Here is a 115,343-nt window from a genome sequence, read left to right on the forward strand (position 1 = left end):
CGCGACGGTCGGCCACATTGAAAATATCGCTGCCCATCAACTCATTGAGCAAACGGCTTTTGCCGTGATTGTATTTGCCGACCACGGTCACGGTGGGCGGCACCTCTTTTTGGAGGAGGACGCGCAGACGGTCCAGGTCCCAGCGGCGCTGCGGCAGCACGGCCAACACGGCGTCCCAGACATGATCGAGGGATACTGCCAACTGATTCATAGTCTCTTCCTTTTCTCATTTTTGCCAGAGCCCAGCACCCAATAGGCCAGCAGGCCAAAGACCACGCCCCAAAAGGCGGCACCCAGCCCAAACAGACTCATGCCCGAGGCGCTTGTCAAAAACGTAATGACAGACGGCTCGATATAAGCATCCTCACTGGTCATTACCCGCATATTGGCCACAATGGCTCCAATCAGTGCCAGACCGGCCAGCGCCGCGATCAGCGAGGCGGGTAAGGCAGTAAACAAATACACAATTGAGCCGGCAAAGGTGCCGCCCAAAAGATAAAACACGCCATTGGCGACACCGGCCATATAACGCCTGCCTGGATCGGGATGGGCATCCTTGCCAGTACACAAGGCCGCAGTAATCGAGGACAACACGGTGGTGATGCCGCCAAAGCAGGCCATCCCTATCGAGGCCAAACCCGTGCCGACAAGAATGGGGCGTGACGGTGTGGGATAGCCGGCCAATTGCAGTACCGCCATGCCGGGCAGGTACTGGCCTGTCAAACTGACCAGCACCAGGGGCAAGGTCAGACTGAGCAGGGTCGCGATATTGAATGCGGGACTGATCCAGACCGGGCTGGCCACCGCCAACTCAAAAGCGTCCAGTTGCACCTGCCCGCTGAGCATTGCCATCCCGAATCCCGACAAGGCCACCAGGACAATCGCATAACGCGGCAAGAGGCGTTTGCCCAGCACATACACCGCCACCATCACCAGCACGATAGCGGGCATTTCGCCACTGGCCTGGAACGTCGCCAGCCCGAACTGCAACAAAATACCGGCCATCATGCCGGCGGCGATTCCTTTAGGAATAAAAGAGAGAATCTTCTCAAATCCACCGCTCAAACCAATCAGGACGATAATCAGGGCGGCGCTGAGATACGCGCCCACCACTTCGGGCATGGTGATGCCGGGAAACAGGGTCAACAGCAAGGCCGTGCCCGGTGCAGACCAGGCGGTAATAATGGGCAGCTTTAACCACGCACTCAGGACCAAGCCGCTCAGGCCGGCACCTATGGAAATGGCCCAAACCCAGGAAATCAGCTCTGCCTGGGCAATTCGTCCGACCTGTGCGGCCTGGATAAAGATCAGCAAGGGTCCGGCATAGGCAATCAAGACCGACAAAAACCCCGCCACCCAAACGGATGCCGAACCAGTTTTCAATCCCATCGTTTTGTCTCCCCAGACGGGTTATCAGCATAGTCAACGGACACGGCCCTAGGCCGTGCTGGGATCGCAGCCTGGTTTTTTTATTATTGGCCCGTCCCCAGGAACAAACGCCCTGCCAAGCAACCGCAAGCCCAAAGCACCACGCGGGAGATCTTCTTGTGGTCACCCCCCACAGCAGGGCACAGGGCAAAAGTATGGCACGGGCATGCTTCTTATCGCTGGCCGCCTCCGGACCAGCAAGGTGTCCGCAAGGCAGCCATATTCTGAGCCGTATAGGACAGTCAGGTTTTAAATGGCCGACGGGTGGGTGGCCAAGGGTGTCACGTTGATCTGCATATAGGGGAACAAGGGCAAGGCACTGAGCAGATTGTGCAGCTCTTCATTGCTCTCTACATCGAACACGCTGTAGTTGGCGTACTGACCCACCACACGCCAGATATGCGGCCACTTGCCAGAACGTTGCAGATCCTGCGAGTAGGCTTTTTCTTCGGCCTTGATGCGAGCAGCCTCTTCGGCCGGCAGGGAGTCAGGGATATCAACAATCATGTGTACCAGATAAAGCATGGTGTTCCTTTCTAAAAACAAGCGCTCGGGCACTTAGGCCTGGGCTAAAAAATTCAGTACGGCACGCTCGAAGGCTTCGGGCGCTTCCAGGTTGGACAGATGCGAGGCCGGTACGACCGCCACGGTGGAACCAGGAATACGGGCTTGCATGGCCTGGGCATCGGCAACCGTTGTAACCGGGTCCCACTGGCCCGCGACCAGTAACGTCGGTGCCGCAATACGGCTGATCTGATCACGCAGATCCGACTCGGCCAAGGCATCACAGCAAGCGGCATAACCCAGGGGGTCCAGCTTGGCCAGAGCGTCCTGCATGGCTTTGACCAACTGCGGCGATTGCTGGATGAAGGCCTCACCGAACCAGCGCGACGGCGCCGAATCGGCCAAGGTACGCATCTGAGCGGCACCGCCTTGACGCAACGCCTCGGCGCGTTCCTGCCAGGCTTGGGCGGTACCAATCTTGGCCGCACTGTTGCACACGATCAACGCATTCAAGCGCTCCGGCGCATTCACCCCCAACCATAAACCGGTGTGCCCCCCCATGGACAGGCCGCAAAACGCAGCGCGTTCAATATCCAGCGCATCCAGAATCGCCAGCACATCACGCCCCAAATCCTTGAAACAGTATGGGCCAGGAGTCACCGGGCTGCCGCCATGACCACGAGTGTCATAACGAATCAGGCGATAAGACTGGGCGAAACCTGCCACCTGTGGGTCCCACATCTCGTGTGTGGTGCCCAGGGAGTTGCTCAGAATCAGGGCCGGAGCCAGCGGATCGCCTTGCACGCTGACGCGGAACATGCCCTGTGCGGTATTCAAGATGCCAGTGCTGCCTGTCATTGCTCTTCTTCCCGCGCAGCTGGGGCGATGGGCAAACCAATCATTTCCTCCAGAGCGTCATGGGTCAAACCGGGCACCAGATCGATCAACTGCAAACCGTCCGGCGTGCAGGCCAAGGTAGCCAGATCGGTGTAAACGCGTTTGACGCAGGCAAGCCCCGTCAGGGGATAGGTGCAATGCTCCACCAGCTTGCTCGCACCTTGCTTGGTCAACACATCCATCATGACCCAAGTCTGTTTGGCGCCAATCGCCAGGTCCATGGCACCGCCGACCGCTGGGATCGCGCCCGGTTCGCCGGTACTCCAATTGGCCAGATCACCCGTGGCCGACACCTGGAAAGCACCCAGCACACAAATATCCAGGTGACCGCCCCGCATCATGCCGAAACTGTCGGCATGATGGAAAAATGCGCCCCCGGGCAGGAGAGTCACCGCCTGCTTGCCCGCATTGATCAGGTCGTAATCCTCCTGACCGGCAGCCGGTGCCGGGCCCATGCCCAAAATACCGTTCTCACTGTGCAAAACGACTTCCACGCCAGCGGGCAAATGATTGGCGACCAACGTCGGCATGCCAATACCCAGATTCACATAGGCACCGTCATGAATGTCCCGGGCGACGCGCTGCGCCAATTCGTCTTTGCTGCGACGTTGATAACTGAGTGTCATGCTGTCCTCTTTCATGCTCTGTCCATTCATGCCTTGAACCCGCCTGCTTCTGTGCGACTGCGTGGCACCACCACGACGCGACGCACATGAATGCCCGGCGTCACGATGGTTTCAGGGTCCAGCTGACCCAGCTCAACCAGCTCGAACACACTGGCAATCGTGGTGCGCGCCGCCGTCGCCATGACCGGACCGAAGTTGCGCGCCGCCATGCGGTAAGTCAAATTCCCCCAACGGTCTCCCCGTTCGGCCTTGATCAGGGCGACATCGCCGTGAATGGGCTCTTCATAGACATGCCAGCGTCCGTTGATCAAACGTGTTTCCTTGCCCTTGGCCAATTCCGTACCATAGCCTGTAGGGCAAAAAAAGCCGCCGATGCCTGCACCAGCAGCGCGCAACCGTTCGGCCAGATTGCCCTGCGGCACCAGCTCCAGCTCGATCTTGCCACTGCGATACAGATCATCAAATACCCAGGAGTCTGCCTGACGGGGAAAGCTGCAGATAATCTTGCGGACCCGGCCAGTCTTGAGTAAGGCCGCCAGCCCCACATCGCCGTTACCTGCATTATTGTTGACGATGGTCAGGTCGCGAGCGCCTTGCTCGATCAAACCGTCGATCAGCTCCGTGGGTATGCCAGCCGTTCCAAAACCACCGACCAGAATCGTGGCGCCGTCCTGCACATCATGCAAAGCCTGTGCAACACTGCTTACCTGTTTATCGATCACTCCGTTCTCCGTATAAAGCGCTGACGCTACGGATGGGCTCAGCCCTGACGTCAGGCACAGCAAAAACAAATCAGCCCAACGCCCCGTTTAACAAGTAAACGCGGGCGCTGGACTGATGCAGAACTTAGGCGGCCAGACGCGGACGATTCACAATCTGGTTGTCCTTACCGTCGACCAGCGAGGTCAAGGCAATATCAAACACGATCTCTGCAAAAGGACCATCCAGGTTTTCAGCCGCGATGCGGGCGGGGTCCGTCTGCTCGGTCAGGGGCGGAACCAGACCTTCACGGGTGGCATAGGCAAAGTCGTCGTACACCAGCGGATCGCCATCAATATTGATCTGCGTGGTCAGTTTACGGTGGCCGGGAGCCGTCACAAAGAAGTGAATATGCGCAGGACGGTTGCCGTGACGGCCCAGCTCGTTGAGCAAGCCTTGGGTTGGGCCATCGGGAGGACAGCCGTAACCCTTGGGCACAATGCTCTGGAATTTGTAGCGACCATTCTCATCGGTAATGATGGTGCGACGCATATTAAAAGCTTGTTGCTCGCCAGTGGGGTCAAAGTGGGAGTAAAAACCCTTCGTGTTGGCGTGCCAGACTTCAACCTGGGCACCCGCAATTGGCTTGCCATCCGCACCCGCGACCACACCATGCATGATCAGGGTTTCACCCGCGGTATCGGAACCGTCGTCCAGACGGGCAAAACCGTGCTCCACCGGAGCGCCCGACACGTACAAGGGGCCTTCAATGGTACGGGGGGTCCCGTTGTCCAGACCCAGTTCCTTGTCCAGCGCATCCATGCGCATGTCCAGGAAACGGTCAAAGCCCAGACCGGGGGACAACAGGCCCGCTTCGCTGGCGGTGCCCAAACGGTTTAGATAGGCGATCGCCGCCCAGTATTCGTCGTTGGTGATTTCCAGATCTTCAATGGTCTTGAACAGATCGCTGATGATGCGGTGCATGATCTGCTTGACGCGTGGATTGCCACCGGGCTGATCCAGGCCCGAGGCCAAACGCAGGAAGTCCTGTACATCGGGGGTATCGAAAATCTTAACGCTCATTCTGTGTCTCCTAATATCCTGAAAAAAGTGTTCCCAGCAACGCCGCTACGACTGGCTTGCCGATGCGCCTAGGCAGCCGAGCCAACACTGACGTGTGTCCTGTCGCGACGGAAATACTGGACACGATCCTCGTCCAGTACGATACCCAAACCCGGCCCTTGAGGTATCTGTAATTCAAAATTGCTGTATTTGAGTGGCTCTGCCAGAATTTCCTCGGTCAAGAGCAAAGGCCCGAACAACTCCGTGCCCCACTGCAACTGGTTGACGGTGGCAAACACATGAGCCGCCGCAATCGTGCCGATCGCCCCTTCCAGCATCGTGCCGCCATACAGCTCAATCCCCGCTGCTTCAGCAATGGCTGCAACCTGCAGGGCAGCCCGCAAACCGCCAGACTGTTCAATCTTGATTGCAAACACATCCGCTGCACCGTCTCGTGCCAGCGCAAAGGCCGAGGCCGGGCCAGTCAGGGACTCATCGGCCATCAAAGCAATCGGAAAGCGGCCTTTCAGCTCAGCCATCGCCTCGGCGCGTCGTACCGGCTGCTCCACCAAGGAGCAAGCTGCATCCACCAGACCAGCCAAACCATGCTGAGCCTGCAAGGGGCTCCAGGCCATGTTCACGTCCACACGCACTTCGGCGCGATCGCCCAACGCCTTCTTGATGGCAGCCACGTGCGCCACATCATCCTTGACGGGACGACGACCAATTTTGAGTTTGAAAATACGGTGACGTGCCTGGGCCAACATGCGCTCGGCCTCATCAATGTCCTTGGCGGTGTCACCCGACGCCAGTGTCCAGGCAACAGGCAGGCTGTCGCGCATGCGGCCGCCCAGCAGGTGCGAAACCGGCAGACCGGCACGCTTGCCCAGGGCATCAAACAGCGCCGTTTCCACCGCACTCTTGGCAAAACGGTTGTCCTGAATCGCCGTGTTCAGACGAGCCATGATGGCCGGCACCGCATTGGCATTGGCTCCCAGCAGCAAAGGGGTGAAATAGGTGTCGATGGCCAGCTTCATACCCTCGGGCGATTCCGCGCCATAGGCCAGACCACCGATGGTCGTACCCTCGCCCACCCCCACCGAACCGTCCGAGCAATACAAACGCACCAGCATCAAGGTCTGGCCTTGCATGGTCGTCATCGCCAATTGATGAGGTCGGATCGTGGGCAGATCCAGCAGCAAAGTCTCCACCCGCTCGATCAGGGCCGGCGCTGCTAATAGTTGAGAAGATTGCGTGTGTTCCATGCCTTGATTGAACACGAATCAGCCCTGCTCTTTCCAAGACTAAATAGGTCTAGTTCCATACCTTACAGGTATAGTTTCTGATATAAATATTAAAAATCAAGAATCTAAACTTCATCAATCCAGCCCAGGTATGGTTTTCCCTTATGGATCTACGCCAACTCAAGTACTTTGTCGCTGTAGCCGAAACCCGCAACTTCACCCGGGCGTCCGAACGCCTGCACATGGCCCAGCCACCGCTGAGCCGACAGATCCAACTGTTGGAAGAAGAACTGGGTGTGACCTTGCTGCTGCGCAATTCCCGACCTCTGCGGCTGACGGAGGCGGGGCGGGTGTTTTATGAACAGTCCTTGCAGATTCTGAGCCGGGTGGACCAACTCGTACACACCACTCGGCAGATCGGGCTGAATCAGCGCCAAACCCTGTCGATTGGCTTTGTCGCCTCCACCCTGTATGGCGGCCTGCCCGCGCTAATGCGCAAACTGCGCCATCAGTACCCGGAAGTCGACTTGCAAACCGTGGAGCTGACATCCATGCAGCAACTGGAGGCCTTGAAGTCAGGACGGATTGATGTGGGGTTCGGTCGAATACGGCTCAATGATGCGTCCGTGCAAAGAACGGTGTTGCGGGAAGAGCAACTGGCCCTGGCCATTCCCCCCAGCTCGGATCTGGCCAGTTCGGACAAGGCTGTGAGCTTGAAAAAAGTGCAAGGGCAAAAGTTGATTGTCTATCCCAAAGAGCCCAGGCCCAGCTTTGCCGATCACGTGCTGCACCTGCTGCACGACCACAGCGTGCGTCCGGCTGAAGTCTATGAAGCGGGGGAAATTCAAGCCGCCTTGGGGCTGGTGGCTGCCGATTCGGGACTGTGCCTGATTCCTACTTCGGCACGCCTGCGCAACGATCTGCACTATCGCTTGATCGAAGAAGCGCAGGCGACCTCACCGATTATTCTGACGCACAGGATAAATGATCAGGCCTGGTATATCGAGGCGATCAAAAGCCTGGTTGCCGACATGTAAAAGATGGTCACGCTGGGTCAAACAATCGGACTCAAGCTCACTAGAACGGCGATAAGCGCTAGCCCCCTTAGCGCTTGCAGACTTCCTGCCGCAGTTGCTCTGCCGACAGCTTGATCATTTTGCCGTTCTCCACCAGCACCACCGAGGTATTGGTTTGTATGGCCACAAAACGGGCCGACTGTGCAGCGCGTTCCAAGGCGGCCAAGGAAGCCCGCAAGTCCGGATTTTTTGCTTTGGAAATATCTTCTTTATTCATCTTTCTCTCCCCACTCCAGCAAGACTGGCACACTGCCCGCGTTATCGTATAAAACCCAGTCATCCACGGTGTCCCGATAATGATGCAGGAAGTTCTTCATGCCAGCCGCAAAGCGGCGACGAATGACGGCTTCGGGAATATTATGTCCACCTTGCCGAACCCGTTCTGCCACCCGTGCGATCGCCATCTCCGCATCGGGCAGACTTAAAAAATACAGACTGACTCTATAACCGAGTGCCTGCCACTGTTGAATATGGCGGACATACGCCTGGCCGGACAAGGTTGTCTCCAGCGCAAAACTCTCGCCCAGACGAACCGCTTCTTTGAGCTCGTCGAGCATCAGGCGTCCAGCTTTGATGGCAGCACTCTCTGGCGCAAACGGCGATAAGCCGGCCGCGATCAGGTCGGCATTGATAAAACGTGGCACCTCCGCCTCAACTGGAAGGAAAGAGCGCGCAAACGTCGTCTTGCCTGCCCCGTTCGGGCCAGCAATGATCAAAATCTTTTTGCTCTTGCCCGTCTCAGCGATGTTGCCAGACATAAATACACCTAAACAATGTCCTCATTGATTAGATTTGTATCATAGATTGGCGAAAAGGCCAGCCGGAAGCCCCCGGCGCAGCCTGCACGGCAGCAATAAACCCGGTTTCAGTGCGGCGGGCCGGCTTTCCGAAGGCAGCAGCCCCTCTTCAGAAAAGCCGGCGAAGCGACCTTTCGTTCAGCGCACGCCGCACTTGATTTAGGGGCGTTTTTTCAAGGGGCAGCTCTTTAGGCCAAGCATGGTGTACAACGGGCAAAACCCCACCAGACCCGTAATGAGCGGAATCAGACCCAGCCAGCCCCACCAACCAATCACGTTGGTCACTGCCAGGACGATCAACACCAGCCCGACAACGATACGAGCGATACGATCAAAACCACCTACATTGCTTTTCATGGCTCATCCTTTCAACACAAGAAACAAGAAAAAACGCGGCGGGCAATGACCTGCGTAACGGGCATTGTCACCCGCCCTGTTTTCTGCCGCCTACAGGCTCAGGGACAGAAAATATCTTTGAGGGTGCCAATCAGTCTGGCGACATTCGGGTCTTCAATTCGGTAGTACAGCGTCTGGGCCTGTCGTCTATAGCTGACCAAGCCCTCCTGCCGCATCCGAGCAAGATGCTGTGACAAAGCCGATGGGCTAAGTGCCACCATCTCGTTCAAGGCGCCCACACTCATCTCGCCTTGCTGAATTAACAAACACAAGATGACCAAGCGCTTAGGGTTGCCAACAGCCTGCAACAAGGCAGCAGCTTGTTGCGCGCTCTCTTGCAAAAGCTCAATGTCGGATTTGCGTTGGATCATGGTTTTGCGAAAGTTTCAGACTTGTTAATTTAGTTAATGCTTAATTTAGCATATACTCAATCAAAGAAGTTATTAAGGACGGCATTTTTCTTTTCTTCCATCCCAAAGGAGTGACCTATGAGTGAAACCAGCTACAAGCAGTTGACCCACACCATTTCCGGCAATCTGGCCCAGTTGCGTCAGACACAGCCCGAGGTCATGAAAGGCTTTGGAGACCTGGGCAAGGCGGCCATGGCAGGCGGGGTTGTTGATGCCAAAACCAAAGAACTGATCGCCTTGGCTATTGGTGTGGCCACCCGCTGCGAAGGATGCATAGGCTTTCATAGCAAGGCACTGGCGCAGATGAATGCCAGTCTGGAAGAAGTCCATGAAGCACTGGGGGTAGCGATTTACATGGGCGGTGGTCCCTCTGTCATGTATGCCGCCAATGCGGTGGCGGCTTTCAATGAGTTCAAGTCTTGAACCATAAACCAGGAGAACGGTAATGCCTAAACCCGCTGCTTTCGTATCGACGCTATTTCATGCACAGGGCAATCCCGACAAAGTGACCGTGGCTCTGACCATGGCGCTCAATGCCGTTCAGAAAGGACATAGCGCCTGCCTGATTCTGATGGCTGAAGGGGTCGCCCTGGGAGTACCCGGTGCCGCCGAACCTATCCATATTGGCGCGCCCTTTGAACCGGCCGCAGATCTATTAAAGAAGTATCTGGAGCAAGGTGGGCGCGTGGCCGTGTGCAAGTCCTGCATGCTGCATAACGGCCTGAGCGCCGAGCAGATGGACCCGCGTTTTGAGATTATTACCGCACCGGATGTGATCGACCTGCTGATGGGTGCGACCGGGTCTTTACAGATTTCCTGACCCACCGCATCGTCCAATGCAACGCAGGCCAAAACCCATTCTGTGTTTTGGCCTGTTCTTTCTTGAAGACAGGATATCGATATCACGTAGGGCAATCGTACGTGGCACCCTCGTTTTCTGGACCGGCCTTACACAAAGAAACGTACACCATCGATATCGCGGCACCCCGCAATCACGCAAGGGGCAAGCAAGCGACCTATCCGTCTATCAAGCCAAATGCGCCAGCAAGGCCTCCAGTAAAAAGAAGCTGGCGCAAGCCGACTCCACTAACTCCGACTGCCCCGGCGCAACCTGATAAAGATGCCCCACAAAACGCCCTGTCTCACTTAACTCGGGCGTCAGCAAGGCATCCAGATACAGGCGCGATTGCTCGTGCAGCCATTGTTGCTCCGGCAGAATCTGCCACAGCTCGACCATGGCCAAAATGTGGGCATGCCACGCTTTGCGTTTCAAGGCATTACGCCCAATCTGTATGTGAAGCACAGCTTCAACAACAGCAATATCGGTGAGCACTGAGAAGTGAGCGGAACGATATCGTTTTTGAACGGCAAGCCTCGCCCCACGTGCAGCAGAAAGGCTTTGCCATCACCCCTCCACAATTTGATGCAAGGGCTCATCGCCAAGCCATGGCGTGCCCAGCGGTCTTAGCCGTCAAGCGAATCGGAAAGGAAGAATAATCAGGTCTTGTTCTTGCGATCAAGACGCCCACAAGCATGCGACCATGAACTGCTTTGCAAGGCACACCGCGCTGCTTGCGGGGCGCTTATGCCAAGCGCAATGGTGTCCCCTGTGGCCCGATACCAAAAACCACACAAAGCGCCGCGCAAAAAACCCGCAGACCATCAGCCGGGATATAGTCGAGCAATCGATTTTCCTTAGCAGACAGACCACTTACCCCTTGGAGTCTTTCCCATGTTTGGCCAAGAAAAAGAAACCAGCTCTGACAGCAACTCTCAACACAGCGCTTTCCTGGAAGAAAAAGCCTTCCGCGCCCGCACAGTGCTGGTCTTTGGCACCATCACGGACAAACTCGCCTCGGAAACCGTGCGCAAGCTGCTGGCTCTGGATGCGGAGTCCACCGCCCCTATCACCATGATCGTGTCCTCGCCCGGCGGCCATCTGGAATCGGGCGATGCCATCCATGATGTAGTGCGTTTTATTTCCTCGCCTGTCACCATGGTCGGGACGGGTTGGGTCGGCAGTGCCGCTACCCACCTGTTCCTCGGTGCGGCTCGCGAGCGTCGTGTTTGCCTGCCCCAAACCCGTTTTCTGATTCACCAGCCCAGTGGTGGCGCCGGCGGTCAGGCCAGCGATATGGCCATTCAAGCGCAAGAAATCATGAAAGCGCGCGAACGTATCGCTCAAGTGATTGCCCGTGAAACCGGCCAGCCTATCGAGCGTGTACGTGACGATATCGAACGTGACAAATGGATGAGTGCCGAGGAAGCCATTGAATATGGCCTGATCTCGCGCATTATCGAACGCCGTAACGAGCTGCTGCCCTCTCAAGCGTAAACCCCTCCCCGCCCTGCGGGACGGGGAGTGCGTGTTGCGGACATTTCCTACCGCGATGCCGTATCAGGCCCCTCGCCCACACACCAGGATGCTCTACAGACTCAGGTATCCTGGCCGCGAACCCTGCCCCTCATCAAGCAGCCCCGTGAGGACACGTTGAAATTTGGTGCCTTATAGCTGACACAGACCTCATCAGGCCGCTGTGTATTTTATAATATACTTTTGCCCATGCGCGCCCTGGGTCCTCGTCTCGTTTGTCGCAAGCTCGGAGTCTGGCAAATTCTGTTTTGCCTGGCTGTGCTGGCTTACGTGGGTCGCGCCTTTATCCCGGTCGGCTATATGCCTGCCAGTCCGTCCCACAGCAAGGGCTTTGCCATTACCTTTTGTACGGCAAGCCATTCCACCCCTACGCTCTGGATTGATCTGCCCGACCAAGAGGGCCAGGCAGACCCCGACACGCCTCACCCTGAGCAGGACTGCCCCTTTGGCATGGCGGTTTCTGCCGCTTTACTGCCTGCCCTGGATGCACCGGCCCTACACAATCTGATGCGGTATCGGGCCGTGTTGCTGGACGATACGCATCGGGCCTGGTCGCCGTTACTGGCACAAGGCCCGCCCTTAGGCTCACGCGCCCCACCCTTTTAGCCTCGCCGATGGTTTCCCCGTTCCGTGACGGTTTGCACTTTTCTATCCAGCCGAGGTTTTTAATGTCGATTTTTTCCACGTCTTCCCGTGCCATTGCGGGCATGGCAGCGATGCTGTTCGCTTCGGGCGCTGTTGCCCACATTTCACTGCTCACCGAGCAAGCCCCCGTGGGCAGCAGCTATAAGGCCATTCTGACGGTTCCGCATGGCTGCAAAGGCTCTGCCACCACCAAAATCCGTGTCCGTGTTCCCGACGGTGTAGTGGGCGTCAAACCCCAGCCCAAGGCCGGTTGGACACTGGAAACCGTGAAGGGTGATTACACGCAAAGCTACACCCGTTGGGGCGCCAAAGTCAGCTCGGGGGTCCAGGAAGTGATTTGGGCTGGTGGCCCATTGCCAGACGATCATTACGACGAATTTGTCTTCATCAGCTATTTGAGCGACGAACTCCAACCCAACAGCACGCTCCATTTCCCGGTCGTTCAGGAATGTGAGCAAGGACTGGAGCGCTGGATCGATCAGACTGAGTCCGGTTCACGACCGACAAAAGATCATTCGGACGCCCCCGCGCCGGCATTGCAGCTATTGCCCAAACCGTAAGCCCAGGTAGCGGATGCGAACGGATCGGGCGCATCCGCCTGAAGGAGAATTTTATGCAAACGCAAACTCAGCAAGGGCGTGCAGGCGGGCTTGCCTTGGTCTCAGGGCTGATGGTGCTGCTCTTGCTGTTGGTCTGGTCGCCCGTACTGCATGCTCATGCAGCCCTGGTGGATAGCAAACCCGCCAGCGGCACGATTCTGATGCAGGCCCCGCAAACCGCCAGTTTGCGCTTCAATGAGCCCGTGGCACCCTTGCTGCTCAAATTAATTCGCCCTGACGGCACCGTCGAGACGCTCACGAACGTCGTCACACACGAACAGAGACTGGAGCTGGCCTTGCCAACCTTGTCGGCCAAAGGCAACTACGGCCTGAGCTGGCGGGTGATTTCCGCCGACGGCCACCCCGTTGGCGGAATCCTGACGTTTTCCATTGGCACACCAGGCACCAATCTGACGTCCACACCCCACAGCCATCCCCTGCGAAATGGTCTGATCTGGCTGGCCCGATTCGTGGCTTATGTGAGTCTGTTCACAGGGATAGGAGGGCTGGTCTACCAAACGCTGAGCCCGACGCCCCAGGGGGCATTTGCCCGTCATCGACACTGGCTTCCCGTTCTGTTCGCCGTGGGCGCCACTGCCTTGTTGCTGACTCTGGGCCTGGTGGGTATCGATGCCCTGGATTTGCCGCTCTCTGCACTGTTACAGCCCCAGCCCTGGACAGCCGGTGTATCCAGCTCCATGGGCCTGGCAGTGCTGCTGGGCTGGATGGCTCTGATTGGTGCGGCCCTTTCCTGGAAAGCAGTCTGGACCACTGCCCAGCCATGGCTGGCCGTCGCGGCCCTCGTTCTATTGGGAGCCTCGCTGGCTTCCAGCGGCCATGCCAGTACAGCCAGTCCCACTTGGCTCTCGCGGCCCAGCGTCTGGCTCCATGGAGTGGCACTGACACTGTGGGTGGGCTCCTTCCTGCCGCTGGTCTGTGCGCTCAGGCACGACAAACCGCCCCACCTGTTAAGGTGGTTCTCGCACTGGATTCCCCGCATCTTGCTGGTGCTGACCCTAAGCGGCGTGGCCTTGATCTACGTGCAATTCGATCAGCTCGCCTCGCTCTGGGAAAGCCGATATGGTCAGGTCCTGATCGCCAAGCTGGTTCTGGTCGCGTTTTTGCTGGCCCTGGGTGCATACAACCGCTATCGCTTGAGCCCGGCCGTGATGCAAAAGCGCGAAGGAGCGCGCTACGCCCTGCAAAGAGTGATCCGTCTGGAATACGCGCTGGCCGTGCTGATCCTGGCCGTCGTCGCCTTGTGGCGTTTTACCCCACCTCCCCGGTCCCTGGCCCAGTGGGTCGCGCCCGGCATTGCCAGTCATATCCGAACCGAAACAGGCATGGCGGATCTGGTGTATCTCCCAGCCACGGCTACCTCCCGACCCACCCTGACCATCACCTTGCACCAGCCCGGTTTCATCCCCCTTCAAGCCCAAGAGGTCGAGGTGACGTTCAGCAACCCGCAGGCCGGTATCGCCTCCATTACTTTTCCGGCTGCCCCTACCTTGCAGGGCCAGTGGCTGGTCAACCCGATTGAACTGCCTCATCTGGCCAGTTGGAATATTCGCATTCAGGTATTGGTCTCTGACTTTGAACGCATCAATCTGGACGGCACGTTGAATCTGCAGACGCACTGAACCGCGCTCCGCCCATGTGCCATTTCCAGCGGGACTGCACAAACGCACATAGCCAAGAATCTCGCACTGCCCTTCGCGCCAGCAAATCCAGTATCTTGAGGGCGGCCAAGGCCGCCACCCTAGCGCTTAGGGCAGACTGAGCTTGTTCATCACAGCTAGGGAACTGACCCAGTATGACCCCGTCTGGCCAGCCCTACGCTCGCGGGGCTAGCAACCTGTATCTTATTGGGATGATCGGGCAGAATATCGCGTACCTGATTGCTGTGTACTTGGTACCATCAAGTCTCTCCCTGACCGCAATCCGCGTTGAAGGACCTCTTTACGGTCGCGCATGAATACCATAAAGTGATGAAACAAAAAACCAGGCATCATTTTTAACGATGGAGAAGTCGGTATGGAAATGCGCCAGTTACAGATTTTTTGTGCTGTGGCCGAACAGGGCAGCTTTACCGCTGCCGCCCAGAAAGTACATACTGTGCAGTCCAATGTCACCATGCGGGTCAAGGAGCTGGAGGCCGAGCTGGGGCAGCAACTGTTCATACGCCAGAAAAGCGGGGTGGTACTCACAGCGGCGGGGCGTACTTTTCTAACGTACGCCCAGCGGATCTTGCAACTGACCAATGAAAGCCGCGCCGCCTTGCAGGACACGGGCACGCCACGCGGTCTGCTACGCCTGGGCTCCATGGAAACTACAGCTGCCATACGCTTGCCGCCATTACTGATTCAGTACCGCGAACGCTATCCCCAGGTTCAATTGTCCTTGCAAACCGGCACCACGGCCGAACTCATCAAAGCGATTGAAAGTCACCAATTGGACGGCGCCTTTGTAGGCGGACTCCATCACAATCCTGCCTTGTCACAAGAAGAAGTCTTTGAAGAGGAACTGGTTCTGCTCAGCAGCAAGGCCATCCCCTCCCTCTCTGAGCTCATCGAACAGATCACCCAGCAAACCGTGCTGGTCTTTAGGACCGGGTGCTTTTACCGCTCTACGCTGGAACACTGGCTCCATCAAGCCGGCCTGGTCCCCGATCAGATCATGGAAATGGGCACCCTGGACGGCATTCTGTCCTGCGTGGCCTCGGGCATGGGCATCAGCTTACTACCGAAGGCGATTGCCCAAACCCGCAGCATGCACCTGCCTATCCAATGTCATGAGCTGCCGCCGCAGGTAGCCCGGGTGAAAACCGTGTTCATCCGTCGTTCGGATACCCTACCCAGCTCGGCTCTACGCAGTTTTCTCGCCCTGGCGCACACACAGTTCGCCCAATTACCCAAATCAATGCAAGACCAGGCCGAACGCCTCGATTAGCCCCACCAGTCCCAAGGCTGAGCCTGCGCAGCCTTCCCACAACCATCTGCCCGTAAAGCCTCAGGACAGGCCCCGTGCCAGTTCCGCCACGCGCTCTGCAGCCGGCATAATACGATGGATTTTGCCCACCCCCTGACCGGCATACAAAGACAGTTTCCTGGCCACGCTGTCCTGATCAATCGCCCTGGCACCGCCCCCGATCAGACGCAACAGATTCCACCTGTCCCGGTTGGGTATCACCCGATGCGGCGTCCCATAGGGCCAGCCAAAGGAGTAACCAGTGCGATACTCCGTATCGTCCGTACCTGCCTCCAGAATTCTGTGTTTGTAGAGTGGGTGCGCATTGGATTCCTCGCTGGCCAAAAAAGCAGTACCTGCCAGCACCCCCGACGCGCCCAGGCTCATGGCAGCCCGCACATCCTGACTTGTCGTGATGCCGCCCGCCGCCAGAACGGGACAACCGTGTGCAACGTCAATAATCGCAGGCAGCAAGGACATCAAGCCCACCGTGCCACGATTCAAATGCCCTCCACTCTCACTGCCCTGGGCAACCACAATATCGGCTCCCTGTGCAATCGCTTGACGGGCTAGAGCCACCGTGCCGGTTTGCACCATGACGATCATGCCCGCATCTTTGGCGCGGGCAATCAGGTCGGCACCAGCATCCTCGGCATAAAACAAAGACAATAGTCGGGGCCGCTCCTGAAGAATCACCTGAAACTGGGCCTCAAACACAGCCGGTCCACCAAACTGGGGCACGATATTGACACCAAACGGTCTGTCGGTCAGACCTCTGGTTTCCCGCAGCCACTCGCGCAGCACCTTGGGAGCCAGACGCAAGCCTCCCAACACTCCCACCCCGCCCGCATTTGCTACCGCGGCCACCAGTTTAGGCCCCGAAATCGCGGCCATGCCCGCCAGAACAATCGGATACGCTACCCCGCACATGTCTGTGATGACATTGCCTGCAAAAGTCTGTTTTGTATCACCCATGATTCACAACTCCACCTGTCTGCCCAACATGCGGCGCAAGGTCTGATTCTTCAGCACAAGGTGGTTTCTGAACGCGCCAAACAGATGTAGAGCAAGCCCGGCCACAAAAGCCGTCGCCCCAATGTTGAACAAAGCGTCCAGCACCGCCTTGAGCGGCTTGCTCGGGCCGATCGGAGCCGGGAGCATCAAGCCACCGGGCAGCTCAATTCCCACGCCGGCCGCTGCGCGGGACAGCCAGACGGCTAGCGGCAGCAGCACCATCGCCAATGCCAGGGCGGTGGCCACCGAGCGGGACACAATCACTTGTACCGGCGTGGGCGAGCCCAAGGGTAAAGGATGAGGCGAGCTCACCCTGGCCCAGAATCGATAAGCCGAGATCAGAAAGAGCATCAGCCCCAACAGATTCTGTATCGGCTCCAGTCGGGCAGACGAGGCCTGGGCCGCGGTTCGGGCCATTGCCACCTCCAACCCCAGGATAGACAGCAGTAAGGCTGCGACCAGCCAGTGCAGCACAATCGTAATGGGCGAGAACCTGAGTCCGTTGTCGCGCAACTGCATGACGACCTCCTTGAAAAAGCACTGAAGACCCTCTCCTGTCCTAGCACACACACCGTAAGCCGGGCGATACGCGTGAGTGCTGGCCAATGCCGCGCGGCTTGCAAAGAAGTGAGCGACGGGCCCGCCAAGGCCCTTGCTCTGGAACGGGTCACCGTCCGCACGCCGCTAAGATAGACACGATCAATCATCAAGTAAAATGATAAAACCTGATAGGACCAATCTTTATTTATGATTTATTTAATCTTTATACCCTGTCATGAGGCGACGGCCAACGAGTCAGGCGTCACCGCATCTATCGCCCAGGTTTAACTGGCATAAGCCACGGTCCTGACGAGTAACGCCTCGGCTCATCGCAAGCCTGCGTTGAACGTAGTGCTTGTTATTCACTATTAATGATTTATAAATTCATTATTCATCATTTTACATGATTCTTATAGTCACCTATCTTAGGAGTTGCTAATGCTGCTTTACAACGCCCCCTCCAAGAGACTGACTGCATGACTCATCCTGTCGCCCTTATTGACCACTACATCAACGGCCAGCGCGTGCCGGGCACCTCTGGCCGTCATCTGGACGTCTGCAATCCCGCCACCGGCGCCGTTAGCGCTCAGGTCGTCTTGGCCACCGCTGCCGAGGTGGATAAGGCAGTTCAGGCCGCTGCAAGCGCCTTCCCCGGCTGGGCGGACACCCCACCTATCCGCCGCGCCCGAATCCTGTTTAAGTTTTTGCAACTGCTGAACGAGCATAAGGACAAGTTGGCCCACCTGATTACCGCCGAGCATGGCAAGGTCTTCAGCGATGCCCAAGGTGAAGTGGCTCGCGGCATTGAAATCGTGGAGTTCGCCTGCGGCATCCCGCAACTGCTGAAAGGCGATTACACCGAACAGGTATCAAGCCATATCGATAACTGGACGGTACGCCAAGCTCTGGGCGTCGTGGCGGGTGTGACCCCGTTCAACTTTCCCGTCATGGTGCCCATGTGGATGTTTCCGCTGGCCATTGCCGCCGGAAACACCTTTGTTCTCAAACCCAGTCCGATCGACCCCAGTCCCTCGCTCTTGATCGCCCAGTTGTTCAAACAGGCGGGTCTGCCCGATGGGGTATTCAATGTGGTGCAAGGCGACAAGGAAGCGGTTGACGCGCTGCTGGAACACCCGCTGGTGCAGGCCATCAGCTTTGTAGGCTCGACGCCGATCGCCCACGCCATTTACGAAGCGGGCGCTCGTCATGGCAAACGAGTGCAGGCGCTGGGTGGTGCCAAAAACCATATGGTGGTGATGCCCGATGCCGATATCGATCAGGCGGTGGACGCACTGATCGGTGCCGGCTTCGGTTCGGCGGGCGAGCGCTGCATGGCCATCAGCGTAGCCATATTGGTGGGGGATGTGGCCGACCGGCTCATCCCCAAACTCGTCGAGCGCACGCAAGCCTTGAAGGTGCTAAATGGCGAAAACCCGGCCGCCGAAATGGGCCCCCTCATAAGCCGTGCCGCTTACGAACGCATTGCCCACTACATCGCACTGGGCGTACAGGAAGGTGCCCGACTACTGGTCGACGGCCGCCACTTTCAAGGCAGTGAAGCGGGACCAGGCTGCGAGGACGGCTTCTGGATGGGCGGCACCTTATTCGACGGTCTGACTCCTGAGATGCGTATTTACCAAGAGGAAATCTTCGGGCCGGTACTGGGCTGCATGCGGGTGGCGAACCTTGAGCAAGCCATAGAACGGGTCAATGCCCACGCGTTCGGCAATGGCGTAGCCTGCTTTACGCGCGACGGTCATGTAGCCCGCGAGTTCGCGCGCCGCATTCAAGTCGGCATGGTGGGAATTAATGTGCCTTTGCCTGTGCCAATGGCCTGGCACGGCTTTGGCGGCTGGAAAAAGAGCCTGTATGGCGATATGCATGCGTATGGAGAAGAAGGGGTGCGCTTTTACACCCGGCAAAAATCCATCATGCAGCGCTGGCCGGAACGCATCGCCAAAGGCGCGCAATTTGTCATGCCCACTACGCAATGAGCACCACAGCCACCTTTTAGGGTTCAACAAGCGAACGCCCCATGCGTTCCGTGGCTGCCACCGACTTTGCCGTCCCTCTCCCCTGCCCCTGCATATGCTGACTGACGATCAACGCGACCTCATCAAGACCACCGCTTGCCTATTGGAAACAGGTGGTGACGCCCTGGCCATCCATCTGTATGCCTTGTTGCTGCGTACCTGCCCCCTTGCAGAATCCCAGGCCACCTGGACCAGCAAGCTGCATAAGGCCCTGCCCGTCCTGCCTGAGCTCGATCCCATGACAAGCACCTGTCTGCTACAGGCCATACAGGATGTACTGAATCCTAGTGTGGGCGAGGACACCGTGCTTGGACGGTGGACGTCTGCCCGCCAACAACTGGCTGATCTACTCATTCAAGCCCAGCTTGCCAGCGATGCGTAGTCCGTCGTGGGCATGCGGGTCAGGGCCAGGGCGCAGGGAGCAAGGGTCACGCAAAGGCAGGTATACTCGCCCAGGTCATATTGTCAAAAACCGTCTTTATGATCGAGGGGCCCTGGGAAGCGGGCTGAAAAACTGCCTGTCCCTGTTGCTAAGCAGAGTGACCGGCTGAGCTTGATCCGGGTCATGCCAGCAAAGGAACGGATCGCTATCTGCTCGCCGCTTGATCAAGGAAGGCCATCCTTGACCTGGAGTTGCTATCTTGTCCGCTGATCCCGCTTCCCCTGCCACGGGACCGGTTCCCGCCACCCTGGCCGCCGTCGTTCATCAAGACCGAATTTTACTGATACGCCGCGCCAACCGGCCCGATGCTGGGCGCTGGGCATTCCCGGGCGGCAAAATCCGTCCCGGTGAAACCATTCATGCCGCCGCGCATCGTGAACTGCGCGAAGAAACTGGGGTACAGGGTCAGGCCCTGCACATCTTTGATGCCCTGGATGTGTTTGACCGCGAACCCAGCCCCACCCCGCCAAGCTATCCACATTTCATTCTTATCGCTGTTCTCTTTCAGTGGCAGTCGGGTAGCGCTCAAGCCGCCGATGACGCACTGGACGCGCGCTGGTTCACCGAGGCCGAGCTGGACGCGCTGGAGGTGGCACACAGCCTTGATGTACGTGGCCTCGCGCGCCGCGCATTGGCACTGGCTGCCTCCTGCCGCACTGCCTGACCGACACTGAGCCTCTGCAGCGCCGGTCTACCCGCTTCTAAGACGCAGGCTAATTATTCCTATAATCCGGAATGGCTTGCGATCGGGTGCCCATCCCTTTTTCTTTTCATCGCCGACGCCAAACATGAGCGTTTTGTCATGTTTGACTCATGATCCGCCTTAAGCCTTGCGAACAATCCGTTTTTTTAAATGGATGTCATTGCCTGTTTCTAAAAAATGGAAAGTCATATGTGGAATTGCTTATTGATTGAAGATGACCGCGACAACGCCCGCTATTTGGTAAATGGTTTGTCCGAACTGGGCTACTCGGTTGTCGCTAGTCACGACGGCGTATCCGGTTTGGAAAATGCCATGAAAGAGATATGGGACGTCATTATTCTGGATCGCATGCTTCCCAATCATGTAGATGGCCTCTCTATTCTTTTCACCTTGCGATCATTAGGAAAAAAAGTCCCCGTTCTGGTATTGAGTGCTTTATCAGGAGTGGACGACAAAGTGGATGGTTTAAAAGCGGGCGGCGATGATTATTTAATCAAGCCTTTTTCCTTTCAGGAGCTGGCTGCCCGCTTGCATGCCCTGATCCGCCGCAGCACAGATAATGCAGAAATCAGAAGTGTGCAGATTGATGATCTGGTGATGAACATTCGTACACAGACAATCACCCGCGCAGGGGTCGTGCTGGAGCTGCAACCGCGCGAAGTCAAACTCCTGTCCTACCTGATGATGAACAGTCACAAAATCCTGACCCGCACCATGCTGCTGGAAGTGGTCTGGGGTTACAACTTCGACCCGCAATCGAATGTGGTGGATGTGCTGGTCAGCCGCCTGCGGCGTAAAGTGGACAGGGAAGGCATTCCACCTCTGATTCATACGATACGCGGTCGCGGCTATGTACTCAGCGACAAGGCTAGCGTTGACGGGATCAGGCTGAAACGCAGCGATGATTGAGCTCCTGAAACGGCTCTGGGAGTCCACCTCGTTTCGGCTGACGCTCAACTACAGCATACTGGCCATCTTCACCACCTTGTTTCTGATCGGTTTTTTCTACGTTCAGGTCTTTGGTGCCTTGCGCGACGAGCACTTGCGCCAGATCAGCGTTGCAGTGCAGCGGCTGAGCATTGCCTATGAAGTAGGTGGACGCGAAGAGGTCTTGCGCATGATCGAACTGACCTTGTCGGACCGGATTGATTCGGGGCAGGAAATCTACCTGCTGCTCGATGAGAACAAGCACACACTGGTGGGCAATATCCACGCGATCCCAGGCCTGAACGAACTGCCCGAGCAACAGGTGGTGGAAGTTCAGATCAAGCATATCGATGCCCTGTCTGAAGGAAATGTTCGCGTCACCAAATTGGCTGGCGGAGAAACTCTGGTAGTTGGGCACGAACTGGGCACCCTGAACGAGCTGCGTGCCATGCTGAGCCGCATCATCCTCACCTCCATGATGCTCGCCTTGATGCTGGTGATTCTGGGCGCCTACGTCTTTAGCAGCGAACTGAAATACCGCATCGGCCGCATCCGTGTGCTGACGGAGCAAGTAGGTGCAGGCGACATCTCCAAGCGTATCAGTTCCGAAAGCGAGGATATCTTTGGCCTGATCCACCACGACATCAACCGCATGCTGGACAAGATTGAAAGCCTGATGCAAAGCGCCCGCCATATCTCCGATACCGTAGCCCACAATATTCGCACGCCACTGACCCGAATCGTTGGCAAGCTGCGCGAGACCCGTAACCTGCCCGGCGTCCCGGCACCCGTCCAGCAGGCCCAACAGGAAGCCATTGAAGAAGTGGAGAAGCTGAGCGTACTGCTGGGCAAGCTGCTGCAGATTGCAGAACTGAATGCCGGAGTCCACCGACAAAGCTTTAAAGCCTGCAACCTGGAGCAGATTGCGGAGGACGTTCTGGATCTGTACCAGTTTATTGCGGAAGAAAAAGGGGTCAGACTGCACAAAAAGAGAATTGATGCCGTCACCCTGAATGGTGATAGCAATCTTTTAGCCAGTGCCTTGGCCAATATCGTGGACAACGCAATTAAATATGCCAGAAAAAACGTTAACGTCGGCATCGAAAGAAAAATCGGCCATCTTGTTGTGATTAGTGTTGAAGATGATGGCCCCGGTTTACCCGAAAGTGAATACGAGAACGTGGGCAAATATTTCTACCGCTACCATCATGACAGCGAAGGATTTGGATTGGGATTAAGCAGTGTTTCGGCCATCGTTGAATTACATCGCGGCGAACTGATTTTCTCAAAAGGAGAATCCGGCCTGAAAGTTACCATTGCGCTTCCCGCCCCCTCTTTTGCACAACCGCCAACATGACCAAAAGGTAATGAAACTGTCACCCTAAGCAAACTTCTGCTCCGCTAAGCTAGCCTCATTTTTAAACGCTCTTTTTCAGGAGTTATAAAAATCATGCGTGCTTTACGGAAATGGGGAGGGTCATGAGCAGACAAAAATATTACTCAGTCGGGCTGATGGTGGGGGTGGGCGTCTTGACGGTTCTGATGGGACAGAAATACTCCCTGGGCAGCCTGGCCCGCATGGGGCCGGGATACTTCCCGTTTCTGCTGGGTATCGTGATGATCGCGCTGGGCGCGCTGTACCTGTTTGTCGAGACCGCCTCGCACGACGAGGAGCAGGAAGAAGATTACGGCCCACCGCAATGGCGAGGCTGGCTGGCCATTGTGGGTGGCATCATCGCCTTCATTATCCTGGGCCGCTACGGCGGACTGGTTCCCGCCACCTTCGCCCTGGTGTTCATCTCGGCCATGGGCGACAAAGAGCACTCCTGGCTCACCGCTTTGCTGCTGTCCGTGTTTGTAACGCTGCTGGGTGTGCTTATTTTCTCCTGGGGGCTGGAGCTGCAATTTCCCCTGTTCACGTGGGGCTAGGCATGGACATTCTCTCTAACCTGATGCACGGCTTTGGCGTTGCCTTTCAACTGGATAACCTGATGTGGGCCGTCTTTGGCGTGTTCATGGGGAACCTGATCGGTGTTTTGCCCGGCATGGGCGTACTGGCCGCCATCTCCATCCTGCTGCCCCTGACCTACGCCATGACGCCCACGGCTGCCCTGATTATGCTGGCCGGAATTTACTATGGTTCCCAATACGGCGGCGGCATCACCTCCATCATGCTCAACCTGCCCGGAACCGCCTCACACGCGGTGGCCTGTTTGGATGGCAATCCCATGGCCCGCAACGGCAAGGCCGGCTCAGCCCTGTTCATGTTGATGTTGTCCTCCTTTTTTGGAGCCACGATCGGCATTTTGGCCATGATCCTGTTCTCGCCAGCCCTGGTCAATGTGGCCTTCAAGTTCGGCCCTGCCGAATATTTTTCCATGATGATGCTGGGACTGCTGGCCGGGGCCACCTTGGCGAAAGGCTCGGCCATCAAAGGCGTGGCCATGGTGGTCATGGGGCTGATCTTTGGCGTGGTAGGGACGGACGTAAACAGCGGTGTGTCGCGCTTTGACCTCAATATTCCGGAGCTGCAGGACGGCTTGCAGATTGTGGCACTGGCCATGGGTCTGTTCGGTATTGCGGACTTCCTCAAGAACATCAACCGGATCCATAGCGGCCATACCAAGGCTATTGGTAAAGTCTCCACCCGCTCCCTGCGCCCGGAAAAAGGCGACATCAAGCAGTCCAAGGGCGCTTTGGTTCGCGGCACGGCCATTGGCGCTGCCTTCGGAATCCTGCCCGGCACAGGCCCGACCATTGCCTCCTTTATTGCCTATGCCACGGAAAAGAAAATCGCCAAGAAACCTGAGCGTTTTGGACGGGGTGCGATTGAAGGCATTGCGTCGCCCGAAGCCGCCACCAGTGCCTCGACCCAAACCAGCTTCATTCCTACCCTGAGCCTGGGCATTCCTGGCGATCCGGTCATGGCCTTGATGCTGGGGGCACTGATCATTCATGGCATCCAGCCCGGCCCACAAATGGTGGTCGAACACGCCGATATGTTCTGGGGCCTGATTGCCAGCTTCTGGGTGGGCAACATCCTGCTGCTGATCCTGAACCTGCCCCTGATCGGGATGTGGGTGCGTCTGCTGTCTGTACCTTTCAAGTACCTGTACCCCGCTGCCCTGTTCTTTGTGTGCGTGGGCGTCTATAGCACCAACAACAACCTGTTCGATGTCAACATCGTGCTGCTGTTTGGCATTCTGGGGTACGGCTTCATGCGCCTGCGCTTTGAAGCTGCCCCCTTGCTGCTGGGCTTTGTCTTGGGGCCGATGGTAGAAGAGAACTTCCGCCGGGCCCTGCTGCTGTCCCGCGGCGACCCCATGATCTTTCTGGAGCGCCCGATCAGCATGGTCTTTATCATCGCCTGCATCTTGCTGATACTGGGACTGAGTTACTCGTTCTGGCGCGCGAACCGTCAGAAAAAATGGGGGGGTCTGGCCAAAGCATCCTAGTGGAGCCAAGCCCGCTCACAAGGCAACTGCGACAAACACAAAGCGGGGCGACCACGCCCGGCTTTGTTAGCATGCTCCCCAAGGAAAACCGGACAGCCTCTAGTCTGGCCCCGTCCACCCAAACGGCAGGCTAAAGCACGGTAGGATTGGGCGCATCGCCATACACGTCCTGCGGATCAAAGGTCTTGGTCGACTCAATAAACACCAGTTTCTGGCCCTTGCGGTGCGCCGCTCCTACCGGTACCTGCCGATAAAAACAGGAGTAGTAGCCTACGTGGCAACTGGCTCCTGAACCGGCTACCCGCACGCGCAGCAGTACGGCATCCTGGTCGTCATCGATGCGCATCTCCTCTACTGCCTGCACCAGTCCACTACTCGCCCCTTTATGCCAGAGCGTCTGGCGCGACCGGCTCCAGTAATGGGCCTCGCCCGTCTGTATGGTTTTTTCCAAGGCTTCCCGATTCATGTACCCCAACATCAGGACCTCCCCGTTCTTCGCATCTGTAGTGATGCAGGCAATCAGGCCCTGTTCGTCAAATTTGGGCGCCAGCTCCTCGCCCTCTTCCACCTGTTCCACTGACACTCGAGGGCGCATCTGCACCATGGGGGTGTCGTCCAGTCCGCATTCTTTTCCTGCTGTTTTCACGTTTTCTCCTTGTCATGGGGGGAGCCGGGGCGATACGTGCAATCGGGATTCAGGCAAGGCCCATACAAGACGTGGCTATGAGCCAGAACTTGAAAGCCCCGCTCTTGAGCAATCGCTTGTTGGCGCTGTTCGATCACCTCGTCATGAAACTCCTGCACGCGACCGCAGTCCGTGCAAATAAGGTGATCATGGTGTTCGCCATCATCCCGCTCATACAGAGCCCGGCCGGGCTCAAAATAAACCTGCTTTAAGAGGCCTGCCTGCTGCAATTGCGTCAGCACGCGATACACAGTGGCCAAGCCAATTTCACTGCCTTGCCGGATCAACTGACGATACACATCGTCCGCCGTCAAATGACCCATGCCGGGGGTCTGGAAAATCTCAAGAATTTGGATACGGGCTGCGGTCACCTTCAGACCACGCTCTTTAAGCTCTTTTGAATCCGTCATGGCGTACTCCTTGCTGAATGGGCGGCTAGGGGACATCCAGAAAACGCAGTGGCCTGCCTTGCGCTTGCCCTTCCAAGGCTTCATCACGAACCACACAATGGCCGCGCACAATGGTGTGAATCGGCCAGCCCACAACCGGCAGGCCGTCGTAGGGAGACCAGCCGCTGACGCTGGCCATCCAGTCGTTGCGAATACGACGCCGCGCCTTCAGATCCACAATGCTGAAGTCGGCATCAAAGCCCACGGCAATACGTCCTTTGCCTTCCAGACCAAAAATCCGGGCAGGACCGGTACTGGTCAAATCCACCAGTCGCTGCAGGCTCAGACGACCCGCATGCACATGGTTCAACATCAGGGGAAGGAGAGTTTGCACGCCTGTCATGCCACTGGGCGAGGCCGGGTAGCCCTGAGACTTCTCCGACAAGGTATGCGGCGCATGATCGCTGCCGATCACATCTACCACACCCGCTCGGACCGCCTGCCACAGCGCGTCCTGATGACGCTGCTCCCGCACCGGTGGATTCATTTGGGCCAACGTGCCCAAGCGCTCATAACAGTCGGGAGCCTGCAGACTCAGGTGATGAGGAGTGACTTCCACCGTCACGCGAGCTTTGTGGGCGGCCAGAAACTGCATTTCCTCTGCGCTGGACACGTGCAGCACATGCAGGCGGCGATTCACCTGTGCCGCCAGGCGAACGATGCGTTGAGTCGCCATCAACGCACTTGGGACATCACGCCAGACCGGGTGTTGCCGCACGTCCCCACTATCCAGAGCGATATGTTGGCGTTCACGCAGTCTGGCCTCATCCTCCGCATGCACCGCCAGCCGTCTGCGGCCATGACGCAAGATGCGGATCAGGACTTCATCCTGATCCGCCAGGAGATCGCCAAAAGAGCTACCCATAAAGACCTTGATGCCCGCGCAGCCTGGAAGCTGCTCCAGTTCCTGCAAAGATTCGGCATTCAAGGATGAGCCACCGATGTAAAAGGCGTGATCGCACCAGCTACGACCTTGAGCGGCATTTAGCTTGGCGTGCAGATCGGCAGCTCCCAGCGTCAAGGGATGGGTGTTGGGCATCTCGAAAATTGCAGTCACCCCGCCCAGGACCGCACCCCGTGTCCCCGCTTCCAGATTCTCCTTGTGCTCTAACCCCGGCTCTCGAAAATGCACCTGGCTGTCGATGACCCCTGGCAATACATGCAGGCCGCTCAAGTCCAGCAGGCACTCTGCGCTCCAGCTGGGCTGCAAATCGCCAAGAGCCATAATCCGGCCTTGCACACAGGCGATGTCAATGTGCTCGGCACCGTTAGGGGTCATTACCGTACCGCCACAGAGCAGCAGATCGGCATGGCGCAGATCATGCTGTTTGGTCGTTTCTGTGGACCGGGATAGAGGGGCCTTCAGGATTGCTGGCGTCATGGTTTTGCCTTTGCGGCTTCTGCACCCAGAGCATCTTGTGCCATCAAACGAATCCGCTCCATCATGTGAAACAGGCCATTGGCGCGATTCGGTGACAAGTGCTGCTCCAGTTCAATTGCCCGTAAAAAGTCGGGGGGATGGGACAGAATTTCTTCAGGCAGACGCCCCGAATACACCTTCATCAATAAAGCCAACAAGCCGGTGACGATGGCAGAATCACTACGAGCCTGAAAAAACAACCTGTGATCATGCAATTCAGAGACCATCCAGACCTGTGCCTGACAGCCGTGCAAACGATTCGCTTCTGTACGCCATTTGTCCGGGAAGTCGGGCAAGGAGCGCCCCAGATCAATCAGATATTCGTAGCGCGCCATCCAGTTACCCAGGCACTGGAAACTGTCCACAATGGCTTGCTGAGTCTGAGCGATGGACTCTTTAGGTACGCCCCCCTTATGCACGGCCTTCTCCTGACTGCCTGGACGCTTGCCTGCCCAGATCGCCACGAGCAGGAACCGGGTCGTGCCCGCCCGGATGCCAAGGATGACAACGGACAAGGCGTTGTGCGGCCAGCCACGTTCCTTTGAAGGGGCCATGCGTGCGCAAAGCCTGAATCGCATACTGCGAACAAGTAGGATAAAAACGGCAGCGTGGCCCCAATAATGGGCTGATTAAAAGTTGGTAGCCCCGAACCAGCAGGACCAGGACAGAGACAAGAAAGGCTTTCATCGCCGCTCCGAAAGACGGGAATGGAGCATCAGGTCAGTCAGGCTGATCGTGATCTTGCTGACCTGCTCCAGTAGCAAGCAAATTTGACCTTGCAGCAGTGTCTGACAAGGATTAGCAAGGGCTAAAACACTCATGGCTCCACGCCCCCGTTCAGTCCTGAAAAAGGCGTTGCTTCCGACAACGGAGCTTTGACCGCCACCGCATCATGGGGATGCAAACTCTCTAAATGACGGACCTGAATACCAGGGTTCTGATAGCCCGCCAAGGCCGCTTCTATACGACGCGCTGCGTCCTCCACAAACATCAGGTTCTGGCCATTCAAGGCCGTAAAAGCTTGCTCGTCAGCCCGCTTGACGGCGGTTTGCAAGGGTGTTGCCAGCGCCTCTTCGACACGATCAATCAGCGCTAAAAACCCGCAGTCTTCCCTATTTTCCAATACGTGGACCTGAACCAGAGCCTGACTGCGCTGGCTATGCGGAGTGGCCAGACTGGCGTGCTCATGCAACCAGGCAGCAACCTCAACCGCACCTAGCACAGGCTGTTTTCCAAAGGCCTGCATAAAACCTTGTTCAATCAATTGCCGAGCCAGCGCCGCCGAACACGGACAGGTCGACGAATAGCCAATCTGAACCTGCACCTTGCACATAAAGATACCGTCCAAAAGTCTGGCTTCCAGCACGACGGGATAAGACTTCCAACCTGCCAGATCCGGCGTCACCAAGGCAGGCCGTCGCACCAATAAATCAAATCTGAAACCCAAGCGCGCACTGCGCGTGCCGCAGTCCTCCTGGCTATCCACCATGCTTTGCAAAAGACGTCGCAGCTCCAACGGCGACAAGGCCTGTTCGGGCGGCAGGTCATTCAGCAAGCGATACAGCCTGGACATGTGTATCCCTTTCACATGCGTCAGCGGCAAATCAACCTGGGCATCCACACGCGCATGAAGTTGGCGCGCATAGCCCGGTTCAACCACGGTAATGGGTAAATCGATTCCCTCCATACCTACCCAAGACAGCGGAGTCAGGCCATAGCTGGAATCGTTCAGAGCCGGGTCGGGAAGTACAACAGTCATACTCAACATCCAATCAAAAGGCCTTGTCCAAGCCGACAGAGACTTGGCAAGACCTCAATTCCATCAAGGCCAGTCTGAAAACGGATTTGTCCATGTTGTCCAGGTGCTGGGACCGCTGGCCATTTCTTCATCGCTTAACAGGCAGGCATCGAAACGAGCGCGCAATGCAGCCTCGTCCATCTCCATGCCAATCAGCACCAGCTCCTGCCGCGCGTCCCCGACTCGCTCATCCCATTTTTCCTTGATCAGGGCTACCGCTTCGGGGTCTTGCGGCCAGCGTTCGGGCGGCATGGCAGCCCACCAGTAACCCGCCACGTGATAGCGAGCCACCGCGCCCGCCTGTGACCAGGAACCCGCCAAAGTCGGGAAGTTTGCCAACCAGAAAAAGCCTTTGGAACGCACCACGCCGGGCCATTCGCTTTCGACCAGATCCAGAAAACGCTGCGGATGGAACGGACGGCGTGCGCGATAAACAAAGCTGCCTATGCCGTATTCCTGTGTCTCCGGAGTGTGAGTGCCACGCAATTCCTGCAGCCAGCCTGGGGCTCTGGAGGCTTCTTCAAAGTCAAACAGACCGGTGTTGAGCACGCGGTCCAGGGGCACCTTGCCGAACTCGGCCATTTCAATACGTGCGCGAGGATTCAGGCTGCTCAGAATGGCCATCAGGCGCTCGCGTTCTGGCTCGCTGATCAAGTCAATCTTGTTCAGAACCAACACGTCACAGAATTCGATCTGCTCAATCAACAGGTCCACAACGGTACGCGCGTCTTCTTCACCCAGGGATTCACCCCGGGACTGAATGCTGTCTTGCGAGCTGTAATCGCGCAGGAAATTAAAGGCGTCCACCACCGTGACCATGGTATCGAGGCGAGCGACTTCGCCCAGGCAACGGCCATCCTCGCCTTCAAAGGTGAAGGTCTCAGCCACGGGCAGCGGCTCTGAAATGCCAGTGGATTCAATGAGCAACTGATCAAAACGCCCCTCCTTGGCCAAACGATCAACCTCCAGCAACAAGTCCTCGCGCAAGGTGCAGCAAATACAGCCATTGCTCATTTCCACCAGCTTTTCATCCGTGCGCGATAGCTCGGCACCACCGTCACGAACCAGAGCCGCATCTATATTGACCTCGCTCATATCGTTCACGATGACGGCCACGCGGCGGCCTTCACGATTGTTCAGGATGTGGTTCAGCAAAGTCGTCTTGCCCGCACCCAGAAAGCCGGACAAAACCGTTACGGGAATGCGGGCCGCGGGATCGACCGGCGTGTTATTAGGGTTCATCGTCATTTCTCTTCATCCTTGAGCATCAATGGGCGGTTCCTTGCACAGGATTTTGCCAATTTTGATATGTTATAACATAACAATATTTAGCCAAGAAAAAACCCTCTTGCAAGGAGGGCTGGAAGACTAGAACGGACAACCTGATTCTCCCAGCCCCACGTCACGGGAAGCGGGAATCAGGTGTCAGGTGGCCGCCTCGCCTGCAAAGCCACCCGGTTCAAGCAACAAGGGCTATCCAAGACTTGATCCAGATAGCCCCCGCTCACTCCAGACTTTGCAAACAGCAAAGATCAATCTGTGACCATCGCCCTGCGCACAATTTTCTGCGCGATTGAGGAGGACGTTGCCATTTCCAAGGTGCCGTAATGCGCTCCCCAAGACCCCACATCCCCGCCGCTGCGCGTACTTAAAAACACATCCGCCACCTCTTGAGAGCTATAGCGCAGCAGCTCGGCTGCCTGCGAGACGCGGGCGACGGCTTCAGTCATGGGGCGGGCCAGAAACTCGTCCTCGATCGCCGCTCTCACCAGACGCTCAGTGTGCTGCACCAACGCATCGAAGCGCTTGTCTTGCCCGGCCAAGGGTTTGAGTTCATCAAAAACCGCCTCCACCGTGCGCGGATCCCTGATCATGGCGCGCCGCACATCCATACACATCATATTGGCCGTGCCTTCCCACACGCTGTTCAAGGGTGCCTCTCGATACACGCGGGCCATGGGGTTCTCTTCGATAAACCCGTTCCCACCATGACACTGCAAGGCTTCATTCGCGATGGAGGGCGCGCGTGAGCAATTAAAGTATTTGGCCGCAGGAGTCGCTACCCGAGCCAGCAGTCGTTCATGTTCGCTGCTTTGCATCAGATCCGTCGCCTTGGCCACTCGCAAAGCCATCAAAGTTGCCGCTTCCACCTCGACCGCCATATCCGCCAGCACATTGCGCATCATGGGGCGGTCGGCAATAGAGGTTCCAAAAGCCTTGCGTGATGTCGTGTGACGCAGAGCCAAGGTCAGCGCCTGCCGCATCAAACCCGCCGAGCCAATCGCAAAGTCCAGACGCGTCAGATGCGAGTGCGACAGGATTTCCCGAATACCACGCCCTTCCTCCCCCACCCGAATCGCCAGCGTGCCGGCGTATTCCACTTCACTGGACGCGTTGGATCGATTCCCCGCCTTGTCCTTCAAGCGCTGCACAAAAAAGCGGTTGTAGCTGCCGTCCGGCAAGGTACGGGGCAAGAAGAAGCACGTAACAGCGCCATTGACTTTAGCCAGCGTAAAAAAGCCATCGGACTGCGGCACCGAACAAAACCATTTATGCCCTGTCAGCTCATACCACTGCGCCGTAGCACCGTGATAATCCGCACTGTGGGAAAAGCGCGCGGTCGTCTGTGTCTCACGCAGGTCCGAGCCGCCCTGCTTTTCCGTCATCGCATAACCAATCACCACCGAGGGCTTGTCCCCCACTTCGCGACGACTATATTCATAGCGCGTCCCTTTGAGCTTATTCGCCCAGATCGCCAAGGCAGGCTCGGCCTCGAAACCAGCATAAGCCGCATAAGCCATGCCGGTCGGGCAGCCCGTACCGTGCTCCACCTGATTCCACAAATAAGACAAGACAGCACGGGCGAAATGGCCGTTTTTCTCTTGGGTACGCCAGCTTAAATTGGGCACCTCGTGCTGCCAGGCCAGGCCCATCAACTCATGCCAGCTGGGGTGAAATTCCAGCCAATCAATCCGGTTGCCAAATCGATCATGCGTTTTAAGCTCGGGGATATGGCGGTTCGCCAAGTGAGCCAGTTCCTGCACATTTTCATCCCCAGCTACCGCCCCCAACGCCTGACAACGCGACGCGGCCCAGGGAGCTTCACGACTGATGGCGTCAACCAGCACCCGATCACCCGTAAAAGCATTGAACCCGCTGGCAGGCAAAGCCTGATTCAAAACCTGATGCGTGCTGTAACGATCCTCGGACGCAGTCAAAACACTGGGGGAAAGCGGCTGATTCATGTTTGTCTCCGAGTTTTTTCTAGGGTGTGGCAGAAAGGACTGCCACGCTGGCACACGCCATCTGGGCAATCTGGTCAGCCAGCGCGGCCACTTGGCGCTGGTAACTGTCCGTGCCATCGTGCTGTTGACGGCTTAAGGGAGAAAGCGGGCCAATCAGACCTTCCATGAAACCGCCCACAATGACGGTCGCCGCAATATCGGGCTGCACATCCTGACGCATTTCCCCCGCGTCCTGACCTTGGGAGACCAGGGCGTGAACAACCTGACTGATTGCGGCGCGATACACCAGACGAGCCGCGTCAATTTCCTTGTCGCAAGGCTCGGCAATCAAGGCATAGGCCAGGCGAGGATTGCGCATGGCACGTTTCACAAACGTGGCGACTGCGGCTTGCAGGCGCAGCATGCAAGAGCCGTCCGCCTGGGCGATATCCGTGAGTACGTCCACCTCACGCTGGGACACCTGCGACAGGACCTCTGCAAACAGCTCTGCCTTGGAGGGGAAGTAACGGTAGACCGTCCCGGTCGCCATGCCCGCCGCGGCCGCCACACTGGCCACCTGGGCTTCCTGCCAGCCACCCTCACTGACCAGACTGCGGGCCGCTTCCAGGATACGGCTCCGATTGTCATGCAAGCGGGCTTGAACAGCGGGAGTTTGTCGGTACGCCATAAAGAAGTGAATCCTGATTCATAATATGAGTGAATCCTAATTCATTTCTTTGTGGTGAACAAGAATTTCTTTATCCAGTGGTCGCAAAAAACTCGCCTACAAGCATGGCAGGCTAGGTAGGCGCATTGATGACTTGAGGTCTGGGATGGGGAACCTGAGATCGGGGAGCTGGGACCCCAGAGCGAAGTCTTGAAGTTGACTGTTGGGGCTTGCGCTATGGAAGTTCGAGGATGAGTGTGGACGCAGGTGGGCCGTTTGGCTCGTGGCGTTTGGTGTTTGGTGTTTGGCGTTTGGGGATTGAGCTTATCCAGGGTTCAGCCCATTTCCACACCTCTCCTTTTTCATGCCCCAGGCTTTAAAACCTGGGGCATTTACGAAACAAGGCCCAGGCTCCGCCCGGCAAAAATCTGCAGCACTCCTGCACACCCACACAAAAATATGCCCCCAGCAACAGCGATGGCAACACCATCTTGACCGTTTGCTGAGGGCAGTCTGAACAGGCTAGCGTTCAGGCATCAAAGCCATCAGGCCGACAGTTCCTTACGAACGATCTCAGCGCCGGCGCTCAGGGCGTGCAGCTTGCCACGTGCCACTGCGCGTGGCAAAGGTGCCATACCGCAGTTGGTGGAGGGATACAGCTTGTCAGCGTCCACAAACTTCAGTGCTTTGCGCAGTGTGTTGGCCACTTCGTCAGCGGTTTCAATCACGTTGGTGGCCACGTCAATGGCGCCCACCATCACTTTCTTGCCACGGATCAGTTCAATCAAATCCATAGGCACACGGGAGTTCTGGCATTCCAGGGAAATGATATCGATCTTGGATTGCTGCAGCTTTGGGAATGACTCTTCGTACTGACGCCATTCCGAGCCCAGGGTTTTCTTCCAGTCCGTGTTGGCCTTGATGCCATAGCCATAGCAAATATGCACGGCGGTTTCGCACTTCAGACCTTCGATGGCACGTTCTAGAGTAGCAATACCCCAATCGTTGACTTCGTCAAAGAACACGTTGAAAGCGGGCTCGTCAAACTGGATGATATCCACGCCTGCGGCTTCCAGCTCTTTGGCTTCCTGGTTCAGGATTTTGGCAAATTCCCAGGCCAGCTTTTCACGGCTTTTGTAATGGTTGTCGTATAACGTATCGATCATGGTCATAGGACCTGGCAGGGCCCATTTGATCGGCTGCGAGGTTTGCTGACGCAAGAATTTCGCATCCTCCACAAACACGGACTTGGGACGGGTCACTGCCCCCACCACCGTAGGAACGCTTGCATCGTACCGGTCGCGAATACGCACGGTCTCGCGTTTCTCAAAATCGACCCCGTCCAGGTGCTCAATGAACGTGGTCACAAAATGCTGTCGCGTCTGCTCGCCATCGCTAATCAAATCAATGCCAGCGTGCAACTGCTCTTGCAAAGACAATCGCAGGGCGTCTTTCTTGCCTTCGATCAAATCCTCGCCCTCCAGTCGCCAAGGCGACCACAGCTTTTCAGGCTCGGCCAGCCAGGAAGGTTTAGGCAGACTGCCTGCGGTGGAGGTGGGTAGCAACTTTTTCATAAATAAATAACCTTGTTGTTTTTGATGAATCAACGCGCGTAATTCGCCGCCCATTGATCAAGAATGGCTTTATAGGGCTTGATAAAGCTCTCTTCTGTAAACCGGCCTTGCTCAACCGCCAATCGGCTGCGCTCCTCGCGGTCGTACACAATTTGCGTTACCGAGTGATCGGGATTTTTCAAACTAGGTTGGTAACGCATTCCCGCCGCCGAGTTGGCATTATAAATCTCGGGGCGATAGATTTTCTGGAATGTTTCCATCGTGCTGATCGTACTGATCAATTCCAGACTCGTATAATCATTCAGCAAATCGCCCCGAAAATAAAAAGCAAACGGAGCAAGGCTATTGGGAGGCATAAAGTAACGAACCTTCAGACCCATTTTTGCAAAATACGCATCCGTAGGCGAAAACTCGTTTTGTTGATACTCAAATCCCAATACAGGATGCTGATTGCCGGTGCGGTGGTACACCTTGCTGCTGGACACGCTCAGACAAATCACGGGCGATTTGTTGAAGTTTTCCTGGTACAGCCTGGAATTGACAAAAGACTGGAACAACTTGCCATGCAGATCCCCAAATCCCTCCGGGGCACTAAAGCCATTTTTGTTCTTGTTGTGCTCCAGCAGAACCACGCTGAAATCATAATCGCGCACATAAGAGGAAAAATTATTGCCAACGATACCATCAATACGTTTGTTCTCTTTATGGTCAACGATGGTCGTTTTCAGAATTTCAATTGTTGGGAAGGTGGAGCCATTTCCCTCAATATCGATATCTACAGAGACAATATCCAACTCAAGAGCATAACGATCGCCCGCCGGATTATCCCAATGAGCCAAATTATTGAAGCGATTGTTAATCATGGCCAGCGTATTGCGCAGATTCTGCTGGCGACTCTCACCTCGCGCCAAATTGGCAAAGTTAGTCGTCAGACGTGTGCTGTCTGCCGGACGATAGTTTTCATCGAAACGAATACTACGGATGCTAAACGCAAATTCTTGGTTCATTTTCTTTTAGACCCTAATTTCTGATATGGAAGCTGATCTGCTTGCCAACTAAATGGAATTGAGCAGAGCAGGCTTTTTATTTTGTTGCTGCACGGATTGACAGGCAGAGGCTCAACGCAAAGCCCTAGCGCGCCAAACCGGGAGAAGTTCTCTGCCTGGCGTCGCTGCCAGGAAAGTAGTCTGCGCTCTGGCTTATATAGAAAGTCCCAGCATCTGGCCGGGACTGTTTGCCAAACTCGATCCTTGAACCGATCAGACACTTGCCCGCAAGGTTTTCGCGGCGGCCACCATATTGCTCAAGGCCGGAATCACCTCTGCCCACTGACGGGTTTTAAGCCCACAATCCGGGTTCACCCACAGACGGTCTGCGGGCACACGCTCAGCGGCTTTCTTCATCAAATTCACGATGTGCTGCTCGCTGGGGATGTTGGGCGAATGAATGTCGTACACACCGGGTCCGATCTGATTGGGGTACTGGAAGTGCTCAAAGGCATCGAGCAATTCCATGTCCGAGCGGCTGGTTTCAATCGTGATGACGTCGGCATCCATGTGCGCGATCGAGGAAATAATGTCGTTGAACTCGGAATAACACATGTGAGTGTGGATCTGCGTCGCATCACTCACCCCATTGGCAGCGATACGGAAGCACTCGACGGCCCAGTCCAGATAGCGCTGCCATTGCGATTGACGCAAGGGCAAACCCTCACGCAAGGCAGCCTCATCAATCTGGATTACACGCACGCCGGCCTTCTCCAGGTCCAGCACTTCTTCGCGTATGGCCAACGCCAACTGCCGGCAAGACTCCGCACGGGGCTGATCGTCCCGCACAAAAGACCAGTTCAAAATCGTCACCGGCCCTGTCAACATGCCCTTCATCGGCTTTTGAGTGAGCGACTGAGCGTACGTAATCCACTCCACCGTCATGGCATGGGGACGGCTGATATCCCCAAACAAGATGGGAGGCTTCACGCAGCGCGACCCGTAGGACTGCACCCAGCCGAACTGGCTGAATGCGTAGCCCTCCAACTGTTCTCCAAAATACTCAACCATGTCGTTGCGCTCGGCCTCGCCATGCACCAGAACGTCCAGACCCAGCTTCTCCTGCTCACGCACGCTGCGCTCAATCTCGGCACGCATGGCGGCCTGATAGCTGTTTTCATCCAGACGGCCGGCTTTGAACTCACTACGGGCACGGCGAATGTCTGTCGTTTGAGGGAAGGAGCCGATAGTCGTCGTGGGAAACGCCGGCAGATTCAGAAACTGCGCCTGTTTGGCGGCCCGTTGCGCATACTCGCTCTTGCGCTTGCCCTGCTCGGCGCTAAGCCCAGCAACAGCCGCCTTCACCGCTGGATTATGGACACGGGGAGACTGACGACGCGCTGTCAGAGCCGTCAGATTCTCGGCCAATTCTGCCTTGACAGCCTCACGCCCATGAGCCAGGGCTTGGCCCAGAATGCGTAACTCGTCCAACTTTTGCAGAGCGAAGGCCAACCAGGATTTCACATCCGCATCCAGGTTCTGCTCGCTTTCCAGATCCACTGGCACATGCAGCAATGAGCAGGAAGGGGCCAACCACACACGATCCCCTCGTTGGCGTGCGATAGGCTCCACCCAGTCCAGCGTGGCCGTCAAATCCGTTTTCCAGATATTGCGGCCATTGATCACGCCCAAAGACAGTACCTTGTCCTTAGCAAGGAGTGTGAGCAACGCATCCACACCATCCCGATCGTTGATCGCATCCACATGCAAACCCGCCACCGGCAGACCGGCTGCCAAGGCAGTGTTTTCCAGCAGTTGTCCAAAATACGTTGCGACCAGCAGCTTGACGCCAACAGGTTTGAATTGCTCATACGCCTTTTTGAAGGCTTGCTGCCACTCGTCATCCAGCTCGGTGACCAGAATAGGCTCGTCAATCTGAACCCAGTCCGCACCCGCCTCAGCCAGGGCTTCCAACAACTGCACATACACCGGCAAGAGCCGATCCAGTAATGCCAGCTTGTTGGACTCATCCTTGGCTTTACCCAATGCCAAATAAGTAAGGGGCCCAATAATCACCGGCTTGGCGTGAACGCCCTGCTCCTGGGCTTGTGCCAACTGCTCCAGTAAACGCGAAGCGTGCAGCGTAAATTGGGTGTCGGCCTTGAATTCGGGAACGATGTAGTGGTAGTTCGTATCAAACCACTTGGTCATCTCACCAGCTGCCACTCCGCCGCAGCAGGCGCTATGCTCCTCCGCCCCTTGAGCGGACCGGCCTCGCGCGACACGAAAATAATTATCCAGCTCATCACCCTGAAAACCTTGCACACGTTCGGGCAGATTGCCCAGCAGAAAGCTGGTATCGAGAACCTGATCGTAAAAAGAAAAATCCCCTACAGGCACCAGATCCAGCCCCGCCTGATTCTCCCAGTGACGCTGACGCAACTGCGCGCCCAAGGCCTGAAGATCCTCACGCGAAGACTCACCCTTCCAATAGGATTCCAAAGCGAACTTCAGTTCACGTTTGGCGCCAATGCGCGGAAAGCCAAGATTATGAATCGTCGTCATGTGCTGCTCTCAAAGGACGGGGTGAACAAAGAATGACTTGCATTGTAGGAAGCCGGTTCAATGAAGTAAAATGGTCTTATCTCACCAATTCATGAAAATTCTTCACGTAACATGTTAGAGCGCATCCACCTGTCCGTCGTACAGCAAGTCGACAAGCAAGGCTCCCTGACCGCCGCTGCCAATGTGCTGCACGTCACTCAGTCGGCCCTCAGCCACACCATGAGAAAACTGGAACAACAATTAGGCACTGAAATCTGGCGCCGCGAGGGCCGCAGCCTGCAGTTGACGCAGGCAGGCCAGTACCTGCTGGCGGTCGCCAATCGCGTGCTGCCTCAGTTGGACCTGGCCGAAGAGCGCCTGGGTCAGTTTGCTCAGGGAGAGCGCGGATCGCTACGTATCGGTATGGAATGCCACCCCTGCTATCAGTGGCTGCTGAAGATCGTCTCCCCCTATCTGAACGCCTGGCCAGACGTGGATGTCGATGTGAAGCAGAAATTCCAGTTCGGCGGGATTGGCGCGTTGTTTGGCTATGAGATTGATCTGTTGGTCACACCGGACCCGCTCTACAAGCCAGGTTTGAAGTTCGAGCCCGTGTTCGATTACGAGCAGGTGCTGGTGGTTAATACCGAACATCGCCTGGCTACCGCAGACTATGCCAAACCTCAGGACATAGACCGGGAAGTGCTGATTTCCTACCCGGTGGACATAGACCGGCTGGACATCTACAACCAGTTTCTGCTGCCCGCCGGCATCGCCCCCAGACGGCACAAAACGATTGAAACAACCGACATCATGATGCAGATGGTAGCCAGCGGCCGTGGAGTGGCGGCGCTACCGCGATGGCTGGTGGAGGAGTATGCCGAAAAGCTGGACGTGGTACCGGTCAGGTTGGGCAAACAAGGCATCGCCAAACAAATTTACCTGGGGATGCGGGAGACGGAGGCCGTAATTGACTACCTGCAGGCCTTTATGGAGCTGGCGCGGGGGTTTGGGCCCGGAGGACAAGAGCAGAACAAGAAGTAAAGCGCCACTTACAGACGCTTTAATATCCCCTTGTCTGAATCATGAAGCCATGATGCTGACGAAGTAAGGAAGATACGCGTATACCATCGCGCCCCATAGACTGAAAATGCCATCAAGCGCGTTTCACTGCACCCTTTGCGCCCAATCCACAGGCCATGCCTACTGAGGCTGCCCCACCGTGGGACACCGACGATGCGCGCCGGGATTGGCCCAAGCAAGGCCGGAAAACAACTACATCACTAACAAGGACGTGGTGGCAAGCCTGAACTCGTCGGCGAGAGCCATCAACGTACATAGGCTTAATATGCAACGGAAAGAGTCGGGTTCCATTTGCAAAAGCGGATGAATGTAAATAAGCCCGCAGTAATGCGGGCTTATCAGGTTTTATGCCATCAGGAGCACGGTACTGCCAGACGCGGGGGCATTCCCACTCAGTCACAAATAAGAAATTATTAATCTTAAAAAAACAACAACTTGCATATCACAAATCATTTAATACCATTAAAAACACCATACTCGAAAAAGCGCATAAAGTATGCGCAACATCTTAACCAGTCATCAACTGCCTTATCGAGCCCAGTCTCACAGTTTCACCAATGATGTGAATTAGCATCAAAGCTCAAATGTGCGGACTAGGCTGAGGCTTTATAAAAATACTGCCCTTACGTTTATCCAAATTTAAAGCAATGGCATCTGTATTTTGAGGTTGGTGCAATATGATGTGTTTAATCGAAGGTGAATGTCGAGAGCAGCCCATGCTGCTGCCAGCGGAACCGACTAGGAGCTGGCCCAGCAGTACGACATCGATTTTGATAAAGTGCACGACTAAAGTTATAGGCGCCCCGGCTAAAGACAGCGCTCAATACAGCCTTCACAGTTTGCAGGAAGCTGTTGCAGACCCTACGCGACGCAGCCAGGCCACGCACCTCCCGAGCAAAGGTAGCTTTTCATACAGTTCTTCAGCTGTGTCCCAATAATTACGGTGGTCTAGCACAAGGCCTTGAGCGTTTAGCCACAAGAACGTCCCTCCACGAATGCACTGCGGCACACTTTTGCGTCAGCGACGCATACGAAAGTGGAACTCCCAAGCCAAAAACGCTCGTTGCCCTTGGACCAGCTGCTCCGTCACTATAAAACGAGGAACATCCACGATCGTAAACATATGCGCAAAGATTTGCCGAATACCGTCCTGTCCGCGCACTTCATTGAAAGGGTCCTTAAAGGACGCATGCGGTGCACCAGCGCGAAGCACCAGCAGTAAGGCAGCGCCCGCAGCAACTGCAGCCAGTCGGTGAAGCTGCGTGGCCACAAAACCCGGGTTCGCCACACTCACTGCCCCCCCCCTTAGGTCGCAACGGCACCCAATCAGGTTTGGTCGTGGGAGATCACATATCTGCCTAGTGGTCTTCGCAGGCAGTTTTACGTTTGTATATGACGAATGATGTTTATAGTCGCCTGATTACCGGCTGGGAAGTGCATCTTGATGAATCGGCACAGCATACGGCCATCCTCATTGACAAGGCGTGCCTCAAACACGGTGTTAGCAAAGGCCAGCTCGTTTTACTCTCGGACAATGGTAGTCCAATGAAAGACGCTACCATGCTAGCGACCTTGCTGTGGCTGGGTGTCGTGCCGTTATTCAATCGGCTTTCGGTCAGCGATCATAATCCGTACTCCGAGACCCTGTTCCGAACGCTCAAATATACACCGGCCTATCCCGCAAAGCCGTTTATGAGGCCGCCAAGCAGGTTAAGCCTGAGCGCTGCAAGAATCGTTCTGTCCGTAACTGGAAACCGGTTGAAGAAGTCTGGCTTGACCCGGCCAAGGAGCACGACATCCCACATGAAAATATAAGGTTGGTTGCATAGATATCGGTCAACTTCTTTGACTAACACCGGATACCCGTTCCAATATTTCGTGGACAACTCACTATTCCATTTGGACACCCTGCTACTTCGGCTATCGGCCAAAAGCAGAGGTTCAGTGGGTGCCGCTACTTGTCTGCTTTGCGGGGATCTCGGTCGTGCGTACCCGCATGTCCGGTGGTCTGGCAGGGATACAGTCCACAAGCACCGCATCCTATGCCGATCCACGAACGATGCACTACAAAAACCGACAGCTCTGCTATACTTTTCCGCCTACGAGATAAGCGGGTGCCTTGAGTAGAAACAGCGGGGCCCACGAAATGATGTGTCTGGTAGATCGCGTATTAGTTTCAACCACAAAGCGATTCGGTATTTCAACAACAAAAAAGGTAGTTTATGAAACGTTTGCTCAAGGCTACAGTCGCGGGGGTACTGGTGGTTGGATTGACTGGTTGCGCGCAGATCGGCAGTGCTGTCAATATGCAGATACACAAGGCCAGGATTCGTGGCGAACCCGTTGACAAATTCGTGGATTATTTCGGCCGCAATATCGCAGTTGCCACTGTTCTGAACGGGAATCCTGCTTACACGTGGAATGCGTCCTATACAGAAGCCCGTACTGTTGAAGTGGACAGTTATGCGTACTACAACCAGGATCGCCCAGGCATGACCACAGGCATCGTCTACGGAACGCGTACGTTTGACCGTGATTGCAAATTGACGATCGCCTACGATGAAAGCACACGCTTGGTGACAGACCTGGAGCTGACAAATGAATTCGAGTGCACGCATGTTCGCGCGGAACTCGCGAAGATTCAGCCAGTGTGGGGCTTCTAAGCAAGTATGCTACCACCCGGTCGGTACCAGGTGAGCTAACGACCCAAAGTTACCTGCAGAAGGTAACGCAAGATGTCCTGAAGGTATGCTCGTTTTGACACTGTAGACGCAAGATCAATATCAACTCGAAGATGATCCCAACAATACTAATAGCATTGGGGATTTTGGCTTCTCTGTTCTTCAACTCAGGGAGCTATTACCACCCTTTTCCCTCTAACGCAGAATAAGTCTGCAACTCTGCGTTAACTGTCTACTGTTGATAGTACGGCAACATACCCTAGTCCCTAACGTCACCCACGAGCAAACCAAGTGCACAGCTTGTACTAAGCAATAGTTGATTAAATTAAACTCAAAGAGAACAACATGAAAAATAAAAAATCTTCATGGTACTGGCTACATCTGCCGTTTTATGTCTCGGTGTTCGCCATACGGGAAACTGCCTGACAATGAGCATCTACAAGGTAAAGCCATAAATCAACAACTCGCTGAAGCTCAAGAACAGAACTTAGGCATTTTATTAACGCCTATCCTCCACGTCCGAGACATTGAAAAGTGAAATCTTGCTTTAGACGATGCAATGAATCAACGTGTGCTAACAAGCTTATGCACGCAAGTAACAAGCAACCGAACTCTAAACGTTCTCTTTGAAAAAACCGTTCAAGCAGCTACTCAATCAGTAACAGCAAACCAAAATAACTGTTGTAAAATGCAAGACTCTCACTAAGAATCTAATTGGACGGTAAACATATTTACTGTCCATTCAATTGTTTTATCTATTGCACAACAAGCTCAACCCGCCTATTGCGAGAGCGACCAGCTTCCTGCGCATTACTTGCTACTGGCGAAAAAGAAGCTACCCCTTTAGCAACCAACCTTGCCACATCAATACTATACGAGTCACGTAAAGCCTCAACAACTGCTTGTGCTCTACTCTGAGACAATGCAAGATTTGTATCAAGTGAACCCTGGTTATCCGTATGGCCTACTACATACACTTTCAGACCAGCATTACTGGTCACTAATTTAGCCATTTCTGACAAAGCCGCACTAGACTCCGGCTTAATCTCTGCTTTAGCGCTATCAAAATAAATACCTGGGATAGCAACATACCCGTGACGCTCAAGTGATTGCTGCAACTCATCAGCTTGGAGAATTTTTATCTGATCTAGCTCCAACTCTGTACCTTCTATAATTTGCTGATAGAGATACGTTCTATTGTTAGGGGTATCCTCCACTACGTGTAGAAACACGTGCACCTCCCCTGTTTCATCGCTACGACGCGACAGTACAATCCGCTCACTTCCACTACCAAAGACAGCATCACCAAAGCTTTGCGGTCGTACACGCCCCTCCAAAGAAATAAAAGGCATCATGTCCGTTCCACATGTATCTGGACCGTGACAAGCAAACAATGTTTCAAAACCTCCTTGCTGCAGTGCCTTTTCATAGTTTCGAAAAACTTCTAGGGCGGAGTGTTCACCCGGGATTCTGTAAGAGATACTAGTAACCTTACCTTCCAGCTCAAGCAGCTCACTCGGTGCTTTTCTATCATCAATCTTAGCTCTTGGCAAAGACGCTGCATCGTAATTTTTTTGCAAGTAACTACGAATCTCTGCTCCAGGAAACCGATTTAATAGCTGATGATCCGATGAGCCTTTCACATCAGCAGCTAAGACAGTAGTTACACCCCCAGCTAATAACACTAAAAGCATTGATAAAATCGTTTTTTTCAACATATTCTTAAATAACCCGCAAAAAACTTAATCGCTAGAAATTGATCTTTACAAGGGCCAACTACTACACACTCTTATACATAAAAACTTTACAGATCTTTTGGAAACCCTATATTTTACGGAATGCACTAAGCACCGCCGCCACACTTCGCTAGGGCGGTAAGCTCAAAATTCGTAACCAAACGCGTCTTCGGATCATATAACATGGTCAACTGACACAAACGTAATACGTCTCTATCCTCATAAATAATACCTGTCCTCATTCCTGGGCGATCCAAATTATGATACGCATAAGTATCAACTTCTACAGCCACTCTTTGATAATAGGAAAGATCCCATGTGTAGGCAGCCTCTCCATTCAAAACTGTTTCAGCCTCAACGCTACGACCAAACACACCGCGATATTTCTCTATTCTCTCGGCTCGCACCATAGGTTTCTCTATGAGGAGAGAACACCAAGAGCAGAACCAATCTCAGCTGCGCAACCACTCAAGCTTAGTGCCACAAACACTGTTAAAACTATTATATAAAACGTGTCATTTTTAGATCAAAAATATCAATTAAATAAAATTTTATCTTGAATAAAAACACGGAATTCTAACAATAATTAATAACGTTCACAATTACAAATCACATCAATTCCCAGATCAATAAAAGCCACAGAGAAAATAACTGCCGCAGATAGATTTTTTAATCTCGAATAAAGCGTTAAACTTCTCTCAGAATCGTTATGCAAGTAAAAACTGTTCGCTTTCGCAAAAAACGCAGAAAAAACTTTCAATAATAAAAATTATATTGTCGTGTGAGTATTATTGATCTTTAACAGCACAGTTTTGCCATTCAAATTTCCCTGAATGGTAACACCAGCCGGCAGCCTCCATCGCATCTTCCAAGACGAATAATGGTGCAATACTGGTTTGGTTATCCGACTGGCAGGTAAAAGAGGCAATATTTTCATCCCCTTTTGATACATTAACACCAGCCTGTAACTCAGCCTCTTCGTCCAGACGGTCGAAGCTTTGCCACACATGGTATTGATATCCCTGATGGTTAAATACAACACTTGAGTTGATAGCTCTGCCAACGCCTTTCCATGGCGACACCGTTTTGGCGGAGAAATTTTCGCTTAGCGAAAGTCCCTTCTTTTCTTTCTCACTGAACTTATAGGTAAATTTCGGCTCTGCGTTGTCAGTGGCAGGCTCTATGCAAACCTGTAAATGTTTATTCTTAGCAACATTGCAAGAAACGAATACCTCTCCGATACAACTTTCTGCTACTAATGCCGAAACAGGATAATTAATAAGGAAACCAGCAGCCAATACTTTTATGCAGAAAATTGAAGCACAAAATCTATAATTTTTCATCAACTCACACCAAATCGCTATAATGCATCGACAAGTTAATCGGTGAGTGTACAGATTAACGCACTAGGCATATAGAATATTTTTAAACATTTTGAAACAAAAATCAGGATAGGCATGAAAAAAAATGCATTCATAGTACTATCTGGCCTTATCCTTGGGGGCATATTCGGTTTACTTGATGTCAGCAGCATGATCGCTGATCAGAACGTAAACCCTGTGATTGGCTACGGCTCTGCTGGCGCTGTATTAACCATTCTTGCAACAGCCGGAATGATACAGTTGCCATGGGTCATTGCTGGTGCTGTTCTCAACGGACTGATCATCAGTTTTTTAGCTTCTTTTGCCACAAGCGGCATTCTCACCGGCGAATATTCGGGGCAAACGGTCAATGCAACCCCCATGCTGATGATCATCCTATTGCCACTGCCGTTTTTAGTGGCTTACGTACAGACCCGTCGTTTTGATTATGCCATCATCTATCAGTCCGCATGGAATATCTGCTGGCGCGTCTTCGCAGCGCTTGCCTGCCTTTTTTGGGTCGCTATTTATTCTACGGCTTCGGGCATCGGTACCGATATTGTCGATCCTGAATTGATGCGCTTCATCTCCTGGCTCATTGCTGGCGCGATAGCAGGTGTCGTTGCCATATTAACAGATCGTCTTGAACCGTCTTTTACATCACCAAGATCACGTTTTATTGCTCATCTGATAGGGCCACAGCTATTGTTGCCGCTCATGGCGCTAATGATGCTCATCGTGTTTTTTGGCACGGAGTCGAATTCCGACTCCCAGCTTTCAATCAGCCTCACCGTGTGGGCAATGTTAAGCTGCTCTATTATTGCGACCATCATTAGTGAGCGTAATGAAACTGAGCGCCTGCAAGGAGCTTACGACAAATTAGGAAAAATCGCAGCGATTGCTGTATTAGTGTTCGGTTTCCTGTCCGCACAGCTGCTTTATGAAGACTTTCAAAACTTTGGCCTTGCGCCCGTTGATGTCACATTCATTTACCTGACAACCATCGGCCTCGTATACGGATTTTCCTATCTATGGGCGCTCACAGGCGGAGCAGTCTGGACACAGCGTTTACGGCGCATCAATCTTGTCATGGTGCTTCCTGTTTACGGTATCTTTGCTCTAGCATTGACTGACGCGCTATCGCCATTGCGTATTGCTGCTCAACAACAAGTAGCGATGGCTCTTTCCAGCGATCAGCGTTTTACTGAAAACAATGTACGCCAGCTTATAAAATGGGGGGAGCCCGGTAAAAATGCATTAAAACAATTAAGAGAGGCAGCCGTTGATAAGCGTGACCTTGCAATCACCTTGGGCACACTGCTCCCCAAAAAACCTACAGCCCTCTCCGTGCCTGCTCAAGTTATCACGCCAGAACAAGGACTAAAATTACGTGATGAGTTAATCAATCAAACCGTTTTTGTGCCTAACACTGAGCAAACCCGCCAGGTTACCCGCGACGCGTTTTCACTGATGCCTGATTATTTATTCCAAGAGTATGCTCATGCCTGCAAAAGCACCGACATACATAAAGGCTGCACGATTTATCTTGCTAACTTCTTGCCGCAAGTACAAGGCGTCACGATATTGATCGATACTCACAAAGCCGATCCGTTTCGTTTTCAGGCCTTACAAGTCAATGAGAAAAATTCGGCTTCCCTGCAAGTCTTTGTTAATGGTGACATTACCGATCAAGACAAAGGCAGCACCATGGTTCCTGTTGCGGGATGCAATGTTAATGCCATGCAATTTGGCAACTCACTGGTTTTGGTATTGGATGGATTGGATAAGAAAAAGGCATGTCAACTATGAGCAAACCATTAACTTCTCTTTTTCGATCAGGATTTATCCTAGTCGCTGCTTTGAGCCTGTCCCAACCATTATCAGCGATCGCTAGTGAAGCAAACGGCGATCTGAAAGGAGCAAAACTACGCGAGCTACTGGATCAATCTGGCATTCAATGTCATGATGAAAAAACTTTCGACTGCGCCACAGGCCCCTACAAGGTCAATATTCATAGTGACTGTTCTGTTGCACCTTACTATGGGGCAGTTTACGGTCAACCTACCAAACTCTACACAAAAGCAGACAGTGTTGAGAATGATCCGAATACTCACACCAGTCTCGCTGAAGATCAGCTCATTTGCATCAAGGCTACCGCCAAATACGGTATTTCTGATGTGGCATATTTCATTATGGCGATGCCAGATGATCGATTCGAAAACTGCAACACAGCAGATATTTTATGTCGCGTCTCTGCCCCCTTGCCTGAGCCGTATAGCACGGCTATGAAACACTGTAAGCGCGTAGAAAATGGGGAAATTACATCCTGCCCGCAAGGTTGGGTAAAAGCGGACGCTATCGAGCCTTACCCGAATGGACTGCAATAGATAAGAGCAAAATAAAATGTTGCTATATACCGATCAGGTTGGGGGCAATGCTTAGCCCAATGAAAAACAGCCCTCCTTGCATAAAAAAAGTTGATTGCCTCTATTTCTCGACCAGGCAAAGCGTATATGAACGCAGTTTGAAACCATCATCAATACGAAAACGATCCTGCAAAACGATTTTTAGCTGTGCTTCATTTAAAAACTCAGCGCGCAGTTCGGGTTGTGCGCATGTTGCCTTCAATGAATACTCTCCGTCACCGATTAATGTTGGCTCGGAAAATTCACATCGACTTTCAGCTATGCTGATATGTTGATTACTCAGCAAAGCCGTATTGATATTGTCAACCGCTTCACACTGTGTGCCCTCAACTGTATAGCGCCCTTCTTTCAAGGGCAAACGATCATCAGCAAGACTTGGAAAAGAAAAAAGGCAGAAAATTAGCAAACTGCGTATCGTAAAACTCATCATCAGATATTAGTCCCATTTATGCGGGGGCTGCGGTGGCGGTGAAAAATTTTCTGGTCCTAATATCCTATATCGCTCAGCCAGCATGGCAAGCTCTTTACATTCAGAAATCAACAGGGGCAGTAGTGTGCCGCCTCCAGCTTCTTTTTCAGCATCTGCATGACAGCGAGATTGAAGCTGTTCCTTCCACTCAATATAATCACTATTTCTCTTTGCTTCGGTCGTTTCAATCGCATCATCTAGCAATCGCTCGGCCACAATAGCACGCTGAAAAACACATAAATTAATATCGCGTTGGTTCAATTCACAAGCTTTAAGTGCAGATTGTAAATCACCAACTACAATACCACTTAGGTTCGCAATCTCGGCCAACATATGCTGCTCTATATTCCCCGAAGGTTTTTCGGCCAATACGCTTGATAACAATAAAACCAACTCAATTACAAATAGTATGAAAATTTTATTTTTAATCAATAAGTTGAAAAACGATATCGCATTGATACCACAATCAAAATTGGTATCAAAAAACTTCTTGTACCCTAAATAACTAGCTGCTCCAGCGCCTTAACATCTTTGAAGACAACATCTGACACTCACTTGAAGTGCTTACGACCACATTCAATTTTCAGGTTCTCCTTGCTTCTTCGCTCACCCGTAACCGTGCTCGACTTAGTTTCCGCGACAAAGTAGACACGGGTGTCATTCTGAAACACCACCGCGCAGTCTGGGTTGTAGCTCCCCAATGGGGTATTAATATTGTAGCAATTGATAAACACGTAGATGGGAAGGTGCTTGGCAAAGGAAAGCCTGTAATTTCATCCAGGAAAGTCCGTGGGCAGGAAGGCCGATCCATTAAGGTATGAGCCCATCCTTCTACACTTGGCGTTACGCGGACGCTTAACTTTGAATTCCGTTGTGATCATACTTGCAGGATCATAGTATGCTGTAACGCTGCAGTGGCGCACTCGCTGTTCGTCTCTAAAGGCAAGGCCGCCGGATACTATAGGTCCACCACCAGGAATTTGTCGTGTGGTTCCGTACGAAATCGTAATTGTTTCTGTTTCCGTAAATTTCCACTGAAAATAGGGGCGACCTTTGTCGTCAGTGCCTTGATCAATGCCATAACGGGGCATCGTCGCAATCACATCCGAGACTGGATGCCCCACAAAACGTCGCGGGGAATCGTAATTGGTGGCGCACCCAGCCAGCCCCATCGCGAAAGTACCTATAGTAAGAGCAAAACGCAGAAGCCTCTTCAACAATTTCCGGTCTTCTTTATTTTGAAACAAGCTGTTTGGAGAAATTTGAAGCGCATCGCTTTCTAACCGTTTGTTGTTTTTATCAGGCATGATTGCTTTCCGTTTTTAGCTCGATGGAAAGTATACCTTAGAACTTTAAAAAAAAGAAACGCGGCATGCGCCTAGATCAGCGGATTCCAAACTTCCAGTTTTTATTTGCCATTTTTCTCGGTCGCTACAGCTCTTTTTAATTTGCGCGCTTCCCTCAAAAAACAATCAAAAAAATGACTTCTTTAGATCATTAGAAGACGACCAGAAAAAACGTTTGTAAAACAATGCATTACCAATGATGGGTGTGACTCCCAGGAGTCACACCCCTGTGACAAATATTCAAACTTCATCGAAGCCCCCCTAAAAAGGCATCTCGTCAGCCTCCTTTTTGATCCCTCGTAAGGTGTCACATAAAAACCAGATTGAATCGCCCCGTATTTTCTAGACGCCTGCGATTTGTTGAAAATAACGTCGTTCGAACTGGGCAGGCGAAAGCCCCGCAGCGGACGAATGGCGTCGGGTGGGGTTGTAAAACATTTCGATGTAATTAAAGACATCGGCCCGCGCCTGGTCGCGGGTTCGGTAAATTTACCGACAGATACGTTCGCGTTTGAGTAATTGAAAAAACTCTCAGCCACCGCGTTATCATGACAATTGCCGCGCCGACTCATGCTGCTGAGCAGGCCATGATCGCGCAAGAAGTCCTGCCATTCGTGGCTCGTGAATTGAGTGCCATGGTCCGAATGAACGGTCACAAGACGCTGAGGCTTGCGTCGCCATAATGCCATCAGCAGTGCATCAAGCGCGAGACGGCTATCGATACGGCTTCCCATCGACCAGCCCACCACGTGACGAGAAAACAAGTCCACCACCACCGCCAGATACAGCCAACCCTCGTGGGTGCGGATTGTATGTAATGTCGGTCACCCAGGCTCTATTAGGTTCGTCCACGGTGAACTGACGTTGTAGATGGTCGGGAGCCTCGATCGCCGGTTTTCCGCCTCGCCCGCCTGGGCGCGAACGATACCCTGTCTGCGAGCGTATCCCCGCCAGCCTGAGCAAACGCGCCACACGATGCTTGCCACAGTGCTCGCCCAGATCACGCATGTCCTGCGTCAACTTGCGATAGCCATACACTCGGCCGCTCTCTAGCCAGGCCTGCTGGAGCAAATCGAGAAGGCGACGGTCATCGCCCACTCGCCGGCTCAAGGGATCTGCCCTCCAGGCGTAATAACCGCTGGGATGAACCTGCATGACCTTGCACAACTGCCGGACTGGATAGTGTGGGGCATAGTGCTGGATGAAGGCGTACTTTACGCGGACTGCTTGGCAAAGTACGCCGCAGCCTTTTTTAAAATATCGCGCTCCTCGGTCACGCGCTTGAGCTCTGCGCGCAATCGGCGCAGCTCTTCGGCCTGTGTCGCTTGGAGCTGGCGCTCAGGCTTGGGCGCCTGATAGGCCTTCATCCACTTGTACAGGCTGTGCTGGCTGACGCCGAGCCGGGCGGACACCTCAGCTACCTTATGCCCCCGGTCAACAATCTGCTTGACCGCCTCGATCTTGAATTCTTCCGGGTAGGGCTGCTTACTCGTCATGGGCTCTCTTTTTATGCCTCATTTTGAGGCATGGAAGTATCTAGTCAACCCGGGGCGATTCATACTGGCTGTGCGCCTCAGATCGTGCGGGCCGAATTTAGCAAGCGATTGCCCCTCTTTCTGAGCCAGCTTGTATGTCATCGTCATTACCCGGTTCAGTGTGGCACTGCTTATGGGGACGTCAGAATCGTAGCGTGACGGGCAAAACATACTCCGATCCTCCGGAGAACGTCTTCAAAGCGATGAGGATGTCCATGGCCTGCCTGGATAAAAACACCAGGTGAGGATTTCGCCGCTTCATCCGTTCTTAGGGGATCGTCCAGCGCTTCGCTGAAGTTGATCTCACTCCAGGTGGCATTCGTCAGCTCGCTTTTTCGCACCATCGTCAACAACAGCAGTTTGACTGCTGCCCGGATCGATGGAGATGTACCAATACGCCCCATGTACTGGCACATGATCTTGATTTCTTAGGGCGTCAGAGTTCTATCCCGCGGCTCAAATCTGGCAATACTTGCTGGCCTAAACAGGTCTGCCGGCTTCTCAACCCTCTGACCTCGCTCAGTCGCCCAGCGATATACCTGGAGTACAATCTCACGCGCATGAACCGCTGTAGCAGGCGCACCGCGCTCTACGATAGCGTGGGTCAGTGCTCGCAAGTCCTCGTGGGTGATTTCGGTCAGCTTCTGATTGCCGAATTTCGCTTCCAGCTCTCACATATAGACCGAGCGACGTATATCACGGGTAGAGTCGGCCATCTGGTAGCCACTTTTCCGCCCAGGCACCAAAGGTTTCAACCCCTTTAACACGCGCCTTGTCTCGGGCCTTCTCCTTCGCTGGCGACTTTCCATCGGTGACCATCCGCTTGGCCTCACCAAGTCGCTCACGGGTTTCTGCCAGAGTGATACCACCAACGCCGTAGCGGCCGAATGGGATCGTCTCTTGCCTGCCATTGATCGAGTAGCCGTAACGGAATGATATGGAACCGGCGGGAGTGACAGCCACATAGAGGCCGTTCCGGTCATTCACCTTGTAGAGTTTATCCCTCGGCTTGAGGTTGCGCAGCTTAGTATCCGTCAGCATGAGTCTTATCCTTCTTCGATTCCAATACCATGCTGGAAGATAATTCGAAAATCAGGCCATTAAATCAACAAAAACAGATAGTTAAATAATTTCGATACCATAAACACACAGGATCAAGTAGCATGGTATCGGCTATCACTCATGGCATCATGTCTCGATAATACCACCTTGGATACCACGCTCAAGCGGTGCTTCCCGCTGCCATCAGTTGCCATATACTGCCAGACACAAATACAAAAAAGCCCGCAGTTACGCGGGCTTAGAGGTGATTTAGTGCTCTTTGATGCCGGTCTATGCCGGACGCGGAATCATTCCCACTCAATCGTTGCTGGCGGTTTGCTGCTGACGTCATACGTCACACGGTTGATGCCGCGCACTTCGTTGATGATGCGACCCGAAGTACGCTTGAGCAGCGAGTAAGGCAGTTCAGCCCAGTCCGCCGTCATGAAGTCGGTCGTCTGTACAGCACGCATGGCAACCACGTACTCGTAAGTACGTGCATCGCCCATCACGCCGACGCTCTTTACGGGCAGGAAGACGGTAAATGCCTGAGAAGTCAGGTCGTACCAATTTTTGCCAGTTTCTTCGTCAACCGTATTACGCAGTTCTTCGATGAAGATTGCATCAGCTTGGCGCAGCAGATCTGCGTACTCACGCTTGATTTCACCCAGGATGCGCACACCCAAGCCTGGGCCTGGGAAGGGGTGACGATAGACCATGGCAGGTGGCAGGCCCAAGGCCACGCCCAGTTTGCGCACTTCGTCTTTGAACAGTTCGCGCAGAGGCTCCAGCAGCTTCAGGTTCAGCGTTTCTGGCAGGCCACCTACGTTATGGTGAGACTTGATGCCCGTAGCCTTGCCCGACTTGGCCGCAGCCGATTCGATAACGTCTGGGTAAATCGTGCCCTGTGCCAGCCAGCGAGCATTGCTGAGCTTGGCAGCTTCTTCCTGGAAGATCTCTACGAATTCGCGGCCAATGATCTTGCGCTTGGCTTCTGGATCAGTAACACCGGCCAGTTTGCCCAGGAAGCGATCGGACGCGTCGATATGGATGATTTTCAAACCCATATTGTCGGCGAAGGTGCTCATGACTTGCTCGGCTTCGTTCAGACGCAGCAGGCCGTGGTCCACGAATACGCAGGTCAGCTTGTCGCCAATCGCCTGGTGGATCAAAGCGGCAGCAACCGAGGAGTCCACCCCGCCGGACAGGGCCAGAATCACTTCCTCGTCGCCGACTTGTTCGCGAATATTGGCAATGGCCTCTTCCACGTAGTCCGGCATGTTCCAGTCGCCCACGCAGCCACAGATATCGCGCACAAAACGTTGGAACAAGGCAGCGCCTTGCACAGTATGGGTAACCTCAGGGTGGAACTGAACCGCATAGAAGCCACGATCTTCATCAGCCATACCGGCGATGGGGCAGGTAGGCGTGGAAGCCATCAGCTTGAAGCCGGGAGGCAAGGCGGTGACTTTATCGCCGTGGCTCATCCAGACTTTGAGCATGCCGTGGCCTTCTGCCGTAGCGAAGTCCTGGATACCATCGAGCAACTTGGTGTGGCCGTGGGCGCGCACTTCAGCATAGCCAAATTCGCGCTTGTCGGAGCCTTCGGTAACGCCGCCCAATTGGCGGGCCATGGCTTGCATGCCGTAGCAAATGCCCAGAACGGGAACGCCTGCTTCAAAAACCGCAGCGGGAACTTGCAAAGCGTCGTCGGCGTAGACTGACGCATGGCTGCCCGACAAAATAATCCCTTTCAGGCCTTCTTGGGAGCGGATAAATTCATCGCTGACATCACCGGGATGAATTTCACAGTAAGCACCAGCTTCGCGCACGCGGCGCGCAATAAGTTGGGTGACCTGGGAGCCGTAATCAAGAATCAGAATTCGCTGGTGCATGAAAGTATCGAGCCAATAATAAAGCGGTAAAGAGTCTATTTTACGCTGTGTAGCGCCGCTTAGGGAGCCGTAGAAATACTCCAGGCCGAAATTGTCCTGCATCACTGGCATTCATGCGGCAAGGCAGCTACAGTACATGCAGCCATTTTGGGAGTTTCAGCATGTCTTCGAGTCGTACCCCTCATTCAAACGAGCTCAATGAACACCATGAATCCCGACCTGCACAGGCCGGTCCACCGCAAAGCGGGGGCAGCTATATTCCCGCCTCTGGTGCTGCTGACGAACGTTCGCGTGGCTTTGCCTACGAATGCCAGCAAGATACCGACGAGGTATCGGGCAGCCTGACATTTGTACTGGTTCACGGCGCCTGGCACGGTGGCTGGTGCTGGTCCCGGCTGGCTGAACGGCTCCAGGCCAAAGGACACAAAGTCTACACCCCCACCTTGACGGGCCTGGGCGAGCGCAGTCATTTACTGGGTCCGGACATCACCCTGAATACCTTTGTGGATGATGTCGCCAATTTGATACGCTGGGAAGATCTGTCCAATGTCGTGCTGGTTGGCCACAGCTTTGCAGGCCTGGTGATCAGCGGCGTGGCCGATGTCATGCCACGTTGCATACGTCATCTGATTTATCTGGATGCCTTTATTCTGCCTAGCGGCACCAGCACGTTTGATACCCTGCCTGAAAAAATGGTGGAGAGCATGATCGCCTCGGCCGGCCAAAGCACCATTCCCGCTGTCCCCCCTCCTCCCCTGAATGCATTGGGACTGCATGCTACAGAAGATCTGCGCTTTGTCGGCAATCGCCTGACTCCACAACCCCTGAGCGTTTACAGATCAGCTTTAGTATTGCAAAACCCGGTCATCGGTAACTCCCGCCCCTGCACTTATATTTCCTGCACGCAGCCGGTGTTTCGCGCGGTAGACACCTCGCGCGAGTGGGCCCGCCAGCAAAAGGACTGGGAATTTAGGGAGTTGGAAACCGGGCATAGTGCGGCTATCACCCATCCCGATTTGCTAAGTCGCTTGCTCGTGGAAATCGCCGACTAGTCAGTCTGCGGGAACGCCGGGACATCAGGTCGATAAAGTTCGCAAAGACGCATTTGCCCGTGCCATCCGCAGAGGAAGGCCTCCATGCAGCGAAAAACCTCGCCCGCCACGTTCCCATCCTGATCCATACAGGCGGCCGCCCACTACGGTCAGACAGGAAAGCGGCATGGCAAAAAAAAACGCCAACCCACAGGTTGGCGTTTTTTGGCATGCAAGAGACTGACTACGATCAGTCGGCGCGGTAGTTTGGCGCCTCTTTGGTGATCTGCACATCGTGCACATGAGACTCACGTACACCCGCAGCCGTAATTTCCACGAACTCGGCCTTGGCATGCAATTCCTCGATGGATTTGCAACCGCAGTAACCCATGGAAGCACGAATGCCGCCCACCAATTGGTAAATAATGGCGATGACACTGCCCTTGTAGGGCACACGGCCTTCAATACCTTCTGGGACCAGCTTGTCTGCGTTATTGGAAGGGTCCTGGAAGTAGCGGTCCGCTGAACCATCAACCATGGCGCCCAAGCTACCCATACCACGGTAGGACTTGTACGAACGGCCCTGGAACAGCACTACTTCACCAGGAGACTCCTCGGTACCGGCAAACATGCCACCCATCATGCAGGCAGACGCACCCGCAGCCAGGGCCTTGGACACATCGCCCGAGAAGCGGATACCACCGTCAGCAATCAGCGGCACGCCCGTACCTTCCAAGGCCTTGGCGACATCCGCAATCGCGGTAATTTGCGGCACACCCACACCGGCCACGATACGCGTCGTGCAAATAGAGCCTGGGCCGATCCCGACCTTGACGCAATCTGCACCCGCTTCGACCAGCGCACGGGCCGCTTCCGCCGTGGCAATATTGCCGCCAATGACCTGAATGCGCGGGAAATTCTTCTTGACCCAGCGAACACGCTCGATAACGCCACGAGAGTGACCATGGGCCGTATCCACCACCACTACGTCCACACCGGCTGCGGCCAGTTTTTCGACTCGTTCTTCCGTACCATCACCCACACCGACCGCAGCGCCGACACGCAACTGACCGTGGCTGTCTTTGCTGGCCAGTGGATGCTCGGTGTTCTTGACAATATCTTTGACAGTGGCAAGACCACGCAGCTGGAACTGATCGTTCACAATCAGCACGCGCTCCAGGCGGTGACGGTGCATCAAGGCCTGGGCCTCATCCAGCGTGGCACCTTCGTGCATGGTGATCAGACGCTCCTGGGGCGTCATGACATCGCGCAAAGGCAGATCCAGGCGGTCTTCAAAGCGCAGATCGCGGTTGGTGACAATACCCACCAATTTACCGGCTTCCACCACAGGCAGACCGGAAATACCGTGCTGGCGCTGCAGATTGATGGCATCGCGCACCTTCATGGTGGGCGTGACCGTGACCGGGTCAATCACAATACCGAACTCGTGACGCTTCACACGTGCGACTTCACGCGCCTGGGCATCGGCTGTCAGGTTTTTGTGGATGATCCCGATACCGCCTTCCTGTGCCATGGCAATAGCCAGACGCGCTTCGGTAACCGTGTCCATGGCAGCCGAAACCAGCGGAATATTCAGGGTGATGTCCCGCGTAAAGCGGGTGAGCAAGGATGTATCGCGAGGCAGAACCTCGGAGTAAGCGGGAACCAACAACACATCGTCGAAGGTCAGTGCTTTCTTGATGAGACGCATGCTTTATAACTCCGTCCAAAAATCGATTATACGCGTAAGCAATTACGCAATCCAGACCCGAGCGTTGCGAAACATCCGCATCCAGGGAGTAAATCCACCATTTGCCATCTGATCAGCCCCCTGATCAGCTGCGCCCCACTGCGCTGGCGTCCAGGACATCATGACGTTGCGGGTCACGCGTTCCGGGTGCGGCATCATGATGGTAAAGCGGCCATCTGCCGTGGTCACACCCGTCAAGCCGTCGGGGCTGCCGTTGGGATTCAGCGGGTACTGCTCGGTACGCTGACCACGATGATCCACGAAGTGAACCGCAGCGGCGACCTTGGACGCATCGCCCTGACGCTGGAAGTTGGCAAAGCCTTCACCATGAGCCACGGCAACCGGCAAGCGGGTGCCTTCCATGCCCTTGAAAAACAGGGACGGCGACGCAGCAATTTCCACACTGGAGAAACGCGCTTCGTATTTTTCCGACTGGTTACGGGTAAAGCGCGGCCAGAATTCTGCGCCTGGGATCATGGGAGCCAAGGCGGCCATCATCTGACAACCATTACAAATACCCAAACCAAAGGTATCGCTACGTCCAAAGAACGCCGCGAACTGATCGGACAACTGACTGTTGAAACGAATGGTTTTGGCCCAGCCTTCACCGGCGCCCAGCACGTCCCCATAACTGAAGCCACCTACAGCCACCATGCCCTGCATGCCTTCGAGCGATGCGCGGCCCGACAGCAAATCGGTCATGTGTATGTCCACGGCCTCGAAACCGGCTGTGTCAAAGGCCCAGGCCATTTCGACCTGGCTGTTGCAACCCTGTTCGCGCAAGATGGCAACGCGGGGGCGCTTACCGGTAGCGATGAAAGGAGCGGCAATGTCTTCCTGCGGATTGAACAGAACACGCGGGCTGATACCGGGATCTTCCACATCCTGCCAGCGTTCGAATTCAGCCTGGGCGCAAGCGGGATTGTCACGCCGCTCCATGATACGGCGGCTGACTTCGCTCCACTGTTGGGCCAGCTCAACCCGAGGTGCCTGATAAATGCAGGCGCCATCACGGTAGAACTCGATCTGATCGTTTTTATTCAGACCCCCAATGACGTGGGAGTGAGCCGACAAGCCTGCCTCACGCAGAGTTTGCATAACCCGGTCGCGCTGGGCCAGCGGTACTTGAATCACAGCACCGGCCTCTTCATTGAACAGAGCGCGCAAGGTAAGTTCATCCCGCTGTACGGCAACTTGCTCGGCGCGGATCTTGTAATCCCCCCAGTCCGCGGCGTGTGGGTCAATAGTCAACATGTCCAGATTCACGGACACGCCGGTATGCCCGGCAAACGCCATTTCAGCCACGGTGGCAGCCAGACCGCCATCGGATCGATCGTGGTAGGCCAGGATCAGATCCTGATCGGCCAACTGACGGATCACCTTCACAAACGACAGCATGGCCTGGGCATCCTGCATATCGGGGACGGACTGTCCGACCTGATTGAAGGCATGAGCCAGAACGGAGGCGCCCATGCGCTGCTTGCCCTGCCCCAGGTCAATCAGGATCAAGGCAGTATCACCCGCTTTGGTTTGCAATTGAGGGGTGAGCGTGCGACGCACATCGGCCACTTGGGCAAACGCAGTCACAACCAGAGAAACCGGAGAAATCACCTGACGGGATTCGCCGTCCTGCTCCCAGCTGGTGCGCATGGACAGCGAGTCCTTGCCCACCGGGATGGACAGACCCAGGCTTTGGCACCACTGGCTGACGGCCTGAACCGTGTCAAACAAGGCAGCATCCTGGCCGTCTACACCGCACGCCGCCATCCAGTTGGCAGACAGCTTGACGTCTTTCAGGTCACGCACATCGCTGGCGACCAGGTTGGTCAGGGCTTCAGCCACGGCCATACGGCCGGAGGCAGCAGCGTCGATCATGGCGCTAGGGCTACGCTCGCCCATGGACATGGCTTCGCCACGCACACCTTCAAAGTCAGCCAAGGTTACGGCGCAGTCGGCCACGGGCACTTGCCATGGGCCAACCATCTGATCGCGACTGCACAAGCCACCCACGCTACGGTCACCAATGCTGATCAGGAAAGTCTTGTTGGCCACGGTGGGATGACGCAGCACCCGATGCATGGCATCGACCAAGGGGATTTCCGTCAGGTCCAGCGGCTCAGCCACCCCTTGCAGACGTTTGACGTCACGCTCCATACGTGGCGCCTTGCCCAGAATCACGTCCATAGGCACGTCTACAGGACGCTCCTCGATGCTCTTGGGGGTATGCACGTCGTCCACACCAGGCAGACCCTCACCGAACGTCACACGCAACTGGCGCTCTTCGGTAGCCACACCCACGACGGCAAAGGGGCAACGCTCGCGCTGAGCGATGCGCTCGAAACGCGGCAAGTCCTTGGGCAAAATAGCCAGGACGTACCGCTCCTGCGATTCGTTGGACCAGATTTCGGCGGGCGACAGACCCGATTCTTCCAAAGGAACGCGCGTCAGTTCAAAAATGGCGCCACGCTCGGCATCGTTGACCAGCTCTGGGAAGGCATTGGACAAACCACCCGCCCCCACGTCGTGGATAGCAATAATGGGATTGTTCTCGCCCTGTTGCCAGCAGCGGTCAATCACTTCCTGGGCACGACGCTCCATTTCCGGGTTGCCACGCTGCACGGAGTCAAAATCCAGCTCAGCACGGTTGGCGCCCACGCCCATACTGGACGCAGCGCCACCACCCATACCAATACGCATGCCGGGACCACCCAGCTGAATCAGCAAGGCGCCCACTGGCAGAGGATCTTTGTGAGTCAGGCGATCGTCAATCGAGCCCAGACCACCGGCAATCATGATGGGCTTGTGATAGCCCCAGCGCTGATCGCCAGCCGTTTGTTCAAAGGTACGGAAGTAACCCAGCAGATTGGGACGACCAAATTCGTTATTGAAGGCAGCACCACCAATCGGGCCTTCAATCATGATGTCCAGCGGGCTGGCGATACGGTCAGGAATACCGTGGGAGTCTTTTTCCCAAGGTTCCATTTGTTCAGGAAAGCACAGATTGGACACGGTAAAGCCGGTCAAACCCGCTTTGGGCTTGGAGCCACGGCCGGTTGCGCCTTCGTCACGAATCTCGCCACCGGCACCCGTCGATGCGCCAGGAAATGGAGCAATCGCGGTGGGATGGTTGTGCGTTTCCACCTTCATCAACGTGTGAACCAGCGCTTCGTGACGCTGATACACGGGCTCGTTGGCCTGATCGTTGATACCGGCGTGAAACAGAGTGGCTGGACCGCCCGTCATGATGGCGGCATTATCGGCATAAGCCACCACGGTGTTTTCAGGCTGAGCAGCATGGGTTTCACGAATCATGCCAAACAAGGTCTTACCCTGGCTTTGACCGTCAATTACCCACTGTGCGTTAAAAATCTTGTGACGGCAGTGTTCACTATTGGCTTGGGCGAACATCATCAGCTCCACATCGTGCGGGTTACGACCCAGACGTGTAAAGGCCTCCATCAGGTATTCAATTTCATCTTCGGACAGCGCCAGACCCATTTGCTCGTTGGCCTGTTTCAAGGTTGCCACGCCACCGCCCAGAATATCCACGGTCTGGATCGGCTTGCCCTCCAGTTGGGTAAACAAGGCCTGTCCGTCAAAATCCAGACCCACTACCGTCTCGGTCATGCGATCATGCAGCAAGTCAGCCAGTTGCTCCAGCTGCGCCTGATCCAGCTCTTTAGCGCCTAACAATCCACGCTTGGGAGTAATGATGTAGCGCACACCGCGTTCAATACGACGGACGGCCTGCAAACCACAGTTGTGGGCGATATCAGTCGCTTTACTGGCCCAGGGCGACACGGTGCCCAGTCGAGGTACAACGCGCAGCACCAAAGCGCCCTTGGGCGGCTGCGGGTCCAGCGCAGGCAGACCATCGTCCAGCAGATCGCTCAGGTGCTGACGGGCACTGGCATCCAGACCGGACTCTTCAGTCCAGACGTAGTATTCATGCAAGGCAAGAATGTCGGCAACTGGCAGTTGACGCTGCTCGATACGCTCTAGCAAACGCTCACGACGAAATGCGGAGAGCACGGACGAACCGGGAAAGTACAGGATTTGGCTCACGATACGGGAGGGGCAAAAAAGTGGGAGAAATAGAAAACACGCCATTTTAACCGGAAGCGACACAAGAGGTCACATCACTAAATGGCGTGCACAAAAAGGAAAATTCAGATCCAACAACGGGCTCGCGACCAGGGTTGCAGACACGATCACCCCGGCAAGCGCGACAGGACGTCTTGAGGGACCGGAGCGATTGGCGCCCCGCAATCTCCAGTACGGGCCAGGCACGGGATTCAAATCGGGCTGTCTCCATCCAGATCCGGGGCGGGGGCAGGTTCAGGGTAGGACACGCTCAGAATATCCAGCTCTTCCTTGCCGGCCGGGGTACGCAACACAACCGTATCGCCTTCACGCGCTTTAATCAGAGCACGGGCAACCGGTGAAATCCAGCTGATACGCCCTTGCAAAGGCTCGGCCTCGTCCACTCCCACAATCGTGATGGTGAACTCTTCACCTTGGCTGTCGCTGTACACCACAGTTGCACCAAAAAACACCTGATCCGGGTTCGGCTGCAAGCCGGGGTCGACCACTTCCGCAATTTCCAGACGTTTAGTCAAAAAACGGATGCGACGGTCAATTTCACGCAGGCGTTTCTTACCGTACAGGTAATCGCCGTTTTCTGAACGATCGCCATTGGAGGCGGCCCAGGAGACGATCTGTACGACTTCGGGGCGTTCTTTGTTCATTAGATGGCTCAATTCGCTGCGCAAACGGCGATAGCCCAGAACCGTCATATAGTTTTTGGTGCCGCTAGGCAGCGCGCTAGCCGGCGTGTCCAGATCGTCGTCATCGTCCTGATCGGACTCTTTTACAAAGGCTTTATTCATCGTTTTGATTGCTCCTGCTACAGCCACTCATGCCAGACAGGCTTCAACCCCAAAGGCAAAGGCGGCAAACCGCCCAAATCAATCCGCCCTTCACGGGGGCCATGAAAATCCGACCCGCAAGACACTTCAAAACCATAACTGCGCGCCACCTGGGTATACACACTGTATTCCTGAGCAGAGTGACTGCCCGTCAACACTTCAATCCCGACGCCCCCCAATTCCAGAAACTGGCTATACAAAGCATGACTGCGGGTGTCGTCCAGCTCATAACGTCCCGGGTGAGCAATAATGGCTTTACCACCCGACTCGCGTATCCAGCCTACCGCTTCCTCCAGACTGGCCCACACGGTTTCGACCGCAGCAGGTTTACCATCAGCCAGGTAACGACGAAAGGCTTCGTTCATATCGGCACAATATCCTTGCTGCACCAAAAAGCGCGCAAAGTGCGTTCGGCTGATCAACTCCGGGTTGGCTGCAAAGGGCACTGCGCCTTCGTACGCGTCAGGAAACCCCAGCTCCGCCAGACGCTCGCCCATTTGCCGGGCGCGCTGTCCACGACCAGCACGCACGTCCTGCAAGGCCTGGTGCAGCGGCTCGTGGTCCGGGTTCACACCCAAACCCACAATATGGATGGTTTTGTTCGCCCAGGTAACGGAGATTTCCACCCCGTCAACAAACCCCATTCCCAACCGCTCGGCATGGTGCCGGGCCTGCTTGAGGCCACCGATTTCGTCATGATCTGTCAGGGCCCACAGCTTCACACCGTTAGCATGCGCACGCTCAGCAAGTTCTGCGGGGCTGAGCACCCCATCTGAATAAATGGAATGGCAATGCAGATCAACGGGCAGGCAGGCCTGAACACTCATAAGGGGCTATCCAGCAAGAAAGTAATCGATGTGGTTGATCTGCTCGGCATTGCGCAGCATGGGCGCATGCCCCACCTTGGGGATGGTCACCAGTTGGGAATTCGGATTGCGCTGCAACATTTCCTGCGCCACCTCTGGTTTCAGCAGATCAGACTCCTGACCGCGCATAATCAGAACCTTGTCTGGCAAACCCTCATAAGCCCCCCAGAGCAAAGCCTGCGCTGCTTCCAAGTCCACATCCGCCTGCTGGGCAAAGGCTTGTGACAAGCGCAAGTCATAATGACGACGCCACTTTCCTTCATGCTCCACAAACACGTAACGGGACATCTGTGCCCATTCTTCGGCGGAGTGTTCCCCAAACGAGGCCGAGACAGACCGCACATAGTCCACCGCCTGCTCGAAAGTCTCAAACTGAACGGCTTGGCCCACGTATTCGCTGATGCGTTGCAGACCTGTCAGATTCAGCGCCGGCCCTACATCGTTGAGCACCACCCGCCCTAAAGGCAGTTGCAAAGGCGCTGATGCCAAGCCTGGGCCGGGGCGTGTGGGTCGCAGCAAGGCCGACATGGCTTGCGCACCTTGCAAGCCCAGCGCAATCAAGCCCCCCATGGAGGTACCGACCCAATCCAGCCGTGCCGGCTTCACGCGGGCGATCAACACGAGCATGTCAGCCACGTATTGCGGGATGGCATAGGCGGCGGGGTCAATCAGCCAGTCCGAGCGACCTCGTCCCACCACGTCAGGAGCAATGACGCGATAGCGGCTGGACAGCCGCTGAGCCAGCAGGTCAAAATCCCGGCCTGTACGCGTCAGCCCGTGTACGCACATCAGGACCTGATCGTTATCGGGATCGCCCCACTCCCAGTACGCCATGCGATGCGTGCCTGCGGCACTGGCACACATAACCCAATTGAGGCGCGGCTCCTGTAGATCAGTTGTCATGAACGCTCGGACAAGAATTTGACAGATAAAGGGCTATTGTAGCCCAGGCTGACGGCTTTACCCTGCCGTTTATGTCCCCGCTCAGGGCGGTGGGGACGATTGCCAGTAGCGGGCGTAGCGGTCACGCTCGCCAAAGTAATACAAGGCTGACGGACGTGACTCCACCGTCAAAGCCCCCCATTGATCGGTACGCAGAAACAAAGCTCCTGATCGCTCCCAACGAGCCTGCACCAGGGCATGGGGGTGGCCGAAACGATTCCACCACCCCAGTTGGGCAATCGCCAGCCCCGCCTGCATCTGTTTGACAAAATGAGCCCCCGAGGAAGTCCGGGACCCATGGTGGCCGACCACAACCACATCAATGGGCCCCACGCCAGCCGCCACAATGGCTTGCTCCTGCGCGACACCGGCATCGCCTAACAGCAAAGCGCTGTGTCGGGCACCTTGAACCTCCAGCACGCAGCTGACGGCATTCTTGTCCTCCTCGCGACCGGAGGCAGCCTTGTCACTGCTCGGCTCAGCCGGCGGCCACCAGAAGCGAAAACGCACGCCATCCACTTCCCAACTGACATCCTGTTCGCAGCGCCGGATCTGCTCTGGGCGCGGAGTGGAGCCCGTCGCAACGCCCAACAGGCGCTCCTCCCGACTCACATGCAGGTCCAGATCAAAGCTACTGTATGACCGACTGACCGGGGCGGCCTGCAAGACGCTGCGCGTCCCGCCCACATGATCCATATCGGCATGGGACAGCACCAAGGTATCTATCTGCCCTATCCCTGCTGCTTTGAGCCAAGGGGCGATGCTGCGTTTGCCCTCGTCCGAATCAGGGCCATAACGGTTTCCCACGTCAAATACCAATACCTGACTGCGGGTACGCAAGACTACGGCACTGCCCTGGCCGACATCCAGCGCAAATAAATCCCAGTCCCCTTCCTGAAGTAAAGAGGGGCGAATCGCCAGAGCGGGGATCAACAGCGACAAGCCGCTCAAGCGGGACACAAACCCTCGGGGCAAGAGCAGAAGCAAGACCCCCAGCAAAGCCAGCACAGTCCAGGCCCAGTGTTGCGCAGGCACCGGAACGCTCGCCAGGTGGCGCTCAGCCAGCCATACCGTGGGCTGCATCGTGAAGTCCAGCACGGCATGAGCGAGATAAGCGAGGGACTCACACCAGGCCGACGGTGCCTGGAGTGCGACCAGGATCAATAACAGCAGCACCAAGGGCGTGACAATCGAACCGATCAAGGTGATGGCGTACGCATTGGCGGGCAAGGAAGCCAGAGATACCTCGTGGAACAAGGGAGCCACGGCGGGCAACAAGGCCAGGGTAACCAGAATCTGCAGCCAGGCGGCAAACCCTATTCTGCGTCCCCAACGCTGCCACCACGCCCCAGCTGGCGGCACCCGTCCCATGAGCTGAGCAAAAGCGAACAGAACCGATACAGCCCCAAAGGACAAATAAAACCCGGTCGTCAGCCCCGCCCAGGGGTCGTGCAACACCACGACCCATGCCGCAAGCAGCAAGGTTCGGCCCGCGCCCAAATGCAAACCCCGGACACGACACAGGCCCACCACCAGCAACATCAAGAACGTACGTTGGGCTGGCACCCCCCAGCCTGCTATAAGGCAATACACCCCCGCCCCCGCAATCCCTACCCAGGTAGCAGCGAGCTGAGCCGGAATCTGCTCAGCCAGTACCCAGCGTCCCCAGCGGACACGTCGCCAGCACCAGGACACCAGACCGGCTAGAAGCACAGCCAGAAAGGTAACGTGCGTGCCACTGATGGACACTAAATGAGTCAGCCCGCTGCGATTAAAAATCAGCCAGTCCGGCGCAGCGATGCTGGCTTGATCCCCCAAGGACAACGCCAACATCACCCCGCCCCAGCGCCGCTCCTGCACATAAGGCAGCAAGAGCTTGCGAAGATGATGACGCACGCGCTCAGTCCACGTATGCCAGGAATCAGCCGGATCAAAAGCCAGGAGTTGCGGCTGACCCCGCACACTGCCAACAGCCCGCCAGCCTTGAGTGATGGCATGACGCTCTGCATCGAAACCGTGGGGGTTACGTGCTCCTTGCGGGGGTCGAACTAAGAGAGACATCCGCCAACGCTGGCCAGGCATCAGTTCCGGGAAGTGATGGTCAGGGGGCTCTCGATACAAAGAGTACCGTTGGGCTGCATTCCAGCGCACCAGGATATGCTCTGGCAAACCCGGCGGCTGGGAGCGCAAAACCCGTGCTTGAAACTGCCTGTGGCTGGGTCCTGCCTGCACTAAAGAAAGGATTTCCAACTCGACACGACTGACTTTATTGGTATCTTCCTCAAGGACAGACTGGCTGAGTCGATCCTGTATGTGCCAAACGCTGTAGCCGGCCCCCAAGAAGGCAAACACCAGGACATAGCTCACGGGAAACCGTGGGACTAGCACCAGGCACAGCAGCGCTGCACCCAGCCAGCACCAGACTGAATACCCTAAATAAGACGGTGCCAGAAAATGGGTAAATGTTGCAGCAGCCACAAAGGCAGCCAGACATGCCCGCCCTATCATGCGTTCTGTCCTGCCATATCGCCCCCAAGCCAAATCTGTAGCTTAGGAGTCCAGGCACCATCAGACCGTTACGGCAAACAACTTTGCTCACCTCGGCTTGTACCTACGAATCTTTCCCGCAACCGTCCATCAACCCGTCAAAACCGGGTCAAGAAGAGGCGCGACATGACAGGGCGAAAACCGTTATGGGAAAAGACAGTCGCACCCTGATCGCTCAAGCGCATTCACTGTCCCTGGCTCGACAGAAATGCATCCAGGCGAGGCAAAACTCGGCGGGCCGTGGCTCCAGTCTGCGCAATCACATCTGCCACATTAAGCCCTCGCAACTGCGCCAGACTGTCGGCCACCCCATACACCTGTGCCGGTTCGTTACGAACCGACGCCAAGGCAGTCCCGGGCTCCACCAGCCAGGACGGGGCCAGATCTGGAGCATCGGTCTCCAGCACCATATCAGCCAGACTCAACGCCTGCGCCAAACGGCGAATCTGTTTGGCGCGGCCAAATGTCATGGCCCCGCCGAAACCCAAGGCATAGCCCTGGCGCACAAACATCTGCGCTTGCTGTTCGCTACCATTAAAAGCATGGGCAATCCCGCCGACTGCGGGATATTGGCGCAGATATTTCAGCACGCGATCCTGGGAGCGGCGAACATGTAGAAGGACAGGCAGACCATAGCGTTGCGCCAGGCCCAACTGGGCGTCAAACAGACATTCCTGATGACGGCTGGCCTCGTCGGTTTTCAATTCGGGTACGAAGTAATCCAGACCGATCTCGCCCAAAGCGACTAGACGAGGATCAGGCAGCCGCAACTGGATTTCCCGCTCCAAGGCCTGCAGGTCCGTTACCCCTGCTCCCGGTGTAAACAATGGATGAATACCCAGCGCATACACACCACCGGGCGCTGCCAAGGCGGTCTCGCGAGCCGTCTGAAAATCAAACACGGCGACCGACGGCACCACAATCGACTGCACACCGGCTGCGCGGGCGCGCGCCATGACTTGCTCACGGTCCCGGTCAAATTCAGGAGCATCCAGATGACAATGTGTGTCGATAAGCATTACAGAATTCCGACAATAGCCCCTTCAGGTCAGCAAAGAGCAGATACACTGGGCCACATCGCGTCCGGCCGGGTGTCAGGACGGTCGATTGGCTCTGATTTCCTGGGTCAAATACCCCTTGTCCATCAGCAACTGACGATGCGCCAAGGAGGCCAGAGCCTGATCATGGGTGACGATCACAAACGCCGTGCCAAACTCCTCATTGACCCGGCTCAACAGCTCGAACATGCCTTCGGCGGTATAGCGATCCAGATTGCCCGTGGGCTCGTCCGCCAGCACGCAGGCTGGTCGTGTCACCAGGGCGCGCGCCAGAGCGACCCGTTGACGCTCCCCCCCGGACAACTGGCCCGGATAGTGATGCACACGCTGCGACAAACCCACCTGCTCCAAAATCTGCTGAGCCTGCTCGCGGGCTTCTTTGCGCTTCATGCGTCGCACGATCAAAGGCATGGCCACATTGTCCAAAGCATCAAACTCAGGCAGCAAATGATGAAACTGGTAGACAAAACCCAGCACCTTGTTGCGCAACTGGCTGCGCTCGCCTTCATTCAGGCTTTCCGTCTGCGTGCCGTTGACCTCGATACTGCCTGAATTAGGTTTATCCAGCAGACCCAGAGCATGCAGCAAGGTACTTTTCCCCGAACCGGAAGCCCCGATAATGGCCACCATCTCACCACGGCATACTTCCAGATTCACACCCGAAAGTACGTGGATAGTGTTGCCGCCTTCTTCGTACTGAACACTGACATCGCGGGCGCGCAACACGGTGGGAGCGTTAAGATCAGTCATGACGCAGCACCTGTGCAGGTTGGAGCTTGGAGGCACGCCAGCTGGGGTACAGCGTGGCCAGGAAAGACAACACCAGGGAAACGAAGGCAATCAGCACAATATCGTAAACCTGCGGATTGGATGGCAGTTCACTAATGAAATAAATCTGCTGGGGCAGGAATTTACGACCCATCAGGTTTTCAATAAAGGGCACGATCACGTCGATATTGTAGGCAATCAGCGTGCCCAGCCCCACACCCAACAGGGTACCCACCACCCCGATCAGCGACCCCTGAACCAGAAAAATGCGAGCAATCTCGCTAGGCGTGGCGCCAATGGTGCGCAAAATCGCAATATCCGACTGTTTATCCTTGACAGCCATAACCAGCGACGACAGCAAGTTAAAGGCAGCAACGGCCACAATCAGCGCCAGAATTAGAAACATCATGCGCTTTTCAGTTTGAACAGCTGCAAACCAGGTACGGTTATTGGCGGTCCAGTCCGACACCAGCACATTACGCGGCATGGCGCTGGCCAATTCCTGTCCCACCAAAGGGGCTTGCTGCATGTCTTTGATACGCAGACGCACGCCGCTGTTGCCGCTGTCACGAAAGATCTTCGAGGCATCTTCCACGTTCACAAACGCCAGACTGGCGTCGTACTCGTAATAGCCCGAGGAGAACACACCGGTGACGGTAAACTGACGCATGCGCGGTGAAAACCCCGCCGGCGATATCGAGCCTTGCGGAGCCATCAACATCACCGTGTCGCCAGTGCTGACTCGCAGCTGATTGGCCAACTGCTCACCCAGCACAATACCGAAGGTGCCCGGTTGCAAATTCTCCAGTCGGCCCATGACCATTTGCTGGGCCAACTCGGACACCTTGCTCTCTTGTCCGGGCTCAATCCCGCGCACCTGCACCCCCATCAGCTGGTTGCTGCGCACCAACATACCCTGCCCCGCAACATACGGAGCGGACCCCACCACAGCGGGATTGGTCTGGGCTTTTTGCGCCAGAGCGTTCCATTCGTTCAAGACCTGCTGATGATCGGCATTGCGCACAATCAGTTCAATATGCGGCAAGACTGAGAGCATGCGATCACGCACCTGAGTCTGAAAACCATTCATCACGGAGAGCACAACAATCAGCGCGGCCACGCCCAGGGCAATCCCCGCCATTGAACTGCCCGCAATAAAGGACACAAAGCGGTCTTTGTGTCCGCCACGCCGTTTGCGGCCTTTGGCCAGACCGGCATACCGCGCCCCAATCCAAAATTCGTATCCCATGCGAGCTGCTATCGCCTCAAAGAAAACACTACAATCGCTGTCATGCAGATCGTAATCAACGGCGCGCTGCCGGAACCGGCCATCGCGCGCGAACTCATTAAACACTTGCCCCAGAAGGCCCCTGCGCTGATTCAACTACTGACTCAGGGCACAGGCACCCTGTCGGTACGCGACCCAGCGACGGACCTGTGTACACCCGCACAATCCTGGCTGTTGCAGGCCCACGGTTTTACGGGGGACCAAGCCCAGCATCTTAGCGCAGGTCTGGCCCCTTTGCGGCTACGTCAGTTGAAACAAATCCACTCGGTAGCACCGGATCAGCCTGTCTGGCTGGCCGAACTGGTACACATTGCCCCGTCACGCGAGGGCGCCATGCTGATCCCCGCCGACCAATTGGCCTTGTCCGAATCCTACAGCCGAGCCTTGTTGCAGGCCATTGCTCCGTACCTGGACGACACTGGCTTTCAATTCGAGTATCTCAGCCCCGAATGGTGGCGCGTCACACCACCGGCTGATTTTACGGTGCAAGCGGCCTCAACAGAACTGGTCAGTCAAAGCAATTTGAACAATTGGTGGACTCAAGATGTGCAAACCCGCCCCTGGCGTCGTCTGATCAATGAATTTCAGATGCTGGCCTTTGCCCTGCCCGACAATCGGCAGCGCGAACAGGCAGGTTTACCCAGTGTCAACAGCTTGTGGCTATTTGGTGGGGCGTCCTGCCAGCAGTTAGGCCGCGAACCTGGGGACTTGCATCTAGTGGATGATTTGCATGACAGCTTGATACGGCAAGACTGGGGGCTTTGGCTTGAACAACTGGCCCAATTGGATCGCACCCTGCTTGCCCCCTTGCTCACAGGGCCCATGCCAGAGCTGGTGTTGACCGGACTGGACCGCTACGCTCACGTCGGTCCCGCGGCGCGCCGTATCTGGCCTTTTTCCCTGTTCAAACAACACTCTAACTGGAGTCAGTGGTGGTCACCCCTATCCTGAAAACCCGTCCCGTCCAAGAAGCCGCCAGCCAAGCCCTGAAACAGGCCGGAATTCACGATTTAATGGCCCGCTTGCTGGCCTCCCGAGGAGTGACAGACGCCGCGCAGATTGATCCAGCCTGGCGCAATCTGATTCCACCTGCCATGCTGACACAGGCCCGTGAGGCCGCTGCCCTGCTGGCCGATGCCATTGCCCGTCGTGATCGCATGTTGATCATCGCCGACTACGATTGTGATGGTGCCACGGCCTGCGCCGTAGGCCTGCGCGCCCTGCGCAGCATGGGAGCCATTGTGGACTTTCTGGTTCCCAACCGCTTTGAAACCGGCTACGGCCTGTCCCCAGCGGTCGTCGAACTGGCCGAGCAACACCCCTCGGGCAAGCCGGATCTGCTCATCACCGTCGATAACGGCATTGCCAGTATTGAGGGCGTCGAGGCTGCCCATCAGGCAGGAATGAAGGTGCTGATCACCGATCACCACTTACCGGGCGATGAGTTGCCCGACGCGTTGGCAATTGTGAATCCCAACCAGCCCGGCTGCGCCTTTCCCTCCAAAAACCTGGCCGGCGTCGGGGTCATTTTTTACCTGATGCTGGCCTTGCGTGCCGAGCTGCGTCAACGCGGCGTTCTTGACGCCAATGGTGGCCCACGCCTGAACGAGCTGGCCGATCTGGTGGCGTTGGGTACGGTGGCCGACGTGGTTAGTCTCGATGCCAACAATCGCCTGATTGTCACCCAGGGGCTGGAGCGCATGCGCAAAGGCCAAATGCAAGTGGGACTACGGGCGCTATTCCAGGTGGCCGGTCGTGACCCCCGCCAGGCCAGTGCTTTCGATCTGGGTTTTGCCTTGGGCCCACGTATCAATGCCGCGGGTCGACTGGCCGACATGGCCTTGGGGATACGCTGCCTGATTACGGACGATGAAGACGAGGCCGCCCATTTAGCTCGCGAACTGGAGGAGATGAATCAGGATCGTCGATCGATTGAGCAAACCATGCGCGAAGAGGCACTGCGTGCAGCTGAACTGGCCGAGCCGGAGACCAGCGCCACGGTCTGCGTTTATCATCCTGAATGGCACCAGGGCGTGGTGGGTCTGGTGGCCTCCCGCCTGAAAGAAAAGTACTGGCGCCCGACCCTGGCTTTCGCCCAAGGTGATGAAGGCGAAATCAAAGGCTCAGGCCGCTCCATTCCCGACGTTCATCTGCGCGATGCACTGGATCTGGTCTCTAAACGCTATCCTGGCCTGATTCTGAAGTTTGGCGGCCACGCCATGGCAGCCGGGCTGACGATTGAAGAGGACAATTACGATGTCTTTGTGCAGGCTTTTGATGAGGCCGTGCAAGAGCTCACTGGTCGCTTCCAATTTGACCCCGTCATTGAAACAGACGGCTCCCTGGAGCCTGAGCACATCAATATCACGGTGGCTGGAATGCTGCAAAAACAAGTCTGGGGGGCAGGTTTCCCAGCACCCGTATTCCGCGACCGGTTCTTTGTTCGCCAGCAGCGCCTGCTGAAAAACAAGCATTTGAAACTGAACCTGGAGCGTAACGGCGAATACTTCGATGCCATCTGGTTCAATCGTGACGCCTTGCTGCCCGAGCATATCGAAGCCGCTTATCGCCTGGATCAAAACGAATGGAATGGCAATGTCAGTGTGCAATTCATTATTGAATTCGCTCAGGACTGCCCCATCAACCCAGCGGGCTGACCAAACCCAATCCCCTGCCCGCACCCCATTAACGTTCGCTATCCCTTGATTATCGCCGCACAGGGATAGCGCACTCCAGATGAGTTAACTCAAATGATCACGGAAGAACCCGCGGATGCGTTCATAGGCCGCTTCGCGGGCAGCCGGATTGGCTCCTACATGCACCCTTGCCTCGCCATTAACACCGTTGGGAACATTTTTACGGACGTAAACCTCATTGTCGCTGTCAAAGGCATGATAGGCACCTTCATACACGCGCAGTTCAACGGGCTCGTTGCGCTGCTGACTACGGGTAGCCAACTCTCGGCAGGGCTCTACCGGCGTCCAATCGTCTTTCTCGCCCGCTAAAATCAGCAAGGGGCCATACGCCGAAAACTCGGGACGCTTGCGCGACTGCCAGCCGCAACCTGGATACAAAGCCACTGCTGCTGCAAATTGCTGGCCCGAACGCCTATACGCTTCACTTGTCGCATCCATTACCGACAGTGCCCCGCTACCCCCGTGCGAAAACCCGATGGCGCCGATCTTGTTCCTAACAATGTCGGAGCGCGAGTTCAGGTATTGCAAGGCCCCATAAGCATCCAAGACCCGGTGTCTGTTCTTGATATCCCGATCCGCAAGAGGAGTCGTGCATATCTGTGACACGCCGCGTGGATTAAAGCTGTCCACCATCAACACCGCATAGCCCATCTCGTTGAGCAACTGCGCCATTTTGGTAAATCGCGGGGTGATGCGCCCGGTCTTGGCAGATAATGCTCCGGCGCAGCCATGAAACATAACAACAGCAGGAAAAGGCGCCTGAGCGGCCGGCTTGAACAGGTATCCGTCCAGCGTTAAAGCCTGATCTCCCTTCCACGTATCAAGGCTAGGAAAACTAAGCTGCTCGGGCTGCACCGGTTCTCCCTGCGCCACTCCCAGCATGGTCCCGCCCAGCACCAAAGCCAAGGCCGCTGCAATCAGGCCCCTGAACCGCGAACCAGACCTACGCGTAAAGCCGCTGGCTGTCTGCTCTGCATCCATCCGATTATTCACCAGGCTCTGTCTACTGTTTTTCATCGCCACCACGACCAGGAAATCTCGTTCAGAACATAAAGCTTGCTGCTGTCACCAAGTGGTACGGCGACGATGCAGCTTCATCCCTAGTGCAACATAAATGAAAGTGTGATTCAACCGAGCTTGGCAGGCCTATGGACGCTATTGATTGCCGTGACCGCTTGTCCCTTAGTGCTCTTTGCTCACACTCCCCGCTACTGAGACAAGGTGTAAAAAATGATCGGCCCTTTGCTTTAATTCTTGTTAGAACCTATTTACATCCCACATCAACATTCATAGTCGATTTCGCTCTACTTGTCCGACATCGTGCCTTTCAGATGCGAATTTGGAGACTGCTCAGGTAAGGCCCATAGGGCCATGAACAATGAGGTGCCGCCCCCTAACAACGCACTCACCCAATCCTTTAGACCGGGAAACACAAACATATTCCAAAATAAGGCAGTCAGCGCCCCCAGAAGGGTAATCAATAAGACACTAAGCCCTGTTTTTGGAGGTTGCACTACGCTATAGAGCAAGGCTAATAGCAGCGCTGGAACACCATAGAAAATAAGCGCATTGAGTGCGGCCAGCAAAGCACCTGCCATACTGCCTACCAGCACCACCCATATCTCATCCCCGGTCTGTGACCCCGACAAGGCCAGCCACACCCCAATAAATGGGCCGGCCAGCACGGGGCACAGCAAGAAACTCAAAAATACACGCCAGCGTGGGTGCGGACTCATGGCTTACCCCCCTGTTTCTGGCTATACCTCAGAAGTCGAAACATAAACAAACCTCAGCCCTTATCACAAGACGAATTAAATGATTCGCCGCTAGGGTACTTAAACAAATCCCTTAATACTATCAAGAGCAGCAATGGCACTGTTGGTGCCGGTAGCTGCATCCAGGCCACTGCCCATTAGAGCAGATTTGTCGACCCGCTTGAAATGGTTTTTACGACCTGAAGCTTTGCTCTCCCCTAGATGGAGGCAAAACAACTATCGCCGTTATCAGCGAAAATATTGCCCCTAATACGAATGCCTTTGACTGTATATTCTGCAAAATTAATGGATAAGCATGTTGAAATCTAGCTGATAGATCATTTCCACCCAACCCAAAAACATACTCTGTCCAAGCATAGGCTGTAGAACCTCCACATATAAAAACGAGCAAGTAACTCAATGCCCCTCGTTTTAGCTTGATCCAAGCATAAAGCGCCCCCAAGATAGCTGCGGGAACCACTTCAAAGAACAGGGCAACAGCCATAGAGAGCAGCAACATTACGAACTGAAGCCATACATTCAACAAAATCCCTACGGTATCGGAAGCAGGCATCGTGAATAGAATTGCCAATCCCATACACAACCCTCCCCACATAGGAACGAGAGAGAAAGCCAATATGACTCTCAATACAGGATACTTACTCATGGCTTACATCCCTGCGCTTCACTATATCCAAGTAACTTGCAACCAAAGCGAACTCGTGATGCATAGTCCAGAATATCAAAACCTGAAATTCTTGATGCTGTTCTGAAAATAATTCTTTCGGTAAGGTATTTTTCATGGATTGGCTGAAGAATTTTCTGCTCGCTCATTAATTGGTTGATATCCCAAGACACAACATTATTAATCGTTTTATTATACAAATTGCTGAAATTACTAAACCCAGCATCCATCAGTGAGTTACCCGCTTCTGCTCGCCACTCATAAATGGAGGGTGCATTTACGCCAGCCAATAAAGACCCCATCAGAAAAGTGTAACTAGATCCACTTCCATCTGCACCCAGCCCCGTCAGGAACCTCCTCGATACATCTTCCGCACCCCCATACCACTTCGCCCCCGAACCAATGTTCTGCTCATAAAGGTCCGATGCCCCAAAGAAATCCGCACGGTTATCAATGGTGTTGTAGTACAACGCAAAGCGCGACTCTGCTCCAAGGCTGTTGTAGACATAATCAAAGGTGTTTTTGGACGAACGAGTCACGTCTCCATTCAATAAGGCCCAGGCATCTTGCATGGCAATGTACTGCGTGGCCGTATTGACCGCCGTACGACATGCATCACCAAGCGGATTGGCCGCGCAAAGCGCATTCATTTCTTTATCTAGAAACTGACTGAGCCGTTCAGCCTCTTGCTGGCTGGCCTTCTTTTGCTCCTCGGAGGAACATGTCTTGCCGCTCAGGCAGGCTTTCACTTTATCGACCGAAGATTGCGTCAGATAGTTGTTATCAAGAGCAGCAATGGCGCTGTTGGTGGCGGTAGCCGCCTCCAGACCACCGGTTGCACTGATACCGGCCATCAGCGTTGCAATCAGATTGCGCTTCGCTTCTTTTGCCTGCGCCGTCTCTCCCGGTTGATCCAGGAACAGATTGGTCAACAAGCTACTGCTTGCAGCGCCTAGTGCCCCGCCAGCACAAGCTTGATCGCTGGCCGCCGCTCCCGCACATGCCAGCACACCATGCAAGGCGGCATGCAAGGCGCTGCCTTCGGTCAATGTGCCATCTTTAACTAAGCCGCCGATAAACCCGGCCCCTTGCTGTTGCAGGTAATTGACCACCAGATTCTGGGCAAACTGTGAGGAGGCGCCTGTCACATTGCCCCCCGCGGCCGCCGCCAGGGCTGTCAGCACCTGACGGCCTGCACCACCCGGGGCCCAGATTGCCGTGGCTTTTAGCTGTTGTTCAAGCGCCGCCAAACGGGCAGGATCACGCTCACCTTCCGGCTTGCTCCGCTCACGATCCAATGCATTCTTGGCGGCTGTGGCGTCTTTGGCCCGATTGTTCAGGAATACGCCGGTCTCACGTTGCAAAGCCCCGACAATTTCAAAACCCGCCTGAATTTCCTGCTCATTAAAAATCGGCTTAAGAGCATTGCTGCCGTCCTGGCTCGTCAATACGTCACGGTTCAAACTGGCCAGACGCTCATCCAGTGTTTCCCCTGTCAGAAGCTGTTGCTTAGCTTGATCTGTAATGGTGATTTGGGCGCCACTAATACCGCTAGACGTGGTGCTGCCACTCTTGCCGCTGGCCGCCATGGTTAGGCAAGGTGGTGCCAGGCACCTGCTCCCAGCCCAATCACGGAACCCGCTAAGTTGCGCTCTTGAAGCCAGCTTGTGGACGGCCCACCCACATGACCATAATAAGCACCCACTGATACACCGATTTCATTGTGCCAGGCCCAGCCACGCTCACCCATGAGCATCAGCTCACCATCAAAGCCACGCACCGAGTAACGGCCACCAATAAAACGCTGGGACTGATCCCCCTCCAGCCCGATCTGTGAAATAGGAAAACAAGGACTTTCCTTGTCAGGCAATTGCTCGGGAGCGGGGATTTACACAGGCGGCAAACGCACATCAGGCAGGCTCTCTTGCTGCTCACGCAGGACACGTTCCCGTTCCTGCTGTCGCAACAACTCTTGCGCCATGCCATTTTGTGTCTGCGCCAAGGCAGGAACAAACGGCGCAAACAAAACCAGCAAAGGCCACCTCTTGGGCCAAACCGTGCCCCTCATCACCCATATCCCTTTTCGTAAGCATCAATATTTTTTTCTAATACCAGGAAACTGGCGGGGCTAATGATACCCGAGTAAACAAATGATAGGCGCGACAGTAATACCCTATAGAAATACTTACGAATCAGGACAATTTGAATGGCTAGCCATCAGGACAATCTGGCTTCTGAACGCTGCGGCAAAGTCGCGAGCACCAAGCCCGCCAAAGCCAGGATGAAAGCGTACACATGCACGGTGGTGAAGCTCTCCCCCAACACCAGCACACCCACTGCTGCGGTGCCTAACGGCATCAGCACCATAAACACTGCAGCTTGCGAAGCAGGCACGGAGCGCACACCCGTCATCCACAGCCAAACCGTCCAGACACTGGCGGCCAAAGCATAAAAAACCAGCAGCGGCCAGATCCAGCCTGCCGGTGCCGTGAAATCAAAATCCCAGGCGGCGTATAAGCCTAGTGGCGTAATCAGGGCCAAACTGCAGAGATTAATGATCGCGCTGATACGTTTGGGGCTAAGCATGGCAGTCAGGCGTTTGCCAATAACGGCGTAGGCCGATTCGCACAGGACCGCACAAAAAATCAGTGCATTACCCAACCACACTTTCCCTGGCTCCAATTGATCCACCCCGTGCTCATCAGCCTGCACCCAAGCCAACAAAGCAATCCCCCCCATGCCCAAGACCAAAGACGCCCACGTACGCGGTCCTATGCTTTCTTTTAGAAAATACCAGCTGAACAAGGCCACCATGCCAGGGATGGCCGACAAAATAACGCCCGCAGAGACCGCACTGGTCATGCTGATGCCCGTCACCATGCAAAGAGTGAAGAGGAAATTGCCCAGGAAGGATTCCAGAAAAATCAGGCCTCGAGTACGCAGGTCCAGTGCGGGCTCCGTCGATGGTTTGCGTACCCAGCGCAGCATGGCTATTGCGCCAATGCCAAAGCGTAGCCAGGCCAGCAAAAACACTGGCAACGCTGCGACCAGGGGCCGCGTCAGGGCGATATAACTGCCCACCAAGGACATGGACAAGGCCAAACACGCGTAGGCCGTCAGACGTGATCCCGCTCTCTTCACCCACCCTCTCCTAATACACACATTCGCCAGGCAGCTAATCAAAATACCACGGTGACCAGGGTCTACAATACGCCCGAGCTCGACCTTCCTGGATAAAAGACATGGCCTGCCATGTTGCCCGTTTCGCTCACCGCCGCCTGTACCCCTGACCTTACCCAGATCTGCTGTACGGCACTGTGTTGCCAGCGTTTTATCCCACCCCTGCGGAACGTCGCGTCGCCAGTCCTTAAGCAGGATTGCGATGTAGGGCCGGGCCAATCCGGCCCGATCCATGCTGCTCCCCGTCACAGACTAATCCGCATCGTGCCAGCCTACCGGCCAGCCGTGCTCCTTGAAGGAAATTTGATCATGCAGGCTATCGCCCGCCTGAGCCGTTTTGTTGGCAATACCTTTGCCATCTGGGTTCTCCTGTTTGCCATTCTGGCTTACTACTTCCCCGACCACTATCGCTGGTTGGGCGCCTATATTGTTCCACTTCTGGGCATCATCATGTTCGGCATGGGACTGACCTTGTCACGTCAGGACTTTGCCGAAGTGTTTGTCCGGCCCGGCCGGGTGGCCATCGGCGTACTGGGTCAATTCATCATCATGCCCGCCCTGGCCTGGTTTTTGACCTACGCTTTTTCTCTGCCACCCGAACTGGCCATTGGCGTGATTCTGGTGGGTTGCTGCCCCGGCGGCACCTCGTCCAATGTCATGACCTTCCTGGCTCGTGGCGACCTGGCCCTGTCAGTAGCCATCACTTCGGTGACCACTTTGCTTGCGCCCATTGTGACTCCCGCCCTGATCTACTTCCTGGCCAGCCAATGGCTGGAAGTCAGCGCCACGGCCATGTTCTGGTCCATCGTTCAGGTGGTGATTCTGCCCATTGCCCTGGGCATTATTGTGCAATCCCTGCTGGGTGAGAAAATCCAGGCCGGCGTGGCCGCCCTGCCCCTGATCTCGGTAGTGGCCATTGTGGCTATCGTCGCTGCGGTGGCGGCTGGCAACCAGGCCAAAATCGCAACCAGCGGCCTGCTGGTATTTTCGGTCGTGGTCATCCATAACACGCTGGGCTACCTCCTCGGTTATTTGTTGGCCCGCCTGAGCGGCATGCCTTTACCTCAACGCAAAACACTGGCAATTGAAGTGGGCATGCAAAACTCCGGACTGGGCGTGGCACTGGCCAGTGCCCACTTTTCGCCATTGGCCGCTGTGCCCAGTGCCATTTTCAGTGTCTGGCACAATATTTCCGGACCTCTGGTGGCGACAATCTTCCGCCGCATGCGCAACGACAAGTAAGCCGTCACTGCCGCATTCAGGAACTTGAGTTCAAGACCTGAAAAGGGCGCTCCACAGAGCGCCCTTTTTACCTTTCACCTACCACCTACCGTTAGACGCTCAAACGAGCTTATCCCTTACGTCTTGCGCGACGACACATAAATACCGCCCACAATCAGCAAAAAAGCCGCGCCATGGTAGGGCTTGGGCGTATCGCCCAGAATAAAGACGGACATCAACGCGGCAAAGACAGGCATCAGATTGACGAAAAACCCGGCGGTGGCTGCACCCACGCGCTGGACCGCGACCCCCCAGCATCGGAGAGCGATCAGAGCCGGCCCGGTACCGACATACAAAATAGCCAATACCAGCCCCCAGGACCAGTCGATATGCCAGTCGGTAAACTTCCACTCCATGGCGGCAAACGCACCCGACCAGATCAACCCGAAAAAGACTTGTGCCATCACCACTGTCGCCCAGGTCTGAGCGATGACCCCCTCATGGCGCCGCGTGCTAAGCATCCAGCTGTACACCGCCCAGGCAATGGTGGCGATCACCATATACAGGTCGCCCGGCACAAAACGAAACGCCACCAGTTCCTGCCAGTCCGCCCGGGTCAATACCAGTAGCACGCCCAGCAAAGACATCAGGCCGCCCAGCAACTGACGGCCATTCACGCTGGACTTGAAGAACAAACGCCCAATCACCAGCATCCAAAACGGTAAGCTGGCATTGACTAGCGTCACATTGATGGGAGAGGAGCTCTGTAGCGCCAGGTATTGCAAGGCGTTATAAATCCCTATGCCCAGCAAACCCAGGATGGAGTAACGCTTCCAGTTGGCCCACAGGTTGCTGTTGCGTTGCAACACCTGCCGCCCCACAAAAAGCAAAATGGTAAACGCGACCAGCCAACGAAAAAAATTCAGGGTAATGGGAGGGACCTGATCATGAATCAGGCGCCCTACAATCGCATTGCTTGCCCACAAAATCGTGGGTAATACCAGTAAAGCAGTGGTGCCAGGGGTCAGTTTCTGAGTGCTCACAAGCATGTCCTAAAAAACAGCAACGGCGCATCTGATCCCTCTTCAGATCAGCGCTGCGCCGTTACGATGGGCCTAGTATATAGGCAAGAGCGGCCTGCTCTCTACGCCTGGACCGGACCGTTTGCACACGCATGAACTGGTCAATCTTTGACCAATCCATAAATATTATTTATAATCATACAATTGTCACGTCATGGCGCCGACTGAATACCATTGGCCCATCCCATTCACGCTCGTCTGGCTTTCACAACAGCAGATGCAGCTACCCAGGGTAAATCGACCTTGAAACACCCCCACTTTTGGGAATAAGGCTTGACCTGTTCAAGCGCCCCAAGTGCATTACTTGGCACCACAACCCGTATCGTTGACCGCATGGGCCTGTTCCAGGCGGCGCAATGCAGGTCTACGTTCTTGGCAAGTCGTCGTGTTTTTGCCCGCTTTTCAGGTATGCAGATTCCGTCTGCACAGGCGGGTTCCCCTCATGAACGCTGGGCATGTTTTCAATTTGATCAACCCGACCCTGTCCGGAACCCCCTGCTCCTGACAGACACTGTTTCGCCCCGATTTTTATGGGCCTAGTCCCAGGCTGGACCTTTGATACCCTTACCCGGTTTGTCGGTCTGCCTTGTGGCTGAGCCTGTCCCCGTCCCGCCCTGCAGGGCCAGACGGGAATTATTATTTTTAAAGGAGTCCCGATTTATGGCCAAAGAAGAGCTACTTGAAATGCAAGGTTCCGTCACCGAAATCCTGCCTGACTCGCGCTTTCGTGTCACCCTGGACAACGGTCACGCAGTTATCGCCTACACAGGCGGCAAGATGCGCAAACACCACATCCGTATCCTGGCTGGCGACAGCGTCACTTTGGAAATGTCGCCCTACGACCTGAGCAAAGGTCGCATTATTTTCCGCCACCTGCCCAAACGCGTTGGCGCTCCCAGCTCCGCGCCGCGTCGCAGCCCCCAGCGTCGCTAAAACCTATCGCCACACCCCTGTCACAATTAGATGCAAAGATAACCGTGCCTGACAGGGGTGCGACAAACGCCATCAGCGCTTAGGCGCACCCCACTTTACTGTGGGAGTCGCCTTGAAAAAACTACTGACGCTCAAAACAGGCTTTATCGCCTATTTTGCAATCCTGAGCCTGTTTTTAGTCCTGATGCTGATTGCCCTGCAGCACCTGAGCAACAGCATCGAACAACGCAAGCACCTGGAAGCACAGCGCCATCAAACCACAGCGCTCAGCAAAGACTTCAAACGCATCAGCGAATTACTGAGCCGGCAGGCTATCGCGTTTGTCTCCAGCGAGCAGATCGAATTCCAGGAAAACTTCCGCCATCTGCTGGCGGTGTTTACCGGTGCCCAGGCGGATCAGGAGGGGGTGACCCTGAGCATGCTGGAACGCTTCAACGATCTGGACCTGGAACCGGCCGAACAGAATCTGCTGCGCTCGGCCTATGATCAGACCCTGGCATTGAGCCAAGTTCAGTTCGAGGCCATTCAAACCGCCAGCGGCCAGTTTGAAGACAGCAACGGCGCCATCCGGATCGCCTTGCCCAATGCCCTGATGGCCAAAGTGCTGGTGTTCAGCCAGCAATACATTCAGGCATCCACCCAAATCACCCACACGCTCGACCAGTTCGAGCATCAGTTCAGCGAGCGCCTGGATCAGTCCCTGGGGTTGGCCGGTCGCAGCAGTGATCGCGCCTTCAGTTTGGCCCTGGCCGCCCTGGCGCTGTTCTTCATCGCCAGTACAGTCGCACTGCGCCTGCTGTACCGCTCCATCAAGCAGCCCTTGGACCAGGGTGCCAATCTGGCCAAGGAACTGGCGCAAGGCAAACTCAATGCCCAATTGAGCGTGCGTCGTCACGACGAGTTTGGCACCTTGCTCACCGCCCTGAACGGCATCGGACAGGGCGTACAAACCGTTGTGCATCAAATTCGTGAACAAACCGGTCTGATCCGGGAAGGGGCGCACGCGATCGTACTGGGAAGCCAGAACCTGGGCACACAGATTCTGGAGCAGTCGACCGAGCTCAACCAGACTGTCAAAACCATGAATCAGTTGGCCGACACCGTAAGACAAAATGCCCGGCAGGCCCAAACGGCAGACCATCTGGCCCAAGATACCTCCAGCCAGGTCGCACAGGGCAATCTGGCTGCGCACACCCTGCTCGAGACCATCAATGCGATTGCCGATAGCTCGCACAAAATGAGCGAGATCACCAAGCTCATTCGCAGTATCGCCTTTCAAACCAATATTCTTGCCTTGAACGCCGCGGTGGAAGCGGCCCGCGCCGGTGTGCACGGCCATGGCTTTGCGGTCGTCGCTGCCGAGGTACGCAACCTCGCCCTTCGTTCCACGGATGCCTTGCAACAGATTTCCACCCTGATCTCCAGCTCGGTGGAACAAACCGAACAAAGCTCGGCGGCGGCGCGCGGCATGGCGCAGGTGATGGCCAGCACGCAGCACAAGGTCAATGAAATGCGCCGTATTGTGGCCGACATTGCACAGGCCTCCCAGGATCAGGCCACCCACATCGACTCAGTGAACCAGGCCATGACCCATCTGGACCAGCAAGGCCAGAGCAATCGCCAACTGCTTGAACACAGCGCCCACACAGCCCAGGAACAACTGGAGCAAACCACGTTGCTGGCACAGGTCGTGGCGCATTTCAGCCTGGATCAAGCTCTCTCCGAACCGGCGCCTCACTCCCAAAGCACCGTATCAAACCGAGATTCCTACCCTTCTGCACCCGTCTATCGTGCCGTCGCTTGCACAATGTCCGGTTCCTGAGCGGCCAATACGTGCCATAGACCGCCGATAAGGGTAAAATCGGAAGTTTGCCGCGCGCCGCCTTTGCAGCGCTGGTGCGCATGGCACCTCAAACATAGGAAAGCCGCTGAATCATGGAATCGGAACGACTTAATCAACTGGAAGCCCGCCTTGCCGATTATTCGGAGCGGGAAAATGCCTTACGGAGGTATCTTTGACTACGATGAAAAAGCGCATCGCTTGCACGTAGTCAATGCCGAACTGGAAGACCCCAACGTCTGGAACGACCCGCAACGAGCCCAGGATCTGGGCCGCGAGAAAAAAAGTCTGGAAAACGTGGTGCATGTGCTCGATGCCTTGCACAAGGGTCTGAAAGACTCGCAGGATCTGTTTGAACTGGCTGCGATGGACGATGATGATGCCACCATTGCCGCCATCGAGGAAGATTGCGCCGCCATGGCCAGCCGGATCGAAGAGCTGGAGTTTCGCCGCATGTTCTCCAACCCTGCCGACCCGCTTAACTGCTTTATGGATATCCAGGCCGGCGCCGGTGGTACCGAAGCCCAGGACTGGGCCTCCATGTTGCTGCGCATGTACGTGCGCTATGCCGAACACAAAGGCTTCAAGGCGGAAATTCTGGAACAGTCTGACGGGGACGTGGCTGGCATCAAATCGGCCTCCATCAAGATTGAAGGCGATTACGCCTATGGTTTTCTGCGCACCGAAACCGGGGTACACCGCCTGGTTCGCAAGAGCCCCTTTGATTCGTCCAATGGTCGCCACACCTCGTTTACCAGTGTGTTTGTCTACCCGGAAATTGATGACTCCTTTGAAGTGGAAATCAATCCGGCCGACTTGCGTATTGACACCTACCGCGCCAGTGGCGCCGGTGGTCAGCACATTAACAAAACCGATTCGGCAGTTCGTATTACGCACGAACCCAGCGGCATCGTGGTGCAGTGTCAGAACGACCGTTCGCAGCACCGCAACCGTGCGGAAGCCATGCAAATGCTCAAGTCCCGCCTGTACGAGCTGGAAATGCGCAACCGTATGGCCGAGCAGCAGAAACTGGAAGACTCCAAGAGCGATGTAGGCTGGGGACACCAGATCCGCTCTTATGTGCTGGATCAAAGCCGTATCAAGGACTTGCGCACCAATTACGAAATCTCCAATACGCAAAAGGTACTGGACGGCGATCTGGACCCCTTTATTCAGGCCAGCCTGAAACAGGGTATTTAAATGCACGCTTCCACGCTGACCATTTTGAGCGGTGCCTCGCGTGGCCTGGGCTTGTCCCTGGCGCGTCAGGCGCTGGCCGCTGGCCACCAGCTGATTACGCTGGCCCGCAGCGAGCTGCAGCTGGACGCGCCCCCCGGGGCGCACCAGCATCTGCAAGTGGACCTGGCCAGCGCGGAAGGCACACAACAGGCTGCCAAGGCTGTGCAGGCCTTGATCAGCCAGGCCCAGGCTCAACGCTACGTGCTCATTAACAATGCAGGCACGGTTGATCCTGTTGCGCAGGCCAGCCACCTGCTCGATGCCCAGGCCATTACACAGGCGCTGCAACTGAACGTCGCCAGTGTCATGAGCCTGACCGCCGCCTTTTTACAAGGCGCCCCCAAGGATGCCCAGCGACAGGTGCTCAACATCTCTTCGGGTGCCGGCCGCAAGCCCGTATCGGGCTGGGCCGTGTATGGAACCAGCAAGGCCGCGCTGGACTTTTACACACAGACCCTGAAGCTGGAAAACCCGGAGCTGGCCGTTTGCTCCCTGGCCCCTGGCGTGGTGGATACCGATATGCAAGGCCATATCCGTAACCAGTCCCGCGACCAGTTCCCGAATCTGAGCCGCTTTATCGACCTGCATCAGAAAGGGCAGCTAAGCAGCCCGGACGACACAGCCAAGCAAATTCTGCGCTATCTGGACAGCCCTGCCTTTGGCCAGCACGTTCTGGATGACATCCGCCACTACGAATAAGTACTGACACAATGACTGAACCGCTAGACACTTCCGCACCCGTTGTAGACGAGAACCGCCTGATCGCCGAGCGCCGCTCCAAACTGGATCGCCTGCGCGAGAATGGCATCGCTTACCCCAACGATTTCCGCCCCGATGTGCACGCTGCCGAACTGCACAGTCAGTACGGTGAACAGGACAAAGATGCCCTGGCAGCAATCAATAAAATGGTGAAAGTGGCTGGCCGCATGATGCTCAAACGTGTCATGGGTAAAGCCAGTTTTGCCACATTGCAAGATGCCTCGGGCCGCATCCAGATCTATCTGGACAAAGGCGTACTGGGCGAAGAACGCTACGCGGAATTCAAAGGCTGGGATATCGGTGACATCCTGGCTGTGGAAGGCACCGTCTTCAAAACCAATAAAGGCGAACTGTCGGTACACGCCACCAGCGTTCGCCTGCTGGCCAAGTCCCTGCGCCCCCTGCCCGACAAATTCCACGGTCTGGCAGATCAGGAACTGAAATACCGTCAGCGTTATGTGGACCTGATCATGGGTGAGCACACTCGCCAGACATTCCTTGCCCGCAGCAAGGTCATGAGCAGTCTGCGCCAGCACATGGCCCAGGCCGACTTTCTGGAAGTGGAAACCCCCATGCTGCACCCGATCCCGGGTGGTGCCTCGGCCAAGCCTTTTATCACGCATCACAACGCGCTGGACATGGAAATGTACCTGCGTATCGCTCCCGAGCTGTATCTGAAGCGTCTGATCGTGGGCGGTTTTGAACGCGTGTTCGAGATCAACCGCAACTTCCGTAACGAAGGTGTCAGCCCCCGTCACAATCCCGAATTCACGATGATGGAGTTTTACGCGGCCTACACCGATTACCAATGGCTGATGGACTTCACTGAAAATCTGATTCGCGAAGCAGCGATCAGCGCCTGTGGCACGGCAACCCTGCAATATCAGGAGCGCGAGCTGGACCTGAGCCAGCCCTTTGATCGCCTGACCATCACCGGTGCGATCATGAAGTACGCTCCGTCCTACACCCAGGAGCAGTTGCAGGACCTTCAGTTCCTGCGCACCGAGCTGGCGCGCTTGAAAGTGGACGTGAATGCGCCGCCATTGCGCGATGCGGGTCTGGGCGCCCTGCAACTGGCTCTGTTTGAAGAAACTGCGGAATCCAAGCTCTGGCACCCTACGTTCATCGTGGACTACCCCGTGGAAGTATCGCCATTGGCACGGGCCTCGGATACCCAGGAGGGCATTACCGAGCGCTTTGAGCTGTTCATCACTGGCCGCGAGATCGCCAATGGCTTCTCGGAGCTGAACGACCCTGAAGATCAGGCAGCTCGCTTCCAGGCCCAGGTTCAAGCCAAGGATGCTGGCGACGAAGAAGCCATGTTCTACGACGCCGACTACATCCGCGCACTGGAGTACGGCATGCCTCCTACAGGCGGCTGCGGTATCGGCATCGACCGTCTGGTCATGTTGTTGACCGATAGCCCCGCGATCCGCGATGTGATCCTGTTCCCTCACCTGCGTCGCGAAGACTGATCGCTGCGCCAGACTCGGCTCTCGCCCGGGCCGCCGCGCCGCGTTTAAGCGGCGCAACGGCCCGGGCGAGCGTCTTGGTGAACAGCGCTGGGCGATTGAACATCGCAACCCTGACAGCCATGTTCGCTCGTTGAGCCACTGACTCTGGTGTAATTCGGCATACCGAATCGACCGAAGCACCTCGTCAAGCCGCAACAGCCAGGTTGGATGCCCCCTTGCCTGGTGCACTCCATGCCTCCCGGACAACAAAAAGGACGCCTTAACGCGTCCTTTTTGTTGTCTGCTCAACGATCAATACATCGTGCGGTGCCTGTACGGACAGCGCATTCAATCCACCGGCAAGCGCATCACCGCCTGCGCCCATTTATGGGCCACTTCAGGCGAAGAAAAACACGAGGCTTTATCCGCCACCACACGCACCGCGCGTTCCAGCAACTGAATGTCGGCTTCGTGCTGGCGCGCCACGTGCGGATCTTCAAAGAAGATCACTCGCTGGCAACGGTTTTCCAAGACCAGCTCCGCAATTTGTGCATCGCCACCCAAAGGGCCGCTCAAGTAAGACTGAATCCAAGGTGTTTCCTTGGGCCAGCCTTTGGACCAGGCCAACTCGTTTAACAAGCGACTGGTCGTGCCCGTCCCCACACGCTGCCCAAATCGCGACAGCAGGTCAAAATGCTTGCTGGCAAAATCAACCATTTTCTCCTTGAGGGCATCATGCGCAATCAGGGCCAAGGTTTGATTAGGGAAGTCGAAAATACGTTTGCAGCTCGAGTCTGGCCACAAACCGCGGCTGACACGCTCTACTTCGATCCATTCAATGGCCCCCATCAAGGTGGAGATAAAGGGTCGACCATGCGTAATGCACTGACGCTTGAGCGCCAGGGCTTCCGGAAAAATGGAAGAAGGGTCCACCGGGTCGATCAAGTAAATGGCGCCATCAAACGGCGGCGTGCCGTCCGGGTTTTGCGTCACCCGGGCAACCAGTTTCATCAACCCTCCATCACGACCGTAGGGATAGCGAACCAGGCCGCCGTAACCTTCCAGCAGGCCCGAACGCTCAATCGCGTTGCAGGTACGCCCTACCGTATAGAGCTCAATCTCCAATTCGCGAATACCGCTGGCCGAACGCCGCAACCACTGAAACAGAGCCGCATCTGCCGAATCATGGTGCAATTGATTGGCCGCCAAACCGAAACGTAATGACATGAGTTCCTACACGGTAAACGATTCGCCACACCCGCAGGAGGCTTTCTCGTTTGGATTGATGAACTTGAAACCTTCATTGAGGCCATCGCGGCCATAGTCCAGACGCGTGCCATCGATGAAAGGCAGGCTTTTGGGATCAACAAACAGTTTAACGCCGTGCTCTTCAAACAGTTGGTCGCCTTCTACCGGCTCATCAACAAAATCCAGTTTGTACGCCAGACCCGAACAACCGGTCAGGCGCACACCCAAACGTAGCCCCAAGCCGCCACCACGCTTTTTTAAATGACGCTGGATATGTTCTGCGGCGGGCTGAGTAAGAGAAATAGACATAATCTGTTCCTTTCTATACACCTGAAGCACAATCAGCCTTCAGGCTTGGACAACTAAAACACGCCTTTGTTCTGCACCGAGGCAACGGCGGCCTGAACCGCCTCCTGGGCCAACAAAGCACAATGCACTTTGACCGGGGGCAATTCCAACGCCTGCTGCACGTCCGCGGACGAAAAGCAGGCTGCCTGCTCCAGACTGCGATTCTGCAACCACTGGGCGGCAAACGACGCAGCGGCAATGGTGCAACCACAACCATATGCCTTGAAACAGCTCTCCTGAATCTGGCCCTGGTCGGATACCTTGAGCTGAATACGGATGACAGCCCCGGTCTCATGGCTACCCGCCTCCCCTGTCCCGACATCAGCATCACTGCTGTTCATGACACCCACATGACGCGGGTGCAGAAAATGCTCCATGACGGCGTCACTATATCTCATTGTGCGCACGGCTCCGACGCAGACTCATCCCACAAGGGCGAGATGGCCCGCAGCTGTTCGACCACACGGGCGATGGCGGCGATCGTGTCATCCACCTCCTGTTCGGTGGTGAACCGGCCAAGACTTAAACGCAAGGAGCTGTGCGCCAACTGATCGCTACGACCCAGGGCGGTCAACACATAGGAGGGCTCCAGGCTAGCCGACGTACAGGCCGAACCGCTGGACACAGCCAGCTCCGTCAAGGCCATCATCAAGGCTTCACCCTCAATATGATCCACGCTGATATTCAGGTTATGCGGAACGCGCTGCTCCAAGCTTCCATTCAGGTAAAGATCCGGGATACTTTGCAGCCCCGCCCATAAACGATCACGCAGCGCCGTAATGCGCTGATTGTCCTGATCCATCTCCTGGGCAGCCAGCTCAAAAGCTCGCCCCATGCCGACAATCTGATGCGTTGCCAGAGTACCGGAACGAAAACCGCGCTCATGGCCCCCGCCATGGATCTGCGCTTTCAGACGCACCGCCGGCTTACGACGAACGTACAGGGCGCCAATCCCTTTGGGGCCGTAGGTCTTGTGTGCCGACATGGACATCAGATCCACCGGCCACTCCTGCACATTGATCGCCACCTTACCGGTCGCCTGGGCTGCGTCCACATGGAACAGCACCTTGTGCTCACGGCAGACAGCTCCCAAAGCCTGGACATCCTGAATCACGCCAATCTCGTTATTGACCAGCATGACCGAGGCCAGAATCGTGTCTGGGCGAATGGCTTGTGCAAACACCTGCGGGTCAATGAGTCCATTGGGCAGTACATCCAGAAAGGTGATTTCAAACCCTTCATCCTGCAAGGCCAGGCAGGTATCGAGCACGGCCTTGTGCTCCGTACGGAAGGTAATGATATGGCGGCCTTTGGCCTGATAAAACTGGGCGGCCCCTTTTAACGCCAAATTGATGGCCTCGGTCGCCCCCGAGGTCCACACGATCTCGCGCGGCTCCGCTCCGATCAGCGAGGCCACCTGGCGGCGCGCTTGGTCCACCGCCTCTTCGGCATCCCACCCGTAAGGATGGCTGCTGGAGGCAGGGTTGCCAAATCGTTCCGTCAACCAGGGGATCATGCTGTCGGCCACACGCGGGTCTACCGGTGTGGTGGCGGCATAATCCATATAGATACGCTGAGCGCGACTCATACAAAACTCCGGATCAGTAGCGGCGAGCGTCCACTACAAGGTACATTCTTCTGGCTGGCCGGCTTCCTGGGCGGCCATCTTGAGTTGACGCAAACGCTGCTGATCAACCAAGTCCTGCAAAGAGACGGAATCCAGGTAATCGACCATTTTACGACTAAGCGTCGCCCAAAGCTCGTGAGTCATGCACTCGCCTTTCTGCCCGTTTGTGCCTTGCTTGCAATTACCCTTGCCACCGCACTGGGTGGCATCAACGGGCTCATCGACCGCAAACACAATGTCAGCAACGGTAATGTGACGGGCCAGACGCGCAAGCGTATAGCCACCACCTGGACCTCGAACGCTATCGACCAGCTCATGGCGGCGCAGTTTGCCAAAGAGCTGTTCAAGATAGGAGAGCGAAATTCCCTGTCGCTGGCTGATGCCTGCGAGCGTCACCGGTCCACTTTGCTGGCGCAGCGCAAGATCGATCATCGCGGTTACGGCGAAACGCCCTTTTGTCGTCAAACGCATGATAGTTTCCTTGCCAAAGGCGAAAGCGGCCGGAATGCCAAAGGCAAATCCGACCAATTTGGTCCAGTATAGCAAATACAGGGGAAACTACCGTGCTTGAGCGCGTGTTTTTACACTTATACTGCAGTGTTATCGCGGCGCTCAGGCGGCACGGTAATGGGGGACGCGCTTGCGAACCAGTTCGAATACGCCCTGACAGGCATCCTCGATATAGTCCATGACCTTATTGAAGCCTTCCTGGCCACCATAATAAGGATCGGGCACGGTCGCCGCCTCGTAGTCGGTGGCAAAACGCATCAACAGCATGAGCTTGTGACGATAAATGGGCGGACACATTTGCTGCAAAGCAGCGTGGTTTTCCCAGTCCATGCTCAAGATAAGGTCGAAGTTGCGAAAGTCCTCGCGTTGGACCTGTCGGGCCTGATAGGCAGAGATGTCATAACCGCGTTTACGAGCGGCTATTTGTGCGCGTGTGTCAGGATGCTCGCCCACATGAAAGCCATGTGTAGCGGCTGAATCCACCAAAATATCTTCCGACAAGCTGGCTTGGTCGACCAGTTGGCGCAAGACGCCTTCGGCGCTGGGAGAGCGGCAAATATTCCCTGTACAGACAAACAGAACCTTACTCATAATGCGTCAAAGTCTGCGGGAAAACCCCAAATAAGGCAAGACAGAACAGAGCCTGAAACAGCCCCCGTCAACCGCTTTGAAAACCGCAAAACCGTATCGTTTGGAGGCTGCAAATCAGCGCCATACGCCAAGGATGGACGTATGGAATAAACCAAAGGCGCGGCACTGTTTGCTTAGCGGATCAAGGCCCTTGATGGGCTGAGGTAAATCAAGCAATACACCTGTGCGATGAAAGCGGATAGCCGAACCCTGTTTTTTCTGACTATCCGTCCAGAAAGAGTTGCAAATACACAACAAAACAATAAAAGAAGCGCTCCTTCGTTCAAAGAAGCGCCTTGATTTCCCCTGTCCGATCAGGCCTTGCGGCACATCACCCCATGAGCAGCTTGGCCTTGAGTCGTTGCAGCTTGTCGCGGGCAGCCGCAGCCTGCTCAAACTCCAGGTTGCGCGCGTGATCCATCATCTCTTTTTCTAAACGCTTGATCTCGCGGGCAGCCGCCTTTTCATCGCGGATCAGCTCCTCGGGAATGTCCTCGCGCAAACCGGCAGTCGGATCAGACGCCACCACACCATCAATCAGCTCGCGCACAGCCTTGTTGACACCACGTGGCGTAATGCCGTTCTCCTCATTAAAGGCAATTTGTTTGGCGCGACGCCGCTCGGTTTCCTCAATGGCCCGATGCATGGAATCGGTCATCCTGTCGGCATACATAATGGCTTTGCCGTTAAGGTTGCGCGCCGCCCGACCGATGGTTTGAATCAGGCTGCGCTCCGAACGCAGGAAGCCTTCCTTGTCCGCATCCAGAATCGCCACCAAAGACACCTCGGGCAAATCCAGACCCTCGCGCAGCAAGTTAATCCCCACCAAAACATCGAACACGCCCAACCGCAAATCTCGAATGATCTCGGCGCGCTCAACCGTATCAATATCGGAGTGCAGATAGCGCACGCGTATTCCGTTTTCGGACAAATACTCGGTCAAGTCCTCCGACATACGCTTGGTCAGTGTGGTCACCAACACCCGGTCCTGCTGGGCAGTACGCAGCTTGATTTCACCGAGCAGATCATCGACCTGGGTGGTAGCCGGACGCACCTCAATCTCCGGGTCCACCAGGCCAGTAGGCCGCACCACCTGTTCGACCACATTGTCCGCGTGTTCCTGCTCGTACGCGGCCGGCGTGGCTGACACAAACACGGTCTGCGGCATGCGACGCTCGAACTCTTCCAGCTTCAACGGCCGGTTATCCATCGCAGAGGGCAGACGAAAGCCGAACTGCACCAGGGTTTCCTTACGGGAACGGTCACCTCGATACATGGCCCCTAATTGCCCGATCGTGACATGGCTTTCATCGATGAACATCAGGGAATTGCGCGGCAGGTAATCAATCAGTGTCGGTGGCGGATCGCCCGGCGCCGCACCCGACAAATGCCGCGAATAGTTTTCGATTCCCTTGCAGAACCCCAGTTCCTGCAGCATTTCCAGATCAAAACGGGTTCGCTGTTCCAGGCGTTGCGCCTCGACCAGATGCCCTTCACGGGTCAGAAACTCCAACCGTTCACGCAGCTCCATCTTGATGGTTTCAATCGCCCGCAACACCGTTTCACGCGGCGTCACGTAGTGAGAACTGGGGAACACCGTAAAGCGGTTGAGCTTTTGCACCACTTTGCCGGTCAGCGGGTCAAACAGCTCCAGCTCTTCCAGTTCGTCATCAAACAGACTGACCCGCAAAGCCAGCTCCGCGTTTTCCGCCGGAAAAATATCAACCACCTCACCGCGGGCCCGAAACACCCCACGCTGAAAATCCAGGTCGTTACGCTCATATTGCATGGCCACGAGACGCGCCAGCAGTTCCTGCCGGGCAATACGGTCGCCTTTGCGCAAGGTCAGCACCATGGCGTGGTAGTCACCCGGATTACCTATGCCGTAAATGCAGGACACGGTGCCCACAATAATGGTGTCGGGTCGCTCCAGCAGGCTTTTCGTGGCTGACAAACGCATCTGCTCGATGTGCTCATTGATGGACGAGTCCTTTTCAATGAACAGATCTCGCGAGGGCACATAGGCCTCGGGCTGATAGTAGTCGTAGTAAGAAACAAAATACTCGACGGCATTGCGCGGAAAGAACTCGCGCATCTCGGCATACAACTGCGCTGCCAGGGTTTTATTGGGTGCCAGCACAATGGCTGGACGTCCCGTACGCGCGATGATGTTGGCCATGGTGTAGGTTTTGCCCGAGCCCGTCACCCCCAGCAGGGTCTGGTACATCAAGCCATCATTAATCCCTTCGACCAACTGCTCGATGGCTGCCGGCTGGTCGCCAGCAGGCAAATAAGGTTGGAAAAGTTTGAAGGAACTCCCCGGAAATTCTTGAAAGGCAGGCTCAAATTTCATGCTAGACACACTTTAGGGTAAGCCCGTATTATCACATTAATGCTTTGTTTTTCTACCTTTCCGCACTAACGCCCCCATATCATCATGACATCGCTCTTCGAAACCGTCGAACTGGCTCCACGCGACCCCATTTTGGGTTTGAACGAACAATACAATGCCGACGAACGCAGCGGCAAAGTAAATCTTGGAGTCGGTGTTTACTACGACGATCAAGGGCGAATCCCGATTTTGCAGGCGGTTCAGAAGGCTGAACAAGCCATGATGAGCACTGCTGCTGCCCGCAGCTACCTGCCCATCGAAGGGATCAACACCTACAATCTGGGCGCTCAAACCCTGTTGCTGGGCGCTGACTCCCCCGTCATTGCCGAAGGACGCGCCCTGACTGTCCAATCTCTGGGCGGGACCGGCGCACTGAAAATCGGTGCCGATTTCCTGCAGCAGCTGCTGCCCCAGTCCAAGGTCTACATCAGCGATCCAAGCTGGGAAAATCACCGCGCCCTGTTCGAGCGTGCGGGCTTCACGGTCGACACCTACACCTATTACGATGCCGCCACCCATGGCCTGAACTTTGAAGGCATGATCGCGTCCTTGCGCACCATGCCCGCCCAGTCCATCGTGGTGCTGCACGCCTGCTGCCACAATCCCACGGGCGTGGACCCCAGCATGGAACAATGGGCACAGATCGCCGAACTGATTAAAGAGCGTCAACTGGTTCCATTCCTGGACATTGCCTACCAGGGCTTCGGTGACGGCCTGGACGAAGACGCCAGCGTCGTGCGCCTGTTTGCCAAGCTGGGGCTGTCCATGTTCATCAGCTCCTCGTTCTCCAAATCCTTTTCGCTGTACGGTGAGCGTGTGGGTGCCCTGACCCTGGTCACATCCAGCAAGGATGAGACGTCGCGCGTGCTCAGTCAGGTCAAGCGCGTGATTCGCACCAACTACTCCAACCCCCCTACCCACGGTGGCAAAGTAGTGGCCACGGTACTGAACTCTCCCGAATTGTTCCAGACCTGGGCCACTGAACTGGCCGGCATGCGTGAGCGCATCCGCGACATGCGCGCCCAGCTGGTTGCCAAGCTGAAAGAGCACGGCGTCGCACAAAACTTCGACTTCGTTCTGCAACAGCGCGGCATGTTCTCCTACTCGGGCCTGACCGCCGAGCAAGTAGAGCGTCTGCGCCAGGAGCATGGGATTTACGCGGTCAGCAGCGGCCGCATCTGCGTTGCCGCACTGAACAGCCAGAACATTGACGTCGTGGCCAAGGCCATCGCTCAAGTCCTGAAATAAGCCGGCCTTAGCCCTACCCACCAACGCCCTTCTCCGGAAGGGCGTTGTTGTTACAGCCCTTGGAAAACACTCATGACCGACGCGATTTCCCTACATACCGACCGCCTGCTTCTCCGCCCTTGGAACGCCACCGATCTGGAGCCCTTTCACCGTTTGAACCGTGATCCGCATGCACTACGCTTTTATCCCGCAACGCTGGATCGTGCTCAAAGTGATGCCATCGCTCAGCGAAGCCAAAGTCTGATCGAAGAACACGGCTGGGGCCCTTGGGCAGTAGAACTGAACGAAACCGGCGCATTCATCGGCATGGTGGGCTTGAACCGCCCCACGGCCGACCTGTATTTTCAACCTTGCGTAGAACTGGTCTGGCGCCTGTTACCCGAGTACTGGGGCAAGGGGTTTGCGACGGAAGCGGCTCGCGCCTGCCTAGCCTTTGCTTTCAAAGAACTGGAGCTGGAGCAGATCGTTGCTTACACCGCGCAACTGAACCTCCCTTCGCAAACCGTTATGCAACGTCTGGGCATGACGGAGCAGCCGGGCACCTTCGATCATCCCGGCGTCCCTGCCGGCCACAAACTTGTGCCGCATGTTCTGTATACACTGGACCGCAAGGATTGGAACCCGCCCGCTTCGGTGCCACCAAAGGCCAAAAGTTAAGTCTTTACGGCCTGAGCCGCTTGCCAAAACACGAACGGTAACGCACAATCTTTACTGTATATATATTCAGCAGACAATACTATGACCGCCAAGCTCACTGCACGCCAACAACAAGTGCTGGACATCATCCGTTCCGAGATCGAACGGACCGGTTTCCCTCCCACTCGAGCCGAGATCGCTCAGGTGCTGGGCTTTAAGTCCGCCAATGCAGCCGAAGATCATTTGAAGGCTCTGGCCCGTAAAGGCGCTATCGAGCTGACGGCCGGCGCTTCGCGCGGCATACGACTGCTCGGCACGGACACCCGCGACAGTACGCCTAGCAGCAACAACGTACTGGCCAATTTGGCCGATGCACTTTTGCTGCCGATCATTGGTCGCGTTGCCGCCGGCAGTCCTATTCTGGCCACCGAGCATATCGAGCGCGAAATTGGCGTTGCCCCCACCCTTTTCTCTCAAACGCCCGACTATCTGCTGCGTGTACGTGGCCTGAGCATGAAAGACGCCGGTATTTTCGATGGGGACCTGCTGGCAGTCAAAAAAACCACCGAGGCACGTAATGGTCAGATTGTGGTGGTTCGCATTGGGGATGATGTCACGGTCAAGCGCCTGTCACGCTCCAGCAATCAGGTAATCCTCTTGCCCGAAAACCCGGACTTTGAGCCGATTGTCGTCACCGATCCCGACTCCCTGTCCCTGGAAGGCATTGCTGTCGGTCTCATTCGCACCAACCCGCTCCATTAAGCCCCTGTCCTGGCCCAGGTTCCGGGCGACATACACAGACCAAGCTCAAAACCCCATACCCCATTGTGGACTATGGGGTTTTTTACGGCTTGCCCCTACCAGGCACGACAAGCGCAGGAATGACTCAGCCCCGCCTGGGTAGCACTCCCAACATGCAAACAGGCTACCTTGAACCCAAGGTAGCCTGTTTTTGGTACTGCGAGAAAGAACGGCTTAGTGCTTGAATGACTCGGAGCCAGCACCAGCAGCACGAGAGGCCGCCAGGGCTTCAGCAGCCAAACGAGCCACTTCCTCGTCGCTCAAGGGCGTGACGGGATCTTGCAGCGCTACTTCCAATACGCGATCAATCCAACGCACCGGAATGATCTCAAGCGTGTTTTTCACGTTATCGGGAATATCCGCCAAGTCCTTGACGTTTTCCTCCGGGATCATCACGGTTTTGATACCGCCGCGTTGCGCTGCCAACAGCTTCTCTTTCAAGCCACCGATAGGCAGAACTTCGCCGCGCAAGGTGATTTCACCCGTCATGGCCACGTCGGCACGAACCGGAATACCCGTCAGGCTGGATACGATAGCGGTCGTGATGGCGATACCGGCCGATGGACCATCCTTGGGCGTCGCGCCCTCTGGAAAGTGTACGTGCAGATCACGCTTCTCAAACACCGTATTGGGGATACCCCACTTCTGAGCACGGGATCGCACAACCGTACGGGCCGCTTCGACCGACTCTTTCATCACGTCACCGATCGAACCGGTACGCAGCACATTGCCTTTACCGGGCATATCGGCGACTTCGATGGTCAGCAAATCGCCACCCACCTCGGTCCAGGCCAGACCAGTCACCTGACCAATCTTGTTCTCTTTCTCGGCCAGGCCGAAGGAGAAACGACGCACGCCCAGGTATTCGCTCAGGTTCTCCGAGTTAACCACCAGGGTTTCCTGCGTCAAAACCTTGTGACGGGACGCTCGTGTGCCAGCCTGAGGATTGGCTACCAGCAATTTGCGAACCACCTTGCGGCAGATTTTGCTGATTTCCCGCTCCAGCGAACGGACACCCGCTTCCCGCGTGTAGTAGCGTACGATGTCGCGCACGGCATCTTCCGTCACCTCGAGTTCGCCTTCGCGTACGCCGTTGTTTTTCATCAGCTTGGGCAGAAGGTAATCGAAGGCAATCCGCACCTTTTCGTCTTCGGTGTAACCCGACAGACGAATCACTTCCATACGGTCCAGCAGGGCCGGTGGAATATTCAAGGTGTTGCTGGTTGCCACAAACATCACATCGGACAGGTCGTAGTCCACTTCCAGGTAGTGATCCTGGAAGGTGTGGTTTTGTTCAGGGTCCAGAACCTCCAGCAATGCCGAGGATGGATCACCACGGAAATCCGCACCCATCTTGTCGATCTCGTCCAACAGGAACAGCGGGTTGCGTACACCCACCTTGCTCATGTTCTGAACCACCTTGCCGGGCATGGAGCCGATGTACGTACGGCGGTGACCACGAATCTCGGCCTCGTCACGCACCCCACCCAAAGCCATGCGAATGAACTTGCGGTTCGTGGCCTTGGCTATCGACTGACCCAAAGAGGTTTTACCCACACCCGGAGGGCCAACCAGACACAGGATAGGTGCCTTGAGCTTGTCCACGCGCTGTTGCACTGCCAGGTACTCGACAATCCGTTCCTTGACCTTCTCCAGGCCAAAGTGATCCGCATCCAACACATCCTGGGCATTGCTCAAGGAGTTATTGATACGGCTCTTTTTACGCCACGGCAAGCCGACCAGCGTTTCAATGTAGTTGCGCACCACCGTAGCTTCGGCTGACATCGGCGACATCAGCTTGAGCTTCTTCATTTCGGATTCGGCTTTCTTAAGCGCCTCTTTGCTCAGTTGGGCCTGTTCGATGCGTTTTTCCAGCTCTTCAACATCCGCACCGTCCTCGCCTTCGCCCAACTCTTTCTGAATGGCCTTGACCTGCTCATTCAGATAGTAATCACGCTGGCTCTTTTCCATCTGCTTTTTCACACGGCCGCGAATACGCTTCTCGACCTGCAAGATGTCAATTTCGCCTTCCAACTGAGACAACAAGCCTTCCAGACGCTCCATAGCCTTGGGCGTTTCCAGCATGCCTTGCTTTTGCTCTAACTTCAAAGGCAAGTGAGCAGCAATGGTATCGGCCAGACGACCGGCGTCATCAATCCCCGTCAGAGAAGTGAGAATCTCCTGAGGAATTTTCTTGTTCAATTTGACGTATTGCTCGAACTGGCTCAGCACAGCACGGCGCAGCGCTTCGGTTTCAGCCGCATCACCGGCATCACCGGGCACCTCGACCACGGAGGCCATGAAGTGGGTTTCCGCATCCTGGACCTGCGTGATGCGAGCGCGCTGCAAACCCTCGACCAGCACCTTAACCGTGCCATCGGGCAGCTTGAGCATTTGCAAAATACTGGCAGCACACGCAATTTCGTAGAGATCCTCGGGAGCAGGATCGTCCTTGCCCGCGGACTTTTGCGCCACCAGCATAATATTGTTGCCGGACTCCATCGCCAGCTCAAGAGCTTTAATCGAGCGAGGCCGGCCCACAAAAAGCGGAATCACCATGTGAGGGAACACCACTACATCGCGCAAAGGAAGCAGCGGCAGCTCAATAGGTTCCGTAGAAAGAATCTGGCTCGCAGACATAGTCATTTCCTATAAATGTCCTTAGACGCAAAAGGGAAGCCTGGGCTTCCCTTTCACGGTTTAACCTGTTGTAGCTCAGATTGTGGCAAATTTTGATATTTCAAGTAGGCCGAACGAACATGAGAACAGAACTTTACAAAGTTAAAGAAAGGCCAACGTTTACGCCCGTAGGTTTCTCACCCCTTTCTTAATCCTTGCCTGCCGCCCTGTCTTGCCTGCGCGCCTCTGACCGAAGCCAGAGCGAGCACCAGCAAGCAAATATCTCTAAGCTACTGCGTTTTTCAAGGGCGACTCAGTGTCACTGGCTTCACTATCGGACAAAGGACGACCCAAAATCAATTCGGGTTTACTCTTTCCAAGAACCGCATCTTCGGTCAGCACCACTTTGCTGACGTCCTTGCGCGAGGGCAACTCGTACATGGTATCAAGCAGGGCCTGCTCGACAATACTGCGCAGACCGCGAGCGCCGGTGCGACGTTTGATGGCCCGCTGAGCAACGGCGCGCAGGGCTTCGGGCTGAACTTCCAGCTCCACCCCTTCCATGTTCAGCAATTTCTGGAATTGCTTGACCAGCGCATTGCGAGGCTCGGTCAGGATGCGGATCAACGCATCTTCATGCAACTCTTCCAGCGTGGCTACCACTGGCAACCGGCCCACCAGCTCGGGAATCAGACCAAACTTGATCAGATCCTCGGGTTCGGCTTCGGAGAACAATTCGCCAACGCCGCGCTCAGACTTGGCTTTCACCGAAGCAGCAAAGCCAATGCCAGATTTTTCCGTACGGTCTCGGATCACCTTTTCCAGACCGTCAAAGGCACCACCCACAATGAACAGAATGCTCGTGGTATCCACTTGCACAAAGTCCTGATTCGGATGTTTGCGGCCACCTTGCGGGGGCACAGACGCCACCGTACCTTCAATCAGCTTGAGCAGTGCCTGTTGCACGCCCTCGCCCGAGACGTCGCGGGTGATCGAAGGGTTATCCGACTTGCGGGAAATCTTGTCGATTTCGTCGATGTAGATAATGGCGCGCTGCGCTTTTTCCACATCGTAATCGCAGTTTTGCAGCAGTTTTTGAACGATGTTCTCAACGTCCTCGCCCACGTAGCCGGCCTCGGTCAGCGTCGTGGCGTCGGCCATCACAAAAGGCACATCCAGCATGCGGGCCAGTGTCTGGGCCAGCAGCGTTTTGCCCGAACCCGTTGGCCCGATCAGCAAGATATTGCTTTTGGACAGCTCTACATCGTCACGGCTTGCCTTGCCGCTACGAATTCGTTTGTAGTGGTTGTACACCGCTACGGCCAAGGTGCGCTTGGGCATCTCCTGGCCAATCACATACCCGTCCAGAAATTCCTTGATTTCCCGGGGAGTAGGCAATTCCTTGCGTTCACCATCAGGAGTGGCGCCCGCCGCTTCGTCACGAATGATATCGGTACACAGATCAATACATTCGTCGCAGATAAACACGGACGAAGGCCCAGCGATCAGTTTTTTGACCTCATGCTGGCTTTTGTTGCAAAACGAGCAATGCAGAACTTTCTCGTCGGCCGATTTCTTTTCGGACATAAATTTAAATTTCACTTCAGGATGGTAAAAGGACGGGAACAAGTCCCGCCCCCGAACAGCCATAGTACTGCTTCAGACCGCCCCTCGCAGGGGAAGGTGATTACTCGTCACGAGTACTCATCACCTTGTCGATCAGGCCATAGGCCACAGCGTCTTCAGCTGCCATGAAGTTGTCACGCTCGGTATCCAGCTCGATACGCTCGACAGGCTGACCGCAGTTCTCGGCCAGGATCTTGTTCAAACGCTCGCGCAGGCTCAGAATTTCCTTGGCCTGAATCTGGATATCGGAAGCCTGCCCCCGCGCACCGCCCGAGGGCTGATGAATCATGATGCGCGAGTTGGGCAAGGCAAGGCGCTTGCCCTTGACGCCCGAAGACAGCAAGAACGCACCCATGCTGGCAGCCATGCCGGTACACAATGTCGAGACTTCCGGCTTGACGAACTGCATCGTGTCGTAGATGGCCAGGCCTGCATAGACCGAGCCACCGGGCGAATTGATGTAGAGCGAAATATCCTTCTCAGGATTTTCCGACTCCAGAAACAGCAGCTGGGCCACGATCAGATTGGCCGAGTTGTCATGAACCGGGCCCACCAGAAAAATGATGCGCTCGCGCAGCAGGCGGGAGTAGATATCGTAAGAACGCTCTCCCCGACCAGACTGCTCGATCACGATAGGCACATAGCCCAAACCCGTAGGGGCAACGGAGTGCCCCCCATGCATTGAGGCGTAGAAGTCGACAAAGGTTGACGACATTTAGTTGGTTCCCATGATTTGGTCGAACGCCACCTCCTCGTCGGTCACCTTGGCCTGGGACAGTACGTGCTCGACGACATTGTCTTCGAGTACCACTGCCTCAATCTCGGCGCGACGCTGGCGATCGGACAAGTAGTAGGCCACCACTTGGGCGGGCTGTTCGTAGTTCTGGGCAAATTCTTCGATGCGGGCGCGAACCTGCTCTGGCTTGGCTTGCAATTCAGCGGCCTTGACCAGTTCGGAGACCAGCAGACCCAAACGCACACGGCGAGTGGATTCTTCCTGGAACGCCTCGGCCGGAATAGGCATCTTGTCGGCATCAGGCACGCCACGGTCTTTCAGTTCAGCGCGAGCCGAAGCAATACGACCTTGCACGTCGTTGTCCACCAAGGCCTTGGGGACCTCGAAATCGCTGGCAGACAACAATGCATCCATCACAGCAGACTTGTTGCGAGCGTGGACACGAGCCTTGATCTCGCGCTCAATGTTGGCACGGATATCAGCCAACAGGGCCTCGACATCGCCTTCAGCCTGACCCAGGGATTTGGCAAATTCAGCATCCAGCTCGGGCAGAACAGGCTGGGCCACGTCTGTCACGGTGATCTTGAATTCGGCTGTTTTGCCAGCCACTTCCTTGCCGGTGTAATCGGCAGGGAATTCCAGGGGGAATGTTTTGGTTTCGCCTGCTTTCATACCGGCAACAGCCGTTTCGAACTCAGGCAGCATGCGGCCACGACCTTGCAGGTACTGGAACCCTTCAGCGCTACCGCCCTCAAAGGCGACGCCGTCGATGGTGCCCACAAAGTCCAGCGTGATACGGTCATCTTCCTGAGCCGCGCGATCAGCACTGGATTCGTAGTTGGCACGTTGCTTGCGCAGCACGTCTACGGTGCGCTGGATGTCTTCGTCGGTCACAGGCGTGTTGGCACGCTTGATTTCCAGCTTGGACAAATCAGGCAAGCTCACTTCAGGATAGACTTCGAACGTGGCGGTAAAGGCCATGGTGCCTTCAGGCACGTCGCCTTCTTTGGCTTCCAGATTGGGCGTGCCAGCAACACGCAGTTTGGAGTCCTGGATCACTTTGTCCAGAGCTTTGCCGATTTCTTCGTTGATGGCGTCGTAACGGATACCAGGGCCGTGGCTGCGCTCGACAACGGACAAAGGCGCTTTACCGGGACGGAAGCCCTGTACCTTGGCCGTACGAGCCACACGCTTGAGCTGGGCCTGGACTTGTTTTTCTACGTCGGCCACCGAAACGACCACATCGACTCGGCGCTCCAAGCCGGACAGAATTTCAACCTCGGGCTGCATTGAAGACCTATATTAAATTGAGTAATTGATAAGAGTAATCCGGCATTTTACCGGAAACTGGCACGGTAAATCCAAACAAACGTATTTTGAATCATAATTTCCTGTCAAGACAATACAGCCGTGCCGGACTATCATCCCTTACTTTACCTTCCCGACGCAAGACTGACATGCACATGAACACCCCTTTAGGCGGCATCCGGGTCCTGGAACTGGGCCAATTGATCGCCGGCCCCTTTGCCGCCAAGATCCTGGGCGAATTTGGCGCGGACGTTATCAAGATCGAATCCCCTAAAGGCGGCGACCCCTTGCGTAAATGGCGTTTGCTGCATGACGGTAACTCGGTCTGGTGGGAGGTGCAATCTCGTAACAAGAAGTCGCTGGCTCTGGACCTTCGTCAAGCTGCATGCCAGGACGTGGTGCGCGCCCTGGTCAAGGAATGCGACATCCTCATCGAGAATTTTCGTCCTGGCGCCCTGGAGGAATGGGGGCTGGGCTGGGAAGACCTCAAGGCAATCAATCCCGGCCTGATCATGTTGCGGGTCTCGGGTTATGGACAGACCGGCCCTTACAAGGACAAGCCTGGCTTTGGCGTCATCGGTGAGGCCATGGGCGGCTTGCGCCACCTGAGCGGCGAGGCCGGGCGCCCGCCCGTGCGTGTCGGCGTGTCGATTGGCGACTCGCTGGCCGCTTTGCACGGCGTCATCGGCATCATGATGGCTCTGCGGCAACGTGAACAAAACGGAGGCGTCGGCCAGTATATCGATGTCGCCCTCTACGAAGCCGTTTTCAACATGATGGAAAGCCTGCTACCGGAATACGCTGCGTTTGGCGCCATACGTGAACCAGCCGGCAGCAGCTTGCCGGGCATCACGCCCAGCAATGCCTATGTATGCAAAGATGGTAAATATGCCTTGATCGCGGGCAACGGCGACAGTATCTTCAAACGCCTGATGGTCGCAATTGGCCGTGCCGACATGGCCGACAACCCGGACTACGCCCATAACGATGGGAGTGCCAGGAGCGCAGGTGTGATTGATGCGGCCATCGGCCACTGGGCCAGCGCCCTGGAACTGGACAAGGTGCTGGAAATTCTGGATCAGGCAGGCGTTCCAGCCGGTCGTGTTTACGACATTGCCGACATAGCGGCCGACCCGCACTATCAGGCACGCGACATGTTGCTCGACAGCCAACTGCCCGATGGCACACCGTTGAAAGTCCCTGGCATCGTCCCCAAGCTGAGCGAGACGCCCGGCGGCCTATACCGCCCCGCCCCCCGTCTGGGCCAGGACACGGAAGACATCTTGAACAGCCTAGGCATCAGCGCCGAACAGCAGGCTGATTGGCAGGCACGTGGCCTGATCGCCAAGAGTCCTAAACGTCACTGAATGGGGTGATACGCAATAGGCTGCCGCAGAAGGTAGCCTCCCGAGCAAATCGACCCACCACCGCAAATAAACTCTGTGCACTAGGGCCAGACGCTGGAAAGCGTGAAAGCAGTCTGTCAAAAGCCAGACAATAAGAAGAAAAAACGAAACCGTTGACGTATTTAAAATTGATTTTGTAAAACAACGGCTTTCGTTTGATGGTGCGAACGGAGAGACTCGAACTCTCACACCTCTCGGCGCCAGAACCTAAATCTGGTGCGTCTACCAATTCCGCCACGTTCGCAACACGAAAGACGTAGATTCTATCGTGGATTTTCACCCTAGGCAAGTGCCTGAACTGGCAAAAAAAGATCAGGGCCCGCCTGGAACGCGCCCTGATTCGGTGACCGTATAGGCGCTTGCACCGGCCCCTTGGGCCGGCACGCCCAAGGATGCCCTGCAAACGGCGTCCGTGGCCGGTTTGTTCCCTAGGGTCCGACCACTTCGCTGACATAGACCGGGATATCCCAGGCTCCTCCTGCCCGAATCAGGGCACAACGCCCCGTATCACCACGTTCACTTTCTACAAAGCGGCTGCCATCCCAGACCGATGTTTCATAGCTCCAGCAATCCCCCAACCCGCGGCCTTTCATCGCAGAGGAGATAAGACCATTGTCGTACCCGGTAGCACTGTCACTCACCAACACGGGAGCCGACTGCATGGTATTACTGACAAGAAAATAGGCGTCCCCCGCGTTATAAGCCGCCAGCCAGCACGGTGCGGCAACGAGGGAAAACTGCGGATCAAGTCGTGCGATTTCCCAAGGTTCGGACAGTCTGTCATCACTACAGGACTGCTCGGCATCGGCTGCCAGCGCCTGCAACAGCACTGGCCGAATCAAGGCGTCCTCTTGCTGATTCATGGGACGAAGGTTCTTATCGATAACCGGGGCACGAGTAATACGAGGGGCGTCAAGGGGGAGCTTCACCGTCGACTCACTCGCCTTTCCCTGACGTAAAATCGCCCCTGGCGTATTCACGCGCCCTTGCACATCATCCATTTTCAGCAAGACCGCACTTGAACCTGCCCCTGAGAACAAATAGGTTCGGTCATCCCGGCGGAAAGACAGAGCATCGTCTTTTTTCAAGGCCGCCAGAAAGCGAGTGAACTGATCCTCGCTCATTTGCCATGATTCATCGCCCGCCGAGCTTAATCGGCCTGCAGTACGACCTGCGATAAACAGTTCTGGCGCCGCACCTGTCTGCTGCTGAGCATCGTCATAGTGCGCAAGCATCACCTTGTTGACAACCGGCTCCCCCCTGCCTGCCTTACGAGTTAACAGCACGGTTGAACCTGGCTCCTCACTCTCAGGTGCGTAACCGGCGGCACGACAAGTCAGGGTGTTATCACAGCTCAGATCCCAATCCTTATGAGAAAAGGTGACTGACACATCCTTGGCAGCCGCACTACTCATCGCCAACACGAGGGACACTGCCAGCATGCGCACTGAAAAAAGCACGTTGTCATCTTGTTTTGCCCTACTCATTTCCGCTACTCCCCAAAAATTTCTTTCAGCTCAATTCACGTACCGGCATTTTATCCACACGGCGGGCACAATTTACCTAGCGAATTTGTGCGGTAGTCGTCCGTGCGCGCAACGCTCTACCTATGCCTTGCGAAGGAGGAAACGGGCGAAAACACCGTTGAATACGAAGCGCCGGCCCTAAGGCTACAAGACTCGAAAGTTTGCTTCTGGAATCACTCGTCAGCGGTCACGAGTGTCGATCATGCTTTCCCGGGAAGTCACTGGGCCAGCGCATCGGTTTCGGGCCGGGAACGGGCTCCGGAGCCGGGGTGGGCTTAGGGTCCGGATTAGGGGTGGGGTTTGGCTGAGGGTTGCTTGGCATATCTCGTTTTCCTATACGCCTAAATAAGAATTAAAACTATTATTGAAATACCATATCAGCTAGCATCTATCGCCCATAAATGACATTGACTCCTGCTTTGCCACTGCCTGGGGCACTTAGGTAAAAACCCCATCCAGCGAATCAGGTAGAAAGCCACCAAATCATAGATTACTGTCGGCAACGATATATAGCCAGCCCCTACTGCGCCTATTCCCGAAGATACTGATATACAGCGACCTAGTTACCGTATAGAAAACAACAAAAAAACAAACACCCCAAGCTATCAGCCACCATACTTTTGAGTTAAAAATCGATCACCAGAAAAACCTCTATCCCTTGATTGCAAGTACCATCTTCATTCCGCTTCTTTCTTGACATAAAGCACAAAAACTCCGCCGTCTTTTATTTCAGCATTAAAGCAAATCAGCAGCACTTTTTTTCCATTACCACGCCGTGAATCAACAAAAAGAAAGGCAGCATCCCTCTCCTTTTCTTCATCGTCGTTGTACCTTTTTTTGGATGTTATAAATAAGCCGGTTTTGCTTATAAAGGGCTTGAAAAAGAAAGAGCGGTAGCCAGCCTATTTCCAAAATTGCTAACAGACTATGTTCCCAACGCGTTGCAAGCCTCATCATGCCTTTCTGCAAGCCCTCTTTCAGCCATTCTTCTTAGCCAAGACCGGTAAACCTTAGCCGCCTCTTTCTCATTCGAAAAAACTGATTTTTGCTTTTATATGCATACACCTGGTTCTCTCAGGGGTAGAGGTCTGACAGGGTTAATTTTCAAATAAGAAAAAACCGCTCAAGGAGAGCGGTTTTTTGCATCTAGCAGAAGCTAATCCTGCCTATCATGTTTACCCGGAAAATCACCAGGCCAACGCATGGGTTTAGGCTCCGGCCTGGGCTGGGGGGCTGGACTGGAAGCGGCTGCATGGTACACGATTCAAACTCCTTCACGGATCAATCAAAAATCGTAAAGCCATATGCCTATTCCACTAAAAAAGTGAAAAATCAATAACCGCATCGGCTTATTACTAGCAAACCCATTCACTTTAGCATCAATTAAAAAAATCATTAACAATTCCCATGTAAATTAGGGAAGTATATTTGTTAATTCCCCACGGCCAACCAAATATTTAGCCGCCTTAATTTACTTTTCATTTTTCCTTAAAAACCCTCTCAGCTGGCCCGCGTCTTAACAGCTTACTCAATGAAAACACGCAAGCACACTGCGCCCCCCGTATCAAGCGATCCTATAAAAAAAGACCGCCATAGCGGTCTTGGGTTTGCAGCCCGAACTGGAGGGGCTCTCTTTTCCCTCCAGCCTGGAGCCTAAATCACACCCCAAAAATACAGCAACGCCGGCAACAGGGCCGTTAGTACCCCTTGCACCGCAGATACCAGGCCAGTCAGCCTGGCAATAGGCTTGTTCAGAACCAGCAGCAAGAAGAACATGAACCAGAGCACAGCCCAGGACAGCCAGCTCACTACCTGCCAGTAGTCAAAAACCTGCTCGGCCACGCGCAAATTAGTCAATGCAGCCGGAACAGCTATACACGCCACCAGCAAGGAGTACCATCCCAGGGCCCGACCATCACTGCCTGTGAAGGCATTCACCCCCACCCAGAAGTAAGTCAAGGCAAACAGGCCCAGATAGACAGCTGACAAAGGGGAATAGGCAGCGCTGTTGGCGGGATTCAGGATGTGGGACATACAGATAAATCCCAGTACAGCGGTGAACAAATTAACGATGGCGGCATCTTTGGCGCTCACCAGTCTTTCCGTGTGGTGGCCTTCAGAGTAGTAGAGACGAACACCATTCACGAACAGGCACAGGCCTGCAAACGCCAGAAAAGCGGCAACTAGCATGTTGAAGTTTTCCCAAGTAGTAAATAGGCGAGCACAGAACAGGCACGCCACAAAAGATTGCACTCGGCACGGAGGCGGAGCAGATCATAGAGCGTAGCTAGCGCATCACCATGTGGGTTTTTTTATAAGCGCTATAAGAAAGAACTGTGCAGGGCTCACAGGCCTGCTCAAGCCTGCGTACCTTCTTGGCGTCGAGTTGCCATACGCACATAGACCAGCTGTGCCAGTAACTCCACCAAGGTTTGGGCCAAAATGATGGCTGGCAGCAAAGGCATGGCGCCGGGAATCGCGAGAACCAACGGCAGGACAACCAGCGAATTACGCGTGGCAGTGCTAAATGCAACGGCACGCCGCATGGGAGCTGCCAGATCCGCCAGCCGCGCCGCCGCCCAGCCAATCATCGGGGCCAGAACCGCAAATAATAGGTAAACCGGTACGATGCGCCCTATCACGTCCAGTGCGGGTTCCAATTGCGGCCAAACAGCGGCCACCACCATAAAAAGCACCGCAGCGGTGGCAGGCACAGGCGCCAAACCCAAACCAAGATGGATCTTCGCCCAAACCGCACGTTTGGCAGCGAGATACTGAGTGGCAGCCGCCAGTAGCAGCGGCATCAGAATCAGAAAGCCGAAGGCGTTCAGAAAGGGTCTGGCCTGAATAGACAACGCCAACTGCTCTCCCAAGGCCAAACGCAGGTAGGCAGGCAACAACAGCATTTGCAGAGCCAGTAATATCGGGGTAGCGGCCAAGAGTGCACGTGCATCAGCCCGGCCCATATGGGCAAAGGTCACCACATAGTCGACACACGGAGCCAGCAAAACCAGCAACACACCCAAGCGCAACAAATCGTGCTCGGGCAGCAGAGGCAACAAGGCAAATACCAGCAGAGGAATCAGAACAAAGTTGGCAATCAGCAAAACAAGCAGAAAGCGCCATTGCGTCAGCGCCTTGCCCAACTGGGCAAGGGGCACCTGCAAAAAGGTGACATACAGCATGAAGCCCAGCGCCGGATTGATCCAGTCCACTAGACTGACCGGCAACACCCAGACCTGGGAAAGACCGGCAGCAAGCACCATCACCCCAAAATAGATGGCAATTTGTCTGCTTTCCAATAGCGCTCGCACCACGCTCACACCCTCGACGTGCAACGCCGGCCGCTCACTGCCACCAAGAAATCACAGGCGGCTTTGACGCAAACGCGCCGCCGACTGACGGTTCAAATCACGGGCCTGGCGTTCGGCGTACTCACTCTCGCCCGCTTCGTACCGACCCTCGTACATGCAGGATTCCCGGTCCCAGGTACATTCGTTAAAGAGTTTTGATACGGGGCCAGCACCGGGCTTGGGCGAAGAACATGCGGCCAGCAAAGCGGCCAAACCCAACACCGCCGCACTTTGAGTTAGTCGTCGAACCATCATTGCGTTTTCCCCACAAAAAATCTTTATTGCATTTACCGCCAATGGAAACAAAAGCCAATCGCGGACAATAGGCACACTGTACCCCGAGGCTCCAAAGCACGTCGATTCTCTTTTTCTGACAATTTGCAATTCATGACTCACGAACAATTTCTGCTTTTAGCCCAAGTCCTGAACATCATGCCAAGCGCTGAGCTGGAAGAGCAGGTCCGCACTCCGAATCAGGCACGCAGCGCAGAGGCGCACAGGATGCTGACCTTGCATCACCGCATCAAGGAGGCTTATGTCATTCACCGACCCACGGCTTTCCGGGTTGTGGTCAGCCATGACGACCTGGACCGGTTTCCCGGGGCGCTGGATCTGAAACCGGACATGCACGTGCAACTGGTTTCCTACACCAGCGAACGCTATATCACGGTTCGTATCACCCAGGCGCCCGCCACCCCAAAAGCTTATTTCCGGGGCGTGGTCAGTGAGCAGAACATCAGCTACACCGTTTTTGAACAAGGTGACAGCGTGTACTTTTCCGAAGATCAGGTCCACGCGGTCCTGAACAAGTAGCACAACCCGACGGCGGCACCCCAAAAACGGTTTTTACTCCGCCCCTTTGAGGCTTAAATCGGGCAGCAGGTGCAAACCGGTACGGCGCACGAACTCTGGATAGCTGATCGGCGGCCCCGCACGGGTAGAGGCTTGGTTAGCCTGCCAATGTACCCAGGCGCGCCCTGTGGTGGCGTCGTAAACCAGCTTGAACAAATGACTGGGCACGGCAACCTGATTGGCCCCGATCGTCCTGGCATTACGCTCAAAAACAGGTCCGGTAAACACATAGACTTGACCTGCCGCACGAGAGACATACTGACGCGTGTCAGCTTCGATCTTGTTCCAGGGTCCCGCGTTATGAATCTGATTTTGCGGCACCATATTGGCCAGCGAAAAGCTTTGAGCCATGCCCTGTTCGGAGGCCATGTCGCCAGCCGGTGCCATATGTCCACGTGAATAGCCCGAGCCCCGATAATCATTCAACTCAGCCCGCTCGGCCCGAGGCAAACGCGCCTCGGCGTAAAACCGGTCGGTGCGTTTGATGCCTTTGGCCGCCTGAATATGCTGTCGATTCAAGCGCTGCGCTACAAACACCGGCGTTTTGGTTTGACCGCTATGCAAGATCGCAAAAGAGCTAAAGCACAGCTCTCTTTGCGTGTAAGCCATCGGCACCACAGGTCGGGCGCCGGGAAAGAACTGTGGACAATGAGCAAAAGAAGTCTGAACATAACCATCTACAGACGCCGGCACGGGAACATGGTCCTGAGCCGTGTAGCCAGGCAAGCCCAGCGACTGCAACCAGGGCTCCACACTTTGCCAGTTCAGCCCCTGGGGATGAAGCCAGGCCGTGGCAATCCCGAAACTGGTCAGAGCGGCGGCCAGGACAGATTTCAAAAAACGAGCCGGACCCGCTCCCCCTGTTTTTTTCCTGCTGCTGCTTTTTCCTATACCGCGACCCATCTTCTTTCTGCTCATACCACTCTTGTTTTATACGTGATCGGCCTACAACATTGTGCCCACCACAGCTGTGATTATAAGCAGTCCTTTCCCATTCCACGGCGCGTAGCCCCACAAGGGGCCCGTGTTCTGCGTTGAACCCCTTGGCGCAGACTATTTGCAGAGGGCACTGACCCCTACCCCCCTTGCCTGCGTCGCCGCTCTTTTACATCGCGCCCAACGCCTGCAATTCGTTCAACTCCTCCTGTAACTGCTCCAGCTCGATCCGGTCGCGCTCAAGTTTCTGCTCGAGCTTCCGAACCTTGTCAGTATCTCCCTTGCGCGTTTGTTGAGCGATTTCCTCCATCCGCTCCTGAATCTCCTCTTGCTGCTCACGGATCGCTTCCTGTGCATCTCGCAGCAGATCTTCGTCCTTGCAATGCTGCTGGACCTGGGTCAAGGCGCGCTCCAAGCCGCGCTGCTTATGCACATTGCCATGCTCTCGGGCATAGTCGATCTGATTCTGAATTTCGGCCGCCCGATACTGACAGGCGGGATTATCCGCCCACACAGGCAAAGCCATGACACTTAGTACGGTGCTCAAGCACGCAGCGGCCATTCTCATCGTTTTTCTCCTGTCAATTTCATCCGCTCAGCGCACGGGCACGACCGTCTTCCGGGTGGGTATCTCCCCACCCTGCACTGCGCTCTCGTCGTTTTGTCATGAAACCATGATTAAATTCGAATGTTCCTGCGTTTATGCTATCTTTAAGTAACAAATTTATCGCAAATTGTGTCAATGAACTTACATAACTTGTCTTTGCGCATAAAACACATCAGTTACACTCGAAATCCTCATAAAGCGAATCTCTACCGTTATCGTGTTCACCCTTACCATCAGGAAACTGATCTTTTTCCTGTGCGCTGTTCTGATTGTGCTCGGACTCTTTCCCTTTGCGCACGTCAGCGAAAGTTGGCTCAACACGTCCCAGGCTTATTCTGCCTGGCGCACCAGTGTGCTTCACTCCGTCATGCCTTTGTCAGCGCTGGCCGTAGCCAGCCTGATCTGGGCAGAACGCACGCTTTCCGCCTGGCTTGCCATGGCCGTGAACACGGTTGTGTTCATTTTGGCCATTAAAAATATCTGCGATACAGCCGACCGCTTCTCCCGTGTCTGTGGCATTGATATCTCCGTCTCTTACGGGGCTATGGCGTACGGTTTGTGCCTGGCTGTCTTATGGGTGCTGTTACTGAGCTATCACCGCAAAAATCCAGGAGATCAGCAGCCCGCCGGTTCCCTGATTTAATCCCTGCAATCCCATTTTTTACGGTTAAGCCCGCCCCCAAACCCCTCGGTACACTATCATGCCCGGGCGCTGGTCCTCCTATTCTGCCTCGATACAATCAGGTGCCCAACGGGCGAACTGACAAACCTGAAGCGCGCGTCTCTTTGAAGGGAAGCAAGACATGAGCCAGGCCCTTCGTGAGGCGGTCGCCAGCCTTGCGCTTAAAAAGGCCAGAAAACAGGAATCAGTGCGACGCCCAGAACCCAGAAGATCAGATTCAGGGGCACGCCTACCTTGAGAAAATCGGCAAAACGATAACCCCCGGCGCCATAGACCATGGTATTGGTCTGATACCCCACGGGCGTGGCAAAACTGGTCGAGGCGGCAAAGGTAACGGCAATCAGAAATGGAGTAGGGTCCACATCCATCATTTTGGCCGTGGACATGCCAATCGGCGTGAGCAACACCGCCGCTGCGGCATTGCTCATGAATTCGGTCAACAGCAGCGCCATCATGTACACCACCGCCAGCACGGTCAAGGGTCCAAATGACTTGACCAGACCCACCGTGTTTTCAACCAGAAACTGAGCAGCCCCTGTCTCACTCATGGCCAGGCCCAAAGGCAACAAACCGGCCATCAGGATGATGATGCGCCAGTCAATCGCGTCGTACACCTCATCCGCCTTCAGGCAGCCCGCCAGGGTCATGGCCACCGCCCCCACCAAGGAAGTAATGCTGATAGGTACCCAGCCTAGGGCGGGAATTGCAATCACCAAAGCCATGGTGAACAGCGCGAAGGGAGCGCGCCAGCCCATCTCCTTTTCCGCCTCCCGTTCAGACAGCACAATAATGTTGTTGTCCGAACGCAAGTCCGCTTTTTCAGCCGCGGGGGTCAACATCAACAAAATGTCGCCCACCTGCAAACGTACCGCCCGCAATTGCTCACGCAACACCTGACCACGACGATGTATGCCCAGCACCGTCGCATTCTTGTGCCAGCCCGGTCCCAGACTACCCAAGGTGCGCCCGCTGATTCGTGAACGGGGAGCGATCATGACTTCAGTCAACACCTGGTCCACCTGCTCAAACGACTGCTGCTCCAGCTTGAATTGCGGGTCCACTTCCAGTCCCGCCTCTTTGCGCAACTCGTCGAGTTTGGTCCAGTCACCGCGCGCCAAGAGCACATCATCCGCCTCAATCTTCTGTTCGCGCGGCCCCCACACTTTGGTATCGCCTCGCAACAGCTCCAGCACGAATACCCCGTACTGCTCGCCCAGTTTGGCGTCCCCCACAGACTGCCCGATCAAAGACGAGTCGGGCATCACGCGCAGCTCGGTAATGTACTTGCCCAATTCATATTGCTCGACCAGCTCACCCGCGCGCGTGTCAGGCAATAACCAGCGTCCTATTGTCAGCAAGTAAATACAGCCGACCACCATGCAGATCACACCAAGGGCGGTGAACTCAAACATGGTAAAGCCGGGATGACCCAGATCACGGGCAATGGCATTGACCAGCAGGTTGGTGGACGTACCGACCAAGGTGCAGACCCCCGCCATTTGCGACACATAAGACAAGGGAATCAGCGCTTTGGAAGCCGACATCCCGATACGCACACTGGCAGCCATCACGATGGGAATGAACACCGCCACCACCGCGGTGTTATTGACGAACGGGGCAATCACAGCCAGAACGAGAAACAACACCAGTAAAAACTGGAACGGTGAGCGGGCCTTGCTGAGCAAATCTCCAATTCCCGAGAGTGCTCCGCTATTTTGCAGGCCCGCTGCCAGCACAAACATGGCAGCCACCGTTACGGTGGCCGGATTGCTAAACCCACCCACCGCCTGTTCAGGAGTCACCAGGCCCAGCACTGCCAAGGTGCTTAACACCAACAAGGCAATGGCATCTATTCTGAGTTTTTCGGTAGCAAACAAGACAATCGCTATTAAAGCCAGACCCAAGACCACTGCAATCTCTGTTGTCATGCTGCCCTACTCCTGTTTATTCTGTGTTGCTCAGTATAGGTAAAAATCCAGCGTCCCAAGCGCTGCATATAGCCTTACGGAACAAAAAAACACAAGTTCGCGCAGCAAAGGAATCAATGTAGAACGAGGCTTTCCTGGGCAAGTCATATAGCGAGAGCATCGCTAAGCGGTAGGCGGCACCATTGAATAACAGTGTGCGCCGATGCAGGGGTCTGCTGAGGGTCTATGTCCTGCTGGACGAACTCAAGCGACTCTGGTTCTACCGAAGATCTGCCTGGGCAAAACAAACTTGGCATCATTGTTGCGAGCAGGCCGAGCACAGTTAAATAACCCTCTTAAACACCTTCGCCCAGTGCCCGAAAGGCTATCTGCATGGCATTCTGGCCGCATGCCGACATCGCCTCAACACCAGTATCGTTGAGGGCTTCAACAACACCATCAAGCTCATTAAGCGGCGTGCCTACGCTTACCGAGTCCATGAGTTCTTCTTCCTCAACATCCGCGCCGCTTTCCCCGGTAATGCTCAATGATCCAAAAAAAAGCCCCCGGTCGCTCAGGAGTCGGGGGCCTTGTATGGATGAATACGGGAACGGAGCTCGCGCGCCGTCCCGACCACCCGGTTTAGAGCTTCAGACGCGCCCGTCCTCCTATGGTTGCGGCCAGGCTCGCCACAAACGCACCGACCAGCAACGAGGCAAAGGCCCATAAGGCAAAGGCGGCAGCGGCCTTGCGAGCAGCATCTGCCGCTTCACGCGCCTGTTGTTCCAGCTTTTCGGCCGCCTCCTTGGCTTGCTGCTGCACCGAATCCAGACGCTCTTTGGCCTGCTCGGGCGTCAAACCACTACGATTGGCAATCAGCTTCAGCAAATAGTCCTGATCCTGCTGAGACACCTGACCTTCGGCCAGGCTGCGAGCCAGAATACGACTGACCTCACGCTCTGGATTGGCCGTTTGCGCCGGTGCATTAGCCGGATCAGCAGGACGCAGCAAGCTATCGGCAAAGTAACCCAGGCCAGGCCCCTGCATCTGATCCTTACCCGCCTGCCCCACCACCGCCGAGGCAACGCCTACCCCAGCCCCGGCCAGATTGGCGCCGGCTTGAGCGGTGCCCGACACCAGCGATGCCACCCCAGAACCCAGCAGAAACACACTGACGACGGCACTGACAGCCCAGACCAGGAAACCGTGTGCCGTATCGCGAAAATGGACTTCGTCACCATGCACACCCGTCCAATTGGTGCGCAGGCGACCGGTTATATAGCCCGCCATCCCGTAAGCAATGATCTGTGTAAGGAACAACCAGACAATTGTGCCGATAGCGATCGTGGTGCCCGAGGCCCCATCAGTGTTCCAAGGAGAGATCGCCATGAATCCCAGACCCGTCCCGCCCACCAGCAAGGTCACGGTCATGGCAGCGGCGATGACGGCCCCTCCAATGACGGCGCCCCACGATACCGCTGAATGCGAGGACTCCGCTACGGCGTGCGTACCCAAACCTGCATCTGAACCAAATTGCGTTGTAGCCATGATGATTCCTTATTCCGGATTGTGATCGCAAGCACCTCAGTGCCAGAACAAAGCCAACAAAATGATGATAGGGATAGGTACACCCAAGAGCCATAAAAGAATTGATCTCATAACCCCTCCATTCGAATGAGACATTAAAAGCAAAATGCTATTAACAACACTGTCTTCGTCGTCATTCTAGGCAGATAAAAAACCCCTACATCTTATAAAATGTAAAAAACGAAACCAATTCGATTTGCACGGGGAACGCAAGGTCATTGCTCTGTAAAACCCTGACATGTCCCTTTTGCAAAAAGCTTGCAAGCCTTTTTTGACGTGCCACACAGAGGAAGATCGGATATCCGGTAAGCTCAACTATCAGGCGACATCCTTGTGCTTCGTGAAAAACTCTTGATGGGTGGCTAATACCAACTCCGCTTTTCATACTTATTTTTTAGTCTTTGGAAATATTTATTTACGCACACAGCATAGATAAATAATCCCCACCAGCACCAATGAAATAACTGAAATAAGCGAAAATGGCGAGTCAATAAAAAATTATCGGAAAACAAGAATGCAAAAACTCAAAAAATAATCTCAGAAGAACGTCTGCACTCCTCCCGGTAAACCTGCTATCAGGTTCAAGCTTTTTCTTATCCACCAAGCCCGGCAACGCGCACACGACTCCAGCCAGAGCCCAGAACGGCCGCATCAGGCCCTCAAAAGCACTAGAGAAAGCCATAAAACCGTACCTGGATGGGGCAGACTCGGTTATCCTGTTGCCTCCATTCAAGCTCGGCCGCTGCGGTGGTAAGCCGCGCATCATGCGCCTTCTGTATCCCGATACTGCCAATGACGGCCTGAATTCACACAGAGCCTAGCCTATGAGCGACCTCCAAAGTCTGATCGAATCGGCGTGGGAACAGCGAGCTTCCCTCTCCCCCCAAGAACACAGCATTGAACTGCGCACGGCCATCCATACCGTGATTGAAAAGCTGGATTACGGTTCCCTGCGCGTGGCGGAAAAGATTGACGGACA

Annotated in this window: 108 protein-coding genes, 1 tRNA gene and 3 pseudogenes (2 of these 112 cut by a window edge); 37 read left to right on the forward strand and 75 right to left on the reverse strand. The window is 55.4% G+C overall.

Annotation, left to right across the window (positions count from 1 at the left end; all coding sequences use genetic code 11):
- The 8 genes from V6936_RS06105 to V6936_RS06140 form a co-directional block, all read right to left on the reverse strand.
- Positions 1-211 carry the 5' portion of a GTPase gene (locus V6936_RS06105; RefSeq protein ID WP_336579582.1) on the reverse strand. Its footprint begins 1,052 nt before the window's first position, so only the first 211 of its 1,263 coding nucleotides appear in the window; it begins with the start codon at positions 209-211; its stop codon lies beyond the left edge, outside the window.
- Positions 208-1,389, reverse strand: coding sequence for a benzoate/H(+) symporter BenE family transporter (locus tag V6936_RS06110; RefSeq protein ID WP_003801219.1), 1,182 nt, complete (start codon positions 1,387-1,389; stop codon positions 208-210). Before V6936_RS06110 ends, V6936_RS06105 begins: the two co-directional genes overlap by 4 nt.
- A gap of 288 nt (positions 1,390-1,677) precedes the next feature.
- Positions 1,678-1,953 (reverse strand): muconolactone Delta-isomerase, encoded by a 276-nt coding sequence (catC, locus tag V6936_RS06115; protein WP_003801221.1) that lies wholly within the window; start codon positions 1,951-1,953, stop codon positions 1,678-1,680.
- Between the two features lie 33 nt (positions 1,954-1,986).
- Positions 1,987-2,790, reverse strand: a complete 804-nt coding sequence (gene pcaD, locus V6936_RS06120; RefSeq protein ID WP_301607319.1) for a 3-oxoadipate enol-lactonase — start codon at positions 2,788-2,790, stop codon at positions 1,987-1,989.
- Positions 2,787-3,485 (reverse strand): 3-oxoacid CoA-transferase subunit B, encoded by a 699-nt coding sequence (locus V6936_RS06125; protein WP_003801224.1) that lies wholly within the window; start codon positions 3,483-3,485, stop codon positions 2,787-2,789. The genes pcaD and V6936_RS06125 overlap by 4 nt, the downstream gene beginning before the upstream one ends.
- Positions 3,482-4,177, reverse strand: coding sequence for a 3-oxoacid CoA-transferase subunit A (locus V6936_RS06130; RefSeq protein ID WP_131071649.1), 696 nt, complete (start codon positions 4,175-4,177; stop codon positions 3,482-3,484). The genes V6936_RS06125 and V6936_RS06130 overlap by 4 nt, the downstream gene beginning before the upstream one ends.
- A gap of 124 nt (positions 4,178-4,301) precedes the next feature.
- A complete protein-coding gene (gene catA / locus V6936_RS06135; RefSeq protein WP_336579583.1) occupies positions 4,302-5,237 on the reverse strand; it encodes a catechol 1,2-dioxygenase in 936 nt (311 codons plus the stop codon).
- Positions 5,238-5,305: 68 nt separating this feature from the next.
- Complete coding sequence (locus tag V6936_RS06140; RefSeq protein ID WP_193353489.1) at positions 5,306-6,481, reverse strand: muconate/chloromuconate family cycloisomerase; 1,176 nt, start codon at positions 6,479-6,481, stop codon at positions 5,306-5,308.
- 143 nt (positions 6,482-6,624) lie between these two features.
- Between V6936_RS06140 and V6936_RS06145 the strand changes: the two genes are divergently transcribed.
- The gene (locus V6936_RS06145; RefSeq protein ID WP_003801232.1) at positions 6,625-7,497 is read left to right on the forward strand and encodes a LysR family transcriptional regulator; all 873 of its coding nucleotides are present in this window, start codon (positions 6,625-6,627) and stop codon (positions 7,495-7,497) included.
- A gap of 67 nt (positions 7,498-7,564) precedes the next feature.
- Here the strand turns inward: V6936_RS06145 and V6936_RS06150 are convergent, their stop codons facing one another.
- The 4 genes from V6936_RS06150 to V6936_RS06165 form a co-directional block, all read right to left on the reverse strand.
- On the reverse strand, positions 7,565-7,753 hold the full coding sequence (locus tag V6936_RS06150; protein WP_003801236.1) for a hypothetical protein: 189 nt from the start codon (positions 7,751-7,753) through the stop codon (positions 7,565-7,567).
- The gene (locus V6936_RS06155; protein ID WP_003801238.1) at positions 7,746-8,294 is read right to left on the reverse strand and encodes a zeta toxin family protein; all 549 of its coding nucleotides are present in this window, start codon (positions 8,292-8,294) and stop codon (positions 7,746-7,748) included. Before V6936_RS06155 ends, V6936_RS06150 begins: the two co-directional genes overlap by 8 nt.
- Positions 8,295-8,492: 198 nt before the next feature.
- Positions 8,493-8,690 carry a YgaP family membrane protein gene (locus V6936_RS06160; protein WP_336579584.1) on the reverse strand — a complete coding sequence of 66 codons (198 nt, stop codon included), beginning with the start codon at positions 8,688-8,690 and terminating at the stop codon, positions 8,493-8,495.
- 98 nt (positions 8,691-8,788) lie between these two features.
- Complete coding sequence (locus V6936_RS06165; protein ID WP_003801242.1) at positions 8,789-9,100, reverse strand: ArsR/SmtB family transcription factor; 312 nt, start codon at positions 9,098-9,100, stop codon at positions 8,789-8,791.
- Between the two features lie 117 nt (positions 9,101-9,217).
- Between V6936_RS06165 and V6936_RS06170 the strand changes: the two genes are divergently transcribed.
- Together V6936_RS06170 and V6936_RS06175 are read left to right on the forward strand one after the other, a co-directional pair.
- Positions 9,218-9,562 (forward strand): carboxymuconolactone decarboxylase family protein, encoded by a 345-nt coding sequence (locus V6936_RS06170; protein WP_131071645.1) that lies wholly within the window; start codon positions 9,218-9,220, stop codon positions 9,560-9,562.
- 22 nt (positions 9,563-9,584) lie between these two features.
- On the forward strand, positions 9,585-9,959 hold the full coding sequence (locus tag V6936_RS06175) for a DsrE family protein (protein ID WP_003801247.1): 375 nt from the start codon (positions 9,585-9,587) through the stop codon (positions 9,957-9,959).
- A 207-nt stretch (positions 9,960-10,166) separates the two neighbouring features.
- Here the strand turns inward: V6936_RS06175 and V6936_RS06180 are convergent, their stop codons facing one another.
- Positions 10,167-10,412, reverse strand: coding sequence for a hypothetical protein (locus V6936_RS06180; protein ID WP_165477556.1), 246 nt, complete (start codon positions 10,410-10,412; stop codon positions 10,167-10,169).
- Between the two features lie 459 nt (positions 10,413-10,871).
- Here V6936_RS06180 and V6936_RS06185 point away from each other — a divergent pair, with 459 nt between their 5' ends.
- The 5 genes from V6936_RS06185 (at position 10,872) to V6936_RS06205 (ending at position 15,706) form a co-directional block, all read left to right on the forward strand.
- Positions 10,872-11,474: an ATP-dependent Clp protease proteolytic subunit gene (locus tag V6936_RS06185; RefSeq protein ID WP_131071644.1), complete on the forward strand. Its 603-nt coding sequence runs from the start codon at positions 10,872-10,874 to the stop codon at positions 11,472-11,474.
- A gap of 228 nt (positions 11,475-11,702) precedes the next feature.
- On the forward strand, positions 11,703-12,119 hold the full coding sequence (locus V6936_RS06190) for a DUF2946 family protein (RefSeq protein ID WP_336579585.1): 417 nt from the start codon (positions 11,703-11,705) through the stop codon (positions 12,117-12,119).
- A gap of 62 nt (positions 12,120-12,181) precedes the next feature.
- Positions 12,182-12,718 carry a YcnI family copper-binding membrane protein gene (locus tag V6936_RS06195; RefSeq protein WP_003801280.1) on the forward strand — a complete coding sequence of 179 codons (537 nt, stop codon included), beginning with the start codon at positions 12,182-12,184 and terminating at the stop codon, positions 12,716-12,718.
- A gap of 53 nt (positions 12,719-12,771) precedes the next feature.
- A complete protein-coding gene (locus V6936_RS06200; RefSeq protein ID WP_131071642.1) occupies positions 12,772-14,397 on the forward strand; it encodes a copper resistance CopC/CopD family protein in 1,626 nt (541 codons plus the stop codon).
- A gap of 394 nt (positions 14,398-14,791) precedes the next feature.
- Positions 14,792-15,706, forward strand: a complete 915-nt coding sequence (locus V6936_RS06205; protein WP_059317728.1) for a LysR family transcriptional regulator — start codon at positions 14,792-14,794, stop codon at positions 15,704-15,706.
- Between the two features lie 60 nt (positions 15,707-15,766).
- On the opposite strand, the gene V6936_RS06210 is transcribed toward V6936_RS06205, so the two are convergent.
- Both V6936_RS06210 and V6936_RS06215 read right to left on the reverse strand, forming a co-directional pair.
- On the reverse strand, positions 15,767-16,699 hold the full coding sequence (locus V6936_RS06210; RefSeq protein WP_003801290.1) for an NAD(P)H-dependent flavin oxidoreductase: 933 nt from the start codon (positions 16,697-16,699) through the stop codon (positions 15,767-15,769).
- A 3-nt stretch (positions 16,700-16,702) separates the two neighbouring features.
- Positions 16,703-17,257, reverse strand: coding sequence for a cytochrome b (locus tag V6936_RS06215; protein ID WP_059317729.1), 555 nt, complete (start codon positions 17,255-17,257; stop codon positions 16,703-16,705).
- A 497-nt stretch (positions 17,258-17,754) separates the two neighbouring features.
- Here V6936_RS06215 and V6936_RS06220 point away from each other — a divergent pair, with 497 nt between their 5' ends.
- The 7 genes from V6936_RS06220 to V6936_RS06250 all read left to right on the forward strand — a co-directional run bounded on the left by V6936_RS06220 (position 17,755) and on the right by V6936_RS06250 (position 24,838).
- Complete coding sequence (locus V6936_RS06220) at positions 17,755-19,272, forward strand: CoA-acylating methylmalonate-semialdehyde dehydrogenase (protein WP_301607292.1); 1,518 nt, start codon at positions 17,755-17,757, stop codon at positions 19,270-19,272.
- A 94-nt stretch (positions 19,273-19,366) separates the two neighbouring features.
- Complete coding sequence (locus tag V6936_RS06225; RefSeq protein WP_336579586.1) at positions 19,367-19,693, forward strand: hypothetical protein; 327 nt, start codon at positions 19,367-19,369, stop codon at positions 19,691-19,693.
- 259 nt (positions 19,694-19,952) lie between these two features.
- Complete coding sequence (locus V6936_RS06230) at positions 19,953-20,417, forward strand: NUDIX hydrolase (RefSeq protein WP_003801299.1); 465 nt, start codon at positions 19,953-19,955, stop codon at positions 20,415-20,417.
- 228 nt (positions 20,418-20,645) lie between these two features.
- Positions 20,646-21,365 carry a response regulator transcription factor gene (locus V6936_RS06235; RefSeq protein WP_336579707.1) on the forward strand — a complete coding sequence of 240 codons (720 nt, stop codon included), beginning with the start codon at positions 20,646-20,648 and terminating at the stop codon, positions 21,363-21,365.
- Entirely contained in the window at positions 21,358-22,740 is a 1,383-nt protein-coding gene (locus tag V6936_RS06240) for a sensor histidine kinase (protein ID WP_336579587.1), read from the forward strand. Before V6936_RS06235 ends, V6936_RS06240 begins: the two co-directional genes overlap by 8 nt.
- A gap of 122 nt (positions 22,741-22,862) precedes the next feature.
- The gene (locus V6936_RS06245) at positions 22,863-23,312 is read left to right on the forward strand and encodes a tripartite tricarboxylate transporter TctB family protein (RefSeq protein WP_081050018.1); all 450 of its coding nucleotides are present in this window, start codon (positions 22,863-22,865) and stop codon (positions 23,310-23,312) included.
- Positions 23,313-23,314: 2 nt separating this feature from the next.
- Positions 23,315-24,838, forward strand: coding sequence for a tripartite tricarboxylate transporter permease (locus tag V6936_RS06250; protein ID WP_003801306.1), 1,524 nt, complete (start codon positions 23,315-23,317; stop codon positions 24,836-24,838).
- A 130-nt stretch (positions 24,839-24,968) separates the two neighbouring features.
- Here V6936_RS06250 and hisI read toward each other — a convergent pair whose 3' ends face one another.
- The 12 genes from hisI to metE all read right to left on the reverse strand — a co-directional run bounded on the left by hisI (position 24,969) and on the right by metE (position 38,206).
- Positions 24,969-25,484 (reverse strand): phosphoribosyl-AMP cyclohydrolase, encoded by a 516-nt coding sequence (hisI, locus tag V6936_RS06255; protein WP_003801308.1) that lies wholly within the window; start codon positions 25,482-25,484, stop codon positions 24,969-24,971.
- Positions 25,481-25,933, reverse strand: a complete 453-nt coding sequence (fur, locus tag V6936_RS06260; RefSeq protein ID WP_003801310.1) for a ferric iron uptake transcriptional regulator — start codon at positions 25,931-25,933, stop codon at positions 25,481-25,483. Before fur ends, hisI begins: the two co-directional genes overlap by 4 nt.
- A gap of 25 nt (positions 25,934-25,958) precedes the next feature.
- On the reverse strand, positions 25,959-27,353 hold the full coding sequence (locus V6936_RS06265) for a dihydroorotase (protein ID WP_336579588.1): 1,395 nt from the start codon (positions 27,351-27,353) through the stop codon (positions 25,959-25,961).
- Positions 27,350-27,907, reverse strand: a complete 558-nt coding sequence (locus tag V6936_RS06270; RefSeq protein WP_336579589.1) for a SufE family protein — start codon at positions 27,905-27,907, stop codon at positions 27,350-27,352. Before V6936_RS06270 ends, V6936_RS06265 begins: the two co-directional genes overlap by 4 nt.
- Positions 27,804-28,079: a membrane protein insertion efficiency factor YidD gene (gene yidD / locus V6936_RS06275; RefSeq protein WP_336579590.1), complete on the reverse strand. Its 276-nt coding sequence runs from the start codon at positions 28,077-28,079 to the stop codon at positions 27,804-27,806. The genes V6936_RS06270 and yidD overlap by 104 nt, the downstream gene beginning before the upstream one ends.
- Before the next feature lie 130 nt (positions 28,080-28,209).
- A complete protein-coding gene (gene folE2, locus V6936_RS06280; RefSeq protein ID WP_336579591.1) occupies positions 28,210-29,151 on the reverse strand; it encodes a GTP cyclohydrolase FolE2 in 942 nt (313 codons plus the stop codon).
- A gap of 63 nt (positions 29,152-29,214) precedes the next feature.
- A complete protein-coding gene (gene zigA / locus V6936_RS06285) occupies positions 29,215-30,432 on the reverse strand; it encodes a zinc metallochaperone GTPase ZigA (RefSeq protein ID WP_059317940.1) in 1,218 nt (405 codons plus the stop codon).
- A gap of 290 nt (positions 30,433-30,722) precedes the next feature.
- A complete protein-coding gene (locus V6936_RS06290; protein WP_003801323.1) occupies positions 30,723-32,435 on the reverse strand; it encodes an acyl-CoA dehydrogenase family protein in 1,713 nt (570 codons plus the stop codon).
- Between the two features lie 19 nt (positions 32,436-32,454).
- Positions 32,455-33,102 (reverse strand): TetR/AcrR family transcriptional regulator, encoded by a 648-nt coding sequence (locus V6936_RS06295; RefSeq protein ID WP_059317735.1) that lies wholly within the window; start codon positions 33,100-33,102, stop codon positions 32,455-32,457.
- 524 nt (positions 33,103-33,626) lie between these two features.
- The gene (locus V6936_RS06300; protein ID WP_003801327.1) at positions 33,627-34,655 is read right to left on the reverse strand and encodes a methionine synthase; all 1,029 of its coding nucleotides are present in this window, start codon (positions 34,653-34,655) and stop codon (positions 33,627-33,629) included.
- 29 nt (positions 34,656-34,684) lie between these two features.
- Positions 34,685-35,662 (reverse strand): DUF1852 domain-containing protein, encoded by a 978-nt coding sequence (locus tag V6936_RS06305; RefSeq protein ID WP_003801329.1) that lies wholly within the window; start codon positions 35,660-35,662, stop codon positions 34,685-34,687.
- Between the two features lie 252 nt (positions 35,663-35,914).
- Positions 35,915-38,206, reverse strand: coding sequence for a 5-methyltetrahydropteroyltriglutamate--homocysteine S-methyltransferase (metE, locus tag V6936_RS06310; protein ID WP_003801332.1), 2,292 nt, complete (start codon positions 38,204-38,206; stop codon positions 35,915-35,917).
- A 111-nt stretch (positions 38,207-38,317) separates the two neighbouring features.
- Here metE and V6936_RS06315 point away from each other — a divergent pair, with 111 nt between their 5' ends.
- On the forward strand, positions 38,318-39,229 hold the full coding sequence (locus V6936_RS06315; RefSeq protein ID WP_003801333.1) for a LysR family transcriptional regulator: 912 nt from the start codon (positions 38,318-38,320) through the stop codon (positions 39,227-39,229).
- Positions 39,230-40,286: 1,057 nt separating this feature from the next.
- Here V6936_RS06315 and V6936_RS06320 read toward each other — a convergent pair.
- Positions 40,287-40,562, reverse strand: coding sequence for a nuclear transport factor 2 family protein (locus V6936_RS06320; RefSeq protein WP_336579592.1), 276 nt, complete (start codon positions 40,560-40,562; stop codon positions 40,287-40,289).
- 98 nt (positions 40,563-40,660) lie between these two features.
- Here V6936_RS06320 and V6936_RS06325 point away from each other — a divergent pair, with 98 nt between their 5' ends.
- Both V6936_RS06325 and V6936_RS06330 read left to right on the forward strand, forming a co-directional pair.
- Positions 40,661-41,083: a hypothetical protein gene (locus tag V6936_RS06325; RefSeq protein ID WP_336579593.1), complete on the forward strand. Its 423-nt coding sequence runs from the start codon at positions 40,661-40,663 to the stop codon at positions 41,081-41,083.
- Between the two features lie 407 nt (positions 41,084-41,490).
- Positions 41,491-41,931 (forward strand): hypothetical protein, encoded by a 441-nt coding sequence (locus V6936_RS06330; RefSeq protein WP_336579594.1) that lies wholly within the window; start codon positions 41,491-41,493, stop codon positions 41,929-41,931.
- A 773-nt stretch (positions 41,932-42,704) separates the two neighbouring features.
- On the opposite strand, the gene V6936_RS06335 is transcribed toward V6936_RS06330, so the two are convergent.
- The 3 genes from V6936_RS06335 to V6936_RS06345 all read right to left on the reverse strand — a co-directional run bounded on the left by V6936_RS06335 (position 42,705) and on the right by V6936_RS06345 (position 45,028).
- The gene (locus V6936_RS06335; RefSeq protein ID WP_336579595.1) at positions 42,705-43,667 is read right to left on the reverse strand and encodes an OmpA family protein; all 963 of its coding nucleotides are present in this window, start codon (positions 43,665-43,667) and stop codon (positions 42,705-42,707) included.
- A 125-nt stretch (positions 43,668-43,792) separates the two neighbouring features.
- Positions 43,793-44,095: a hypothetical protein gene (locus tag V6936_RS06340; protein WP_336579596.1), complete on the reverse strand. Its 303-nt coding sequence runs from the start codon at positions 44,093-44,095 to the stop codon at positions 43,793-43,795.
- 378 nt (positions 44,096-44,473) lie between these two features.
- Positions 44,474-45,028, reverse strand: coding sequence for a hypothetical protein (locus V6936_RS06345; RefSeq protein ID WP_336579597.1), 555 nt, complete (start codon positions 45,026-45,028; stop codon positions 44,474-44,476).
- Positions 45,029-45,142: 114 nt separating this feature from the next.
- Between V6936_RS06345 and V6936_RS06350 the strand changes: the two genes are divergently transcribed.
- On the forward strand, positions 45,143-46,855 hold the full coding sequence (locus V6936_RS06350; RefSeq protein WP_336579598.1) for a hypothetical protein: 1,713 nt from the start codon (positions 45,143-45,145) through the stop codon (positions 46,853-46,855).
- Positions 46,852-47,433, forward strand: a complete 582-nt coding sequence (locus V6936_RS06355) for a hypothetical protein (RefSeq protein WP_336579599.1) — start codon at positions 46,852-46,854, stop codon at positions 47,431-47,433. The genes V6936_RS06350 and V6936_RS06355 overlap by 4 nt, the downstream gene beginning before the upstream one ends.
- A gap of 100 nt (positions 47,434-47,533) precedes the next feature.
- On the opposite strand, the gene V6936_RS06360 is transcribed toward V6936_RS06355, so the two are convergent.
- From V6936_RS06360 to guaA, 7 genes and pseudogenes are all read right to left on the reverse strand, one after another.
- Positions 47,534-47,902, reverse strand: coding sequence for a hypothetical protein (locus V6936_RS06360; protein ID WP_157664275.1), 369 nt, complete (start codon positions 47,900-47,902; stop codon positions 47,534-47,536).
- Positions 47,903-47,908: 6 nt separating this feature from the next.
- Positions 47,909-48,274 carry a hypothetical protein gene (locus V6936_RS06365; protein WP_336579600.1) on the reverse strand — a complete coding sequence of 122 codons (366 nt, stop codon included), beginning with the start codon at positions 48,272-48,274 and terminating at the stop codon, positions 47,909-47,911.
- Between the two features lie 218 nt (positions 48,275-48,492).
- Entirely contained in the window at positions 48,493-48,675 is a 183-nt protein-coding gene (locus tag V6936_RS17375) for a restriction endonuclease (RefSeq protein WP_442892567.1), read from the reverse strand.
- Between the two features lie 39 nt (positions 48,676-48,714).
- Complete coding sequence (locus V6936_RS06370) at positions 48,715-49,248, reverse strand: hypothetical protein (RefSeq protein ID WP_336579601.1); 534 nt, start codon at positions 49,246-49,248, stop codon at positions 48,715-48,717.
- A gap of 381 nt (positions 49,249-49,629) precedes the next feature.
- Positions 49,630-50,783: pseudogene (locus V6936_RS06375) on the reverse strand (IS3 family transposase).
- Between the two features lie 63 nt (positions 50,784-50,846).
- Positions 50,847-51,863 (reverse strand): annotated as a pseudogene (locus V6936_RS06380) (tyrosine-type recombinase/integrase); the annotation flags it as partial.
- 308 nt (positions 51,864-52,171) lie between these two features.
- The gene (gene guaA / locus V6936_RS06385; protein ID WP_336579602.1) at positions 52,172-53,758 is read right to left on the reverse strand and encodes a glutamine-hydrolyzing GMP synthase; all 1,587 of its coding nucleotides are present in this window, start codon (positions 53,756-53,758) and stop codon (positions 52,172-52,174) included.
- Between the two features lie 161 nt (positions 53,759-53,919).
- Here guaA and V6936_RS06390 point away from each other — a divergent pair, with 161 nt between their 5' ends.
- Positions 53,920-54,810 (forward strand): alpha/beta fold hydrolase, encoded by an 891-nt coding sequence (locus V6936_RS06390; RefSeq protein WP_336579603.1) that lies wholly within the window; start codon positions 53,920-53,922, stop codon positions 54,808-54,810.
- 229 nt (positions 54,811-55,039) lie between these two features.
- Here V6936_RS06390 and guaB read toward each other — a convergent pair whose 3' ends face one another.
- From guaB to V6936_RS06435, 9 genes are all read right to left on the reverse strand, one after another.
- The gene (gene guaB, locus V6936_RS06395) at positions 55,040-56,500 is read right to left on the reverse strand and encodes an IMP dehydrogenase (RefSeq protein WP_131071577.1); all 1,461 of its coding nucleotides are present in this window, start codon (positions 56,498-56,500) and stop codon (positions 55,040-55,042) included.
- Between the two features lie 42 nt (positions 56,501-56,542).
- Positions 56,543-60,604: a phosphoribosylformylglycinamidine synthase gene (gene purL / locus V6936_RS06400; RefSeq protein WP_336579604.1), complete on the reverse strand. Its 4,062-nt coding sequence runs from the start codon at positions 60,602-60,604 to the stop codon at positions 56,543-56,545.
- 230 nt (positions 60,605-60,834) lie between these two features.
- Positions 60,835-61,428, reverse strand: a complete 594-nt coding sequence (gene greB / locus V6936_RS06405; RefSeq protein WP_003801341.1) for a transcription elongation factor GreB — start codon at positions 61,426-61,428, stop codon at positions 60,835-60,837.
- 17 nt (positions 61,429-61,445) lie between these two features.
- Positions 61,446-62,294 (reverse strand): PHP domain-containing protein, encoded by an 849-nt coding sequence (locus tag V6936_RS06410; RefSeq protein ID WP_336579605.1) that lies wholly within the window; start codon positions 62,292-62,294, stop codon positions 61,446-61,448.
- A 6-nt stretch (positions 62,295-62,300) separates the two neighbouring features.
- Positions 62,301-63,197, reverse strand: coding sequence for an alpha/beta fold hydrolase (locus V6936_RS06415; RefSeq protein ID WP_003801346.1), 897 nt, complete (start codon positions 63,195-63,197; stop codon positions 62,301-62,303).
- Positions 63,198-63,317: 120 nt separating this feature from the next.
- Positions 63,318-65,783, reverse strand: coding sequence for a DNA internalization-related competence protein ComEC/Rec2 (locus V6936_RS06420; protein WP_336579606.1), 2,466 nt, complete (start codon positions 65,781-65,783; stop codon positions 63,318-63,320).
- A gap of 224 nt (positions 65,784-66,007) precedes the next feature.
- Positions 66,008-66,841, reverse strand: coding sequence for a TatD family hydrolase (locus V6936_RS06425; RefSeq protein ID WP_336579607.1), 834 nt, complete (start codon positions 66,839-66,841; stop codon positions 66,008-66,010).
- A gap of 75 nt (positions 66,842-66,916) precedes the next feature.
- The gene (locus V6936_RS06430) at positions 66,917-67,630 is read right to left on the reverse strand and encodes an ABC transporter ATP-binding protein (RefSeq protein WP_240208790.1); all 714 of its coding nucleotides are present in this window, start codon (positions 67,628-67,630) and stop codon (positions 66,917-66,919) included.
- Positions 67,623-68,897, reverse strand: coding sequence for a lipoprotein-releasing ABC transporter permease subunit (locus tag V6936_RS06435; protein WP_240208791.1), 1,275 nt, complete (start codon positions 68,895-68,897; stop codon positions 67,623-67,625). Before V6936_RS06435 ends, V6936_RS06430 begins: the two co-directional genes overlap by 8 nt.
- A gap of 42 nt (positions 68,898-68,939) precedes the next feature.
- On the opposite strand from V6936_RS06435, the gene V6936_RS06440 reads away from it, so the two are divergent.
- Both V6936_RS06440 and recJ read left to right on the forward strand, forming a co-directional pair.
- On the forward strand, positions 68,940-69,887 hold the full coding sequence (locus V6936_RS06440; protein ID WP_059317742.1) for a hypothetical protein: 948 nt from the start codon (positions 68,940-68,942) through the stop codon (positions 69,885-69,887).
- A complete protein-coding gene (gene recJ / locus V6936_RS06445) occupies positions 69,869-71,593 on the forward strand; it encodes a single-stranded-DNA-specific exonuclease RecJ (RefSeq protein WP_059317743.1) in 1,725 nt (574 codons plus the stop codon). Before V6936_RS06440 ends, recJ begins: the two co-directional genes overlap by 19 nt.
- A gap of 84 nt (positions 71,594-71,677) precedes the next feature.
- Here the strand turns inward: recJ and V6936_RS06450 are convergent, their stop codons facing one another.
- The 7 genes from V6936_RS06450 to V6936_RS06480 form a co-directional block, all read right to left on the reverse strand.
- Positions 71,678-72,649, reverse strand: a complete 972-nt coding sequence (locus V6936_RS06450) for a dienelactone hydrolase family protein (RefSeq protein WP_301607470.1) — start codon at positions 72,647-72,649, stop codon at positions 71,678-71,680.
- Positions 72,650-72,936: 287 nt separating this feature from the next.
- Positions 72,937-73,338, reverse strand: coding sequence for a hypothetical protein (locus V6936_RS06455; protein ID WP_336579609.1), 402 nt, complete (start codon positions 73,336-73,338; stop codon positions 72,937-72,939).
- A 241-nt stretch (positions 73,339-73,579) separates the two neighbouring features.
- Positions 73,580-74,053 carry a hypothetical protein gene (locus tag V6936_RS06460; RefSeq protein ID WP_252606373.1) on the reverse strand — a complete coding sequence of 158 codons (474 nt, stop codon included), beginning with the start codon at positions 74,051-74,053 and terminating at the stop codon, positions 73,580-73,582.
- Positions 74,050-75,660, reverse strand: coding sequence for a hypothetical protein (locus V6936_RS06465; RefSeq protein WP_301607228.1), 1,611 nt, complete (start codon positions 75,658-75,660; stop codon positions 74,050-74,052). The genes V6936_RS06460 and V6936_RS06465 overlap by 4 nt, the downstream gene beginning before the upstream one ends.
- Before the next feature lie 2 nt (positions 75,661-75,662).
- Positions 75,663-75,941, reverse strand: coding sequence for a ShlB/FhaC/HecB family hemolysin secretion/activation protein (locus tag V6936_RS06470; RefSeq protein WP_442892568.1), 279 nt, complete (start codon positions 75,939-75,941; stop codon positions 75,663-75,665).
- Between the two features lie 18 nt (positions 75,942-75,959).
- A complete protein-coding gene (locus V6936_RS06475; RefSeq protein WP_336579611.1) occupies positions 75,960-76,139 on the reverse strand; it encodes a hypothetical protein in 180 nt (59 codons plus the stop codon).
- A 149-nt stretch (positions 76,140-76,288) separates the two neighbouring features.
- Positions 76,289-77,212: a DMT family transporter gene (locus V6936_RS06480; protein WP_003801371.1), complete on the reverse strand. Its 924-nt coding sequence runs from the start codon at positions 77,210-77,212 to the stop codon at positions 76,289-76,291.
- Positions 77,213-77,560: 348 nt separating this feature from the next.
- On the opposite strand from V6936_RS06480, the gene V6936_RS06485 reads away from it, so the two are divergent.
- Positions 77,561-78,493: a bile acid:sodium symporter family protein gene (locus V6936_RS06485; protein ID WP_301607224.1), complete on the forward strand. Its 933-nt coding sequence runs from the start codon at positions 77,561-77,563 to the stop codon at positions 78,491-78,493.
- A gap of 116 nt (positions 78,494-78,609) precedes the next feature.
- On the opposite strand, the gene V6936_RS06490 is transcribed toward V6936_RS06485, so the two are convergent.
- Positions 78,610-79,521 carry a DMT family transporter gene (locus V6936_RS06490; RefSeq protein WP_059317749.1) on the reverse strand — a complete coding sequence of 304 codons (912 nt, stop codon included), beginning with the start codon at positions 79,519-79,521 and terminating at the stop codon, positions 78,610-78,612.
- 693 nt (positions 79,522-80,214) lie between these two features.
- Between V6936_RS06490 and infA the strand changes: the two genes are divergently transcribed.
- The 5 genes from infA (at position 80,215) to lysS (ending at position 85,800) form a co-directional block, all read left to right on the forward strand.
- Positions 80,215-80,487 (forward strand): translation initiation factor IF-1, encoded by a 273-nt coding sequence (gene infA, locus V6936_RS06495; protein WP_003801377.1) that lies wholly within the window; start codon positions 80,215-80,217, stop codon positions 80,485-80,487.
- A gap of 112 nt (positions 80,488-80,599) precedes the next feature.
- Entirely contained in the window at positions 80,600-82,309 is a 1,710-nt protein-coding gene (locus tag V6936_RS06500; protein ID WP_059317750.1) for a methyl-accepting chemotaxis protein, read from the forward strand.
- 113 nt (positions 82,310-82,422) lie between these two features.
- Positions 82,423-83,527 (forward strand): peptide chain release factor 2 gene (prfB, locus tag V6936_RS06505; protein WP_131071568.1). Its coding sequence is split into 2 segments (ribosomal slippage): positions 82,423-82,503 and positions 82,505-83,527, totalling 1,104 coding nucleotides; the frame shifts between segments, so codons are not numbered across the junction.
- Positions 83,528-84,265 (forward strand): SDR family NAD(P)-dependent oxidoreductase, encoded by a 738-nt coding sequence (locus tag V6936_RS06510; protein ID WP_059317751.1) that lies wholly within the window; start codon positions 83,528-83,530, stop codon positions 84,263-84,265.
- A gap of 11 nt (positions 84,266-84,276) precedes the next feature.
- Entirely contained in the window at positions 84,277-85,800 is a 1,524-nt protein-coding gene (lysS, locus tag V6936_RS06515) for a lysine--tRNA ligase (protein WP_131071567.1), read from the forward strand.
- A gap of 327 nt (positions 85,801-86,127) precedes the next feature.
- Here the strand turns inward: lysS and V6936_RS06520 are convergent, their stop codons facing one another.
- The 7 genes from V6936_RS06520 to uvrB form a co-directional block, all read right to left on the reverse strand.
- The gene (locus tag V6936_RS06520) at positions 86,128-87,006 is read right to left on the reverse strand and encodes a methylglyoxal synthase (protein WP_059317753.1); all 879 of its coding nucleotides are present in this window, start codon (positions 87,004-87,006) and stop codon (positions 86,128-86,130) included.
- A 6-nt stretch (positions 87,007-87,012) separates the two neighbouring features.
- Positions 87,013-87,336 (reverse strand): HesB/IscA family protein, encoded by a 324-nt coding sequence (locus tag V6936_RS06525; RefSeq protein ID WP_003801383.1) that lies wholly within the window; start codon positions 87,334-87,336, stop codon positions 87,013-87,015.
- 53 nt (positions 87,337-87,389) lie between these two features.
- Entirely contained in the window at positions 87,390-87,773 is a 384-nt protein-coding gene (locus V6936_RS06530) for an iron-sulfur cluster assembly scaffold protein (RefSeq protein WP_131071566.1), read from the reverse strand.
- Entirely contained in the window at positions 87,770-88,963 is a 1,194-nt protein-coding gene (locus V6936_RS06535; RefSeq protein WP_301607217.1) for an IscS subfamily cysteine desulfurase, read from the reverse strand. Before V6936_RS06535 ends, V6936_RS06530 begins: the two co-directional genes overlap by 4 nt.
- A gap of 33 nt (positions 88,964-88,996) precedes the next feature.
- On the reverse strand, positions 88,997-89,473 hold the full coding sequence (gene iscR / locus V6936_RS06540) for a Fe-S cluster assembly transcriptional regulator IscR (RefSeq protein WP_051010420.1): 477 nt from the start codon (positions 89,471-89,473) through the stop codon (positions 88,997-88,999).
- 141 nt (positions 89,474-89,614) lie between these two features.
- On the reverse strand, positions 89,615-90,106 hold the full coding sequence (locus V6936_RS06545; RefSeq protein WP_039943261.1) for a low molecular weight protein-tyrosine-phosphatase: 492 nt from the start codon (positions 90,104-90,106) through the stop codon (positions 89,615-89,617).
- Positions 90,107-90,473: 367 nt separating this feature from the next.
- Positions 90,474-92,495, reverse strand: coding sequence for an excinuclease ABC subunit UvrB (gene uvrB / locus V6936_RS06550; protein WP_301607215.1), 2,022 nt, complete (start codon positions 92,493-92,495; stop codon positions 90,474-90,476).
- Between the two features lie 84 nt (positions 92,496-92,579).
- Between uvrB and V6936_RS06555 the strand changes: the two genes are divergently transcribed.
- The 3 genes from V6936_RS06555 to lexA all read left to right on the forward strand — a co-directional run bounded on the left by V6936_RS06555 (position 92,580) and on the right by lexA (position 95,180).
- Positions 92,580-93,782 carry an amino acid aminotransferase gene (locus V6936_RS06555; protein ID WP_003801389.1) on the forward strand — a complete coding sequence of 401 codons (1,203 nt, stop codon included), beginning with the start codon at positions 92,580-92,582 and terminating at the stop codon, positions 93,780-93,782.
- A 72-nt stretch (positions 93,783-93,854) separates the two neighbouring features.
- Complete coding sequence (locus V6936_RS06560; protein ID WP_240208804.1) at positions 93,855-94,439, forward strand: GNAT family N-acetyltransferase; 585 nt, start codon at positions 93,855-93,857, stop codon at positions 94,437-94,439.
- Positions 94,440-94,520: 81 nt separating this feature from the next.
- Positions 94,521-95,180 (forward strand): transcriptional repressor LexA, encoded by a 660-nt coding sequence (lexA, locus tag V6936_RS06565; protein ID WP_003801392.1) that lies wholly within the window; start codon positions 94,521-94,523, stop codon positions 95,178-95,180.
- Between the two features lie 213 nt (positions 95,181-95,393).
- On the opposite strand, the gene lon is transcribed toward lexA, so the two are convergent.
- From lon to tig, 4 genes are all read right to left on the reverse strand, one after another.
- Positions 95,394-97,859 (reverse strand): endopeptidase La, encoded by a 2,466-nt coding sequence (gene lon / locus V6936_RS06570; RefSeq protein WP_003801394.1) that lies wholly within the window; start codon positions 97,857-97,859, stop codon positions 95,394-95,396.
- Between the two features lie 264 nt (positions 97,860-98,123).
- Entirely contained in the window at positions 98,124-99,425 is a 1,302-nt protein-coding gene (clpX, locus tag V6936_RS06575; RefSeq protein ID WP_039943329.1) for an ATP-dependent Clp protease ATP-binding subunit ClpX, read from the reverse strand.
- A gap of 100 nt (positions 99,426-99,525) precedes the next feature.
- A complete protein-coding gene (gene clpP / locus V6936_RS06580) occupies positions 99,526-100,179 on the reverse strand; it encodes an ATP-dependent Clp endopeptidase proteolytic subunit ClpP (protein WP_039943264.1) in 654 nt (217 codons plus the stop codon).
- Positions 100,180-101,490: a trigger factor gene (gene tig, locus V6936_RS06585; RefSeq protein WP_059317756.1), complete on the reverse strand. Its 1,311-nt coding sequence runs from the start codon at positions 101,488-101,490 to the stop codon at positions 100,180-100,182.
- Positions 101,491-101,663: 173 nt separating this feature from the next.
- Here tig and V6936_RS06590 point away from each other — a divergent pair, with 173 nt between their 5' ends.
- Complete coding sequence (locus V6936_RS06590) at positions 101,664-102,875, forward strand: CaiB/BaiF CoA transferase family protein (protein ID WP_336579615.1); 1,212 nt, start codon at positions 101,664-101,666, stop codon at positions 102,873-102,875.
- Positions 102,876-103,073: 198 nt separating this feature from the next.
- Here the strand turns inward: V6936_RS06590 and V6936_RS06595 are convergent.
- From V6936_RS06595 to V6936_RS06615, 5 genes are all read right to left on the reverse strand, one after another.
- Positions 103,074-103,158 (reverse strand) — tRNA-Leu (locus tag V6936_RS06595).
- A 184-nt stretch (positions 103,159-103,342) separates the two neighbouring features.
- Positions 103,343-104,401 carry a DUF1176 domain-containing protein gene (locus V6936_RS06600; protein WP_301607206.1) on the reverse strand — a complete coding sequence of 353 codons (1,059 nt, stop codon included), beginning with the start codon at positions 104,399-104,401 and terminating at the stop codon, positions 103,343-103,345.
- A gap of 1,692 nt (positions 104,402-106,093) precedes the next feature.
- Positions 106,094-106,630, reverse strand: coding sequence for an AmiS/UreI family transporter (locus V6936_RS06605; protein WP_219235947.1), 537 nt, complete (start codon positions 106,628-106,630; stop codon positions 106,094-106,096).
- Between the two features lie 167 nt (positions 106,631-106,797).
- On the reverse strand, positions 106,798-107,763 hold the full coding sequence (locus tag V6936_RS06610; RefSeq protein WP_201024838.1) for a bile acid:sodium symporter: 966 nt from the start codon (positions 107,761-107,763) through the stop codon (positions 106,798-106,800).
- A gap of 42 nt (positions 107,764-107,805) precedes the next feature.
- Positions 107,806-108,048, reverse strand: a complete 243-nt coding sequence (locus tag V6936_RS06615) for a hypothetical protein (protein WP_003801413.1) — start codon at positions 108,046-108,048, stop codon at positions 107,806-107,808.
- A 132-nt stretch (positions 108,049-108,180) separates the two neighbouring features.
- On the opposite strand from V6936_RS06615, the gene V6936_RS06620 reads away from it, so the two are divergent.
- On the forward strand, positions 108,181-108,606 hold the full coding sequence (locus V6936_RS06620; protein ID WP_003801415.1) for a hypothetical protein: 426 nt from the start codon (positions 108,181-108,183) through the stop codon (positions 108,604-108,606).
- Positions 108,607-108,639: 33 nt separating this feature from the next.
- Here the strand turns inward: V6936_RS06620 and V6936_RS06625 are convergent, their stop codons facing one another.
- Together V6936_RS06625 and V6936_RS06630 are read right to left on the reverse strand one after the other, a co-directional pair.
- Positions 108,640-109,548 (reverse strand): DNA/RNA non-specific endonuclease, encoded by a 909-nt coding sequence (locus V6936_RS06625; protein ID WP_003801417.1) that lies wholly within the window; start codon positions 109,546-109,548, stop codon positions 108,640-108,642.
- Positions 109,549-109,750: 202 nt separating this feature from the next.
- Positions 109,751-110,149, reverse strand: a complete 399-nt coding sequence (locus V6936_RS06630) for a DUF1090 domain-containing protein (RefSeq protein WP_003801420.1) — start codon at positions 110,147-110,149, stop codon at positions 109,751-109,753.
- A 256-nt stretch (positions 110,150-110,405) separates the two neighbouring features.
- Between V6936_RS06630 and V6936_RS06635 the strand changes: the two genes are divergently transcribed.
- The gene (locus V6936_RS06635; protein ID WP_003801422.1) at positions 110,406-110,831 is read left to right on the forward strand and encodes a DUF202 domain-containing protein; all 426 of its coding nucleotides are present in this window, start codon (positions 110,406-110,408) and stop codon (positions 110,829-110,831) included.
- A 200-nt stretch (positions 110,832-111,031) separates the two neighbouring features.
- Here V6936_RS06635 and V6936_RS06640 read toward each other — a convergent pair whose 3' ends face one another.
- Positions 111,032-112,798: an SLC13 family permease gene (locus V6936_RS06640; RefSeq protein ID WP_003801424.1), complete on the reverse strand. Its 1,767-nt coding sequence runs from the start codon at positions 112,796-112,798 to the stop codon at positions 111,032-111,034.
- Between the two features lie 206 nt (positions 112,799-113,004).
- On the opposite strand from V6936_RS06640, the pseudogene V6936_RS06645 reads away from it, so the two are divergent.
- Positions 113,005-113,328: pseudogene (locus tag V6936_RS06645) on the forward strand (transposase); the annotation flags it as partial.
- A 91-nt stretch (positions 113,329-113,419) separates the two neighbouring features.
- On the opposite strand, the gene V6936_RS06650 reads toward V6936_RS06645, so the two are convergent.
- Positions 113,420-114,325, reverse strand: a complete 906-nt coding sequence (locus tag V6936_RS06650; protein WP_336579617.1) for a hypothetical protein — start codon at positions 114,323-114,325, stop codon at positions 113,420-113,422.
- Between the two features lie 863 nt (positions 114,326-115,188).
- On the opposite strand from V6936_RS06650, the gene dapD reads away from it, so the two are divergent.
- On the forward strand, positions 115,189-115,343 hold the start of the coding sequence (dapD, locus tag V6936_RS06655; protein ID WP_003801431.1) for a 2,3,4,5-tetrahydropyridine-2,6-dicarboxylate N-succinyltransferase. The gene runs 664 nt beyond the window's last position; 155 of the gene's 819 nt are visible here — the first part of the coding sequence; it begins with the start codon at positions 115,189-115,191; the stop codon falls past the right edge of the window.

Origin of the sequence: Alcaligenes sp. CHO6 (genome assembly GCF_037120595.1) — a bacterium.
In the GTDB taxonomy this organism is placed as follows: Bacteria; Pseudomonadota; Gammaproteobacteria; order Burkholderiales; family Burkholderiaceae_B; genus Alcaligenes; species Alcaligenes ammonioxydans.

What these genes read in the sequence shown, in the direction of transcription:
- V6936_RS06195 (WP_003801280.1), top strand. Translation starts at nt 12,182, where the DNA reads ATGTCGATTTTTTCCACGTCTTCCCGTGCCATTGCGGGCATGGCAGCG.
- V6936_RS06485 (WP_301607224.1), top strand. Translation starts at nt 77,561, where the DNA reads ATGCAGGCTATCGCCCGCCTGAGCCGTTTTGTTGGCAATACCTTTGCC.
- V6936_RS06440 (WP_059317742.1), top strand. Translation starts at nt 68,940, where the DNA reads ATGCAGATCGTAATCAACGGCGCGCTGCCGGAACCGGCCATCGCGCGC.
- V6936_RS06365 (WP_336579600.1), bottom strand. Translation starts at nt 48,274, where the DNA reads ATGTTGGCCGAGATTGCGAACCTAAGTGGTATTGTAGTTGGTGATTTA.
- yidD (WP_336579590.1), bottom strand. Translation starts at nt 28,079, where the DNA reads ATGAAAGCCTTTCTTGTCTCTGTCCTGGTCCTGCTGGTTCGGGGCTAC.
- clpX (WP_039943329.1), bottom strand. Translation starts at nt 99,425, where the DNA reads ATGTCCGAAAAGAAATCGGCCGACGAGAAAGTTCTGCATTGCTCGTTT.
- V6936_RS06615 (WP_003801413.1), bottom strand. Translation starts at nt 108,048, where the DNA reads ATGATGGTTCGACGACTAACTCAAAGTGCGGCGGTGTTGGGTTTGGCC.
- V6936_RS06360 (WP_157664275.1), bottom strand. Translation starts at nt 47,902, where the DNA reads ATGATGAGTTTTACGATACGCAGTTTGCTAATTTTCTGCCTTTTTTCT.
- V6936_RS06245 (WP_081050018.1), top strand. Translation starts at nt 22,863, where the DNA reads ATGAGCAGACAAAAATATTACTCAGTCGGGCTGATGGTGGGGGTGGGC.
- V6936_RS06185 (WP_131071644.1), top strand. Translation starts at nt 10,872, where the DNA reads ATGTTTGGCCAAGAAAAAGAAACCAGCTCTGACAGCAACTCTCAACAC.
- V6936_RS06305 (WP_003801329.1), bottom strand. Translation starts at nt 35,662, where the DNA reads ATGAACCAAGAATTTGCGTTTAGCATCCGTAGTATTCGTTTCGATGAA.
- V6936_RS06435 (WP_240208791.1), bottom strand. Translation starts at nt 68,897, where the DNA reads ATGGGATACGAATTTTGGATTGGGGCGCGGTATGCCGGTCTGGCCAAA.
- V6936_RS06210 (WP_003801290.1), bottom strand. Translation starts at nt 16,699, where the DNA reads ATGGGTGATACAAAACAGACTTTTGCAGGCAATGTCATCACAGACATG.
- V6936_RS06490 (WP_059317749.1), bottom strand. Translation starts at nt 79,521, where the DNA reads ATGCTTGTGAGCACTCAGAAACTGACCCCTGGCACCACTGCTTTACTG.
- V6936_RS06410 (WP_336579605.1), bottom strand. Translation starts at nt 62,294, where the DNA reads ATGAGTGTTCAGGCCTGCCTGCCCGTTGATCTGCATTGCCATTCCATT.
- V6936_RS06535 (WP_301607217.1), bottom strand. Translation starts at nt 88,963, where the DNA reads ATGAGTCGCGCTCAGCGTATCTATATGGATTATGCCGCCACCACACCG.
- V6936_RS06370 (WP_336579601.1), bottom strand. Translation starts at nt 49,248, where the DNA reads ATGCCTGATAAAAACAACAAACGGTTAGAAAGCGATGCGCTTCAAATT.
- V6936_RS06315 (WP_003801333.1), top strand. Translation starts at nt 38,318, where the DNA reads ATGTTAGAGCGCATCCACCTGTCCGTCGTACAGCAAGTCGACAAGCAA.
- clpP (WP_039943264.1), bottom strand. Translation starts at nt 100,179, where the DNA reads ATGTCGTCAACCTTTGTCGACTTCTACGCCTCAATGCATGGGGGGCAC.
- V6936_RS06460 (WP_252606373.1), bottom strand. Translation starts at nt 74,053, where the DNA reads ATGAGTAAGTATCCTGTATTGAGAGTCATATTGGCTTTCTCTCTCGTT.
- V6936_RS06390 (WP_336579603.1), top strand. Translation starts at nt 53,920, where the DNA reads ATGTCTTCGAGTCGTACCCCTCATTCAAACGAGCTCAATGAACACCAT.
- V6936_RS06200 (WP_131071642.1), top strand. Translation starts at nt 12,772, where the DNA reads ATGCAAACGCAAACTCAGCAAGGGCGTGCAGGCGGGCTTGCCTTGGTC.
- V6936_RS06250 (WP_003801306.1), top strand. Translation starts at nt 23,315, where the DNA reads ATGGACATTCTCTCTAACCTGATGCACGGCTTTGGCGTTGCCTTTCAA.
- V6936_RS06620 (WP_003801415.1), top strand. Translation starts at nt 108,181, where the DNA reads ATGACTCACGAACAATTTCTGCTTTTAGCCCAAGTCCTGAACATCATG.
- V6936_RS06510 (WP_059317751.1), top strand. Translation starts at nt 83,528, where the DNA reads ATGCACGCTTCCACGCTGACCATTTTGAGCGGTGCCTCGCGTGGCCTG.
- guaB (WP_131071577.1), bottom strand. Translation starts at nt 56,500, where the DNA reads ATGCGTCTCATCAAGAAAGCACTGACCTTCGACGATGTGTTGTTGGTT.
- catC (WP_003801221.1), bottom strand. Translation starts at nt 1,953, where the DNA reads ATGCTTTATCTGGTACACATGATTGTTGATATCCCTGACTCCCTGCCG.
- V6936_RS06165 (WP_003801242.1), bottom strand. Translation starts at nt 9,100, where the DNA reads ATGATCCAACGCAAATCCGACATTGAGCTTTTGCAAGAGAGCGCGCAA.
- V6936_RS06300 (WP_003801327.1), bottom strand. Translation starts at nt 34,655, where the DNA reads ATGAAAAAGTTGCTACCCACCTCCACCGCAGGCAGTCTGCCTAAACCT.
- V6936_RS06415 (WP_003801346.1), bottom strand. Translation starts at nt 63,197, where the DNA reads ATGTGTGCCAGTGCCGCAGGCACGCATCGCATGGCGTACTGGGAGTGG.
- V6936_RS06170 (WP_131071645.1), top strand. Translation starts at nt 9,218, where the DNA reads ATGAGTGAAACCAGCTACAAGCAGTTGACCCACACCATTTCCGGCAAT.
- V6936_RS06425 (WP_336579607.1), bottom strand. Translation starts at nt 66,841, where the DNA reads ATGCTTATCGACACACATTGTCATCTGGATGCTCCTGAATTTGACCGG.
- lon (WP_003801394.1), bottom strand. Translation starts at nt 97,859, where the DNA reads ATGTCTGCGAGCCAGATTCTTTCTACGGAACCTATTGAGCTGCCGCTG.
- V6936_RS06475 (WP_336579611.1), bottom strand. Translation starts at nt 76,139, where the DNA reads ATGAGGGGCACGGTTTGGCCCAAGAGGTGGCCTTTGCTGGTTTTGTTT.
- lexA (WP_003801392.1), top strand. Translation starts at nt 94,521, where the DNA reads ATGACCGCCAAGCTCACTGCACGCCAACAACAAGTGCTGGACATCATC.
- V6936_RS06605 (WP_219235947.1), bottom strand. Translation starts at nt 106,630, where the DNA reads ATGCTAGTTGCCGCTTTTCTGGCGTTTGCAGGCCTGTGCCTGTTCGTG.
- V6936_RS06295 (WP_059317735.1), bottom strand. Translation starts at nt 33,102, where the DNA reads ATGGCGTACCGACAAACTCCCGCTGTTCAAGCCCGCTTGCATGACAAT.
- V6936_RS06125 (WP_003801224.1), bottom strand. Translation starts at nt 3,485, where the DNA reads ATGAATGGACAGAGCATGAAAGAGGACAGCATGACACTCAGTTATCAA.
- V6936_RS06590 (WP_336579615.1), top strand. Translation starts at nt 101,664, where the DNA reads ATGAACACCCCTTTAGGCGGCATCCGGGTCCTGGAACTGGGCCAATTG.
- V6936_RS06555 (WP_003801389.1), top strand. Translation starts at nt 92,580, where the DNA reads ATGACATCGCTCTTCGAAACCGTCGAACTGGCTCCACGCGACCCCATT.
- V6936_RS06190 (WP_336579585.1), top strand. Translation starts at nt 11,703, where the DNA reads ATGCGCGCCCTGGGTCCTCGTCTCGTTTGTCGCAAGCTCGGAGTCTGG.
- V6936_RS06560 (WP_240208804.1), top strand. Translation starts at nt 93,855, where the DNA reads ATGACCGACGCGATTTCCCTACATACCGACCGCCTGCTTCTCCGCCCT.
- V6936_RS06335 (WP_336579595.1), bottom strand. Translation starts at nt 43,667, where the DNA reads ATGTTGAAAAAAACGATTTTATCAATGCTTTTAGTGTTATTAGCTGGG.
- V6936_RS06330 (WP_336579594.1), top strand. Translation starts at nt 41,491, where the DNA reads ATGAAACGTTTGCTCAAGGCTACAGTCGCGGGGGTACTGGTGGTTGGA.
- V6936_RS06355 (WP_336579599.1), top strand. Translation starts at nt 46,852, where the DNA reads ATGAGCAAACCATTAACTTCTCTTTTTCGATCAGGATTTATCCTAGTC.
- V6936_RS06240 (WP_336579587.1), top strand. Translation starts at nt 21,358, where the DNA reads ATGATTGAGCTCCTGAAACGGCTCTGGGAGTCCACCTCGTTTCGGCTG.
- infA (WP_003801377.1), top strand. Translation starts at nt 80,215, where the DNA reads ATGGCCAAAGAAGAGCTACTTGAAATGCAAGGTTCCGTCACCGAAATC.
- V6936_RS06465 (WP_301607228.1), bottom strand. Translation starts at nt 75,660, where the DNA reads ATGGCGGCCAGCGGCAAGAGTGGCAGCACCACGTCTAGCGGTATTAGT.
- fur (WP_003801310.1), bottom strand. Translation starts at nt 25,933, where the DNA reads ATGACGGATTCAAAAGAGCTTAAAGAGCGTGGTCTGAAGGTGACCGCA.
- V6936_RS06340 (WP_336579596.1), bottom strand. Translation starts at nt 44,095, where the DNA reads ATGGTGCGAGCCGAGAGAATAGAGAAATATCGCGGTGTGTTTGGTCGT.
- V6936_RS06215 (WP_059317729.1), bottom strand. Translation starts at nt 17,257, where the DNA reads ATGCAGTTGCGCGACAACGGACTCAGGTTCTCGCCCATTACGATTGTG.
- V6936_RS06235 (WP_336579707.1), top strand. Translation starts at nt 20,646, where the DNA reads ATGTGGAATTGCTTATTGATTGAAGATGACCGCGACAACGCCCGCTAT.
- uvrB (WP_301607215.1), bottom strand. Translation starts at nt 92,495, where the DNA reads ATGAAATTTGAGCCTGCCTTTCAAGAATTTCCGGGGAGTTCCTTCAAA.
- catA (WP_336579583.1), bottom strand. Translation starts at nt 5,237, where the DNA reads ATGAGCGTTAAGATTTTCGATACCCCCGATGTACAGGACTTCCTGCGT.
- V6936_RS06650 (WP_336579617.1), bottom strand. Translation starts at nt 114,325, where the DNA reads ATGGCTACAACGCAATTTGGTTCAGATGCAGGTTTGGGTACGCACGCC.
- tig (WP_059317756.1), bottom strand. Translation starts at nt 101,490, where the DNA reads ATGCAGCCCGAGGTTGAAATTCTGTCCGGCTTGGAGCGCCGAGTCGAT.
- V6936_RS06160 (WP_336579584.1), bottom strand. Translation starts at nt 8,690, where the DNA reads ATGAAAAGCAATGTAGGTGGTTTTGATCGTATCGCTCGTATCGTTGTC.
- V6936_RS06220 (WP_301607292.1), top strand. Translation starts at nt 17,755, where the DNA reads ATGACTCATCCTGTCGCCCTTATTGACCACTACATCAACGGCCAGCGC.
- V6936_RS06205 (WP_059317728.1), top strand. Translation starts at nt 14,792, where the DNA reads ATGGAAATGCGCCAGTTACAGATTTTTTGTGCTGTGGCCGAACAGGGC.
- V6936_RS06630 (WP_003801420.1), bottom strand. Translation starts at nt 110,149, where the DNA reads ATGAGAATGGCCGCTGCGTGCTTGAGCACCGTACTAAGTGTCATGGCT.
- V6936_RS06430 (WP_240208790.1), bottom strand. Translation starts at nt 67,630, where the DNA reads ATGACTGATCTTAACGCTCCCACCGTGTTGCGCGCCCGCGATGTCAGT.
- iscR (WP_051010420.1), bottom strand. Translation starts at nt 89,473, where the DNA reads ATGCGTTTGACGACAAAAGGGCGTTTCGCCGTAACCGCGATGATCGAT.
- V6936_RS06290 (WP_003801323.1), bottom strand. Translation starts at nt 32,435, where the DNA reads ATGAATCAGCCGCTTTCCCCCAGTGTTTTGACTGCGTCCGAGGATCGT.
- zigA (WP_059317940.1), bottom strand. Translation starts at nt 30,432, where the DNA reads ATGAACCCTAATAACACGCCGGTCGATCCCGCGGCCCGCATTCCCGTA.
- V6936_RS06150 (WP_003801236.1), bottom strand. Translation starts at nt 7,753, where the DNA reads ATGAATAAAGAAGATATTTCCAAAGCAAAAAATCCGGACTTGCGGGCT.
- V6936_RS06450 (WP_301607470.1), bottom strand. Translation starts at nt 72,649, where the DNA reads ATGAAAAACAGTAGACAGAGCCTGGTGAATAATCGGATGGATGCAGAG.
- folE2 (WP_336579591.1), bottom strand. Translation starts at nt 29,151, where the DNA reads ATGACTGTTGTACTTCCCGACCCGGCTCTGAACGATTCCAGCTATGGC.
- pcaD (WP_301607319.1), bottom strand. Translation starts at nt 2,790, where the DNA reads ATGACAGGCAGCACTGGCATCTTGAATACCGCACAGGGCATGTTCCGC.
- V6936_RS06350 (WP_336579598.1), top strand. Translation starts at nt 45,143, where the DNA reads ATGAAAAAAAATGCATTCATAGTACTATCTGGCCTTATCCTTGGGGGC.
- V6936_RS06225 (WP_336579586.1), top strand. Translation starts at nt 19,367, where the DNA reads ATGCTGACTGACGATCAACGCGACCTCATCAAGACCACCGCTTGCCTA.
- V6936_RS06265 (WP_336579588.1), bottom strand. Translation starts at nt 27,353, where the DNA reads ATGACGCCAGCAATCCTGAAGGCCCCTCTATCCCGGTCCACAGAAACG.
- metE (WP_003801332.1), bottom strand. Translation starts at nt 38,206, where the DNA reads ATGACGACGATTCATAATCTTGGCTTTCCGCGCATTGGCGCCAAACGT.
- V6936_RS06530 (WP_131071566.1), bottom strand. Translation starts at nt 87,773, where the DNA reads ATGAGATATAGTGACGCCGTCATGGAGCATTTTCTGCACCCGCGTCAT.
- V6936_RS06345 (WP_336579597.1), bottom strand. Translation starts at nt 45,028, where the DNA reads ATGAAAAATTATAGATTTTGTGCTTCAATTTTCTGCATAAAAGTATTG.
- V6936_RS06625 (WP_003801417.1), bottom strand. Translation starts at nt 109,548, where the DNA reads ATGGGTCGCGGTATAGGAAAAAGCAGCAGCAGGAAAAAAACAGGGGGA.
- V6936_RS06175 (WP_003801247.1), top strand. Translation starts at nt 9,585, where the DNA reads ATGCCTAAACCCGCTGCTTTCGTATCGACGCTATTTCATGCACAGGGC.
- guaA (WP_336579602.1), bottom strand. Translation starts at nt 53,758, where the DNA reads ATGCACCAGCGAATTCTGATTCTTGATTACGGCTCCCAGGTCACCCAA.
- V6936_RS06525 (WP_003801383.1), bottom strand. Translation starts at nt 87,336, where the DNA reads ATGTCTATTTCTCTTACTCAGCCCGCCGCAGAACATATCCAGCGTCAT.
- V6936_RS06325 (WP_336579593.1), top strand. Translation starts at nt 40,661, where the DNA reads ATGACGAATGATGTTTATAGTCGCCTGATTACCGGCTGGGAAGTGCAT.
- V6936_RS06520 (WP_059317753.1), bottom strand. Translation starts at nt 87,006, where the DNA reads ATGTCATTACGTTTCGGTTTGGCGGCCAATCAATTGCACCATGATTCG.
- V6936_RS06600 (WP_301607206.1), bottom strand. Translation starts at nt 104,401, where the DNA reads ATGAGTAGGGCAAAACAAGATGACAACGTGCTTTTTTCAGTGCGCATG.
- V6936_RS06145 (WP_003801232.1), top strand. Translation starts at nt 6,625, where the DNA reads ATGGATCTACGCCAACTCAAGTACTTTGTCGCTGTAGCCGAAACCCGC.
- V6936_RS06140 (WP_193353489.1), bottom strand. Translation starts at nt 6,481, where the DNA reads ATGGAACACACGCAATCTTCTCAACTATTAGCAGCGCCGGCCCTGATC.
- V6936_RS06420 (WP_336579606.1), bottom strand. Translation starts at nt 65,783, where the DNA reads ATGATAGGGCGGGCATGTCTGGCTGCCTTTGTGGCTGCTGCAACATTT.
- greB (WP_003801341.1), bottom strand. Translation starts at nt 61,428, where the DNA reads ATGAATAAAGCCTTTGTAAAAGAGTCCGATCAGGACGATGACGACGAT.
- V6936_RS06640 (WP_003801424.1), bottom strand. Translation starts at nt 112,798, where the DNA reads ATGACAACAGAGATTGCAGTGGTCTTGGGTCTGGCTTTAATAGCGATT.
- lysS (WP_131071567.1), top strand. Translation starts at nt 84,277, where the DNA reads ATGACTGAACCGCTAGACACTTCCGCACCCGTTGTAGACGAGAACCGC.
- V6936_RS06110 (WP_003801219.1), bottom strand. Translation starts at nt 1,389, where the DNA reads ATGGGATTGAAAACTGGTTCGGCATCCGTTTGGGTGGCGGGGTTTTTG.
- V6936_RS06155 (WP_003801238.1), bottom strand. Translation starts at nt 8,294, where the DNA reads ATGTCTGGCAACATCGCTGAGACGGGCAAGAGCAAAAAGATTTTGATC.